This is a genomic window from Streptomyces sp. NPDC006687 (genome assembly GCF_040636215.1).
Lineage (GTDB): Bacteria > Actinomycetota > Actinomycetes > Streptomycetales > Streptomycetaceae > Streptomyces.
This window is the reverse complement of record NZ_JBEYJJ010000004.1, coordinates 227170-329340: the sequence shown is the minus strand read 5'-3', so window position 1 is coordinate 329340 and position 102171 is coordinate 227170. Positions and strand designations below refer to the sequence as shown.

The 102171-nt window shown below is 73.1% G+C and carries 83 protein-coding genes, 1 tRNA gene, 1 rRNA gene and 1 pseudogene (1 of these 86 only partly in view); 53 read left to right on the top strand and 33 right to left on the bottom strand.

The features are described from left to right. The first annotated feature begins 136 nt into the window (after nt 1-136). Nucleotides 137-253 (top strand): 5S ribosomal RNA (gene rrf / locus ABZ716_RS07875). 5 nt (nt 254-258) lie between these two features. Then, nucleotides 259-334: transfer RNA gene (locus tag ABZ716_RS07870), tRNA-Thr, on the top strand. A gap of 150 nt (nt 335-484) precedes the next feature. Here the strand turns inward: ABZ716_RS07870 and ABZ716_RS07865 are convergent. Then, entirely contained in the window at nt 485-3007 is a 2523-nt protein-coding gene (locus tag ABZ716_RS07865) for a SpoIIE family protein phosphatase (RefSeq protein WP_358957442.1), read from the bottom strand. A gap of 245 nt (nt 3008-3252) precedes the next feature. On the opposite strand from ABZ716_RS07865, the gene ABZ716_RS07860 reads away from it, so the two are divergent. The 9 genes from ABZ716_RS07860 to ABZ716_RS07820 all read left to right on the top strand — a co-directional run bounded on the left by ABZ716_RS07860 (nt 3253) and on the right by ABZ716_RS07820 (nt 17639). After that, the gene (locus ABZ716_RS07860) at nt 3253-8754 is read left to right on the top strand and encodes a HAMP domain-containing protein (RefSeq protein ID WP_358957440.1); all 5502 of its coding nucleotides are present in this window, start codon (nt 3253-3255) and stop codon (nt 8752-8754) included. A gap of 235 nt (nt 8755-8989) precedes the next feature. Beyond that, entirely contained in the window at nt 8990-9670 is a 681-nt protein-coding gene (locus ABZ716_RS07855; protein WP_358812689.1) for a response regulator, read from the top strand. 175 nt (nt 9671-9845) lie between these two features. Continuing rightward, entirely contained in the window at nt 9846-12641 is a 2796-nt protein-coding gene (locus tag ABZ716_RS07850) for a DNA translocase FtsK (protein WP_358957438.1), read from the top strand. A gap of 208 nt (nt 12642-12849) precedes the next feature. Beyond that, entirely contained in the window at nt 12850-13743 is an 894-nt protein-coding gene (locus ABZ716_RS07845; RefSeq protein ID WP_358957436.1) for a RodZ domain-containing protein, read from the top strand. Nucleotides 13744-13888: 145 nt separating this feature from the next. Continuing rightward, the gene (gene rimO, locus ABZ716_RS07840; RefSeq protein ID WP_358812692.1) at nt 13889-15403 is read left to right on the top strand and encodes a 30S ribosomal protein S12 methylthiotransferase RimO; all 1515 of its coding nucleotides are present in this window, start codon (nt 13889-13891) and stop codon (nt 15401-15403) included. Next, nucleotides 15400-16056, top strand: a complete 657-nt coding sequence (pgsA, locus tag ABZ716_RS07835; protein WP_358957434.1) for a CDP-diacylglycerol--glycerol-3-phosphate 3-phosphatidyltransferase — start codon at nt 15400-15402, stop codon at nt 16054-16056. The genes rimO and pgsA overlap by 4 nt, the downstream gene beginning before the upstream one ends. 56 nt (nt 16057-16112) lie before the next feature. Next, the gene (locus tag ABZ716_RS07830; protein ID WP_358957430.1) at nt 16113-16613 is read left to right on the top strand and encodes a CinA family protein; all 501 of its coding nucleotides are present in this window, start codon (nt 16113-16115) and stop codon (nt 16611-16613) included. A gap of 109 nt (nt 16614-16722) precedes the next feature. Then, nucleotides 16723-17103 carry a helix-turn-helix transcriptional regulator gene (locus tag ABZ716_RS07825; RefSeq protein WP_351880826.1) on the top strand — a complete coding sequence of 127 codons (381 nt, stop codon included), beginning with the start codon at nt 16723-16725 and terminating at the stop codon, nt 17101-17103. 167 nt (nt 17104-17270) lie between these two features. Next, nucleotides 17271-17639, top strand: coding sequence for a hypothetical protein (locus ABZ716_RS07820; RefSeq protein WP_358812695.1), 369 nt, complete (start codon nt 17271-17273; stop codon nt 17637-17639). Here the strand turns inward: ABZ716_RS07820 and ABZ716_RS07815 are convergent. The 4 genes from ABZ716_RS07815 to ABZ716_RS07800 form a co-directional block, all read right to left on the bottom strand. Continuing rightward, on the bottom strand, nt 17587-18357 hold the full coding sequence (locus ABZ716_RS07815) for an SDR family NAD(P)-dependent oxidoreductase (protein WP_358812696.1): 771 nt from the start codon (nt 18355-18357) through the stop codon (nt 17587-17589). The two genes, ABZ716_RS07820 and ABZ716_RS07815, sit on opposite strands and share 53 nt — an antisense overlap. 32 nt (nt 18358-18389) lie before the next feature. Next, nucleotides 18390-19202: a DNA-formamidopyrimidine glycosylase family protein gene (locus ABZ716_RS07810; protein WP_358812697.1), complete on the bottom strand. Its 813-nt coding sequence runs from the start codon at nt 19200-19202 to the stop codon at nt 18390-18392. A gap of 111 nt (nt 19203-19313) precedes the next feature. Continuing rightward, on the bottom strand, nt 19314-20030 hold the full coding sequence (locus tag ABZ716_RS07805) for a hypothetical protein (protein ID WP_358812698.1): 717 nt from the start codon (nt 20028-20030) through the stop codon (nt 19314-19316). Between the two features lie 203 nt (nt 20031-20233). Continuing rightward, nucleotides 20234-24832: an ATP-dependent helicase gene (locus ABZ716_RS07800; RefSeq protein WP_358957428.1), complete on the bottom strand. Its 4599-nt coding sequence runs from the start codon at nt 24830-24832 to the stop codon at nt 20234-20236. A gap of 80 nt (nt 24833-24912) precedes the next feature. On the opposite strand from ABZ716_RS07800, the gene ABZ716_RS07795 reads away from it, so the two are divergent. From ABZ716_RS07795 to ABZ716_RS07785, 3 genes are all read left to right on the top strand, one after another. After that, a complete protein-coding gene (locus tag ABZ716_RS07795) occupies nt 24913-25752 on the top strand; it encodes an AraC family transcriptional regulator (RefSeq protein WP_358957426.1) in 840 nt (279 codons plus the stop codon). A gap of 126 nt (nt 25753-25878) precedes the next feature. Then, nucleotides 25879-26574 carry an AzlC family ABC transporter permease gene (locus ABZ716_RS07790; protein ID WP_351880809.1) on the top strand — a complete coding sequence of 232 codons (696 nt, stop codon included), beginning with the start codon at nt 25879-25881 and terminating at the stop codon, nt 26572-26574. Next, entirely contained in the window at nt 26571-26879 is a 309-nt protein-coding gene (locus ABZ716_RS07785) for an AzlD domain-containing protein (RefSeq protein WP_351880806.1), read from the top strand. Before ABZ716_RS07790 ends, ABZ716_RS07785 begins: the two co-directional genes overlap by 4 nt. Before the next feature lie 8 nt (nt 26880-26887). Here the strand turns inward: ABZ716_RS07785 and ABZ716_RS07780 are convergent, their stop codons facing one another. After that, entirely contained in the window at nt 26888-27826 is a 939-nt protein-coding gene (locus ABZ716_RS07780) for a hypothetical protein (RefSeq protein ID WP_358957423.1), read from the bottom strand. A gap of 69 nt (nt 27827-27895) precedes the next feature. Between ABZ716_RS07780 and ABZ716_RS07775 the strand changes: the two genes are divergently transcribed. Then, nucleotides 27896-28090 carry a DUF3046 domain-containing protein gene (locus ABZ716_RS07775; protein ID WP_358812703.1) on the top strand — a complete coding sequence of 65 codons (195 nt, stop codon included), beginning with the start codon at nt 27896-27898 and terminating at the stop codon, nt 28088-28090. Nucleotides 28091-28511: 421 nt separating this feature from the next. Further along, a complete protein-coding gene (locus ABZ716_RS07770; RefSeq protein ID WP_358812781.1) occupies nt 28512-29633 on the top strand; it encodes an AI-2E family transporter in 1122 nt (373 codons plus the stop codon). Here ABZ716_RS07770 and ABZ716_RS07765 read toward each other — a convergent pair. Both ABZ716_RS07765 and ABZ716_RS07760 read right to left on the bottom strand, forming a co-directional pair. Beyond that, entirely contained in the window at nt 29584-30342 is a 759-nt protein-coding gene (locus ABZ716_RS07765; RefSeq protein WP_358957421.1) for a Clp protease N-terminal domain-containing protein, read from the bottom strand. The genes ABZ716_RS07770 and ABZ716_RS07765 overlap by 50 nt on opposite strands. A gap of 100 nt (nt 30343-30442) precedes the next feature. After that, nucleotides 30443-30868 (bottom strand): hypothetical protein, encoded by a 426-nt coding sequence (locus tag ABZ716_RS07760; protein ID WP_358957418.1) that lies wholly within the window; start codon nt 30866-30868, stop codon nt 30443-30445. Nucleotides 30869-31166: 298 nt separating this feature from the next. On the opposite strand from ABZ716_RS07760, the gene ABZ716_RS07755 reads away from it, so the two are divergent. Continuing rightward, on the top strand, nt 31167-31997 hold the full coding sequence (locus ABZ716_RS07755; RefSeq protein WP_358812706.1) for a serine protease: 831 nt from the start codon (nt 31167-31169) through the stop codon (nt 31995-31997). Between the two features lie 9 nt (nt 31998-32006). Here the strand turns inward: ABZ716_RS07755 and ABZ716_RS07750 are convergent, their stop codons facing one another. From ABZ716_RS07750 to ABZ716_RS07740, 3 genes are all read right to left on the bottom strand, one after another. Then, on the bottom strand, nt 32007-32462 hold the full coding sequence (locus tag ABZ716_RS07750) for an SRPBCC family protein (protein ID WP_358812782.1): 456 nt from the start codon (nt 32460-32462) through the stop codon (nt 32007-32009). Between the two features lie 134 nt (nt 32463-32596). After that, nucleotides 32597-32947, bottom strand: coding sequence for a nuclear transport factor 2 family protein (locus ABZ716_RS07745; protein WP_358812707.1), 351 nt, complete (start codon nt 32945-32947; stop codon nt 32597-32599). Beyond that, nucleotides 32940-33551: a TetR/AcrR family transcriptional regulator gene (locus tag ABZ716_RS07740; protein ID WP_358812708.1), complete on the bottom strand. Its 612-nt coding sequence runs from the start codon at nt 33549-33551 to the stop codon at nt 32940-32942. Before ABZ716_RS07740 ends, ABZ716_RS07745 begins: the two co-directional genes overlap by 8 nt. Before the next feature lie 227 nt (nt 33552-33778). Between ABZ716_RS07740 and recA the strand changes: the two genes are divergently transcribed. Continuing rightward, nucleotides 33779-34897, top strand: coding sequence for a recombinase RecA (gene recA / locus ABZ716_RS07735; protein ID WP_351880780.1), 1119 nt, complete (start codon nt 33779-33781; stop codon nt 34895-34897). Beyond that, a pseudogene (gene recX / locus ABZ716_RS07730) lies at nt 34789-35469 on the top strand (recombination regulator RecX); the annotation flags it as partial. The gene recA and the pseudogene recX, both read left to right, overlap by 109 nt. A 106-nt stretch (nt 35470-35575) precedes the next feature. Here recX and ABZ716_RS07725 read toward each other — a convergent pair. The 8 genes from ABZ716_RS07725 to ABZ716_RS07690 form a co-directional block, all read right to left on the bottom strand. Next, nucleotides 35576-35998 (bottom strand): rhodanese-like domain-containing protein, encoded by a 423-nt coding sequence (locus ABZ716_RS07725; protein ID WP_355967296.1) that lies wholly within the window; start codon nt 35996-35998, stop codon nt 35576-35578. Further along, nucleotides 35989-36525 carry a cysteine dioxygenase gene (locus ABZ716_RS07720; protein WP_358957416.1) on the bottom strand — a complete coding sequence of 179 codons (537 nt, stop codon included), beginning with the start codon at nt 36523-36525 and terminating at the stop codon, nt 35989-35991. Before ABZ716_RS07720 ends, ABZ716_RS07725 begins: the two co-directional genes overlap by 10 nt. A gap of 79 nt (nt 36526-36604) precedes the next feature. Continuing rightward, entirely contained in the window at nt 36605-36691 is an 87-nt protein-coding gene (locus ABZ716_RS07715) for a putative leader peptide (protein ID WP_311318651.1), read from the bottom strand. A gap of 33 nt (nt 36692-36724) precedes the next feature. After that, a complete protein-coding gene (locus ABZ716_RS07710; RefSeq protein WP_358812709.1) occupies nt 36725-38332 on the bottom strand; it encodes an FAD-dependent monooxygenase in 1608 nt (535 codons plus the stop codon). A gap of 169 nt (nt 38333-38501) precedes the next feature. After that, nucleotides 38502-39389, bottom strand: a complete 888-nt coding sequence (locus ABZ716_RS07705; protein ID WP_358957414.1) for an amino acid ABC transporter permease — start codon at nt 39387-39389, stop codon at nt 38502-38504. Beyond that, nucleotides 39386-40060, bottom strand: a complete 675-nt coding sequence (locus tag ABZ716_RS07700) for an ABC transporter permease subunit (protein ID WP_351880769.1) — start codon at nt 40058-40060, stop codon at nt 39386-39388. Before ABZ716_RS07700 ends, ABZ716_RS07705 begins: the two co-directional genes overlap by 4 nt. An 84-nt stretch (nt 40061-40144) precedes the next feature. Further along, nucleotides 40145-41002 (bottom strand): glutamate ABC transporter substrate-binding protein, encoded by an 858-nt coding sequence (locus ABZ716_RS07695; protein WP_358957412.1) that lies wholly within the window; start codon nt 41000-41002, stop codon nt 40145-40147. A gap of 97 nt (nt 41003-41099) precedes the next feature. Continuing rightward, a complete protein-coding gene (locus tag ABZ716_RS07690; RefSeq protein WP_358957410.1) occupies nt 41100-41885 on the bottom strand; it encodes an amino acid ABC transporter ATP-binding protein in 786 nt (261 codons plus the stop codon). 282 nt (nt 41886-42167) lie between these two features. On the opposite strand from ABZ716_RS07690, the gene ABZ716_RS07685 reads away from it, so the two are divergent. Both ABZ716_RS07685 and ABZ716_RS07680 read left to right on the top strand, forming a co-directional pair. After that, nucleotides 42168-42890, top strand: coding sequence for a response regulator transcription factor (locus ABZ716_RS07685; RefSeq protein WP_358812712.1), 723 nt, complete (start codon nt 42168-42170; stop codon nt 42888-42890). A 12-nt stretch (nt 42891-42902) separates the two neighbouring features. Further along, nucleotides 42903-44315, top strand: coding sequence for a HAMP domain-containing sensor histidine kinase (locus tag ABZ716_RS07680; protein WP_358812713.1), 1413 nt, complete (start codon nt 42903-42905; stop codon nt 44313-44315). 19 nt (nt 44316-44334) lie between these two features. Here ABZ716_RS07680 and ABZ716_RS07675 read toward each other — a convergent pair whose 3' ends face one another. Beyond that, nucleotides 44335-46491 carry an endo-beta-N-acetylglucosaminidase gene (locus ABZ716_RS07675; RefSeq protein ID WP_358957462.1) on the bottom strand — a complete coding sequence of 719 codons (2157 nt, stop codon included), beginning with the start codon at nt 46489-46491 and terminating at the stop codon, nt 44335-44337. A gap of 101 nt (nt 46492-46592) precedes the next feature. Beyond that, on the bottom strand, nt 46593-47843 hold the full coding sequence (locus tag ABZ716_RS07670; protein ID WP_358957407.1) for a glycosyl hydrolase: 1251 nt from the start codon (nt 47841-47843) through the stop codon (nt 46593-46595). A 505-nt stretch (nt 47844-48348) separates the two neighbouring features. On the opposite strand from ABZ716_RS07670, the gene ABZ716_RS07665 reads away from it, so the two are divergent. Then, nucleotides 48349-49263 (top strand): ROK family protein, encoded by a 915-nt coding sequence (locus ABZ716_RS07665; protein WP_358957459.1) that lies wholly within the window; start codon nt 48349-48351, stop codon nt 49261-49263. Between the two features lie 6 nt (nt 49264-49269). Here ABZ716_RS07665 and ABZ716_RS07660 read toward each other — a convergent pair whose 3' ends face one another. Together ABZ716_RS07660 and ABZ716_RS07655 are read right to left on the bottom strand one after the other, a co-directional pair. Then, nucleotides 49270-50265, bottom strand: a complete 996-nt coding sequence (locus ABZ716_RS07660) for a TAXI family TRAP transporter solute-binding subunit (protein ID WP_358812715.1) — start codon at nt 50263-50265, stop codon at nt 49270-49272. 424 nt (nt 50266-50689) lie between these two features. Continuing rightward, complete coding sequence (locus ABZ716_RS07655) at nt 50690-51616, bottom strand: LysR family transcriptional regulator (RefSeq protein WP_358957405.1); 927 nt, start codon at nt 51614-51616, stop codon at nt 50690-50692. A 71-nt stretch (nt 51617-51687) separates the two neighbouring features. Between ABZ716_RS07655 and ABZ716_RS07650 the strand changes: the two genes are divergently transcribed. The 3 genes from ABZ716_RS07650 (at nt 51688) to ABZ716_RS07640 (ending at nt 54658) form a co-directional block, all read left to right on the top strand. Then, nucleotides 51688-52341: a maleylpyruvate isomerase family mycothiol-dependent enzyme gene (locus ABZ716_RS07650; protein ID WP_358812717.1), complete on the top strand. Its 654-nt coding sequence runs from the start codon at nt 51688-51690 to the stop codon at nt 52339-52341. Then, entirely contained in the window at nt 52338-53858 is a 1521-nt protein-coding gene (miaB, locus tag ABZ716_RS07645; protein WP_355967191.1) for a tRNA (N6-isopentenyl adenosine(37)-C2)-methylthiotransferase MiaB, read from the top strand. The genes ABZ716_RS07650 and miaB overlap by 4 nt, the downstream gene beginning before the upstream one ends. 92 nt (nt 53859-53950) lie before the next feature. Then, on the top strand, nt 53951-54658 hold the full coding sequence (locus ABZ716_RS07640; protein ID WP_358957402.1) for a class III extradiol dioxygenase subunit B-like domain-containing protein: 708 nt from the start codon (nt 53951-53953) through the stop codon (nt 54656-54658). 102 nt (nt 54659-54760) lie between these two features. Here ABZ716_RS07640 and ABZ716_RS07635 read toward each other — a convergent pair whose 3' ends face one another. Continuing rightward, nucleotides 54761-55006: an antitoxin gene (locus ABZ716_RS07635; RefSeq protein WP_358812719.1), complete on the bottom strand. Its 246-nt coding sequence runs from the start codon at nt 55004-55006 to the stop codon at nt 54761-54763. 46 nt (nt 55007-55052) lie between these two features. Then, nucleotides 55053-55292 carry a hypothetical protein gene (locus tag ABZ716_RS07630; protein WP_358957400.1) on the bottom strand — a complete coding sequence of 80 codons (240 nt, stop codon included), beginning with the start codon at nt 55290-55292 and terminating at the stop codon, nt 55053-55055. A 186-nt stretch (nt 55293-55478) separates the two neighbouring features. Between ABZ716_RS07630 and miaA the strand changes: the two genes are divergently transcribed. The 6 genes from miaA to hflX all read left to right on the top strand — a co-directional run bounded on the left by miaA (nt 55479) and on the right by hflX (nt 63482). After that, entirely contained in the window at nt 55479-56417 is a 939-nt protein-coding gene (gene miaA / locus ABZ716_RS07625; protein ID WP_358957397.1) for a tRNA (adenosine(37)-N6)-dimethylallyltransferase MiaA, read from the top strand. Between the two features lie 169 nt (nt 56418-56586). Further along, nucleotides 56587-57075 (top strand): hypothetical protein, encoded by a 489-nt coding sequence (locus ABZ716_RS07620; protein WP_351880728.1) that lies wholly within the window; start codon nt 56587-56589, stop codon nt 57073-57075. Between the two features lie 85 nt (nt 57076-57160). Continuing rightward, complete coding sequence (dapF, locus tag ABZ716_RS07615; RefSeq protein WP_358957393.1) at nt 57161-58036, top strand: diaminopimelate epimerase; 876 nt, start codon at nt 57161-57163, stop codon at nt 58034-58036. Between the two features lie 140 nt (nt 58037-58176). After that, on the top strand, nt 58177-60249 hold the full coding sequence (locus ABZ716_RS07610) for an HD domain-containing protein (RefSeq protein WP_358957391.1): 2073 nt from the start codon (nt 58177-58179) through the stop codon (nt 60247-60249). 98 nt (nt 60250-60347) lie between these two features. Beyond that, entirely contained in the window at nt 60348-61811 is a 1464-nt protein-coding gene (locus ABZ716_RS07605; RefSeq protein WP_358812724.1) for a M1 family metallopeptidase, read from the top strand. Between the two features lie 165 nt (nt 61812-61976). Further along, on the top strand, nt 61977-63482 hold the full coding sequence (gene hflX / locus ABZ716_RS07600; protein WP_358812725.1) for a GTPase HflX: 1506 nt from the start codon (nt 61977-61979) through the stop codon (nt 63480-63482). A 90-nt stretch (nt 63483-63572) separates the two neighbouring features. Here hflX and ABZ716_RS07595 read toward each other — a convergent pair whose 3' ends face one another. Further along, a complete protein-coding gene (locus ABZ716_RS07595) occupies nt 63573-64760 on the bottom strand; it encodes a hypothetical protein (RefSeq protein WP_351880715.1) in 1188 nt (395 codons plus the stop codon). 365 nt (nt 64761-65125) lie between these two features. Here ABZ716_RS07595 and ABZ716_RS07590 point away from each other — a divergent pair, with 365 nt between their 5' ends. The 4 genes from ABZ716_RS07590 to ABZ716_RS07575 all read left to right on the top strand — a co-directional run bounded on the left by ABZ716_RS07590 (nt 65126) and on the right by ABZ716_RS07575 (nt 71974). Beyond that, nucleotides 65126-66433, top strand: coding sequence for a diaminobutyrate--2-oxoglutarate transaminase family protein (locus ABZ716_RS07590; protein ID WP_358957457.1), 1308 nt, complete (start codon nt 65126-65128; stop codon nt 66431-66433). A 759-nt stretch (nt 66434-67192) separates the two neighbouring features. Further along, on the top strand, nt 67193-69085 hold the full coding sequence (locus tag ABZ716_RS07585) for an IucA/IucC family protein (protein ID WP_358957389.1): 1893 nt from the start codon (nt 67193-67195) through the stop codon (nt 69083-69085). A 30-nt stretch (nt 69086-69115) separates the two neighbouring features. Next, nucleotides 69116-69805, top strand: a complete 690-nt coding sequence (locus ABZ716_RS07580) for a GNAT family N-acetyltransferase (RefSeq protein WP_358957387.1) — start codon at nt 69116-69118, stop codon at nt 69803-69805. Between the two features lie 198 nt (nt 69806-70003). Beyond that, on the top strand, nt 70004-71974 hold the full coding sequence (locus ABZ716_RS07575; protein WP_358957384.1) for an ATP-dependent DNA helicase: 1971 nt from the start codon (nt 70004-70006) through the stop codon (nt 71972-71974). Between the two features lie 83 nt (nt 71975-72057). Here ABZ716_RS07575 and lexA read toward each other — a convergent pair whose 3' ends face one another. Beyond that, complete coding sequence (gene lexA, locus ABZ716_RS07570; RefSeq protein WP_351880703.1) at nt 72058-72852, bottom strand: transcriptional repressor LexA; 795 nt, start codon at nt 72850-72852, stop codon at nt 72058-72060. A 518-nt stretch (nt 72853-73370) separates the two neighbouring features. On the opposite strand from lexA, the gene nrdR reads away from it, so the two are divergent. From nrdR to ABZ716_RS07530, 8 genes are all read left to right on the top strand, one after another. After that, a complete protein-coding gene (gene nrdR / locus ABZ716_RS07565; RefSeq protein ID WP_079431988.1) occupies nt 73371-73886 on the top strand; it encodes a transcriptional regulator NrdR in 516 nt (171 codons plus the stop codon). A gap of 134 nt (nt 73887-74020) precedes the next feature. Further along, a complete protein-coding gene (locus ABZ716_RS07560) occupies nt 74021-76903 on the top strand; it encodes a vitamin B12-dependent ribonucleotide reductase (protein WP_355967168.1) in 2883 nt (960 codons plus the stop codon). 176 nt (nt 76904-77079) lie between these two features. Then, complete coding sequence (locus tag ABZ716_RS07555; protein ID WP_358957382.1) at nt 77080-77910, top strand: arylamine N-acetyltransferase; 831 nt, start codon at nt 77080-77082, stop codon at nt 77908-77910. 33 nt (nt 77911-77943) lie between these two features. After that, nucleotides 77944-78549 carry a YdbC family protein gene (locus ABZ716_RS07550; protein WP_351880693.1) on the top strand — a complete coding sequence of 202 codons (606 nt, stop codon included), beginning with the start codon at nt 77944-77946 and terminating at the stop codon, nt 78547-78549. 72 nt (nt 78550-78621) lie between these two features. Beyond that, a complete protein-coding gene (locus ABZ716_RS07545) occupies nt 78622-79281 on the top strand; it encodes a histidine phosphatase family protein (RefSeq protein ID WP_351880690.1) in 660 nt (219 codons plus the stop codon). 11 nt (nt 79282-79292) lie between these two features. Then, entirely contained in the window at nt 79293-80207 is a 915-nt protein-coding gene (locus tag ABZ716_RS07540; RefSeq protein WP_358957380.1) for an ADP-ribosylglycohydrolase family protein, read from the top strand. Nucleotides 80208-80542: 335 nt separating this feature from the next. Beyond that, nucleotides 80543-81253, top strand: a complete 711-nt coding sequence (locus ABZ716_RS07535) for a ribonuclease HII (RefSeq protein ID WP_355967159.1) — start codon at nt 80543-80545, stop codon at nt 81251-81253. A gap of 59 nt (nt 81254-81312) precedes the next feature. Then, the gene (locus tag ABZ716_RS07530; RefSeq protein ID WP_358812733.1) at nt 81313-81948 is read left to right on the top strand and encodes a hypothetical protein; all 636 of its coding nucleotides are present in this window, start codon (nt 81313-81315) and stop codon (nt 81946-81948) included. Between the two features lie 130 nt (nt 81949-82078). Here the strand turns inward: ABZ716_RS07530 and ABZ716_RS07525 are convergent, their stop codons facing one another. Together ABZ716_RS07525 and ABZ716_RS07520 are read right to left on the bottom strand one after the other, a co-directional pair. After that, nucleotides 82079-82705 carry a hypothetical protein gene (locus tag ABZ716_RS07525; protein WP_358812734.1) on the bottom strand — a complete coding sequence of 209 codons (627 nt, stop codon included), beginning with the start codon at nt 82703-82705 and terminating at the stop codon, nt 82079-82081. Between the two features lie 215 nt (nt 82706-82920). Further along, the gene (locus tag ABZ716_RS07520; RefSeq protein ID WP_358957378.1) at nt 82921-85080 is read right to left on the bottom strand and encodes a RecQ family ATP-dependent DNA helicase; all 2160 of its coding nucleotides are present in this window, start codon (nt 85078-85080) and stop codon (nt 82921-82923) included. 123 nt (nt 85081-85203) lie between these two features. On the opposite strand from ABZ716_RS07520, the gene ABZ716_RS07515 reads away from it, so the two are divergent. Continuing rightward, on the top strand, nt 85204-86466 hold the full coding sequence (locus ABZ716_RS07515; RefSeq protein ID WP_358957376.1) for a DUF4192 domain-containing protein: 1263 nt from the start codon (nt 85204-85206) through the stop codon (nt 86464-86466). Between the two features lie 7 nt (nt 86467-86473). Here ABZ716_RS07515 and ABZ716_RS07510 read toward each other — a convergent pair whose 3' ends face one another. Next, complete coding sequence (locus ABZ716_RS07510) at nt 86474-86680, bottom strand: hypothetical protein (protein ID WP_358957373.1); 207 nt, start codon at nt 86678-86680, stop codon at nt 86474-86476. On the opposite strand from ABZ716_RS07510, the gene ABZ716_RS07505 reads away from it, so the two are divergent. The 6 genes from ABZ716_RS07505 (at nt 86679) to ABZ716_RS07480 (ending at nt 95923) form a co-directional block, all read left to right on the top strand. Then, nucleotides 86679-88886, top strand: a complete 2208-nt coding sequence (locus ABZ716_RS07505; RefSeq protein WP_358957371.1) for a glycogen debranching N-terminal domain-containing protein — start codon at nt 86679-86681, stop codon at nt 88884-88886. The two genes, ABZ716_RS07510 and ABZ716_RS07505, sit on opposite strands and share 2 nt — an antisense overlap. Before the next feature lie 117 nt (nt 88887-89003). Beyond that, nucleotides 89004-89750 carry an NUDIX domain-containing protein gene (locus ABZ716_RS07500; RefSeq protein WP_358812737.1) on the top strand — a complete coding sequence of 249 codons (747 nt, stop codon included), beginning with the start codon at nt 89004-89006 and terminating at the stop codon, nt 89748-89750. A 200-nt stretch (nt 89751-89950) separates the two neighbouring features. Then, nucleotides 89951-91951: an ATP-binding cassette domain-containing protein gene (locus ABZ716_RS07495; protein WP_358957368.1), complete on the top strand. Its 2001-nt coding sequence runs from the start codon at nt 89951-89953 to the stop codon at nt 91949-91951. A 201-nt stretch (nt 91952-92152) separates the two neighbouring features. After that, nucleotides 92153-93040 (top strand): FadR/GntR family transcriptional regulator, encoded by an 888-nt coding sequence (locus tag ABZ716_RS07490; protein ID WP_358812739.1) that lies wholly within the window; start codon nt 92153-92155, stop codon nt 93038-93040. A gap of 314 nt (nt 93041-93354) precedes the next feature. Next, nucleotides 93355-94944: an RNA polymerase sigma factor gene (locus tag ABZ716_RS07485; RefSeq protein ID WP_358957365.1), complete on the top strand. Its 1590-nt coding sequence runs from the start codon at nt 93355-93357 to the stop codon at nt 94942-94944. Nucleotides 94945-95068: 124 nt separating this feature from the next. Continuing rightward, nucleotides 95069-95923: a serine protease gene (locus tag ABZ716_RS07480; protein WP_358957363.1), complete on the top strand. Its 855-nt coding sequence runs from the start codon at nt 95069-95071 to the stop codon at nt 95921-95923. Nucleotides 95924-96095: 172 nt separating this feature from the next. Here ABZ716_RS07480 and ABZ716_RS07475 read toward each other — a convergent pair whose 3' ends face one another. Then, nucleotides 96096-96332: a hypothetical protein gene (locus ABZ716_RS07475; protein WP_351880652.1), complete on the bottom strand. Its 237-nt coding sequence runs from the start codon at nt 96330-96332 to the stop codon at nt 96096-96098. 445 nt (nt 96333-96777) lie between these two features. Between ABZ716_RS07475 and ABZ716_RS07470 the strand changes: the two genes are divergently transcribed. The 3 genes from ABZ716_RS07470 to ABZ716_RS07460 all read left to right on the top strand — a co-directional run bounded on the left by ABZ716_RS07470 (nt 96778) and on the right by ABZ716_RS07460 (nt 101133). Next, complete coding sequence (locus ABZ716_RS07470; protein WP_351880649.1) at nt 96778-98898, top strand: DNA topoisomerase IV subunit B; 2121 nt, start codon at nt 96778-96780, stop codon at nt 98896-98898. Between the two features lie 139 nt (nt 98899-99037). Further along, the gene (locus ABZ716_RS07465; RefSeq protein WP_358957361.1) at nt 99038-99544 is read left to right on the top strand and encodes a DUF485 domain-containing protein; all 507 of its coding nucleotides are present in this window, start codon (nt 99038-99040) and stop codon (nt 99542-99544) included. Next, nucleotides 99541-101133: a cation acetate symporter gene (locus ABZ716_RS07460; protein WP_358957358.1), complete on the top strand. Its 1593-nt coding sequence runs from the start codon at nt 99541-99543 to the stop codon at nt 101131-101133. Before ABZ716_RS07465 ends, ABZ716_RS07460 begins: the two co-directional genes overlap by 4 nt. 29 nt (nt 101134-101162) lie before the next feature. On the opposite strand, the gene ABZ716_RS07455 is transcribed toward ABZ716_RS07460, so the two are convergent. Further along, the gene (locus ABZ716_RS07455; RefSeq protein WP_358812744.1) at nt 101163-101861 is read right to left on the bottom strand and encodes a response regulator; all 699 of its coding nucleotides are present in this window, start codon (nt 101859-101861) and stop codon (nt 101163-101165) included. Continuing rightward, nucleotides 101858-102171, bottom strand: partial view of a sensor histidine kinase gene (locus ABZ716_RS07450; protein WP_358957355.1) — the 3' portion only. Its footprint extends 1303 nt past the window's final position; only the last 314 of its 1617 coding nucleotides appear in the window; its start codon lies off the right edge, out of view; it ends in the stop codon at nt 101858-101860. Before ABZ716_RS07450 ends, ABZ716_RS07455 begins: the two co-directional genes overlap by 4 nt.

The following is a 102171-nucleotide window of genomic DNA, read 5'->3' as shown; positions in this document are numbered from 1 at the left end:
CAGATGTGGAAGCCCGGTAACGGGTGGAGCTGACTGGTACTAATAGGCCGAGGGCTTGTCCTCAGTTGCTCGCGTCCACTGTGTTAGTTCTGAAGTAACGACCGTGTTGTCATCCGGTTGGTTAACTTCATAGTGTTTCGGTGGTCATAGCGTTAGGGAAACGCCCGGTTACATTCCGAACCCGGAAGCTAAGCCTTTCAGCGCCGATGGTACTGCAGGGGGGACCCTGTGGGAGAGTAGGACGCCGCCGAACAACCCGCCCTTTTAGCTCAGTCGGTAGAGCGTCTCCATGGTAAGGAGAAGGTCAACGGTTCGATTCCGTTAAAGGGCTCCAACAGAAAAGGCCCCCGCCTCGTGGCGGGGGCCTTTTTGCGTTTTCAGGGGCCAGGAGGCCAAGAGGCCATAGGGCTGGGGGAGCACGGGCTATCCCGAAAGGTCCGGGCCGGATGAGGCCGACCCGGACCACGCGGCGGGGGAGGCGGTGTTACGCGCCCTCGCGGGGGTGGGGGACGCGGAAGGCCAGGATGGCCATGTCGTCCGAGGCGGGTTCCGCCGCGAAGCGTTCCACGGCGCGCAGGACGCGGGCGGCGACCGCGCCGGCCGTGAGGCCCGTACACGTGGTGAGGACATCGGCCAGGCCGTCGTCGCCCAGCATGCGGGTGCCCTCGCGGCGTTCCGTCACGCCGTCCGTGACACAGAGGAGGACGTCGCCGGGGTCGAGGGACAGCGTCTGCTCGTAGAGCTCCAGGTCGTCCATCACGCCGAGCAGCGGCTGCGGGTCCGCCGCCGCGGTGACCTCGCCGTCCGGGCGCAGGCGCAGCGGCAGCGGGTGGCCCGCGCAGACCACCTTCATCAGGGCGCCCCCGTCCGGCTGCGGGTGGAGCTCCCCGTAGAGGAGGGTCAGGAAGCGGCTGCGGGCGCCCTCGTCGAGGATGGCCGCGTTGAGCCGCTCCAGGACGGCCGGGCCGCCCAGGCCCTCGCGGGCCAGCAGGCGCAGGGCGTGGCGGGCCAGGCCGGTGACGGCGGCCGCTTCGGGGCCCGTGCCGCAGACGTCGCCGATGGCGAAGCCGTACGCACCGTCGCGGATCGGGAAGACGTCGTAGAAGTCGCCGCCCACCTCGTTGCCCTCACCGGCCGCGCGGTAGATCACCTCGACCTCCATCCCCGGGATGGCGGGCGAGCCGGGCGGCAGCAGGCTGCGCTGGAGGGAGCGGCTGATGGCCGTGCGCTCCGAGTAGAGGCGGGCGTTGTCCAGGGCCAGGGCAGCCCGGCGCGACAGGTCGTCGGCCAGTTCGAGGATCTCCTGGCGGAAGTGCTCCTCCCGGGGCTTGCCCAGGGTGATCATGCCGATCACCCGGTTCCGGGCCAGGAGGGGCAGGACGACCGTCTCGCCGCCGACCGCGGCCGTCGTCTCCGGCCAGGGGCGGGCGCCCGCCTCGCGGACCGGCTCGGGCGGGGCCACCCGCGACAGCAGGTCCTTGAGGGTGTCGATGCGCTCCTCGTCCTCGTGCAGCACGTAGGCGAGGTAGGGGTCCGAGGCCGGGTCGGCGATCGTGTAGACGGCGCACCAGGTGGCCAGCGTCGGAACCGTCATCTGTGCCATCAGGGCCAGGGTCTGGTCCCGGTCGAGGGTGCCGGCCAGCAGGTCGGACGCCTCGACGAGGAAGGACAGGGAGCCGCGGCGCAGACGTTCCAGCTCGCCGAGGCGGGCGGACTCCACGGCCAGGGCGATCCGGTCCGCGGCGAACTGCAGGCGCAGGGCCTCCTCGTTGGTGTAGCGGCCCGGGACCTCGGCGGCGACGCCGAGGGAGCCCGTCAGCCGGCCCTCCACCTTGAGGGGGACGGTGACGACGGACCGCATGCCGGTGGATTCCAGCAGCGGTACGGCGCCGGGGACGGCGGTGAGGTCGTCGTGGACGGCGGGCAGGCGGGCGGAGCCGTAGCGGCCGGTGCCGGCCTCGACGGGGACGCGGGCGAAACGCTGCCGGGTGGAGGGCAGGCCCGTGGTGGCGCGGACCTCCAGCTCGGTCTCGTCGTCGGTGGCCAGCAGCAGGAACGCCGCGTCGGCGTCGAGCATGTCGCGGGCCCGCTCCACGGTGCGCTGGAGCAGGCCGTCGAGGTCGTCGGGGGCGGGGGAGCCGATGAACGTCTCGAAGGGGTCCGCGGGGCGGGCCTCGGACAGCTGGCCGTCGGAGGCGGGGACCCGTACCGGGGTCTGGAGCAGGGCGCGCTCGTCGTCGTGGACGAGGAGGCAGACGATGGACGGTTCGCCGTGGGCGTCGCGGACCCGCAGGTGGGAGGCGTAGACGGGGATGACACGGCCGTCGGCGCCCCGGATGCCGTAGCTGCCCTCCCAGCGCGACAGCCGCAGCGCCTCGGCGATGCCGGTTCCGGTGCCGGGGGTCTGGGGCCAGGCGGCGAGCTCCGAGAGGGGGCGGCCGATGACCTTCTCGGCGGCGTAGCCGAAGACGTGCTCGGCGTCCTCGTTCCAGGCGGAGATGGCGTCGGCGGCGTCGATCTGGATGACGGCGACACGGACGCGGCTGTCGGTCAGCGGCAGGAACTGGTCCGGGACGACCGGCCCCGCCGAGCGGGTACCGACCGGACGGTCCGGGAGGTCGAGGCGGAACCACACGTGTTTGTGCGTGGGGGTGTACTCGACGCCCCAGCGGGTGGCGATGGCCGCGCAGAGCATCAGCCCGCGGCCGCTCTCCCGGTCGGGATCGGCGTACGGGCGCTCGTCGGGGTGGCGCAGGGGGAGCTCGCGTTCGGGGTACCGGTCGGCGATCTCGACGCGTACGCCGCCCTCGGCGCGCAGGCACAGGACCTCGGCCTGGGTTCCGGCGTGGATGACGGCGTTGGTGACGAGCTCGCTGGTCAGCACCACCGCGTCGTCGACGATGTCCGCGAAGCCCCAGCCCTGGAGCGTGTCGCGGACGAACGCGCGGGCAGCGGCGACCGACCGCCCTTGCGGGGTGAAACTGGCAGCCGCCCGTGCCGTGATCACGAGTCTCCTTCGACGCGGTGGGACTGGGACATCGGATGCCAGGTTACTTACCTTCTCGCTCCCCGTGAGGCGGTCGTACGGGATTCCACCCCCAGGGTGCGGAGCCTGTGCGAAGGTGCCGGAGTGTTATGGCCGTGTTCGGCCGGGGTGAAACACTGGGCAGGCTTGGAGTGCCGGCTCTTGGACGGCCGGACCTCGGGTGGAACAGCGGTAGAGCAGCGGTCGACCCTTTCGGGAGGGACACGGTGGAGTCTGGAGCAGCGGTGCGGCGTACGGGAGCGCGCCCCAAGGGCAGGTCCCGGCGGAACGGGACGACGGAGGTCGACACCGCCGCACTGAACCGCCTGCTCACGGCCCTGGTGTCGATGCGGGACGGCAACTTCCGCAAGCGGCTGACGGTGTCCGGCGAAGGCGTGATGGCGGAGATCGCCGCCGTCTACAACGAGGTCGCCGACCGCAACCTGCACCTGACCGGCGAGCTGTCGCGGGTCCGTCGCATGGTGGGCCGCGAGGGCAAGCTGAGCGAGCGGCTGGAGACGGGGGCCTGCGAGGGCTCCTGGGCTGCGGCGATCGACGCCTCGAACCAGCTGGTGGACGATCTCGCCCGGCCGGTCTCCGAGGTGGGCCGGGTGCTGTCGGCGGTGGCCGAGGGCGACCTGGACCAGCGGATGGACCTGCGGACGCAGGCCCCGGAGGGGGCAGGGCATCCGCTGCGCGGGGAGTTCCTGAAGGTCGGGCGGACGGTCAACAACCTGGTCGACCAGCTGTCGGCGTTCACCGACGAGGTGACGCGGGTCGCGCTGGAGGTCGGTACCGAGGGCAAGCTGGGCGGCCAGGCCCAGGTGCGCGGGATGTCCGGGTCCTGGAAGGACCTGACCGACTCCGTCAACACCATGGCCTACCGGCTCACCGCGCAGGTGCGTGACATCGCGCTGGTGACGACGGCGGTGGCCAAGGGCGATCTGTCGCGCAAGGTCACGGTGCACGTGGCCGGCGAGATGCTCCAGCTGAAGAACACCGTCAACACGATGGTGGACCAGCTGTCCTCCTTCTCCTCGGAGGTGACCCGGGTCGCCCGTGAGGTGGGCACCGAGGGCGAGCTGGGCGGTCAGGCGAAGGTGCCGGGGGTCGCGGGGGTCTGGAAGGACCTGACCGACTCCGTCAACACGATGGCGGGCAACCTCACGGCCCAGGTGCGCGGGATCGCGCAGGTGACGACGGCCGTCGCCAGCGGTGACCTGTCCCAGAAGGTGCGGGTCAGCGCGCGCGGCGAGGTCGCGCAGCTGGCCGAGACGATCAACCAGATGACGGAGACCCTGCGGACCTTCGCGGACGAGGTCACGCGCGTGGCCAGCGAGGTCGGCGCGAAGGGCCTGCTGGGCGGCCAGGCCCAGGTGCCGGGGGCGGCGGGTACCTGGAAGGACCTCACCGATTCGGTGAACACGGTCTTCCGGAACCTGACCACGCAGGTGCGCGACATCGCGCAGGTGACCACCGCCGTGGCCAATGGCGACCTCTCGCAGAAGGTCACGGTCGACGTGGCCGGCGAGATGCTGGAGCTGAAGAACACCGTCAACACGATGGTCGACCAGCTCCAGTCCTTCGGTTCGGAAGTGACGCGTGTGGCGCGCGAGGTCGGCGTGGAGGGTGAGCTGGGCGGTCAGGCCCAGGTGCCCGGGGCGGCCGGCACGTGGAAGGACCTCACCGATTCGGTGAACACGGCCTTCCGCAACCTCACCGGCCAGGTGCGCAACATCGCGCAGGTGACGACGGCGGTGGCCAACGGCGACCTGTCGCAGAAGGTCACCGTGGACGTCTCCGGCGAGATGCTCCAGCTGAAGAACACCGTGAACACGATGGTGGACCAGCTGTCCTCCTTCGCCGACCAGGTCACGCGGATGGCGCGGGACGTGGGCACGGAGGGCCGCCTGGGCGGCCAGGCCCGGGTCGAGGGGGTGTCCGGGACCTGGAAGGAGCTGACCGACTCCGTCAACTTCATGGCGGGGAACCTGACCTCGCAGGTGCGCCAGATCGCCCAGGTGACGACGGCGGTGGCGCGCGGTGACCTGTCGCAGAAGATCGACGTGGACGCGCGGGGCGAGATCCTGGAGCTGAAGAACACCATCAACACGATGGTCGACCAGCTTTCGTCCTTCGCGGAGCAGGTGACCCGGGTCGCCCGGGACGTGGGTACCGAGGGCCGGCTCGGCGGTCAGGCACAGGTGCCCGGAGTGGCCGGCGTGTGGCGGGACCTGACGGACTCGGTGAACGGCATGGCCGGGAACCTGACCTCCCAGGTCCGCAACATCGCCCAGGTCGCGACGGCGGTGGCGCGCGGTGACCTGTCGCAGAAGATCGACGTGGACGCGCGCGGCGAGATCCTGGAGCTCAAGAACACCATCAACACGATGGTCGACCAGCTCTCGAACTTCGCGGAACAGGTCACCCGCGTGGCGCGCGAGGTCGGCACCGAGGGCATCCTGGGCGGCCAGGCGGAGGTCAAGGGGGTCTCGGGCACCTGGAAGGACCTGACCCAGTCCGTCAACTTCATGGCGAACAACCTGACCTCGCAGGTCCGCAACATCGCGGAGGTGACCACGGCGGTCGCCATGGGCGACCTCTCCAAGAAGATCACCGTCGACGCCAAGGGCGAGATCCTCGAACTGGTCACCACGGTGAACACGATGGTGGACCAGCTGTCCTCCTTCGCCGAGCAGGTGACCCGTGTGGCCCGCGAGGTGGGCACCGAGGGCATCCTCGGCGGCCAGGCCCGGGTGCGCGGGGTGACCGGCATCTGGAAGGACCTGTCGGACAACGTCAACACGATGGCCGGGAACCTGACGGCGCAGGTGCGCGGGATCGCCCAGGTGTCGGCGGCCGTCGCCAACGGCGACTTGACGAAGAAGGTCACCGTGGAGGCGCGCGGCGAGGTCGCGCAGCTCGCGGACACGGTGAACACGATGGTCAAGACCCTGTCCTCCTTCGCGGACGAGGTCACGCGCGTGGCCCGCGAGGTGGGCACGGAGGGCCGCCTGGGCGGCCAGGCGCACGTTCCCGGTGTCTCGGGCACCTGGAAGGACCTCACCGACTCGGTGAACTTCATGGCGTCCAACCTCACCGGGCAGGTGCGGCAGATCGCCATGGTCACGACCGCCATCGCCAAGGGCGACATGACCAAGAAGATCGACATCGATGCGCGCGGGGAGATCCTGGAGCTGAAGACGACCATCAACACGATGGTCGACCAGCTGTCCTCCTTCGCCGACCAGGTGACCCGCGTGGCCCGTGAGGTGGGCACCGAGGGCATCCTGGGCGGCCAGGCCCGGGTGCGTGACGTGGACGGCACCTGGCGGGACCTGACGGAGTCGGTGAACGAGATGGCCGGCAACCTCACCCGGCAGGTGCGGGCCATCGCGGCCGTGGCCACCGCGGTGACCCGCGGGGACCTGAGCCTGAAGGTCGACGTGGACGCGTCCGGCGAGATCCAGGCCCTCCAGGACAACATCAACACGATGATCGCGAACCTGCGCGACACCACCCTGGCCAACAAGGAGCAGGACTGGCTCAAGGGCAACCTCGCCCGGATCTCGGCCCTGATGCAGGGCCGCCGGGACCTGGACGACGTGGCCAAGCTGATCATGAGCGAGCTGACCCCGGTGGTCGCCGCGCAGCACGGCGCGTTCTTCCTCGCGGTGCCCACCGGCGCGAGCCCCGAGATCGGGACGGACGGCGGCGCGGAGAGCTCGTACGAGCTGCGGATGCGCGGGAGCTACGCGTACGCGGGCACCCAGATGCCGATCTCCTTCCGGCCCGGAGAGGGGCTGATCGGCACGGTCGCGGAGGAGAAGCGGACCATCCTGGTGGAGAACACACCGCCGGGCTACCTGAAGATCTCCTCGGGGCTGGGCGAGGCGCCGCCGGCGCACGTGATCGTGCTGCCGGTGCTGTTCGAGGGGAAGGTGCTCGGCGTCATCGAACTGGCCGGTTTCCAGCCCTTCACGCAGATCCAGAAGGACTTCCTCAGCCAGATCGCCGAGATGATCGGTACGAGCGTCAACACCATCTCCGTCAACTCCAAGACGGAGATGCTGCTCAAGCAGTCCCAGGAGATGACCGAACAGCTGCGCGAGCGCTCCGACGAGCTGGAGAACCGGCAGAAGGCGCTCCAGGCCGCCAACGCGGAGCTGGAGGAGAAGGCGGAGCTGCTGGCCCGGCAGAACCGGGACATCGAGGTGAAGAACACCGAGATCGAGGAGGCCCGCCAGGTCCTGGAGGAGCGCGCCGAGCAGCTCGCGGTCTCGATGCGCTACAAGAGCGAGTTCCTCGCGAACATGTCGCACGAGCTGCGCACCCCGCTGAACTCGCTGCTGATCCTGGCGAAGCTGCTGGCGGACAACGCGGACGAGAACCTCTCGCCCAAGCAGGTGGAGTTCGCCGAGACCATCCACGGCGCGGGCTCCGACCTGCTCCAGCTGATCAACGACATCCTCGACCTGTCGAAGGTCGAGGCCGGGAAGATGGACGTCTCACCGACCCGGATCGCCCTGGTCCAGCTGGTGGACTACGTGGAGGCCACCTTCCGTCCGCTCACCGCGGAGAAGGGCCTGGACTTCTCGGTACGGGTCTCCCCGGAGCTGCCGGCCACCCTGCACACCGACGAGCAGCGGCTGCTCCAGGTGCTGCGGAACCTGCTGTCGAACGCGGTGAAGTTCACCGACAACGGCGCGGTGGAGCTGGTGATCCGGCCCGCCGGGGCCGATGTGCCGACGGCGATCCGCGAGCAGCTGCTGGAGGCCGGGTCGCTGCGCGAGGCGGACGGGGACCTGATCGCCTTCTCGGTGACCGACACCGGTATCGGGATCGCGGCGAGCAAGATGCTGGTGATCTTCGAGGCGTTCAAGCAGGCCGACGGGACCACGAGCCGCAAGTACGGCGGTACGGGGCTCGGCCTGTCCATCAGCCGGGAGATCGCCCGGCTGCTCGGCGGGGAGATCCACGCGGCCAGCGAGCCCGGACGCGGCTCGACGTTCACGCTGTACCTGCCCCTGCACCCGAGCGAGCTGCCCCCCCAGGGGTACGCGCCGCCCACGCCGGGCGGGGCGCGCGGGGAGTACCGCAGGGCTGGGGAGGCGCCGCCGGCGCCGCAGCCCGACGCGGTGACCCCGCCGTCCCCGGCCCCCGTGAGCCCGGCCCCGGTGCGCCAGGCGCTGCCGGCGGCGGAACCGGCCGGGCAGGGCTCGTCGGCGCTGTTCCGGCGCCGCCGCAAGCCGGCGGGCGGTCCGCTGCCGCGCACCGAGGTGCCGGGGCAGCCGGACGGGGCGGCGTGGGAGGAGCAGGAGCCGCAGCCGGCGGCGCCGCGGACGTACGACTTCCACGGCGAGCGGGTGCTCATCGTGGACGACGACGTGCGCAACGTCTTCGCCCTGACGAGCGTGCTGGAGCAGCACGGGCTGGCGGTGCTCTACGCCGAGAACGGCCGGGAGGGCATCGAGGTGCTGGAGCAGCACGACGACGTGGCGCTGGTGCTGATGGACATCATGATGCCGGAGATGGACGGGTACGCGACGACCTCGGCGATCCGGCGGATGCCGCAGTTCGAGGGGCTGCCGATCATCGCGCTCACGGCGAAGGCGATGAAGGGCGACCGGGAGAAGGCCATCGACTCGGGTGCTTCCGATTATGTAACGAAGCCGGTGGAACCCGACTATCTCCTGTCGGTGATGGAACAGCACATGCGCGGGGACTGACCGGCGGCCGGGGCGTGACGGGAGGGCGCTAGGGGAACTTTCTGCCCTCCCGCCACGTTTCCGCTTCGTGCACAGTGACATCCTGGTGACAGGGTGTGGCGATCTCGGGACTGGGGCTACGATGACCGGCACAAGGACGGACGGCGTGAAGACGCCGTCCTCTGGGGCGGACCCCGGCAGACAGGCCGGCGTCCGGAGCCGGGGAGGCCCCATGCCGGGGCGAGGAGGACAGGGCATGGTGCAGAAGGCCAAGATCCTCCTGGTCGACGACAGGCCGGAGAATCTGCTGGCGCTGGAGGCCATCCTCTCCGCGCTCGATCAGACACTGGTCCGGGCGTCGTCGGGGGAGGAAGCGCTCAAAGCGCTGCTGACGGACGATTTCGCGGTCATCCTGCTGGATGTACAGATGCCGGGAATGGACGGGTTCGAAACCGCCGCGCACATCAAGCGCCGCGAACGGACCAGGGACATCCCGATCATCTTCCTCACCGCGATCAACCACGGTCCGCACCACACCTTCCGCGGGTACGCGGCGGGCGCGGTGGACTACATCTCGAAGCCCTTCGACCCGTGGGTGCTGCGCGCCAAGGTCTCGGTCTTCGTGGAGCTCTACACCAAGAACTGCCAGCTGCGGGAGCAGGCGTCCCTGCTGCGCCTCCAGCTGGAGGGCGGCGGGGCCAACGGCGACGGCAGCAAGGAGGCGGCCGGGCTGCTGGCCGAGCTCTCCGCGCGGCTCGCGGCGGTCGAGGAGCAGGCCGAGGCGCTGACCAAGCAGCTCGGCGAGGACTCCGCCGACGCGGCGGTGGTGGCCACGGCCGCGCACCTGGAGCGCAAGCTGACCGGGCTGCGCCGGGCGCTGGACGCGCTGGAGCCGGGAACGGGCGGAACCGCCGCCGTCCTGCCCGCCCAGGGCTGACGGCCCGCGGGCGGACCCCGGCGGCGCTCCGGTACGGAAACCGGCCGCCGTCGGGCCCGGCTGGCGCCCCGTCAGGTCTGCCGGGGTGTCAAGAGGTGTACCGGCGGGGCGACACGAACGGGTGAAGCGGTGGGCACGCGTGTCCACCGGCGTGCGCACCGGTAACCTCGGGCCCATGGCCTCAAGTACGTCCGGCAAGGGTTCCCAGAGCACCGCGGGCGCCGCGAAGGGCCGCCCCGGCCGTACGACGGCGCCGGCCAAGAAGACGGCCCCGGCCCGCAAGCCTCCCGCGAAGAAGGCCGCGGCGGCCAAGCGCGCTCCGGCGAAGAAGACCGCCGCAGCGGCGCCGTCCCCGACGGGCGGCGTGGTGTGGCTCGTACGCGCGTGCTGGCTCGGGCTCGCGCACCTGGTCGGCAAGGCGTTCCGGGGCATCGGCCGGGGTGCGAAGAACCTCGACCCCGCCCACCGCAAGGACGGCGTCGCCCTGCTGCTGCTCGCCCTGGCGCTGATCGTCGCCGCCGGGACCTGGTCCAACCTGAGCGGGCCCGTCGGCGACCTGGTCACGATGCTGGTCACCGGGGCCTTCGGGCGCCTGGACCTGCTCGTGCCGGTGCTGCTCGGCATCATGGCGGTGCGTTTCATCCGCCACCCCGAGCAGAGCGACGCCAACGGCCGCATCGGCATCGGCCTGTCCGCCCTGGTCATCGGCGTCCTCGGGCTGGTGCACATCGCCTGTGGGGCCCCCGGCCGCGACGAGGGCACGACCGCCATGCAGAACGCGGGCGGGCTCATCGGCTGGGGCGCCTCCAAGCCGCTGATCTTCACCATGGGCGCGCCGCTGGCCGTGCCCCTGCTGGTGCTGCTGACCGTCTTCGGCCTGCTGGTCGTCACCGCCACCCCCGTCAACGCCATCCCGCAGCGGCTGCGCCGGCTGGGGATCCGGCTGGGGATCATCGCGCCCACCGCGTACGACGAGGGGTACGGGCACCCCGGCGCCGCCGGCCGCCCCGACCTGCACGACGCCGAGCAGTGGCGCGCCCGTACCGCCGGAGCCCCGGGACCGCAGGACCCGGCCGACGCCGCCGAGGAGGCGGCCCTGGCCGCCAAGCGCCGCCGCCCCCGGCGGGCCGCCGCGCGGCCGGGGGAGCGGGAGATGGACGCCGTCGACGTGGCCGCGGCGGCCGCCGCCGCCCTGGACGGGGTGGTCTACGGGGGGCTGCCCCCGAACCCGCTGGTCGCCGACCTCACCCAGGGGATCACCTCCCGGCAGGACGGCGTCGAGACCACCGCCCCGGTGCCGCCCGCCCGCGAGGAGCGCCCGCCCGCGCCCGTGGTCCTGCCCGCCTCCTCGGCCCCGCCGGCCGGGCCGGACACCGGCGGCGCCCCGCACGAGCGCACCGCCGCCGCGTCGGGGACCCTGTCGGTGCCGGACCTGACCAAGGCCCCGCCCGAGCCCCAGCCGCTCCCGGCCCGCGCCGAGCAGCTCCAGCTGCGCGGGGACATCACGTACGCCCTGCCCTCGCTGGACCTGCTGGAGCGCGGCGGGCCCGGCAAGACCCGTAGCGCCGTCAACGACTCCGTGGTGGCGGCGCTGACCAACGTGTTCACCGAGTTCAAGGTGGACGCGCAGGTCACCGGCTTCACCCGGGGCCCGACGGTCACCCGCTACGAGGTGACGCTCGGCGCCGCGGTGAAGGTCGAGCGGATCACGGCGCTGGCGAAGAACATCGCCTACGCCGTGGCCTCCCCGGACGTGCGCATCATCAGCCCGATCCCGGGCAAGTCGGCCGTCGGCATCGAGATCCCGAACACCGACCGCGAGATGGTCAACCTGGGCGACGTCCTGCGGCTCGCGGACGCCGCCGAGGACGACCACCCGATGCTGGTGGCGCTGGGCAAGGACGTCGAGGGCGGCTACGTCATGGCCAACCTGGCGAAGATGCCGCACGTGCTGGTCGCGGGCGCCACCGGCTCCGGCAAGTCCTCCTGCATCAACTGCCTGATCACCTCGGTCATGGTCCGGGCCACCCCGGAGGACGTGCGGATGGTCCTGGTCGACCCCAAGCGGGTCGAGCTGACCGCCTACGAGGGCATCCCGCACCTCATCACGCCGATCATCACCAACCCCAAGCGGGCCGCCGAGGCCCTCCAGTGGGTGGTGCGCGAGATGGACCTGCGCTACGACGACCTCGCCGCCTTCGGGTACCGGCACATCGACGACTTCAACCAGGCGATCCGGGACGGCAAGATCAAGCTGCCGCCCGGCAGCGAGCGGGAGCTGAGCCCGTACCCGTACCTGCTGGTGATCGTCGACGAGCTCGCGGACCTGATGATGGTGGCCCCGCGCGACGTCGAGGACTCCATCGTGCGGATCACCCAGCTGGCCCGCGCGGCCGGCATCCACCTGGTGCTCGCCACCCAGCGGCCCTCGGTGGACGTGGTGACCGGCCTGATCAAGGCGAACGTGCCCTCACGGCTGGCCTTCGCGACCTCCTCGCTCGCCGACAGCCGGGTCATCCTGGACCAGCCCGGGGCCGAGAAGCTGATCGGCAAGGGTGACGGGCTGTTCCTGCCGATGGGCGCGAACAAGCCGGTCCGCCTCCAGGGCGCCTTCGTCACGGAGGAGGAGATCGCCGGGATCGTCCAGCACTGCAAGGACCAGATGGCCCCTGTCTTCCGCGACGACGTCACGGTGGGACAGAAGCAGAAGAAGGAGATCGACGAGGAGATCGGCGACGACCTCGACCTGCTGTGCCAGGCGGCGGAGCTGGTGGTCTCCACCCAGTTCGGCTCCACCTCGATGCTCCAGCGCAAGCTGCGCGTGGGCTTCGCCAAGGCGGGACGGCTGATGGACCTGATGGAGTCCCGGGGGGTCGTGGGGCCCAGCGAGGGATCCAAGGCGAGGGACGTCCTCGTCAAACCGGACGAACTGGACGGAGTGCTCGCCGTCATCCGCGGCGAGGCGCCCTAGAACGGGGATCCGCCCGCCTCACCCGGTCGAAGGGGGATGGGCGGGCAACCGTTTCCCCTGGCCGTGCGTCAAGTTGAGCGGGACAGCGGCGGCCGGCGACCTCGCCATACGGATGGCGTAGGAAGCGGACCCTCCGGTTGCCCCACCCTTTCGTCACCCCCCTAGACTGGACATCCAGCAGGTGGCTACACGCTCGAAAGGCGCACTCGTGTCCATCGGCAACTCCAACTCCCCCGAAGAAGAGCGGCCTTCGACCGACGAACGGTCCGAGGACCGGCTCGTCGAACGTTCCGTCGAAGGCCCGTCCATCGGGACGGCCCTCAAGAAGGCCCGGATCGCCGCCGGGCTCACAGTCGACGAGGTCTCCTCCACCACCCGCGTGCGCATCCCCATCGTGCACGCGATCGAGGAGGACGACTTCACGCGGTGCGGCGGCGACGTGTACGCCCGCGGTCACATCCGTACGCTCGCCCGCGCCGTTCACCTCGACCCGGTCCCCCTGGTCGAGATGTACGACGAGGCCCACGGCGGACGGCCGGCGCCCACCCCCGCCGCGCCGATGTTCGATGCCGAGCGCATCCGCCCCGAACGGCAGCGGCCCAACTGGACCGCCGCCATGGTCGCCGCCATCGTCGCCGTGATCGGCTTCGTCGGCTTCACCGCCTTCGGCGGCGGCGAGGGGAAGGCCAAGCATCCGGTGGCGGAAGGTTCCGTCTCCCCGCAGCCGGCGCCCAAGCAGTCGGCGGGCAAGCAGCCGACCCCGGCCCAGCCCCCGCAGGCGCCGAAGCCGGAGCCCTCCGACAGTGCCATCGCGGCCGCGCCCAAGGACCTCGTCACCGTGGTCCTGACGGCCGACGTCGGTGAGAGCTGGATCTCGGCCAAGGACCACAGCGGCCGGCTCCTCTTCGACGGCACCCTCGCCCAGGGCGAGTCGAAGACCTTCACCGACAAGGAGTCCGTCGACCTCGTCCTGGGCGACGCCGGAGCCGTCAAGCTGTTCGTGAACGGCAAGGAGATCAAGGACAAGTTCGAGTCGGGGCAGGTCGAGCGGCTCACCTACACCAGGGACGACCCGCGCCAGGGCCAGGCCCAGGCGGGCTGACAGGGCCTGACCAGCGCCGACCGGCGTGGAACAAAAAATTCCGGATCCCCGGGACCCGTGCGGCACCTGCCGCCGGCTCCCGGGGATCTTGTCGTGGGGGGATGTGGGGCGGGGGCCGGCGCCGGGACGAAGTAGTCTTGAGTCCATGCCCGAACGCCGTACCGTCGCCCTTGTCACTCTTGGCTGCGCCCGTAACGAGGTGGACTCGGAGGAGCTCGCAGGCCGCTTGGCGGCGGATGGCTGGGAGCTCGTCGAGGACGCCGCCGACGCGGACGTAGCCGTCGTCAACACCTGTGGCTTCGTCGAAGCCGCCAAGAAGGACTCCGTAGACGCCCTGCTGGAAGCCAACGACCTCAAGGACCACGGCCGCACCCAGGCCGTCGTCGCCGTCGGCTGTATGGCCGAGCGCTACGGCAAGGAACTCGCCGAAGCGCTCCCCGAGGCCGACGGAGTCCTCGGCTTCGACGACTACGCCGACATCTCCGGCCGCCTCCAGACCATCCTCAGCGGCGGCAACGTCGAGGCCCACGCCCCGCGCGACCGGCGCCAGCTGCTGCCGATCAGCCCGGCCGAGCGGCAGAGCGCCTCCGTGGCCCTGCCCGGCCACGCCCAGGATGGCGCCGAAGCGCCCGCCGAGGCCCCCGCCGACCTCCCCGAGGGCGTCGCCCCCGCCTCCGGGCCGCGCGCCCCGCTGCGCCGCCGCCTGGACAAGAGCCCGGTGGCCTCGGTCAAGCTGGCCTCCGGCTGCGACCGCCGCTGCTCCTTCTGCGCCATCCCGTCCTTCCGCGGCTCCTTCATCTCCCGCCGCCCCTCCGACGTGCTGGGCGAGACGCGCTGGCTCGCCGAGCAGGGCGTCAAGGAGGTCATGCTCGTCTCCGAGAACAACACCTCGTACGGCAAGGACCTCGGCGACATCCGCCTGCTGGAGACCCTGCTGCCCGAGCTGGCCGCCGTCGACGGCATCGAGCGCGTCCGCGTCAGCTACCTCCAGCCCGCCGAGATGCGGCCCGGGCTGATCGACGTCCTCACCTCCACCCCCAAGGTCGCCCCCTACTTCGACCTGTCCTTCCAGCACTCGGCCCCCGACGTGCTGCGCGCCATGCGCCGCTTCGGCGACACCGACCGCTTCCTGGAGCTGCTGGACACCATCCGCTCCAAGGCCCCGCAGGCCGGTGTCCGCTCCAACTTCATCGTCGGCTTCCCCGGCGAGACGGAAGCCGACTTCGCCGAGCTGGAGCGTTTCCTCACCCACGCCCGCCTGGACGCCATCGGCGTCTTCGGCTACTCCGACGAGGACGGCACCGAGGCCGCCACGTACGAGAACAAGCTGGACGAGGAGACCGTCGCCGCGCGCCTCGCGCACATGCAGCGGCTCGCCGAGGAGCTCACCTCCCAGCGTGCGGAGGAGCGGATCGGCGAGACCCTGGAGGTACTCGTCGAGACGGTCGTCCCGTTCGACGAGGCGGAGGAGGGCGAGGGTGCCTACGGGCGCGCCGCCCACCAGGCCCCGGAGACCGACGGCCAGGTCGTCTTCACCGACGGCACCGGCCTGGTCCCCGGGCGCATCGTCACCGCCAAGGTGGTCGGCACGCTGGGCGTGGACCTGGTGGCCGAGCCGCTGGGCACGGAGTTCTCGGACATCCAGGAGGCGGCCGGATGAGCGGAGTCCCGGCACCAGCGGCAGGCGGGACCGGCCGCCGGCCCACGCCCGGCGCGAAGCTCGGGACTGCCGCCGTCAACCAGGCCAGCCTCTGGAACATCGCCAACATCCTGACGATGATCCGGCTCGTCCTGGTGCCGGGATTCGTCCTGCTGCTGCTCGCCGACGGGGGCTACGACCCCGTCTGGCGGGTCCTGGCGTGGGCGGCCTTCGCCGTCGCCATGATCACGGACATCTTCGACGGGCACCTGGCCAGGACGTACAACCTGGTCACGGACTTCGGGAAGATCGCCGACCCCATCGCCGACAAGGCGATCATGGGGTCGGCGCTCGTGTGTCTGTCCTGGCTCGGCGACCTGCCCTGGTGGGTGACCGGGGTGATCCTGGGGCGGGAACTCGGGATCACGCTGATGCGTTTCTGGGTCATCCGCTACGGAGTGATCCCCGCCAGCCGGGGCGGCAAGCTCAAGACCCTGGCCCAGGGCACGGCGGTGGGCATGTACGTGCTCGCGCTGACCGGGCCGCTGGCCACCCTGCGCTTCTGGGTGATGGCGGTGGCCGTCGTGCTGACGGTCGTCACCGGTTTGGATTACATCCGGCAGGCCGTCGTGCTGCGCCGGGCGGGGCGGGACGCGGAGCGGATCGCGGCGTGACGAACGGGGCGGGGGAGGCGACGGAACCTGTGGGAGCGGGGGACGGTGCCGGACGCGTGGCCGAAGGCGTGCTGCGCCTGCTTGCGGAGAGTGACCAGAGCCTCGCCGTGGCGGAGTCGCTGACCGGGGGCATGGTGGCCGCCGCGCTCACGGCGGTGCCGGGGGCCTCGCGCTCCTTCCGCGGATCGGTGACGGCGTACGCCACTGAACTCAAGCACCGCGTCCTCGGGGTGGACGCCGCGCTGCTGGCCGCCGAAGGCGCGGTGAACGCCCAGGTGGCGGCCGAGATGGCCAGCGGTGTGCGGCGCGTGATGGGCGCTTCGTGGGGGATCGCGACGACCGGGGTGGCCGGTCCTGACCCCCAGGACGGGCAGCCGGTCGGGACCGTCTTCGTCGCCGTGGCGGGGCCCGGGGGCAGGAAAACGGCCCGGCTGCGGTTGAACGGCTCCCGGGAGGAAATTCGTAGGGAGAGTGCACGCACAGTGCTCGAACTGCTCTCGAGCGAACTCCGCGAGAATCCGCGGAGGCAGGATACGGAACAGAACGGGGGGATTTGATGTTTGCAGCCCTGAGTGAACACGACATCGCTCCCCGCACGGCCGCGGCGCGAGGCGGTACGGTGGGGCGTGAAGGTTACGGCTACACGGTCAGAGGAGGGAGCCACCGATGATTCTGCTCCGTCGCCTGCTGGGTGACGTGCTGCGTCGGCAGCGCCAGCGCCAGGGCCGTACTCTGCGCGAAGTCTCCTCGTCCGCCCGAGTTTCGCTCGGCTATCTCTCCGAGGTGGAGCGGGGGCAGAAGGAGGCATCCTCCGAGCTGCTCTCCGCGATCTGCGACGCGCTGGACGTACGGATGTCCGAGCTGATGCGCGAAGTCAGTGACGAGCTGTCGCTGGCCGAGCTCGCGCAGTCGGCAGCCGCAAGCGAACCGGTGCCGGCACCGGTGCGCCCGATGCTCAATTCGGTCTCCGTGGCCTCGGTCACGGGCGGGACCGAGCGGGTGACCATCAAGGCACCCGTGGAAGCGGTGAACGTCGTAGCCGCTTGAGTACCGCGAGCTGGATACGTGGGTGTGGCAGAGCCCCGGGTGGTGCGTGAGGCGCCGGCCGGGGCTCTTTGCCGTGTCCGTTCTGGGTGCGGGGGCCCAGGGTGTGGGAGAGGATGGGCGCGACCGAGAACCGGCCCTCCCCGGACCCTGTCCGGGGGGCACCCCCCATGGAGGTGGCCGTGCGGGTGTTACTTCGCATACCCGTGGCCCTGCCCCTCGTCCTGGCCCTGCCGCTCGCGCTGGCGGTGGCCGTGCTGTGGGGGTGGGCGGTGGTGAGGCTGGCGGTGGCGCCGGCCGAGGCGGGGCCCGTGGAGGGCGCGATAGCGGTGGGCGGCTGGGGGCTGGGGCTGCTGCCCGTGCACTGCGTACCCGGCCCCGTACGCGGGCTCCGGCGCGGGGATCCGGGCGGTGCCGGGCGGGACGCGGGAGGGGCTTCAGGCAGGTCTCCCGGGGTTCCGGGAGGGGTTTCGGGAGGGGCGGGGGTCACCACGGCATCGAGACCCCGCCGTTCGGCCGAAGGATCTGGCCCGTCATGAAGGACGAGGCGTCCGATGCCAGGTAGAGCACGGCGTGGGCGATGTCCTCGGGCTCGCCGACCCGGCGCAGCGGGGACATCCGCACCATGGCGGCCTCGGTCTGCTCCTGGGCCTCGGGGCTGTGGCGGGCGGTCATGGGGGTGCGGATCCACCCCGGGGCGACGGCGTTGACGCGGATGCCGTGCGGGCCGCTCTCGGTGGCCAGGGTCCGGGTCAGCTGCACGACGGCGGCCTTGGCGGCGCTGTAGCAGAGCAGGCCGGGCTGGGCGGCGTCCACGGCGCCGGAGGCCATCGTGACGACCGAGCCGCGGCGCCCGGCGCCGATCATGGAGCGGACGGCCTCCTGGCAGGTGCGCAGGACCCCCTTGAAGTTGACGTCCAGCACCCGGTCGAGGTCCTCGTCGGTGGTGTCCAGGACGCTGCTGGTGTGCATGACCCCGGCGATGGCGGCGGCGATGTCGAGCGGCCCGGCCGCGGCGACGGCGGCCCTCAGGGCGGCGCGGTCGGTGACGTCGAGGGGGTGGGCGGTGGCGGCTCCGCCGGCCTTGGTGATCAGAGCGGCGGTCTCGGCCAGGCCCGGCTCGTCGCGGTCCGCGCAGTGCACGGCCGCGCCCGCCCGGGCGAGCAGGAGGGCGGTGGCCCGGCCTATGCCGGCGGCGGCTCCGGTGACGAGCGCGGTCCGGCCGGTGAGGTCGTACGCGGTGAGGGGTGTGGGCATACCGGGACGGTACGAGGGGAGCTGACGGGGCGTCAATTGGTCGGAGCGTCCGGGGTGGGGCCGGACTGGCAGCGGGGGCACCAGTACGTGGGGCGGCCGTCCTGCGGGGCCTGGCGCACCGGGGTGCCGCAGCGCAGGCAGGGGCGGCGGGCGCGGCCGTAGACGAACAGCTCCCGGCCCGGGCGGCGGCTGCCGGTGGTGTTGCGGTGGCCGCCGTGGCCGGCGTTCGCGGCGAGGAGGCGCTGGGCCGCGGCCGCGATGCGGACGACGGTGACCTCGGGGTCGGGGAGCGCGCCGACCGGGGTCCAGGGGGTGGCCGAGGCCAGGAAGCAGAGCTCGCACTTGTAGATGTTGCCGATGCCCGCCAGGTTGCGCTGGTCGAGCAGGGCCTCGCCGAGGGGGCGGCCGGGGGCGGCGAGGAGGTGGGCGGCGGCCCGGTCGGGGTCCCAGTCGGGGCCGAGGAGGTCGGGTCCCAGATGCCCCACGGCCTGGTGCTCGTCGGCGGTGCGCAGCAGTTCGAGGACGGGGAGGCGGTAGCCGACGGCTGTGGCGTCCGCGGCGGCCAGCACGGCCCGGATCTCGTAGGAGGGGCCGCCGCGCCATTTCTCGTCGGGGGCGAAGAGGTACCAGGCGCCGTCCATGCCGAGGTGGCTGTGGAGGGTGAGGCCGCCTTCGAGGCGGGCGAGGAGGTGCTTGCCGCGGGGGACGACCTCCAGGGTGGTGCGGCCGGTGAGGTCGGCGGTGGCGAAGCGGGGGACGCGGAGGTCGGCGTGGGTGAGGGGCTTGCCGGCGAGGGCGGCGTGCAGGCGGGCCGCGACGCGGTGGACGCTGTCTCCTTCGGGCATGGGGCCATTGTCACGCCGCCGGGCGGGCAGAACGCGGAACCCCCTGGGGCGGGGTGGCCGCCGCAGGGGGTTCGCGCGATCAGGAGCGGTGAGGGCCCGGGGGGCCGCTCATCACTTCCAGGTGAGGCCCTTCTGGGGCGGGGAGGCGAGGTTGTTGTACGGGTCGCCCCAGTACTCGGCGCCGGAGACCTTCGACGCGGCCGGCGCGAGCGCCAGCACGCAGTTGGTCTGGGACTGGCCGTTGACGAAGCCCTTCGGCAGCGAGTCGTCCTTGCACTTCTCGAACTTGCCGATGATCGAGACCTTGTCGGCCTCGGTGCCGTCGGCGAGCAGGCCCTTGATGTGGCCGACCGAGGTGAAGGACAGGTCCGTCGTGCCGGTGTTCTTGACCGTGTAGCGGATGTAGTAGGGGACCAGGCCCTTCGCCTTGTCGCCGAGGTTCAGCGGCGCGAGGTCGGCCGGGTTGCCCTGCTCGATGCCGGTGACGGCGATGGCGATCTGGCCGCCCTTGTTGCTGCCGTAGCTGAACGGGACGGTCGCCGCCTCGCCGATCTTGAACGCCTGGCCGGACTTGGCCACCGCGCCGCCGCCCGCGGCCCCGCCGGAGGCGCCGTCGTAGCCGCCCGCGGTCGGGGAGCCCGTGGCTCCGGCCGGCGGGGTGGCGTAGCCGCCGGGCTGCGAAGCCTGGGCGGACGGGGCGGACGAGGCGGACGGGGCCGCCGGGGTGAGCTCCTCGTTGCCGTCCTTGCAGCCCGTCAGGACCAGGGTTCCGGCCACGGCCAGGCCGGCCGCGGCCAGGGTGGTCTTGCGCATGCTGTTGCTGCTCACTTTTCTTCTCCCCCATGACTGTGCACCGCCAATGCGGTGCCTGTGATCACCTTTGATAAGCCATGGATAAGCGTCGATGCCAGCTGAGGAGGGGCTGGCAGCCGTTTCGTGACATGCCCAAGACATCCGTGTCGGAGTCGAGACCGGAGCGAGTTCTCGCCGTTTTCCGTGCGCGGCCCGGTCCGGATCCCGCTGGACGCCCTCTAGCTGCGCAGTCGCAGCCCCCTCGGGGTGGCGTGGAAGCCGGCCGTCTCCAGGGCCTGGCCCAGGGGGGAGGTGAGGGCCGCCGCGGCGTTGATGCGCTCCACCGTCAGGTCCGGGAGGGTGCCCGCGCGGGAGGCCGCCACCAGGGCCGCCGTGGCCGCCGCCAGGCGCGGATCGCCCGGGTCGGGCCAGGCCAGCAGGGTCTTGCCGCCGCGCTCCAGGTAGAGGGTGAGCTCACCGTCGACCAGCACCACCAGCGAGCCCGCCTTGCGGCCCGGCTTGTGGCTCGCGCCCGCCGGGGGTTCCGGCCAGGGCAGGGCCGCCCCGTACGCGTTCGCCGGATCGGCGGCGGCCAGGACCACCGCCGCCAGCGGGGGCGGGGTCCGCTCGGCCGCGCGCAGCCGGTCCACCGCGCCGTCCATCGCGAACTGGGCCGCGCCCAGCCCCTCCACCACGTAACCCCGGCGGGCCTGCCCGCTGTCCTCGAACGCCGACAGGATCCGGTACACCGCGGAGAACCCGCCCTCGACGCCCTCCGCCGCCACCGCCCCGCGCGTGACCACCCCGTGCCGGTCGAGGAGGGTCCGGGCCAGGGCGTGGGCGCGGTGGGTCGGATCGGGGGCCGGGGCCGGCAGGAGCGACCAGCGGCCCGAGACCGTGGGCGGGCCCGTACGGGAGACGGCCGCGCTGAGGCTGCCGTACCGGCCGCGCGGGACGGTGCGCCGGGCCCGGTGGGCGGTGGCGCCCGCGGTACGGCCCGAGCCCAGCAGGGAGCGCAGCGGGGCGAGGGTGTCGTTGGTCAGGCGGCCCGACCAGGCGAGGTCCCACAGGGCCGAGGACAGTTCCGGCTCCGAGACCTCGGGATGGCGGTCCCGGACGGCCTGGCTGAGCTGGCGGAAGAACAGGCCGTACCCGCCCGACAGGGCCTCCAGCACCGCCTGGTGCAGGGGGCCCAGCTCCAGGGGGTGCGGCTCCGGCAGCAGCAGCGGGGCCGCGTCCGCCAGGTACAGGGAGATCCAGCCGTCCTTGCCCGGCAGTGCCCCCGCACCGGCCCACACCACCTCCCCGGTGGTGGTCAGCTCGTCCAGCAGGGCGGGGGAGTAGCCCGCGACCCGCGAGGGCAGGATCAGCCGCTCCAGCGCCGACGCCGGCACCGGGGCGCCCTGGAGCTGCTCCACCGCCCGCGCCAGACCGTCGATCCCGCGCAGCCCGCCGCCCAGGTGCTGCCACTGGGGCAGGAACGTGGCCAGCGAGGCGGGCGGGACCGGCTCCAGCTCCTGGCGCAGGGCCGCCAGCGAGCGGCGCCGCAGCCGGCGCAGCACCGCCGCGTCGCACCACTCCTGGCCGATGCCCGCCGGATGGAACTCGCCCTGCACCACCCGGCCCGCCGCCGCGAGCCGGTGCAGGGCGCCCTCGGTCACCGCGGTGCCCAGACCGAAGCGGGCGGCGACGGCGGTCGTGGTGAACGGGCCGTGCGTACGGGCGTAGCGGGCCAGCAGGTCCCCGAGGGGATCCTTGACCGGCTCGGTGAACGCCTCCGGCACGCCCACCGGCAGGGCCGTGCCCAGGGCGTCCCGCAGCCGGCCCGCGTCCTCGATCGCCGCCCAGTGCTCGACGCCGCCGATCCGTACCCGGATCGCCCGGCGGGCGGCCTCCAGGGAGGCGGCCCAGCCCGGCTCCGCGCCCCGCTCCGCCAGCTCGGCCTCGGTCAAGGGGCCCAGCAGGCGCAGCAGATCGGCCACCGACTCGGCGTCCTTCGCCCGCCGGTCCTCCGTCAGCCACTGCAGCTCCCGCTCCAGCTCCTCCAGCACCTCGGCGTCGAGGAGTTCGCGCAGCTCGGCCTGGCCCAGCAGCTCCGCCAGCAGCCGCGAGTCCAGGGACAGCGCCGCCGCCCGCCGCTCGGCCAGCGGCGAGTCCCCCTCGTACAGGAACTGGGCGACGTACCCGAACAGCAGCGAGCGGGCGAAGGGGGAGGGCTCGGGGGTGGTGACCTCGACCAGGCGGACCCGCCGCGCCTCCAGGTCCCCCATCAGCTCGGTCAGGCCCGGTACGTCGAAGACGTCCTGGAGGCATTCGCGTACGGCTTCCAGCACGATCGGGAAGGAGCCGAACTCGGAGGCCACCTGGAGCAGTTGCGAGGCCCGCTGGCGCTGCTGCCACAGCGGGGTGCGCTTGCCGGGGCTGCGGCGCGGCAGCAGCAGGGCGCGCGCCGCGCACTCGCGGAACCGGGAGGCGAACAGGGCCGAGCCGCCCACCTGGTCGGTGACGATCTGCCCGACCTCCCCCGGGTCGAAGGAGACGTCGGCCGCGCCCAGCGGGGCCTGTTCGTCGTCGAACTCGAAGGACGGGGGCCGGGCGGGATCGTGGTCGAGGAGGTCCAGGTCCATGGAGAGCAGATCGGCGTCGGGCAGGCGCAGCACGATCCCGTCGTCGGCATGCATCACCTGGGCGTCCATGCCGTACTTCTCCGCCAGCCGGGCGCCCAGCGCCAGCGCCCACGGGGCATGGACCTGGGCGCCGAACGGCGAGTGCACGACGACCCGCCAGTCGCCCAGCTCGTCACGGAACCGCTCCACCACGATGGTCCGGTCGTCCGGCACATGGCCGCAGGACTCGCGCTGCTCCGCGAGGTACGCCAGCACGTTGTCCGCGGCCCAGGCGTCGAGCCCCGCCGCCAGCAGCCGCAGCCGGGCGTCCTCTTCGGTGAGCGCGCCGAGCTCGCGCAGGAACGCGCCGACCGCCCGGCCCAGTTCGAGCGGGCGGCCCAGCTGGTCCCCCTTCCAGAACGGCAGCCGGCCCGGCACCCCGGGGGCCGGGGTGACCAGGACCCGGTCGCGGGTGATGTCCTCGATCCGCCAGGAGGTCGTGCCCAGGGTGAACACATCGCCCACGCGGGACTCGTAGACCATCTCCTCGTCGAGCTCGCCGACCCGGCCACCGCCCTTCTTCGGGTCGGCGCCCGCCAGGAAGACCCCGAAGAGCCCGCGGTCGGGGATGGTCCCGCCGGAGGTCACCGCCAGGCGCTGCGCGCCCGGCCGGCCGGTGATCGTCCCGGCGACCCGGTCCCACACCACCCGGGGGCGGAGCTCCGCGAACGCGTCCGACGGGTAGCGGCCCGCCAGCATGTCCAGCACCGAGGTGAACGCCGACTCGGGCAGCGCCGCGAACGGCGCCGCCCGCCGCACCAGCGCGAGCAGGTCGTCCAGCTGCCAGGTGTCCATCGCGGTCATCGCGACCAGCTGCTGGGCGAGCACGTCGAGCGGGTTGGAGGGGATCCGCAGGGACTCGATCGCCCCCGTGCGCATCCGCTCCGTGACCACGGCCGCCTGCACCAGGTCCCCCCGGTACTTGGGGAAGACCACCCCCGTGGAGACCGCCCCCACCTGGTGCCCCGCCCGGCCCACCCGCTGGAGCCCCGACGCCACCGACGGCGGCGACTCCACCTGCACCACCAGGTCCACCGCGCCCATGTCGATGCCCAGTTCGAGGCTGGAGGTGGCCACCACGGCCGGCAGCCGGCCCGCCTTGAGGTCCTCCTCGACCAGCGCCCGCTGCTCCTTCGACACCGAGCCGTGGTGCGCCCGGGCCAGCAGCGGCGGGGCGCCCTGCGCGGCGCCCGACTGGGCCATGATCTCCGCCGGGGGCGGGGCGCCCTCGCCGAGCGGTTCCCCGGTGGCGCGCTCGTAGGCGATCTCGTTGAGCCGGTTGCACAGGCGCTCGGCGAGCCGGCGGGAGTTGGCGAACACGATCGTCGAGCGGTGGGCCTGCACCAGGTCGGCGATCCGCTCCTCCACATGCGGCCAGATCGACGGTCGGTCCCCGCCCTCGCGCCCCTCCGTGGCGGGGGAGCCGCCCAGCTCGCCCATGTCCTGCACCGGGACGACCACCGACAGGTCGAACTCCTTGGCCGACGGCGGCTGCACGATCTCCACCCGGCCGCGCGGCGCCAGATAGCGGGCCACCTCCTCCACCGGCCGGACCGTCGCCGACAGGCCGATCCGGCGGGCCGGGCGCGGCAGCAGCTCATCCAGCCGCTCCAGGGAAAGCGCGAGATGGGCGCCCCGCTTGGTGCCGGCGACGGCATGCACCTCGTCCAGGATCACCGTCTCCACCCCGGACAGCGCCTCGCGCGCCGCCGAGGTCAGCATCAGGAACAGCGACTCCGGCGTGGTGATCAGGATGTCGGGCGGACGCAGCGCGAGGGCCCGGCGCTCGGCGGCCGGGGTGTCCCCGGAGCGGATGCCCACCCGGACGTCGGGCTCGGGCAGCCCCAGGCGGGCCGACTCCTGCCGGATGCCCGTCAGCGGGCTGCGCAGATTGCGCTCCACATCCACCGCGAGGGCCTTCAGCGGCGACACGTACAGCACCCGGCAGCGCTTCTTCGGCTCGGCCGGCGGCGGCTGCGAGACCAGCCGGTCCAGGGCGGCGAGGAAGGCGGCCAGCGTCTTGCCGGAACCCGTCGGCGCGACGACGAGGACGTCCGCCCCCTCCCCGATGGCCCGCCAGGCGCCCTCCTGCGCGGAGGTGGGCGTACGGAAGGCCCCCGTGAACCACGAGCGGGTCGCGGGGGAGAACGAGTCGAGCGCAGCGCCTGCCATGCCCCCATCGTGCACCCCGCCACTGACAACCGGCCGGACCTGCGTAAACGCGCGCCGGGCCGGGGGCGCAGAATGGGGTCATGGGGACGGCTGACGACGAGGCGGGCCGCGAATGGGCCCGGCACTGGCGCTCCCCGCAGCTGCCCGGACTGGACCTGCTGCGGGCCCACTACGTCCGCCACACCTTCCCCCGACACGCCCACGACGGGTACGTCATCGCGGCCGTCACCGGCGGCGTCGAGGAGATCGGCCTGCCCGGCACCACCCTGCGGGCCGGCCCCGGCAGCGTGGTGCTGATCAACCCCGAGGTCGCGCACACCGCCCGCGCCGGCGTCCCCGAGGGCTGGGCGTACTCCACCCTCTATCCCTCCCGGGAGCTGATCACCGAGGTTGCCGCCGAGATCGGCACCCTGCGCGGCACCCCCGGCTTCACCACCGGGATGGTCCTCGACGGGCCGGGCGCCAAGATGATCACCGAGGTGCACCGGGCCGCCGAGGCGGGCAACGCGCTCGCCGCCGACACCCTGCTGCGCACCGTGGCGGCCCGGATGCTCGGCCGGCACGCCGCCCCGCTGCCCGCCCGGCGGCCCTCCCGCGCGGGCGGATCCGACGCCGAGCGGGCCCGGGCCGTACTGGAGGAGCGGATGGCGCGGCCCCCGTCGCTGGAGGGTCTCGCGGCGGAGCTGGGCACCAGCCCCTTCGCCCTGCTGCGCGCCTTCCGCGACCGGTACGGGATGCCCCCGCACACCTGGCTGACCGACGCCCGGGTCCGCCGCGCCCGGCGCCTGCTCGACGCGGGGGCCGCCCCGGCGGAGGTGGCCGTCGCCGTGGGCTTCACCGACCAGCCGCACCTCAACCGCCACTTCACCCGCATCGTCGGCGTCCCCCCGGGCGCCTACCGGCGGGGCCGGGCGGGGTAGGGGAGGTCCGGTGACCGGGCCGGTGTTCCCGCCTGACGGCGCCGGTGACCTGGGCGGTACGCAAGAACGTACAAGACCGGGCGCCCGGCCGGCGCCTACCTTCGCCGGGTGAGAACAGAGCAGAAAGTGATACCAGAGGCCCCCGACGGGGCCGCCCGGCGGCCGCGGGCCGCTGTCGTACGGGACGCGCTCGGCGTCGGGGTGGCCGTCGGGCTGTCCGGGTTCGCGTTCGGGGTGACCGCCGCCGGCGCCGGGATCAGCGTGCTCCAGGCGTGTGCGCTGAGCCTGCTGGTGTTCACCGGAGCCTCGCAGTTCGCGCTGGTCGGGGCGCTGGCCGCGGGCGGGAACCCGTTCACCGCCGCCGCCGGGGCCTTCTTCCTCGGGACCCGCAACGCCTTCTACGGGCTGCGGCTGTCGCAGCTGCTCGCCCTGCCGAAGGCCGTACGCCCGCTCGCCGCGCACTGGGTCATCGACGAGACCACCGCCGTGGCCCTCGCCCAGCCCGACCGCAGGTCGGCCCGGCTGGGGTTCACCGTCACCGGGCTCAGCCTGTACCTGCTGTGGAACCTCACCACCCTGCTCGGCGCGCTCGGCGCCGAAGCCCTCGGGGACACCGCCGCGTGGGGGCTGGACGCCGCCGGGCCCGCCGTGTTCCTCGCCCTCCTCGCCCCCATGCTCAAGAGCACCACCGAACGGGCCGTCGCCGCGCTCGCGCTCGTCCTCGGGCTGGGCTTCCTGCCCGTCCTGCCCGCCGGGGTGCCCGTACTGATCGCCGCGCTGGCCGCGCCCGCCGTGTTGTGGCTGAAGGGAAGGCGCTCGTGAACGTCTGGATCGCCATCGGGCTCACCGTCGCCGGCTGCTACGCCGTCAAGCTCGCCGGACTCCTCGTCCCCGCCGGGGTCCTGGAGCGGCCCGCCGTGCGCAGGCTCTCGGCCCTCCTGCCGGTGGCCCTGCTCGCCGCCCTCACCGCCCAGCAGACCTTCAGCACCGGCCACGCGCTGGTCCTCGACGCCCGCGCCGCCGGGCTCGCGGCCGCCGCCGTCGCGCTGCTGCTGCGCGCCCCGTTCCTGGTGGTGGTCGGGGCGGCGGTGGTGGTGACCGCCGCCGTACGGGCCTTCGGCGGCTGAGCGACGGCCTAGGTCAGGGGCCGCCCGTACGCCCTCAGGGTCAGCAGGGCCTCGATGGTGGCGATCGGGCGCCGCTCCAGGGCGCTGCCCGGGGCCCAGGCCCGGCGGTGCACCGGCCAGCCGCCGTCGGGCTGCTGCTGCGCCGCGAGGAAGTCCAGGCAGCGGCGCATCTCCTCGTCGGTGAACCAGCTCCGCGCCGGTGACTCGGGCCGCCGGGCGTAGTCGTACGGGAACAGCCGCTCGCCCGGTGCGCAGCCCGGGGCGACGGGGTACTCCTCGGACCGGGCAGGGTCGAGCACCGCCAGGCGCCGCTCGCGCACCAGCCGGCCCAGCCGGTCGGCGGCCGCCGCCGCGCGGGCCCGGTCGGGGACCCCGTCGAGGAAGGCGACCGCGCCCTGGACCTCGTACGGATGCGGGTGGCGCAGCGTCTCGATCCGCTCCCAGCAGAACTCCGTGGCCCGGAAGAGCCAGGCGTCCCAGATCCGGTTGCGGTGCAAGAGCCCCACGACCGGGCCCGTCGTCGCCAGCTCGCCCGGCGGGTCCTCGCGCACCGGGTGCCACGGCGCGGCGGGATGGCCGCGCGGGACGGGGATGGCCAGCGGAAGTGCTCCCTCCGGGGTGGAGATGCGGCTCAGGTGGCGGCAGAGGCGTTCGATGCGCTGCCCGGCGCAGCGGCCGAGGCCGTCGAGGATCCGCAGAGCGTGCGCCGTGTGCGGGGGCTGGCTCAGCGGGCCGCGCAGATCGGGGTCGAGGGCGTGGCCGTAGCCGCCGTCGGCCCCCAGGTAGGCGTTGAGGGCGGTGTCGACCGCGTCGGCGTCCCCGCCGAGGAAGTGGTGGGCGAACCGGCGCTGCTCCAGCACCCGGGCCGTGAGCCAGATGAACTGCTCGGCACGGGCCAGCGCGGCCGGTGCGGCCGGTGCGGGCGCGGAAGCTTCGTCTCCAGGCATGCGAGCCACCGTAGGGCGCCGGAGGGCGGTGACGGGGAGGTGCACTCCCCGGGGCGGGATACTGGGGGCATGCGGTTGACGATTTTCTGGGAGCGGATGGCGGAGCACTTCGGCGCCGCCTACGCGGACTCCTTCGCCCGGGACCATGTCATGTCCGAGCTCGGCGGGCGCACGGTCCAGCAGGCGCTGGAGGCGGGCTGGGAAGCGAAGGACGTGTGGCGCGCGGTGTGCACGGCGATGGACGTGCCGGCTTCGCTGCGCTGACACCTCGGGGGCGCCGCACGCCGGCAGGGCGCCGCGCGCCGGCAGGGCCCGGCCGCGGCACGGGCGGCTTCGTGGTCCGGCGGGCTGCGCGGTCAGGCCGGCCCGTGGTCAGGCCGGCTTCGCGGTCAGGTCGGCTCCGCGGTCCGGCGGGCTGCGCGGGCAGGTTGGCCCCGTGGTCCAGCGGGCTGCGTGGTCCAGCGGGCTGAGCGGTCCGGCGGGCTTCGTGGTCCGGGCGGCTCGGTGGCCGCGGCCGCTTCGTGGTCCGGCGGGCCGGTGGGACAGACTGGGCGGCGTGGAAGCGACAGACGAGACGACCGAACGCCCCGAGGACCCGCCGCGCGCGGAGCTCCCCGGCCCCCCGCCCCCGGCAGGGCCGACCACGCACGCGGGGCCCGGGACCCCCGCCCCGGCACAGGCGCGGATGCCGCGCTGGCTGCCGCGCGCGGTGGTCCTCGTACTGGCGCTCGTCGCCTGCTTCCAGCTCGGCAGCTGGGCCTTCCACCAGCTGACCGGGCTGCTCGTCAACATCCTGATCGCCTTCTTCCTGGCGCTGGCGATCGAACCCGCCGTGGCCCGGATGGCGGCCCGCGGCATGCGCCGCGGGCTGGCCACCTTCCTGGTGTTCCTGGGTGTGTTCGCCGCGACCGCCGGGTTCCTCGCCCTGCTCGGCTCGATGCTCGCCGGGCAGATCGTCGACATGGTGGAGGGCTTCCCCCACTACCTCGACATGGTGATCGACTCGATCAACCGCACCTTCCACACCGAACTGTCCCGCCTGGAGATCCAGGACAGCCTGCTGCACTCCGACTGGCTCCAGAAGTACGTGCAGAACAGCGCCAGCGGGGTGCTCGACGTGTCCACCACCGTCCTCGGCGGGCTCTTCCGGCTGCTGACGGTCGGGCTGTTCTCCTTCTACTTCGCCGCCGACGGGCCCCGGCTGCGGCGGGCGCTGTGCTCGGTGCTGCCGCCGGCGAAGCAGTCGGAGGTCCTGCGGGCCTGGGAGATCGCCGTCGCCAAGACCGGCGGGTACCTGTACTCGCGCGGGCTGATGGCGCTGGTCTCCGGTGTGGCGCACTACGTGGTGTTCGTGGTCCTCGGGGTGCCGTACGCGCCCGCGCTCGCGGTGTGGGTGGGGCTGGTCTCCCAGTTCATCCCCACCATCGGCACCTATCTGGCGGGCGCGCTGCCGACGCTGATCGCCTTCACCATCGACCCCTGGTACGCGGTGTACGTCCTCGGGTTCGTCGTGGTCTACCAGCAGTTCGAGAACTACGTCCTCCAGCCGAAGCTCACCGCCCGGACGGTGGACATCCACCCGGCGGTGGCCTTCGGCTCCGTCATCGCCGGGACCGCCCTGCTGGGCGCCGTCGGGGCGCTCATCGCGATCCCGGCCGTCGCCACCCTGCAGGCGTTCCTCGGCGCGTACGTGAAGCGGTACGAGGTGACGGGCGAGTCCGGCGGCGACGACGCGGGCGGCTCTGCCGGCGGCGGGCCTACCGCTGCTGCCCGTCCGCGCCGAGTACGGCTTCCAGGGCTTCGGTGACGGCCGTCTCGACGGCGGCCTTGTCCAGGCCGAGCCCGCTGAGCGTGCCCTCGCCGTTCTCCAGCTCCAGCAGGGCGAGCAGGATGTGCTCGGTGCCCACGTAGCCGTGGCCCAGGCGCAGGGCCTCGCGGAAGGTGAGCTCCAGGGCCTTCTTGGCGTCGGCGTCGAAGGGGACCAGGGCGGGCATCTCCTCGGCCGCCGGGGGCAGGGTGGCGGTGGCGGCGGAGCGCACGGCGTCCGCCGTGATGCCCTGGGCGTCCATGACGCGTCCGGCGAGTCCCTCGGGCTCGGCCAGCAGGCCCAGCACCAGGTGCTCGGTGCGGATCTCGGCGTTGCCGGCGGCGCGGGCCTCGTTCTGCGAGCCGATGACGACGTTGCGGGCGCGCGGGGTGAACCGGGCGAAGCCCGCCTGGGGGTCCAGGCCCGGCTCGCCCTCCTTGTCGGCCTTGGGGACGAAGCGCTTCTGGGCGGCCTGGCGGGTGACGCCCATGCTGCGGCCGATGTCGGTCCAGGAGGCGCCGGAGCGGCGGGCCTGGTCGACGAAGTGGCCGATGAGGTGGTCCGCGACGTCACCGAGGTGCTCGGCCGTGACGACGGCGCCGCTCAGCTGCTCCAGGGTGTCGGCGTGGGAGTTCTTGATGGCCTCGATCAGGTCGTCGAGGCGGACGGGGTTGGCTACGCGGACGGGTTCCACGGAAGGGTTCGTCATAAGTGCAACCGTAGGTTGACACCCAGGAGGTGTCAACCACGGGTTGTCACTTAGCGACTGAAGGGTGGGGGACGGGTGGGAATGACCCTCCCCCGGGGTCTCAGGCGGCCGGCTGGTTCTGGGCCGTCAGCAGACCGATGACCTGGTCCATCTCGTTCCGCCAGATGCGGTGCACGTTCATGCGGGTCGGGGTGGCCTGGCCGGGGAGCTGCATCCGGAAGGAGCTCCAGAGGGCGTTGCGCTTGACCTCGGTGATGGCGCCGACGGCCTCGTGGGGCGGTATGGCGAAGACGATCTCCTGCGGGCGGTTGCTCATCCGGCTCGCCCGGTGGAGCACCACGGCCTGCTCGGTCACGGTGACGAAGTAGTAGCTGAGGAACGCCTGGCCGATGAGGCCGAGCATGCTCATCAGCCACACGCTCGGGCCGGCGATGGCCTGGATGGTGACGAGGGGGCGGTCGGCGGGGTTGGCCTGGGCGAGTGCTTCGGCCACCTGCTGCTGGATCGTGGCCTTCTTGACGGCCATGGGTCCTCCTGAGCGGAATTTCACGCCCCCGTCGTCGGGGGCACCGCAGAGTACCGGCCATGCGGGGGCTGTTCCGCGCCAGCCCGGGGGTGTGGGACATGCGCCCCGAATTGGGGGCCGCCGCCCGTCTCGCGGGGTGTTGGAAGGTTTGATTCCGTTTCCCGGCAACGCCCTTCGGCCGTCTGGCCCGCCAACTCCCCATGCCCTCTTGTGTGTTGACTCCGCTGGACCAAGAATGCAGTGCACATGTCAACCGAAGGATCTTCGGTCGCATTCGTCACCAGAGGGGAACCCCCACATGAACAAGCCTCTCGCCGGCGCCGTGTTGTCCCTGCTCCTGACCGGAGCGGCAGCGACACCGGCCGTGGCCCAGACCCCCACGCCCCAGCGGGCCGCCGCCGTCACCTACGCGGGCACGGTCGCGCTCAGCAACTGTTCCGGTTCCGTCGTCCGCACGCCCAGCTCGCAGCCGGGCGACCCCGCGCTCGTCCTCTCCAACGGACACTGCCTGGAGACCGGATTCCCGGCCGCCGGCGAGGTGCTCGTCAACCGTGCCTCCAGCCGCAGCTTCTCCCTCCTCAACGCCTCCGGCTCCTCGGTCGGGACGCTCCGGGCGAGCAAGATCGCGTACGGGACGATGACGGACACCGACGTCTCGCTCTACCAGCTGACCAAGACGTACGCGCAGATCCAGAGCCAGTACGGCATCACCGCCCTCACCCTCAACGACGCGCACCCGGTGCAGGGTTCCTCGATCAAGGTGGTCTCCGGGTACTGGAAGCGCACCTACAGCTGCAGCGTGGACGGGTTCGTGTACCGGCTCAAGGAGGGCGACTGGACCTGGAAGGACTCGGTCCGCTACACCTCGGCCTGCAACACCATCGGCGGCACGTCCGGCTCGCCGGTGATCGACACGACGACCGGCAAGGTCGTCGCCGTCAACAACACCGGCAACGAGGACGGCCAGCGCTGCACGGAGAACAACCCGTGCGAGGTGGACGAGGCCGGCAACGTGACGGTCCGCCAGGGCATCAACTACGCCCAGGAGACGTACATCCTCGTCCCCTGCATCGGCCCCGGCAACCAGATCGACCTGAACCGCCCGGGCTGCACCCTGCCGAAGCCGTGACCCCGCCCGTCACCGGGTGAGGGCCGCGGCGGCGGCGTCCAGGATGCTGCCGAAGGCCCGGATGATCAGCGGCCGGGCGATCAGGCGGGTCAGCCGGCGCGTGGGCCCGGCGCCGAGGAAGGGGACGCGGATCTCGGCGCGCGTGCTCCAGCGGACGTGGGTGCCGCCGTCGGCCTCGGTGAAGGTCATCCGCCCGAGCTCGTGCCGGGCCGGCGGCAGGCTCCGCACGACGACGTACTCGGTGAGGTACGGGGGCTCGTACCGGGTGATGTGCTCCTCGAACCACCCGGTGAGCCACAGGTGGCGCCGGACGGCCCCGACCCCGTAGGCCGCTCCGGCGCCGCGCCGGGCCAGCCGGCAGCGCAGTACGAGGGGCGACGCCTCGTAGTGGGTGGTCGTGGTCAGCCAGCCGAACACGTCCTGGACGGGCGCGGCGATGAAGCGCTCGACGGTCACGGTCTCCATGGTGTCCTCCTCGACAGGGGTCGCCATGGGGACAGGCCGGGCCGGCGGAACGTGACAGCCGGCCGATGTGGCGCCCGCCACAGGGTGGGGCATGACGGCGCCCCGGAGGGCGCCCTCGCCTTCCGCGGCCGGCCTCAGGCGGGGAGGAAGAAGCCGGTGATGTCGGTGAGGCGGCCGTCCTCGTGGTGGCGGGCGGTGCTGATGCCGGCCGACGCGGGTCCGCCCTGCTCGTCGAGCTGGGTCCAGCGGGCGAGGGAGCGGCCGTGGTGTTCCAGTACGTCGTCGATGCGGAAACGGTGGCCGGGGAAGGCTCCGGCGAAGCCGGCCATGTAGCCGGCCAGTTCGGTCCGGCCGGCGACCTCGGTCCCGGGGTCGCGGTAGGCGACCCCGTCCACCGCGACCGCGGCGAGGGCGGCGAGCCGGTCGGCGGGGGCGGCCGACCAGCAGGCGGCGTAGTCGTTCCAGAGCTGCTGGGTGTCACTCATGGTCGTCCTGCTTTCGTGGGGATCTCAGCGAGCCGATCGACGCCATCGCGCCGTCGGTGACGGTGTGCAGCGTGGTGCGGGGCAGGCCGGCCCGGACGAGCACCAGCAGGCCCTGGTAGAGCGCGAGCAGCTGGGCCGCCGTCGCCCTGACGTCGAGGTCCGGCGGTGTGTCACCACGGTCCCGGGCGCGGGTCAGCGCGTCGGCGAAGCCGCCCTCGATCACGGCCAGGCCGTGGTGCACGCCGGTGGTGGCCTGGGGGAGGGTGAAGGACTCGACGGCCGTGTTGGTGAGCAGACAGCCCGGGTCGGGCTCGGTGCCGGTCTCGATCGCCGAGGCGAAGAACGAGCGGATGCCGGGCAGGGGATCCGCCGGTTCCAGCAGGTGGATCCGGACCCTGCCCCGCACCACCCGCTCGTTGTAGGCGTCGAAGGCGGCGTGGAACAGGCCGTCCTTGCTCCGGAAGGTCCGGTACAGGCTCCCCGGATGCACCCCGGTGGCCTCCTCGATGTCCCGCACCGAGGCGCCGGTGTACCCCCGCTCACGGAAGAGCCGCATGGCCGAAGCCAGCACCTCGTCCTGGTCCCAGAGCTGCCTTCGCCCCATCCCGGCCTCCATAGTTGAACGATCGCTCGCAAAAAGTAGCACGGGTTCGGTGGGTCACCCGTACGGGCGGCACGGCCGGGGGGCGGCGTGGTCGGCTTGACAGGGAAATCGAACATCCATTCTGATGAGTTATCCACAGCCGAAACGGGCGTGGGAGCGCATTGTCAGTGGCAGGCGTTAGCGTCAATGGCGTGAAGCGATCGACTCAAGCAAACCGGGTGGAACCCATGGCAGGCACCGACCGCGAGAAGGCTCTCGACGCCGCGCTCGCACAGATTGAACGGCAATTCGGCAAGGGTGCGGTCATGCGCCTCGGCGACAAGCCGAACGACCCCATCGAGGTCATCCCCACCGGGTCGACCGCGCTGGACATCGCCCTCGGCGTCGGCGGGCTGCCGCGCGGCCGTGTGGTCGAGATCTACGGCCCGGAGTCCTCCGGTAAGACGACCCTCACGCTGCATGCCGTGGCCAACGCGCAGAAGGCCGGCGGCACCGTCGCCTTCGTGGACGCCGAGCACGCGCTCGACCCCGAGTACGCCAAGGCCCTCGGCGTGGACACCGACAACCTGATCCTGTCCCAGCCGGACACCGGTGAGCAGGCCCTTGAGATCGTCGACATGCTGGTGCGCTCCGGCGCCCTCGACCTGATCGTCATCGACTCCGTCGCGGCCCTCGTGCCGAAGGCGGAGATCGAGGGTGAGATGGGCGACTCGCACGTCGGTCTCCAGGCCCGCCTGATGAGCCAGGCGCTCCGCAAGATCACGGGTGCGCTGAACCAGTCCAAGACCACCGCGATCTTCATCAACCAGCTCCGCGAGAAGATCGGCGTGATGTTCGGCTCCCCGGAGACCACGACCGGTGGCCGCGCGCTGAAGTTCTACGCCTCCGTGCGCATCGACATCCGCCGCATCGAGACGCTGAAGGACGGCACGGACGCGGTCGGCAACCGCACCCGCTGCAAGGTCGTGAAGAACAAGGTCGCGCCCCCCTTCAAGCAGGCCGAGTTCGACATCCTCTACGGCCAGGGCATCAGCCGCGAGGGCGGCCTGATCGACATGGGCGTGGAGCACGGCTTCATCCGCAAGGCCGGCGCCTGGTACACGTACGAGGGCGACCAGCTCGGCCAGGGCAAGGAGAACGCCCGTAACTTCCTGAAGGACAACCCCGACCTCGCCAACGAGATCGAGCGGAAGATCAAGGAGAAGCTGGGCGTCGGCGTGCGCAAGGACGCCAAGGACGCCGAGGGCGCCGACGCGGCCGCTTCCGCGGCGCCGGGCGACGCCTCCGTGCCCGCCCCGGCGTCGAAGGCCAAGCCGGCGGCCAAGGCCGCCGTGGCCAAGAGCTGACCGTGCGGGAAGAGCGGGAAAGGGGCGGCAGGACGAGGGGTGGCCGGGAGGGCCGCCAGGAACTGCCGCCCCAGAGTCCCGAGGAGCAGGCACGGGCGATCTGCCTGCGCCTGCTCACCGGGATGCCGCGCACCCGGCGGCAGCTCGCGGACGCCCTGGCGAAGCGGGGCATCCCCGAGGAGGTCTCCGAGGAGGTCCTCTCCCGGTACGAGGAGGTCGGCCTGATCGACGACGCCGCCTTCGCCGGAGCCTGGGTCGAGTCCCGGCACCGCGGCCGGGGCCTGGCCCGCCGCGCCCTCGCGCAGGAGCTGCGGACCAAGGGGGTGCACACCACCCTCGTCCAGGAGGCGCTGGAACAGCTGGACTCCGAGCAGGAGGAGCAGACCGCCCGGGAACTCGTGGACCGCAAGCTCCGCTCGACCCGGGGGCTGGACCGCGACAAGCGGATCCGGCGCCTGGCCGGGATGCTCGCGCGCAAGGGGTACCCCGAGGGCATGGCCCTGCGGGTGGTGCGCCGCGCACTGGAGGCGGAGGGCGAGGACGCCGACGACCTCGGCTACCCGGGCGGCTGACCCGTCGGCCCCCGGGCGGGGCGCGGGTGGCGCGGGTGGCCCCCGGCGGGGTGCCGGGGGCCGTGGAAGGACGGGCGGGCAGCGGCCCCGCTGCCCGGCGGCCGGCCTACGCCGGGGCCTCGGTCGGGGTCGGGGCGGGGGTCGTGGGGAGGCCCGCGGACTTCCATGCCTGGAAGCCGCCGGTGAGGTCCGTCGCCCGGCGCAGCCCCAGCGCGTGGAGCGACGCCGCCGCCAGCGAGGAGGCGTAGCCCTCGTTGCAGATCACCACCACCCGCACCTCGTGCGAGACGGCCTCCGGGAGGCGGTGCGAGCCCTGCGGGTCCAGCCGCCACTCCAGTTCGTTGCGCTCCACCACCACCGCTCCCGGGATCACCCCGTCCCGCTCGCGCAGCGCCTGGTAGCGGATGTCCACCAGCAGGGCGTCCCCGTCCCGCCACGCCTCGTACGCGGCCTGCGGATCCACCCGGGTGTACCGTGCGCGAACCCGTTCCAGGAGCTCGTCGATACCCACCGGGGCGCTCACTGCCAGTCCGCCGGACGCTCGATGTGCTCCAGCCGCAGGACCGGCCCGCTGCGGCTGTAGCGGCGGATCAGGGGGAGCGGCGGGTAGTACGCGTGCACCGAGACGGCGTGCTCGGAGTCCGACTCGTTGAGCACCTCGTGGACGTGGTGCTCCCCGAACGCCCGCCCGGTCAGGGCGCCGAGGCTGCGGGTGCGGTCCACGTCCGGGGCCAGTTCCAGGTTCCGCCACCCCTCCGAGGGCAGCCGCACCGTCAGGGAGTGCTCGGTGAGCCGGCCCCGCGCGGTCGCGAACGCGCCCCGGGACTCGGCGTGGTCGTGCCAGCCGGTGCCGGTGCCCGGCGGCCAGCCGATCAGCCACGCCTCGCTGCCGCCCGGCCCGTCGAGCCGGATCCAGGTGCGGCCCTCCGGGTCCAGGGGGAGCGAGCCGACGAGTTCGGGGTCGGCGGCGGTGCGCAGGGCGAAGTCGAGGAGTTCCGCGGCGGTGGGCGCGGCGGCGGAGCGGGCAGGGGCGTGCGGGGACAGGGAAGCAGACATCGGGCAGTGACCGTCCTGGGGTTCGCGAAAGGGGCGCGCGGGCCCGGAAGGGCAGCGGGGCGCGCGGGGGAGAGGCGAATCAGCAGGAGGGGCGACACACGCAGCCCGCGTAGCGGAGCAGGTCCATGTGAACCCTCCGCCACAGGCGTACGTCGTTGCCGGTCATGCCGGCGAGTGAACCACGAGTTCCCGAGGCCGGTCAATCGATCACGGGAGCGGGTGTGGCGGGAGCACCCGCCGGAGCACTCTCGGGAGCGCCCGCCGGATCGCCCGCCGGAGCCCCCGCCCGGACCGCGTCCGCCGCCGCGTACAGCTCGGCCGGGCGTACCCCGGCGAAGGTCGCCGCGAGGTGCCCGTCGGGCCGTACCAGGAGGACGGTGTGCGCCGGAGCCCCCGGGTAGGCGTCCGCCACCAGCAGCTCGGCCGGCACCGGGAGCGCGGTCACGGCCGCCGCGAGCCGGGGCATCAGCCCGGCCCCCGCCCAGTGACGCCGGTCCCACACCCCGGTACCCGGCGCGACCAGCAGCACCAGCAGCTTCCCCCGGCCCAGCAGGTCCCGCAGCGGGACGGTCGCCCCGTCGGGTGCGCAGACGGGGACGTCCGCGACGGGACCGCCCGGCTCCGTGTCGGTCGGAACCTCCCGCACGGCCACCGGCGGGGCGTACACCGGGCGGCCGCCCAGCGGCCCCCGGCCCAGATGCCCGTCGGTGAGGAGGGACTCGGCGGACCGCCCCGACCCCGGAAGGAGGCTGCGCAGACCGGCCCCGCCGCGCAGGACGGGCATGGTCTGGTCGGCGGCGCGCAGCCGTGCGGCGACGGCCGTGCGCCGTTCGCCCTCGTAGCTGTCGAGCAGGGCCTCGGAGGCGCCCTGATGCCAGTCCAGGGCCAGCTTCCAGGCCAGGTTCTCCGCGTCGCGCAGCCCCTCCTCGACGCTCTGGGTGCCGAGCGCGCCCAGCAGGTGCGCGGCGTCCCCCGCGAGGAAGGCCCGGCCGTCCCGCCAGCGCCGGGCGAGGCGGTGGTGCTGGATGTGCACGCCGGTGTCGATGAGGTCGTACGGGGGAGTGCTGCCCCCGCACCACAGGGCCAGGGTGTCGCGGATCAGGGTGACGAGGGCGTCCGGGGTGACGAGGTCCCCGCGGGCGGGCAGCAGCCAGTCCAGCCGCCAGACCCCGTCGGGCAGCGGCCGGGCGGTGATCTCCTCGGGCCCGGAGGGCGGGTTGCGGTGCAGCAGGGCCTCGCCCGGCCAGGGGAGTTCGGCGCGCAGCGCGGCCACGGCGTGCCGCTCGACGGAGGTCCGGCCGGGGAAGCGGATGCCGAGCAGCTTGCGCACGGTGGAGCGGGCGCCGTCGCAGCCGGCCAGGTGGCTGCCGCGCCACCAGGTGGCCTGCCCGCCCCGGGTCCGCGCGGTGACCCCGCGGTCGTCCTGCTCCAGGGACTCCAGCCGGGTGTCGGCGACCAGCTGGACCAGGGGGTGCGCGGAGGCGGCGGCGCGCAGCCCGCGCGTGAGGGCGTGCTGCGGCAGGTGCAGGGGGGCGGGCTGGTCCTCGAAGGTGATCCGCCGGGACTCCTGACGCCGACGCAGGGTGCGCCAGGCCGCGTACGGGGCGCCCTCGTCGCGCAGGGTCGTACAGCCCAGCCGGTGGACCATGGCCGCGGTGTCGGAGTGCAGGACGACACTGCGGGCGGGCCGGGGCTCGTCCTTGCCGGGCCCTTCGTCGAGCAGGACGGAGGGCACGCCGTGGCCGGCCAGGGCGAGGGACAGGGAGAGTCCGACGGGGCCCGAGCCGACGACGATCACCGGGTCCATGATGCGGCTCCCGATGTCCGGTATGTGATCACAGAACGTATGCAACCCACTGGAGGTTCCTGCGTCAAGTGACCCCGGTACGGACAAAGCGGTGTGGTGCGGCGGAAACGTCCGCCGCACCACACAGGCTACGCATCGCGCGGGGCTGACCGGACGTCAGCCGCCGAGGTCAGCCGGCCGAGTTCGCCCCGGTGGCCAGGTCGTCGACCTCGGCCACGGCGACCACCGCGCCGGTGCTCTTCCTCGACTTCCTCAGCCGGCCCTCCAGCCAGGAGGCGAAGGTGGTGAGGGCGAAGTTCACCGCGATGTAGAGCAGGGCGACGACCGCGAGCGTGGCGATGGTGTTGCTGTAGTTCGCCGAGATCTGCCGGTTCGCGGCCAGCAGGTCGGTCAGGCCGAGCAGCGAACCGCCGAGCGCGGTGTCCTTGAGGATCACCACGAGCTGGCTGACCAGGGCGGGCAGCATCGCCGTGACGGCCTGCGGGATCAGCACGTGGACCATGGTCTGGCCCTTGCGCATGCCGATCGCCTTCGCGGCGTCCGTCTGGCCGCGCGGCAGGGAGAGCACGCCCGCCCGGACGATCTCGGCGATGACGGCCGCGTTGTACAGGACCAGGCCGGTGACCACCGCGTAGATCGGCCGGTAGTCGGAGGCCACGGCGGGCACGAACTGCACGAAGAACGCGTAGCCGAACATCATCAGCATCAGCACGGGGATGGCGCGGAAGAACTCCACGACCGCGCCGACCGGAACGCGCACCCAGGTGTGGTCGGAGAGCCGGCCGACGCCCAGCAGGGCGCCCAGCGGCAGGGCGATCAGCATGGCGACCGCGGCGGCCTTCAGGGTCTCGCCGAGGCCGGGGAGCAGATACGTGGTCCAGACCCGGCCGTCGGTGACGAAGGGGCTCCACTTGTCGGCGTCGAGCTGGTGCTTGTCCGCCATGACGGACAGGACCCACCAGGCGGCGAGCGCGAACAGGACCAGGAAGACGGCCGTGTAGATCCAGTTGCGGGTCTTGGCCTTGGGGCCGGGGACGTCGTACAGCACCGAGGTCATCGCTTCACCGCCACTCGCTTGGCCACCCAGCCCAGCAGCAGACCGGTGGGCAGGGTCAGCAGGCAGAAGCCGAGGGCGAAGATCCCGAAGACGGCGAAGAGCGCGTCCGCCTCGTTCTCGATCATTTCCTTCATCAGCAGGGCCGCTTCGGCCACGCCGATGGCCGCCGCCACCGTGGTGTTCTTGGTGAGGGCGATCAGTACGTTGGCGAGCGGCGCGATGACCGCCCGGAAAGCCTGGGGGAGCACGATCAGGGTGAGCACCTGGAAGAAGCTCAGCCCCAGCGCGCGGGCCGCTTCGGCCTGGCCCACGGGCACGGTGTTGATGCCCGAGCGCAGCGCCTCGCAGACGAAGGTGCCGGTGTAGGCGGTCAGCGCGAGGACGGCGAGGCGGAAGCCGATCTCCTTGAAGGTCCCGCCGCCCAGATTGATGGTGAGGGTCTGGCTGAGGCCGAGCGAGCTGGCGATGACCAGCAGGGTCAGCGGGGTGTTGCGGACCAGATTCACGTACGCGGTGCCGAAGGCCCGCATCAGCGGGACCGGGCTGACCCGCATCCCGGCCAGGACGGTGCCCCATATAAGGGACCCCACCGCCGAGTAGAGGGTGAGCTGAACCGTCACCCAGAAGGCTCCGAGCAGGTCGTACTGCCCGGAATCAAGAAAGTCGAACACGATGCCCTGCGCTCTCCCCAGGATGGCCGGCGAGGTGTGCCGCCGCCCGCGGACGGGCGGGCGGCGGCACACCCCACCGGGAAATCAGCTGCCTTCGGTGATCTGCGGGGCAGGCTCGTTCTTGTAGTTGGCCGGGCCGAGGTTCTTCTTCACGGCCGCTTCCCAGCTGCCGTCCGCGACCATCTTCTTCAGAGCAGCGTTGATCTTGGTCTGGAGGTCCTTGTCGCCCTTCTTCAGACCGATGCCGTAGTTCTCGTTGCTCATCTTCAGACCGACGAGCTTGAACTTGCCCTTGTTCTTCTCCTGCGCGGCGTAACCGGCGAGGATCGAGTCGTCCGTGGTCAGCGCGTCGACGGACTTGTTCTCCAGGCCGGTCAGGCACTCGGAGTAGCCCGGGAGCTGCTGGAGGTCGGCCTCAGGAGCCAGGTCCTTCTTGACGTTCTGCGCCGAGGTGGAGCCCGTGACGGAGCAGAGCTTCTTCTTGTTGAGGTCCTCGACCTTGGTGATCGAGGAGTCGTCGGCGCGGACCAGCAGGTCCTGGTGGGCCAGGAAGTACGGGCCCGCGAAGTCGACCTTCGCCTTGCGCTTGTCGTTGATCGAGTAGGTCGCGGCGATGAACTTGACGTCGCCGTTGGAGATCAGGTTCTCGCGCTCGGCGCTGACCGCCTGCTTCCACTCGATCTGGTCCGGCTGGTAGCCGAGCTCCTTGGCCACGTACGTGGCCACGTCGACGTCGAAGCCCTCGAACTTGCCGTCGGGGGTCTTCAGGCCCAGGCCGGGCTGGTCGAACTTGATGCCGATGGCGATCTTGCCCGACTTGGTGTCGCCGGAGGCGCCCGCGTCGCTCGCCCCGTCCTTCTTGTCGCCGCTGCCGCAGGCGGTCGCCGTCAGCGCGAGGACGACGGCCGTGGCCACTGCCGCGCCGGCCTTGAGAACCTTCATGTGAACTTCCCTCAGGTGAGACGTTGTTGAACGACGAGCGGGACACGCCGTCTGCGACGGCGGTCGCCGTCGACCGGATCACTACCAGACGCGGGCGTCAGTGGTGAAGGATCTTGGACAGGAAGTCCTTGGCGCGGTCGCTCTTGGGGTTGCTGAAGAACTGGTCGGGAGTGGCCTGCTCGATGATCTTCCCGTCGGCCATGAAGACGACGCGGTTGGCCGCCGAGCGGGCGAAGCCCATCTCGTGCGTGACGACCACCATGGTCATCCCCTCGCGGGCGAGCTGCTGCATGACCTCCAGCACCTCGTTGATCATCTCCGGGTCGAGGGCCGAGGTCGGCTCGTCGAAGAGCATCACCTTCGGGTCCATCGCCAGCGCCCGGGCGATCGCGACGCGCTGCTGCTGACCGCCGGACAGCTGCGCCGGGTACTTGTCGGCCTGCGAGCCGACGCCCACCCGGTCCAGCAGCGACTTGGCCTTCTCCATCGCCGTGGCCTGGTCCGCCTTGCGGACCTTGAGCTGACCTAGCATCACGTTCTGCAGCACCGTCTTGTGCGCGAACAGGTTGAACGACTGGAAGACCATGCCCACGTCGGCGCGGAGCCGGGCCAGTTCCCGCCCCTCCGAGGGCAGTTCCTTCCCGTCGACCGTGATGGTGCCCGAATCGATAATCTCCAGCCGGTTGATGGTCCGGCACAGCGTCGACTTGCCCGATCCCGAGGGACCGATCACCACGACGACCTCGCCGCGGGCGATGCTCAGATCGATGTCCTGAAGCACGTGCAGCGCGCCGAAGTGCTTGTTGACGTTGCTCAGTACGACCAGGCCGTCCGCGGCGCCCGCCGCGTCCTGTGCGTCCTTGGCCACTGATACTCCGCTCATCGGCTTCTTGCTCCGTCCTCCGTCGGTTGCGAGGACAGTAGTGACGTGGCGCGCACACCGTCATCACATCTGAGCGAGAATTGAGGATAACGATAACGATACGACCTCGGGCCGATACGCTCCGTGCCCTGCGAGCGCCGGCGCCCGGCCGGTGCGTACCGGGTACATAACGGAAGACCTGCCGGGCCGCGACCCCCTTGACGTGGGAGTCTTCATCGGCGTGGATGCTTGGTGGCCCTTGGAACGGAACACGAAGAGCGAGAGAAGGAGAGGGGGACGACCATGAAACTGCTGCTCGTCGAGGACGACGACCACGTCGCCGCCGCCCTGTCCGCGATCCTCGCCCGGCACGGCTTCCAGGTGACCCACGCGCGCAACGGCGAGGAGGCCCTCCAGGCGCTGCTGCCCGCCGGGGCCAAGCCCTCGTCCTCCCCGTACGGGGTGATCCTGCTGGACCTCGGCCTGCCCGACCAGGACGGTTACGAGGTGTGCGGCAAGATCCGCAAGCGCACCAGCACCCCCGTCATCATGGTCACCGCCCGCGGCGACGTCCGCTCCCGCATCCACGGCCTCAACATGGGTGCCGACGACTACGTGGTCAAGCCGTACGACACCGGCGAACTCCTCGCCCGCATCCACGCCGTGGCCCGCCGCACCGGCATCTCCGACGACCCCGGCGGCGGCCCCGGTCCGACCGGCGAACCCGGTGTGGTCCGGCTCGGCCCCGTGGCCGTCGCGCTGCCCACCCGCCGCGTCACCGTCAACGGCACCGACGTCCCGCTCACCCGCAAGGAGTTCGACCTGCTGGCCCTGCTCGCGCAGCGGCCCGGCGTGGTCTTCCGCCGCGAGCAGATCATCAGCGAGGTCTGGCGCACCAGCTGGGAGGGGACCGGCCGCACCCTCGAGGTCCATGTCGCATCCCTGCGCTCCAAGCTCGGCCTGCCCGCGCTCATCGAGACCGTCCGCGGGGTGGGCTACCGGCTCGTCACCCCGGCCGCGCCCTAGCGGGGTCCCGCCGTGCGCGCCCGCCTGCTCCCGCTCCTCATCGTCCTCATGGCGGGCGTCCTGCTCGCCCTCGGGTTCCCGCTCGCCGTCAGCCTCGCCGCCGCCCAGCAGCAGCGGGTGGTGGTCGACCGGATCGACGACAGCGCCCGCTTCGCCGCCCTGGCCCAGTTCGTCATCGACGCCGAGGGCTCCGGCGCCACCGGAGCCGACGAACGCCGCGACACCCTCCAGCTGGAACTCGCCCGCTACCAGGAGCTGTACGGCATCCGCGTCGGCATCTTTTACCGCAACGACAACGCCATGGTCCGCGCGCCCGGCTGGTGGCAGCTGCCCGACTCCGGCGAGGCCCGGCGCTCCTTCGAGGAGGCCCTCGCCGGACGCCGCAGCCACGACCCCGGACAGGTGTGGCCCTGGCAGGTCGACGGCAAACTCCTCGTCGTCTCCCCGGTCGTCCTCGACGGGGACGTGGTCGCCGTCGTCGCCACCGAATCACCCACCGACCAGATGCGCGCCCGGATCCTGCACGGCTGGCTGCTCATCGCCGCCGGCCTCGCCGCCGCCATGCTGGCCGCCTTCGGCGCCGCCCTGCGCCTGACCGGCTGGGTGCTCCGGCCCGTACGGACCCTGGACGCCGCCGCCCACGGCATCGCCACCGGACGGATGAACTCCCGCGTCGCGGCCGCGAGCGGGCCGCCGGAACTCAGACGGCTGGCCCGTTCGTTCAACGAGATGGCCGACAACGTCGAAGAGGTACTGGAGCAGCAGCGGGCGTTCGTCGCGGACGCCTCCCACCAGCTGCGCAACCCGCTCGCCGCGCTGCTCCTGCGGATCGAGCTCCTCGCCCTCGAACTCCCCGAGGGCAACGAGGAGATCGCTTCCGTGCGCACCGAGGGCAAACGCCTCGCCCAGGTCCTCGACGACCTCCTCGACCTCGCGCTGGCCGAGCACGCCACCGCCGAGATCAGCCTCACCGACATCGGCGCCCTCGCCGCCGAGCGGGTGGCTTCCTGGCGGCCGTACGCCGAGGAGAAGGGCGTACGGCTCACCGAGACGGGCCGCTCCGCCGTCACCGGCTGGGCCGACCCCATCGCCCTGTCCAGCGCGCTCGACGCCGTCATCGACAACGCGCTGAAGTTCACCCCGGCGGGTGAGGAGGTCGAGGTCTCCGTCTCGGCGGAGCGCACCAGCGCCCTCGTCGTGGTCGCCGACCGGGGGCCGGGCCTGACCGAGGAGGAGCTGCTGCGCGTCGGCGACCGCTTCTGGCGCAGCGGCCGCCACCAGAACGTCAAGGGCTCCGGGCTGGGCCTGTCCATCTCCCGCGCCCTGCTGGCCACCGGCGGCGGCACGATCTCCTACGCCCGCAACGAGCCCCACGGGCTGCGCGTGACGGTGGCGGTGCCGCGCACCGAACCGGGCGCGGACTGAGTCCTGACCGGCTGAGCCCTCACCAGCGGAACCCGGCCCGGGCCGGGGCGGAGACCGCGTACGTCTCGTCCACCGCCCGCAGCTCGAAGGCGGCCGCCCGCTCCCGGCCGGCGCGGGCCAGGCGGGGCAGGTACAGGGCGGTCCCGCAGGTGCCGGCCAGGAAGCGGCGGGTGCCGTCCGGCAGGCGGCGGTACAGCTCGTAGTGCCGGACCGGCCCCGGCGCGCGGTGCCAGGACAGGCGGAGCTCGGCCTCCGGGCCCCGGCGGGCCGAGGCGGTGACCGTCAGGTGCGAGGGCGGGGCCGGGTGCCGGGCGGGGGTGGTGTCGCGTACCGACAGGGCGCCGAGCCGCCAGGACACCGGGGTGGTCCCGCGCGCGGTGATCCGTACGGCAAGGGCGTACGCGGTCTCACCGGCCAGGGCCGCGAGGGGGACCCGGGAGGTCCGCCAGGACCCGGCGCCGCTCGCCGTACCGGCCGCCAGCCAGGTGTACGGGACCGGGGCGCCCGGCGCGGCCGGCTCGCGGACGGCGACGCCGAACGCGATCTCCGCCTCCCCCGCGCCGCCCCGGTGGACCAGCTCCGCCACGGTGGAGCGGGTCAGCGGCAGCCGCACGGCATGCAGCCCGACGGCGGCCGGCGCGGTGAGGGAGCCCGTCACGAGCAGGCTCGACCCGCCGCGCCAGGCGTCCGCGAAGTCCAGGGACACCTCCGGACGCCGCCCCTCGGTGTCCACCACCCAGCGGCGGCCCGGCAGCCGGTCCTGGAGCCCGAGGTGGTTCCAGGGCTCCTCCGACACGGCGCGACCGCCCTCGTACCAGCGCAGCCCGTGCCCGGTGTTGAAGGAGCAGGCGAACGGCAGGCCGGCGACGGTGGACCGGTCGGCGACGGACGTGGCCGGCGCACGCCAGACGGCATCGGGCGCGGGCCGGGCGGGGTCCAGGGACTCGCCCGTCCAGAACCGGTCGTCGGCGCGGTGGAAGGCGCCGGGGGAGCGGTCGGCGAGGTGCTCGCGGGTCCACTCGGGCCGGTAGAGGCCGAGGCTGACGACGTGCTCGCGGCCGCGCGGCACGATCGCGTCCCAGGTCACCTCGCAGTCCCAGCCCTTGGACCCCACGTCCACGGCGGCCCACAGCTCGTGGCGGGAGCGGCCGAGGCGTTCGGCGAGGGCGCCCGAGGAGGCCAGTGAGGCGGGCGTCCAGCGGAAGTCCACGAACAGCGAGTCCGAGACCCGGCCCGACCGGTCCTCGAAGAACTCCTGGTTGAGCGCGTCCAGCGCCCCGCGCCAGCCGACCGCGCCGGTGCTGTTCATGGCGTCGTACCAGGTGACGCGCAGCCCGTGCGGCTGACCCGCGGCCCGCAGGGCGTGCAGGAACCCCCGCATCCGGGTGGCGAGCGCGCTGTCCCCGCCGTCCGTCTCGGCGTTGACGAACCAGCCGTCGAACCCGTACGCCCGTGCCACGTCGGCCAGTTTCTCCGCGAGCGGGTAGCGGCCGCCGGCGTCGCGCTGGACCAGCTCGCGTGTCCAGCGCAGGTCGCCGCCGTAGGCGACCGGCGGCAAGAAGACCGTTCCGAGGACCGGGACCCCGTTGCGGTGGGCGGCGTCGACCACGGGCGCGTTCGGCGCGAGGACCAGGCCCTCGCCGGCCGAACCGCCCCAGAAGACCAGCTCGTCGAGGTACGCCCAGTGGGTCAGGGCGTAGAAGTCGGCGGTCGCCGAACCCTGGGAGGGGTTCGCGGCGGTGGGCCCGAAGGAGACGAGCGAGGCGATACGGGCCTGGCCCGCGCGGGCGTCCGCGTTCGCCGGGACGGGAGTGAACCGTGGGGCCAGAGGGACGCTGGCGGTGTTGTGGGCCAGGTCCGGATCCCCCTGCGCGGTCCACTGCTTGAGGGAGCGCCAGACGACCCCCGGGCCGGGGGCGCCCTCCGGGAGGGAGTCGGGGTACCAGTAGGAGGCGTACGGGGCCAGCCGGCCCGCCTCGGGCACCGGGGCGGGGGTTGCGGCCGGCGCGGAGGCGGCCCGCGCGGAGGCGGCCCGCGCGGAGGCGGCGCCGGGGAGCAGGACGGCGGCCCCGGCTCCCGCCCCCAGCGCCAGGACCGCACGCCGGTCCGGCCGTAGGGGGGTGGCCGGGGTGGCGTGGCCGGCGGGGGTACGGGGTGCGGGGCCGTCGCCGGGCATGCGCATCGGGGCTCCTCGGGAATCGGGCGGCTCGGGGGTGCGGGCGGCTCGGGGTGCGGCGCGGGCGGTGGGGACGCGGGGCGGCTTGGGCGGGGTGCGGGTCAGCGGACGTCGGCGACGCGGAGCACCTCCGTGATGCCCCGCGCCGACAGCCGTGCCGGGTCCCGCGCGTGCTCCGCCCGCACCACCGCCGGCCGCACCCCCTGCGCCGCGAGGGCCGCCCAGGCTTCGAAGAACGCACCGCCCGGCGCACAGGCGGGCGCCGTCGGGCCGGGGTCCAGGGCCAGCGCGGTGGACCGTACGGCCGGGCGGTGCTCCCGGCCCCGCCAGACCGAGGCGATCCGGGCGACGGCGGCCCCGGCGGGCTTGGTCCGGCGGTCGTTGGTGAGCAGGCCCAGCCCGTACTCCAGCTCCGGGAAGTCGGCCAGCTCCCGGGACACGTCGTGCGAGCACCACCAGGTCACCCCCCACAGCCCCGGGCAGTCCAGGGCGGCCTCCAGGGTGGCCTCGGTGAACTCCGCCGCGTGCTCGGGCGGGACCAGGGGCGCCGGCGCGCCGACCTCCTGGAGCCACACCGGGCGGTGCGGGTCCTCGGCCCACGCCCTGGACAGCTCGATCAGGTACGCGGCGTGCTGCTCGGTGGCCGTCCCGGCGCGCCCGTGACGCTGGGCGGTGCCGTTCAAGACCCACGAGTGCACGGCGGTCGCCGCGCCCAGCCGGGCCGCCTGGGCGGGGGTGAAGGGGTGCCCGTCGCGGTACCAGACGGCGTCGTACTCCCCGTGCACGTGGAACCGGCCGGGGGCGCCCTCCTCGCAGGCGGCCAGCATCCGCTCCAGCCAGCGCTGCGCCTGGGCGGCGGTGATACGGTCCGGGGCGGGGTGGGGCGCGTCGGAGAACTGGTTGACCTCGTTGCCCACGGTCATGCCGAGGAAGTTCGGCCGGTCCGCGAGGGCCGCGGCGAGGGTGCGCAGGTACTCCTCCTGCCCCGCCAGCACGTCCGGGTCGGTGAAGAGGCTCCGCCGGTGCCAGGTCGTGGTCCAGGCGGGCAGGAAGTCGAAGCTGGACAGGTGCCCCTGGAGGCCGTCCACGCTCACGTCGAGCCCGCGTTCGGCGGCCGCGTCGGCGAGGGCTACCAACTGCTCGACCGCACGCGGCCGGATCAGGGTCCGGTTCGGCTGGAACAGCGGCCACAGCGGGAACACCCGTACGTGGTCCAGTCCGAGCGAGGCGACCGAGTCGAAGTCGGCCCGGACCTCGTCGAGATCGAAGTCCAGCCAGTGGTGGAACCAGCCCCGGGCCGGGGTGTGGTTCACGCCGAAGCGCAGGGTGCGGGGGAGGGGCGCGCGGTCCATGAGGGGTCCCGGAGTCAGGGGGATTCGCCGGACGCCCACAAAGTGCCGGGGCGGTCGACGGGACGTCAACAGGGCCTCGGGCGGCGTCGGCCGAATTCCGGCGAGGGGCGGCTCGTGCGCTCCAGCCGTTGCGCCGGCAGGGCGGCGGACAGCGTCCTCGCTGGACCTCACGCGGGTCGGTACGGGCGCGCGTACCCGACGCGGAGGCAGGAGGGGGAGGGCGATTCCGGCCCCGCACGCCCGCCGAGCGGTGCGGACCGGCGGGACCGGATCGGGCACCCACCCGGCCGACGAGGTAGCGGTCGGCGCGGTCGGCGAAGCGTTCACCGGGCGGCGCCCACCCCTGCCGCGACCCCACCGGACCGCGCCCCCGCCGCCCGCCGCATACTGAAATCCGTCCCCCGTGCAGGAGTGCCCCGTGACCACCCCCACCTCAGCCGTCCCCACCCCGCGCCCCTTCGCGGCGGCCTCCCCCTCCGACGGGACCACCGGGCCGACCGTCGCGATCGACGTCGGGGGAACGAAGATCGCCGGGGCGCTGGTCCACCCCGACGGCTCCATGACCGCGGCCACCCGGCGCCCGACCCCGCGCGGGACGGACCCCGAGGCCGTCATGGCCGCGGTCGTCGAGGTCGTCGCCGAGCTGTCCGCCGACCCGCTGTGGGAGCGGGCCGTCCGCTGCGGCATCGGCAGCGCCGGCCCGGTCGACACCTCGCGCGGCACGGTCAGCCCGGTCAACATCGCCGCCTGGCGCGACTTCCCCGTCCAGGAGCGGGTCGCCGCCGAGCTGCACGGCCGCGGGCTCCGGGTCCCGGTCGTCCTGGCGGGCGACGGGGTGGCCATGACGGCGGCGGAGCACTGGCTCGGCGCCGCCCGGGGGCACGCGAACGCCCTGTGCATGGTGGTCTCCACCGGGGTCGGCGGCGGGCTGGTCCTGGACAACCGGCTCCACGCGGGACCCACCGGCAACGCCGGGCACATCGGCCACATCAGCGTCGCGTTCGACGGCGAGCCCTGCGTCTGCGGCGGACGCGGCTGCGTGGAATCCCTCGCCTCCGGCACGGCCATCGCCCGCTGGGCCCTCGCCCAGGGCTGGACCGGCCCCGACCCGACGGCGGCGGGCGTCGCCGCCTCCGCCGCGGCGGGCGACCCGGTCGCGCTGGCCGCCTTCGACCGGGCCGGGCGCGCCCTGGCTGCCGCCATCGCGGCCACCGCCACCCTGGTCGAGACCGATATCGCGGTGATCGGCGGCGGGGTCGCCACCAGCGGGGACACCCTCTTCGGACCGGTCCGGCGGCACCTGGCCTCGTACGCCGCCCTGTCCTTCGTCCAGGACCTCCAGGTCGTCCCGGCCGCCCTCGGCACCCACGCCGGCCTCATCGGCGCCGCGGCCGCCGCGATGATGCTGGCCGCCGGCTGACGTCGCCTACGGCTTGACCGAGCGGTAGTACCGCCGGGCCCCCTCGTGCAGGTCCAGCGGGTCGGTGTAGATCGCCGTCCGCAGGTCCACCAGCTGCGCCGCGTGCACCTCGTGCCCGATCCGGTCCCGGCTGAGGATCACCGTCCGGGTGAACTGCTCGGTGAGGCGGGCGTCCGTGCCCTCCTTGGTGACCAGCAGGTTGGGCACGGCGAGCGTGGCCACCGACGAGGTGTTGCGGGCCCGCGCGTACGCGTCCTGCGGCATCACCGCCGCCCGGTAGTACCGCGCCGGGCTGCCGCTGGCCTGGAGCTGCTCGACGAGGTCGCCCAGCTGGACGAGCCGGATGTCGAAGCGCTCCGACAGCTCGCGCACGGCGTTCGTGGGCAGGCCGCCCGACCAGAAGAAGGCGTCGATCCGGCCCGCCTCCAGCTCCGCCGGCATGGTGTCGATGCCGATGGCGACGGGGGTGATGTCGTGGACCGGGTCCAGCTTGGCCGCGCGCAGCAGCCGGTCGGAGACCAGCCGGACCCCGGAGCCTTCCTGGCCGACCGCGACCCGCTTGCCCCGCAGGTCGCGGGCCGACAGCACCGGCGAGCCGGCGGGTACCACCAGCTGTACGTAGTCGTCGTAGAGCCGCGCGCACCCGCGCAGCTGCTCCGCGCCCGGTTTGCCGTCGGCGCGGTACTTGGCGACCGCGTCCGCCGTCGCGATGGTGAAGTCCGCCTCGCCTGAGGCCACCCGCTGGAGGTTCTGCTGCGAGCCCTCGCTGGTCTCCAGCCGCACCTTCACCCCGGGCATGTCCTGCGCGAGGGCCCCCTCCAGCAGCTGCCCGTAGCGGTGGTAGACGCCGGTACGGACACCCGTGCTGAAGGTGAGCCGCCCGGTCAGGGCGGGCTCCCCGAACGGCCGCAGCCACCACAGCAGCACCCCGGCCACGGCCAGCACGGCGGCCAGCCCCACGAGCAGACGGCGCGGGGTGACACGGGGCGGCACGAAAGGCATGCCTGCGATCCTCCCACCCCCCACCCCTCCTGTCACGACAGCCCCCGCCCGGGCCCAGGCCCCCCCCCGCCCCCGGGCTCCGCGCTGTCCCAGCCTCACGCCCTCCCGGCCACCGGGGCCGCCCCGTCTCCGGCCGGTCTGGCCCGCTCCGGGCCTCGCGTCTGCCGGTTTCCCGCTCCGGGGCACATCTGGCCCCCCGCCCTCCCGACCACCGGGGCGCCCCGTCTCCGGCTCCGGCCGGTCTGGCCCGCTCCGGGCCTTACGCCTGCCGGTTTCGCGCGCCGGGTCACATCTGGTCCCCAACCCCCGAACCACACGGGCCACACGCCGGCCCCGGCTCACGGGCCGCCGCGGCTCACGCCGGCCCGGCCGTGCGGGATCCCGGCCTTCGCCCTCGGCGGCCACGGCCGCCCCGGGCGGTGCCTCACGTCCGTTCCGCCGCCGACACCGGCAGGGCCGAGCGCAGGCGGGTCAGGAGGGTGCGGGCCGCCGGCCCCGGGGGGCCCGTCGTGCGCCAGGCCAGGGCGACGCGGGCGCTCAGCCGGGGGCCGGTGATGCCCAGGATCCGCAGGCCCGGCGCGGGCCGCGTGTACGGGCCGTTCGGGATCACCGCCACCCCAAGGCCCCGCGCCGCCATCCGGGCCAGGACCGCCGGCGCGGCCGCCTCGAAGTCCACCCGGGGCGTGAACCCCGCCTCCGCGCACGCCCGTTCCAGCACCCCGCGCGCCCCCGTCCCGCGCGGCAGGCCGATCAGGGCGCGCCCGCGCAGCTCGGCCAGCGCAACGCTCCCGTCCACGGCGGACCGTACGAGGGGGTCGTCCTCCCGTACCGCCGCCACCAGGGGCTCGTCGAGCACCACCCGCGCGGTGATGCCCGGCGGCGGCTCCCCGGCCAGCCCGACCACCGCCAGGTCCAGTTCCCCGGCCCGCAGCGCGGCCAGCATCCGCTCGGAGGTGTCCTCGGTCAGCGAGATCTCCACCTGCGGGTGCGCGTCGTGGAAGTCCCCGAGCAGCGCCACCAGGTCGAGGCCGCCCACCGCCGCTCCTGCCGCTCCGGGAATCAGCCCGAGCGCCACCCGGCCCCGCAGCAGCCCGGCGAACGCGTCCGCCGTGCGCCGGATCCCCTCCACCGCCGCCAGCGCGGCCCGCGCGTAGACCAGTACCGCCTCGCCCGCCTCCGTCGCCGTCACCCGCCGCCCCGACCGGTCCAGCAGCCGCTGCCCGAGCTCCCGCTCCAGCTGGGCGACCTGGGCGCTCACCCCCGGCTGCGACACGTGCAGCCGCTCCCCGGCCCGGGTGAACCCGCCCTCCTCCACCACCGCCACGAAGTACCGCAGCTGCGCCAGTTCCATAACCGGGGATTCTAGATCGCAGAAGGACCCGCTCTTGGACTTATGCCCGGCCGGCGCCCGACCCTGGATCCATGAGCCGACCCGCCGCCCGCACCTCCGCCCTCGCCCGGGCCACCGCCGCCGAACGCCGCGAGCTGGCCGACGTACTCGACGCCCTGGAGCCCGCCCAGTGGGAGGCGCCGTCCCTGTGCGCCGGCTGGCGCGTGCGCGAGGTCGCCGCCCACATGTCGCTCGGCTTCCGCACCTCCCTGCCCCGCTTCGCCCTCGAACTGCTCAGGGCCGGCGGCAGCCCGCACCGCATGACCGACCGCACCGCCCGGCGCGACGCCGCCGCCTTCGGCCCGCGCGAACTCGCCGGCCTGCTGCGCGAGCACGCCCACCACCCCTGGAAGCCCCCGGCCGCCGGGCCCACCGCCGGCCTCGCCCACGACGTCGTCCACGGCCTGGACATCACCGTCGCCCTCGGCCACCCCCGCCGCGTCCCCGAGGACCGGCTGCGGCTCCTGCTGGACGCCGTCACCCCGCGCGGCCTGCGCTTCTTCGGCGTCGACCTGACCGGCGTACGGCTCTGCGCCGACGACCTCGACTGGTCCTACGGCGACGGCGCCCCCGTCCACGGGCAGGCCCAGGACCTGCTGCTCACCCTCTTCGGCCGCCGCCTGCCGGCGGGCAGGCTGCACGGGGGACCGGAGGGCTCCCCGCTACCGCCTACCCTTGTTCCATGACCAGCAGCGGCGACCGGAGCACGGCAGTGGTGGACCCCAAGGGAACTTACGAGGTGCGCACCTACGGGTGCCAGATGAACGTGCACGACTCCGAGCGGCTCTCCGGTCTGCTGGAGGACGCCGGCTACGTCCGCGCCCCCGAGGGCTCCGACGGTGACGCCGACGTGGTCGTCTTCAACACCTGCGCGGTGCGCGAGAACGCCGACAACAAGCTCTACGGCAACCTCGGCCGGCTCGCCCCGATGAAGACCAAGCGCCCCGGCATGCAGATCGCCGTCGGCGGCTGCCTCGCCCAGAAGGACCGCGACACCATCGTCAAGAAGGCCCCCTGGGTCGACGTGGTCTTCGGCACGCACAACATCGGCAAGCTGCCCGTCCTCCTGGAGCGCGCCCGCGTCCAGGAGGAGGCCCAGATCGAGATCGCCGAGTCGCTGGAGGCGTTCCCCTCCACCCTGCCGACCCGCCGCGAGTCCGCGTACGCCGCCTGGGTGTCGATCTCCGTCGGCTGCAACAACACCTGCACCTTCTGCATCGTCCCGGCGCTGCGCGGCAAGGAGGAGGACCGCCGTCCCGGCGACATCCTCGCCGAGGTCGAGGCCCTGGTCGCCGAGGGCGTCTCGGAGATCACCCTGCTCGGCCAGAACGTCAACGCCTACGGCAGCGACCTCGGCGACCGCGAGGCGTTCAGCAAGCTGCTGCGCGCCTGCGGGCAGATCGAGGGGCTGGAGCGGGTCCGCTTCACCTCCCCGCACCCGAAGGACTTCACCGACGACGTCATCGCCGCCATGGCCGAGACCCCGAACGTGATGCCGCAGCTGCACATGCCGCTCCAGTCCGGCTCGGACCCGATCCTGCGGGCCATGCGCCGGTCCTACCGGCAGGAGCGTTTCCTCGGGATCATCGAGAAGGTCCGCGCCGCCATCCCGCACGCCGCGATCTCCACCGACATCATCGTGGGCTTCCCCGGTGAGACGGAGGAGGACTTCCAGCAGACGATGCACGTGGTGCGCGAGGCCCGCTTCGCCAGCGCCTTCACCTTCCAGTACTCCAAGCGCCCCGGCACCCCGGCCGCCGAGATGGAGGGGCAGATCCCCAAGGAGGTCGTCCAGGACCGCTACATGCGCCTGGTCGCCCTCCAGGAGGAGATCTCCTGGGAGGAGAACAAGAAGCAGGTCGGCCGCACCCTGGAGGTCATGGTCGCCGAGGGCGAGGGCCGCAAGGACGGCGCCACCGCCCGCCTGTCCGGCCGCGCCCCCGACAACCGGCTGGTCCACTTCACCAAGCCGGACGAGGAGGTCCGCCCCGGTGACGTGGTGACCGTGGAGATCACCTACGCGGCCCCGCACCACCTGCTGGCCGAGGGCCGGACCCTCGCGGTCCGCCGTACCCGCGCCGGCGACGCCTGGGAGAAGCGCAACGCCGCCCCGGCCCAGCCGCAGGGCGTCATGCTCGGCATCCCGACGCTCGGGGTTCCGGCCCCGTTGCCGGTGGCGGCCTCGGGCTGCGCGATCGACTGACCGGCGACTGAGCGGGGGCGTGCGGCCGGGGTGTCCGACCCCGGCGGCGCCCGCCTGGCCCGATCGGTGCGGCACCCCCTAGGCTGCGGATCATGCTCGTAGCCGCCGCTGTCTGCCCCGCCCCGCCGCTCCTCGTGCCGGAGGTCGCCGCCGGCGCCGCCGCCGAACTGGACGAGGCCCGTACCGCCTGCTCCGACGCGCTGGCCGTGCTGGCCGCCTCCCGGCCCGATGTGCTGGTGGTGGTCGGCTCCGCCGCCCCCGGCCAGGAGGGCTCGTACCCGCAGGGCTCCCGGGGAGGCTTCCACGGCTTCGGGGTCGACGCCGAGGTGCGGCTCGGGGAGGGCGAGGAGGGCCCGCGCCCGCTGCCCGTCTCCCTCGCCGTGGGCGCCTGGCTGCTGGAACGCGCGCGGTGGGGCGGCGCCCCCGTCGAGGGGCTCGCCGTCGCCGCCCCGCTGGAGCCGGAGCACTGCCGGGGGACCGGCCGGGAGCTCGCCGCCGCCGACGAGCGCGTGGCCCTGCTGGTCATGGGCGACGGCAGCGCCTGCCGCACCCTGAAGGCCCCCGGCTACCTCGACGAGCGCGCCGCCGGCTTCGACGCCGCCGTCGCCCGCGCCCTCGGCGCCGCCGACCCCGGGGCGCTGGCCGCGCTGGACCCCGTACTCGCCACCGAACTCCACGCGCAGGGCCGGGCGCCCTGGCAGGTGCTCGCGGGCGCGGCCGAGGGCGCGAACCTGGGCGGCCGCCTGCTGTACGAGGCCGCCCCATACGGGGTCGGCTACTTCGTGGCCGTCTGGTCCTGAGCTCGCGCTACGCCGAGACGTGCGGGCGTACGGCGAAGGGGCGCGGAACCCCTGGTCCCGCGCCCCTTCGGTGCCGGCCGGTGCGCCCGGCGGCGCCGCGCCTCAGGCGGCCGGCGGCGGCGTCGGGCCGCCGGGGTCCTCCTTGTGCGCGACCTTGCCCAGGGCGTCCTTGGCCTTGACCGTGCCGGTCGTGATCCGGTCGCTGTACTTGCCATGGGTCTTGGAGTCCACGACCTTGGCGACCTTGTCCAGGCCCTCGCCGATCCTGCCCTCGTGCTTCTGTGCGAGGTCGCCGACCTTCTCCTTGGCCGGAGCCAGCTTGGCCTTCAGATTGTCGAGCAGGCCCATGGGTCACCTTCCTGGTGTCCCCCCGGGAGCCCCGGGGGAGCGGTGGCTACGAGGTACGGGCGCCTTCGCCGGTCTCGCTGTCCGCGGCGGCCTCCGCCGACTGCTGCTTCGGGATCTCCACGGCTGCCTCCGCCGCGGATGCCCCGGTCGCAGCCGTCTCGGCCTCCCCGGCGCCTTCGGCCGTCTCGGTCTCCGCGGCCGGCGTCTCCGCCGGGGCGGCCTCGGCGGAGACCTCCTCGGTCACTGCCTTGTCCTTACGGCGGAAAATCCGGTCAAAAACGCCCATGTCTACTCCCATAACGTTACTCGTGCGGGTGATAGTTCCGCTGGGGCCGGACCGGCCTCCACCAGATCCGCGCCAGGCGTACGCCGGGCCGGAACCTCTTCAGGGCAACGACCCCGGACACACCGCGTCACCTCACCCGATCGGGTACATGCCGGTGCCTTGACCGGGGGCTGCGAGACTGTGCCGGTGAGGAATGCAGCCCCCGCCCCGCGGGTCATCGCCGTCGTCGGTCCCACCGCGGCCGGAAAGTCCGACTTGGGCGTCGCCCTCGCCCGCCACTTCGGCGGCGAGGTCGTCAACGCCGACTCCATGCAGCTCTACCGGGGGATGGACATCGGCACCGCCAAGCTGACGATGGAGGAGCGCGGCGGCGTCCCGCACCACCTCCTCGACATCTGGGACGTCACCGAGACCGCCAGCGTCGCCGAGTACCAGCGCCTCGCCCGCGCCGAGATCGACCGGCTCCTCGCCCAGGGCCGCACCCCCGTCCTCGTCGGCGGATCCGGCCTCTACGTCCGGGGCGCCCTCGACGCCATGGAGTTCCCCGGCACCGACCCCGAGGTGCGTGCCCGGCTGGAGGCGGAGGCCACCCTGCGCGGCCCCGGCGCCCTGCACGCCCGCCTCGCCGCCGCCGACCCGGCCGCGGCCGCGGCGATCCTGCCCAGCAACTCCCGCCGCATCGTCCGGGCGCTCGAGGTGATCGAGATCACCGGCAAGCCCTTCACCGCCAACCTCCCCGGCCACGAGTCCGTCTACGACACCGTCCAGATCGGCGTCGACGTGGCCCGCCCGGAACTGGACGAGCGCATCGCGACGCGCGTCGACCGCATGTGGGAGGCCGGACTGGTCGACGAGGTCCGCGCCCTGGAGGCGCGGGGCCTGCGCGAAGGCGTCACCGCCTCCCGCGCCCTGGGCTACCAGCAGGTACTCGCCGCCCTCGCGGGCGAGTGCACCGAGGACGAGGCACGGGCCGAGACCGTACGGGCCACCAAGCGCTTCGCCCGCCGCCAGGACTCCTGGTTCCGCCGCGACCCCCGCGTCCACTGGCTCAGCGGAGCCGCCGCCGACCGCGGGGAACTCCCCGGGCTCGCGCAGTCGTTGGTCGAACGAGCGGTCACAGCCTGATCACGTGATGGCATCGGGAAGCACCGAGCGCCCGTCGGGGGCCCGGGACCGTGCCATCATCAAACTTCTGAACAGTGGCGTGCGAAGTCCGAGGTAGGGAGGGCGCGTGGCTATGGAGGCCGGCCCTCGACGAGTCACCGGGCGGGACGACAGCGGGCGGGAAGCGGATGTGACCCTGTCCGCCGTCCCCGCGGCGGCCGGCGAGCCCGAGGGCCCTGGCGTGCCGGCCGACCCCGACGGCCTCGGACTGCCCGCGGACCCCGCGCGGCTGACCCCCGACGGCCCCGAGGCGCCCGAGCCCGGCACGGAGACCGCCGGCCCCGCCGTCGAGGTCGAGCTGCGCCCGCAGCGCAGGCTGCGCCTGTGGCAGATCGCCCCCATCGTGATGCTGGCCGCCGCCGGCTCCCTGATGTTCGCCTTCCCCCTCGCCTTCGAGTTCGGCGACGGCGGCGCCGTCGTCGCCATGCTCGGCTTCCTCATCAGCTCCTGCGCGGCCGGCTGGGGCATGATGGCCGCCCGCCGCGTCGGCTACTCCTGGCCCGGGCTGCCGTCCCGGGGCAGCGGCCGCCGCCCCGACTGGCGGATCGCCGCGCTGTACGCGCTGGTCGTGCTGGTCCTCGTCGCACTGGCCGTCTACCGGGTGGCACGGCTGCGCTGACCAGCGCCGACACCACGGTGACCGCGGCCCGACCGCATGCTGGGCCCTCCGGCCGGGGCCGCGCCCCGCTCGGTACCATGGGCTCGTGACGCACACCACCCTCCCCTTCCTCAAGGGTCACGGGACCGAGAACGACTTCGTGATCGTCCCCGACCCGGACAACGCCGTCGAACTGCCGCCCACCGCCGTCGCCGCCCTGTGCGACCGCCGGGCCGGCATCGGGGCGGACGGTGTGCTGCACGTCGTGCGCTCCGCCGCCCACCCCGAGGCCGCGCACCTGGCCGACGAGGCCGAGTGGTTCATGGACTACCGCAACAGCGACGGCTCCGTCGCCGAGATGTGCGGCAACGGCGTGCGCGTCTTCGCCCGCTACCTCCACCACGCCGGGCACGTCGAGCCCGGCGACTTCGCGGTGGCCACCCGGGGCGGCGTCAAGCAGGTCCACCTCGCCAAGACGGGCGAGGTCACCGTCTCGATGGGCCGCGCCCTGCTCCCCGAGGGCGAGGTCACCGTCTCCGTCGGCGAGCGCTCCTGGCCCGCGCGGAACGTGAACATGGGGAACCCGCACGCGGTGGCGTTCGTTGAAAGCCTCGACGACGCCGGAGACCTGTACAGCCCGCCGCCCTTCAGCCCGGCGTCCGCCTACCCCACCGGGGTCAATGTCGAGTTCGTCGTCGACCGCGGCCCGCGACACGTCGCCATGCGCGTCCACGAGCGCGGCTCCGGCGAGACCCGCTCCTGCGGGACGGGCGCCTGCGCCGTCGCCGTGGCCGCCATCCGGCGCGACGGAGCCGACCCCGCCGTCACGGGTGAGCCCGTCTCGTACACCGTCGACCTGCCCGGCGGTACCCTCGTCATCACCGAACACCCCGACGGTCGCATCGACATGACCGGACCGGCCGTCATCGTGGCCTCCGGCGAGTTCGACGCGGACTGGCTCACCGAAACGGCTTTCGCCTGAAGATTCCCTCTCCTGGGTGATCCGTTTCACGCTGAGCGAGAGGTGGACTGCGCCACGTGGTGGGGTCGGTAACATCAGGCACCGGCCCTGAGGGCTCACCCCATGCCCGCCACCGCCGGTCGAAGCCGCCGGAGGTGCCCATGAGTGCAGAGGCCACGAACCCCGAAGCACATGCCGAAGTGCGCCCTGAGCTGCGCAGACGTGGCCGTAGCCGGCTCGATCTGCGCCGCCTGGGCCGAGCCGCCCTGCTCGGGCCCGCGTCCCGGGACCAGCTTCCGGCCGCCATCGGACACGTAGCAGAAGCGCACCGCGCCCACCACCCGGACGCGGACCTGTCCCTCCTGCGCCGCGCCTACCTCCTCGCGGAGTCCTCGCACCGGGGCCAGATGCGCAAGAGCGGTGAGCCGTACATCACACACCCGCTCGCCGTCACCCTCATCCTGGCCGAACTCGGCGCCGAGACCACGACCCTGACGGCGTCTCTGCTGCACGACACCGTCGAGGACACCGAGGTGACCCTCGATCAGGTCCGCGCGGAATTCGGCGACGAGGTGGCCTTCATCGTCGACGGCGTCACCAAGGTCGAGAAGATCGACTACGGCGCCGCCGCCGAACCCGAGACCTTCCGCAAGATGCTCGTCGCCACCGGCAACGACGTCCGCGTCATGTCCATCAAACTCGCCGACCGGCTGCACAACATGCGCACCCTCGGCGTGATGCGCCCAGAGAAACAGGCCCGCATCGCCAAGGTCACCCGCGACGTCCTCATCCCGCTCGCCGAACGCCTCGGCGTCCAGGCCCTCAAGACCGAGCTGGAAGACCTCGTCTTCGCGATCCTGCACCCGGAGGAGTACGAGCGCACCCGCGCGCTCATCGCCGCCCACACCGGCGAGGACGACCCCCTCCAGGCCATCGCCGAATCCGTACGCACCGTCCTGCGCGACGCCGGCATCGCCGCCGAGGTGGTCGTCCGCCCCCGGCACTTCGTCTCCGTCCACCGCATCTCCCGCACCCGCGGCGAACTGCGCGGCCCCGACTTCGGGCGCATCCTCGTCCTCGTCGGCGAGAACGCCGACTGCTACGCCGTCCTCGGCGAGCTCCACACCTGCTTCACCCCGGTCATCTCGGAGTTCAAGGACTTCATCGCCGTCCCGAAGTTCAACCTCTACCAGTCCCTGCACACCGCCGTCGCCGTCCCCGAGGGATACGTCGCCGAAGTCATCGTCCGCACCCGGCAGATGCACCGCGTCGCCGAAGCCGGCGTGGTCGCCCTCGGCAACCCGTACGCCACCGGCGAGGGCTCCGACTGCGAGGAGGAACGGGTCGACCCCACCCGCCCCGGCTGGCTCTCCCGCCTCCTCGACTGGCAGCAGTCCGCGCCCGACCCGGACACCTTCTGGACCGGACTGCGCGCCGAACTCGCCCAGGACCGCGAGATCACCGTCTACCGCGCCGACGGCGGCACCCTCGCCCTGCCCGCCGGCGCCAGCTGTATCGACGCCGCCTACGCCCAGCACGGCGAGGCGGCCCACGGCTGTATCGGCGCCCGCGTCAACGGGCGCCTGACCTCCCTGTCCGCCCCGCTCTCCGACGGGGACACCGTCCAGCTGCTGCTCGCCCAGGACGCCTCCTCCGGACCCGCCGCCGACTGGCTGGAGCACGCCAGGACCCCGGCCGCCCGGATCGCCATCAGCAGCTGGCTCCAGGCCCACCCCGACGGGCCCGTCCCCGCCACCACCGCCGCCCGCGCCCCGCTCTCGGTGCCCGGGCTGCGCGGCGGCGGGGGCAACGCCGTCGCCGACCTCCCCGACGCCCACGTACGCCTCGCCGGCTGCTGCACCCCCGTACCGCCCGACGCGGTCGCCGGGTTCGTCGTCCGGGGCGGAGCCGTCACCGTCCACCGGATCCACTGCCCCGCCGTCGCCCAGATGCGATCCCTGGGCCGCACCTCCGTCGCCGTGCACTGGCGGGCCACCGCCGACTGCCGGGTCACCCTGCTCGCCGAATCGTTCGGCCGCCCGCACCTGCTGGCCGACCTGACCGAGGCCATCGCCCGCCAGGGGGTCGAGGTGGTCTCCGCCACCGTCGAGCCGCCCGTCGAACAGCGCGTCCGGCACAGCTACACCCTGCACCTGCCCGACGCCTCCGTCCTGCCCGCGCTGATGCGGGCCATGCGGGACGTGCCGGGCGTGTACGACGTCAGCCGCGCCTGACGCGGGACCGGGCGGGGAGCCGCCCGGACCCTCTCGTTCGGGTGGATCCGTCGCGCGCCGCGCGCGGGCCCGCGGCGGGCGCTGGTAAGCGGTGGTGGATGCAGCTCTCCTCCCCGCGCCTGCGCGCCGCCCTGCTCGCCGCGGCCTCCCTCAGCCTCGTCGCCGCCGTGCTGCCCCCGCCGAAGCCGCTCGGCATCGGCGACCGGCTCTTCCCCGAGCTCGGCAACCCCGGCTACGACGTCCTCTCGTACGACCTCTCCCTCACGTACAAGGACAACCGCAGCCCGCTGGCCGCGGTGACCGCCATCGAAGCCCGGACCCTGGCCCCGCTGGAGCGGATCAACCTGGACTTCACCCACGGGACCGTGGCCTCCGCCGAGGTCAACGGCGAGCCCGCGCGGTTCGAGAGCGCGGGCGAGGACCTCGTCCTCACCCCCGCCCGCCCCGTCGCCGCGAACACCGCGCTGCGGATCACCGTCCGGCACACCAGCGACCCGCGCGGCTCGGCCGACGGCGGCTGGGTCACCACCGAGGACGGCCTGGCCATGGCCAACCAGGCCGACGCCGCCCACCGGGTCTTCCCCTGCAACGACCACCCCGCCGACAAGGCGTACTTCACCTTCCGGGTCACCGTCCCCGAGGGCTACACCGCCGTCGCCAACGGCCTGCCGGGCGCGGTCCCCGCCCCCCGCGCGGCCGGCGGCACCGAGTGGACGTACCGGACCCTGCACCCCATGGCCACCGAGCTCGCCCAGGTCTCCATCGGCCGCTCAGCCGTCCTGCACCGCACGGGCCCCCACGGCCTGCCGCTGCGCGACGTGGTCCCGGCCGCCGACCGGGAGCGGCTGGAACCCTGGCTGCGCAAGACCGCCGGACACATCGCGTGGATGGAGGAGCGGGTCGGCCGCTACCCCTTCGAGAACTACGGGGTGCTGATCGCGCGGGCCCGCACCGGCTTCGAGCTGGAGACGCAGACCCTCTCGCTCTTCGAGCACGGCCTGTTCGCGGGCGAGGCCGAGGGCTACCCCGAGTGGTACGTCGAGGCCGTCATGGTCCACGAGCTCGCCCACCAGTGGTTCGGCGACAGCGTCACCCCGCGCACCTGGTCCGACCTGTGGCTCAACGAGGGACACGCCACCTGGTACGAGGCCCTGTACGCGGACGGGCTCGGCAAGTACTCCCTGGAGCGGCGGATGCGCGAGGCGTACCAGCGCTCCGACCAGTGGCGGGCGGCCGGCGGTCCCCCCGCGGCGCCCAAGGCGGCGGCCCCCGGACAGAAGATCGGGCTGTTCCGGCCGGTGGTCTACGACGGCTCGGCGCTGATCCTCTACGCCCTGCGCGAGGAGATCGGCGCGGCCGCCTTCGACCGGGTGGAGCGGCGCTGGGTGGCCGAACACAAGGACGCCACCGCGGGCACGGAGGACTTCGTACGCCTCGCCTCCCAGGAGGCCGGACGGGACCTCTCGGCCTTCCTCCAGCCCTGGCTCTACGGCGAGAAGACCCCGCCGATGCCCGGCCACCCGGACTGGAGCGCCCCGGCGGCGCCCGGAAAAACGGTATGACGCGCCAGGAACGGGCATGTCACCATCGACGGGGCCGGCGACAAGGCGGCCGTCCGGGGAATCACCGGACGGCGTCCCACGTTGAACGGGACAGAGCCAGTCACGCAGGGCGGTACCTTTGGCCCTGGCCGGCGCGGCACACCATCGAATCGACGTAAGGATCCAATGACCTCCTCTTCATCCCCTTCCCAGGACCCGCGGGACGCGCAGAACGTGCGGGACCCGCAGCGCTTCACCGAGAGCCTTCGGGCCGATGCCCTGATGGAAGAGGACGTCGCCTGGAGCCACGAGATCGACGGAGACCGGGACGGCGACCAGTTCGACCGCTCCGAGCGCGCGGCCCTGCGCCGCGTCGCCGGTCTCTCCACCGAACTCGAAGACGTCACCGAGGTCGAGTACCGCCAGCTCCGTCTGGAGCGCGTGGTCCTCGTCGGTGTCTGGACCTCCGGCACGGTGAGCGACGCCGAGAACTCCCTCGCGGAGCTCGCGGCCCTCGCCGAGACGGCGGGCGCCCTCGTGCTCGACGGTGTGATGCAGCGCCGCGACAAGCCCGACCCGGCCACCTTCATCGGTTCCGGCAAGGCCCGCGAGCTGCGCGACATCGTGCTGGAGAGCGGCGCCGACACCGTCGTCTGCGACGGAGAGCTCAGCCCCGGCCAGCTCATCGCCCTCGAGGACGTGGTCAAGGTCAAGGTCGTCGACCGGACCGCCCTCATCCTGGACATCTTCGCCCAGCACGCCAAGTCCAGAGAGGGCAAGGCGCAGGTCGCCCTGGCACAGATGCAGTACATGCTGCCGCGTCTGCGCGGCTGGGGTCAGTCGCTGTCCCGGCAGATGGGTGGCGGCGGCGGTGGCGGCATGGCCACCCGAGGCCCCGGTGAGACCAAGATCGAGACCGACCGGCGCCGCATCCGCGAGAAGATGGCGAAGATGCGCCGGGAGATCGCCGAGATGAAGACCGGCCGCGACATCAAGCGGCAGGAACGGCGCCGCAACAAGGTGCCCTCGGTCGCCATCGCCGGCTACACCAACGCCGGGAAGTCCTCCCTGCTCAACCGGCTCACGGGCGCCGGCGTCCTGGTGGAGAACGCCCTGTTCGCCACCCTCGACCCGACCGTCCGCCGCGCCGAGACCCCCTCCGGGCGGGTCTACACCCTGGCCGACACCGTCGGATTCGTCCGGCACCTGCCCCACCACCTCGTCGAGGCGTTCCGCTCCACGATGGAGGAGGTCGGCGACTCCGACCTCATCCTGCACATCGTGGACGGCGCGCACCCGGCGCCGGAGGAGCAGCTGGCGGCCGTCCGCGAGGTCATCCGCGAGGTCGGCGCGGTCGACGTGCCCGAGATCGTGGTGATCAACAAGGCCGACGCCGCGGACCCGCTCGTCCTGCAGCGCCTGCTGCGCATCGAGCGGCACTCCATCGCCGTCTCGGCGCGCACCGGCCAGGGCATCGAGGAGCTCCTCGCGCTCATCGACGAGGAGCTCCCCCGGCCCGCGGTCGAGGTGGAGGCCCTGGTGCCGTACACCCGCGGCGGGCTGATCGCCCGGGCGCACGCCGAGGGGGAGGTGATCTCCGAGGAGCACACCCCGGAGGGCACCCTGCTCAAGGCGCGGGTCCACCAGGAACTGGCGGCGGAACTCACGCCGTACGTCCCCGCCAAGCGGTAACGCCGTTCAGGCACGGCCGAGGGCCCTCCGCTGACGCGGAGGGCCCTCGGGCTTTTCACGTACCGGCGCGGAACGAGGCCGCCCGCGCGCTCAGTGCTTGAACTTGGCGCTCACGGCGTCGTAGATCCCCTTGGCCTCGGGCCCCAACTTCGGGCCGGCCAGCCAGCCCGCCTTCGCCGGGCCGATCGAGGTGTTCGACACCAGCGCCGGCTTGCCGTCGGCACCCGGGGCGACCCAGCCGCCACCGGAGGAGCCGCCCGTCATGGTGCAGCCGATGCGGTACATCACCGGGTCCCCCTGGTGCAGTGCCAGGCGGCCCGGCTTGTCCGTGCACTGGAACGCCTTCTGGCCGTCGAAGGGAGCCGCCGCCGGGTAGCCCGTCGCCGTCATCCCCGTGATCTTCGGGACCGCCGGGGCGTTGAACTCCACCGGGAGCGCCGTACCGACCGTCTCCTCCAGCGACTTGCCGCTGCCGCCCTTCTCCGGGGTCACGTGCAGCACGGCGAAGTCGTACGGCGCGCCCGCGCCGCCCGTCGGACCGCCGGTCGCGATCCACTGGTCGGAGGTCTGCGCCCAGTCGCTCCACCACACGCCGTACGGGGCCACCTGCTCGCGGGGCGCGCCCTTGAGCTCGGCGGCCGGCCGGCCCGCGTTGTTGTACGAGGGGACGAAGGCGATGTTGCGGTACCAGCCGCCCGCCTTGCCCGCGTGCACGCAGTGGCCCGCCGTCCAGACCAGGTTGGACTTGCCGGGGTGGGCCGGGTCCTTGACCACGGTGGCCGAGCAGACCATCGAGCCCTCGGGGCCGTCGAAGAAGACCTTGCCGGACGCCGGCACGGTCGAGTGGTACGGCGCGACCACGCCCTTGGCCGTCACCGGGGCCGGGGTCGGGTCCGTGACGCCCTGGTCCTTGCCGGCGTCGGGATCGACGGACGGACGCTGCGGCTGCTCCGCGTCACGCATCCGCTCCGGGTCCCAGAGGCCGTCGATGATGGGGTTGACGTAGTCGCCCGCCTCGCGGAGCCAGTCCTGCTTGTTCCAGTTCTTCCACGCGCCCCCCTTCCACTTCTCCATGTCGAACCCGTGCTGCTTGAGCTTGTCCTTGAGCTCTTGCGGGATCTTGACGGGGCCGTCCGCGGCGCCGCCGGACGGGAGGGTCGCTGCCACGGTCGGCTTGGCATCGCCGCCGGCCTCCCCGTCGCCGGGTCCGCAGGCCGCGGCGGTCAGCGCGAGGGCGGCCGCGCAGAGGGCCGCGGTGACCGGTCGGTTCGGTCGCATGTCGTAAGTCCCCCAGGTGCTTCGAGGTGTTGGGACGGTGTCGTCCAGGGTGCTTGTGTTCGTTTGCGCAGCACCCCACTATGCCGCCGCCGTTGAAGACGGCGGCCCCCGGGTCGGCGGTTCCGGTCCCCGCCCCGGGTCTTCGGGCGCCGCCCATACGCGTACGGGCCGCGCTGAAGGGATTTCAGGGGGCGCCGGGACGCAAGGATCTTCGGCCGACCCGTGATCCGCCGCCGTCACCGTCGTTGGTACGTACGGGGGACGGCGCAGGAGCCTTCGTGTTCGAGGCGCAATCCGGAAGAGGAATCCGTGCGGGAGGTCCGACAGTCGTGTCCCTGACCGAGCAGGCCGCAGCCGCGGCACAGATCCCGCCCCAGGGCGGCCGGTGGCCCGTCGCGGCCGAAGGCATCCTGCGCAGGCAGGCACTGAGGGAGTCCGCGGCCCGGACGTACGCGCGCTCGCTGCCGATCGTCCCGGTACGGGCCCGGGGGCTGACCATCGAGGGCGCCGACGGGCGGCGCTACCTCGACTGCCTCTCCGGCGCGGGCACCCTCGCCCTCGGGCACAACCACCCCGTCGTCCTGGAGGCCATTCGCGGGGTCCTCGACTCGGGCGCCCCGCTGCATGTGCTCGACCTCGCCACCCCGGTCAAGGACGCGTTCACCACCGAACTCTTCGCGAACCTCCCGGCCCAGCTGGCCGCCGACGCCCGCGTCCAGTTCTGCGGGCCGGCCGGGACGGACGCCGTCGAGGCCGCGCTGAAGCTGGTCCGGGTCGCCACCGGACGCTCAGGGCTCCTGGCCTTCGCCGGGGCCTACCACGGCATGACGGCCGGGGCCCTGTCCGCTTCCGGAGGAGCCACCGACGTCCGGGTGACCCGGCTGCCCTACCCGCAGGACTACCGCTGCCCGTTCGGGGTCGGCGGCGCGGAGGGGGCCCGGCTCTCCGCTGCCTGGACGGAGAGCCTGCTCGACGACCCCAAGGGCGGGGTGCCGGCGCCCGCGGGCATGCTCGTGGAACCCGTCCAGGGCGAGGGCGGGGTGCACCCGGCCCCGGACGACTGGCTGCGCCGGATGCGGGAGATCACCGAGACCCGGGGCATCCCCCTGATCGCGGACGAGGTCCAGACCGGGGTGGGCCGCACCGGCGCCTTCTGGGGCGTCGACCATGCCGGGGTGGTCCCGGACGTGATGGTCCTGTCGAAGGCGATCGGTGGCAGCCTCCCGCTCGCGGTGATCGTCTACCGCTCGGAGCTGGACGTCTGGGAGCCCGGCGCCCATGCCGGAACGTTCCGGGGCAACCAGCTCGCCATGGCCGCCGGCACGGCCACCCTCGCCTACGTCCGCCGCAACGGCCTCGCCCGGCGGGCGGCCGAGCTGGGCGGCCGGATGCTCACGGCCCTGCGTGGTCTGGCGGCCGACCAGCCCTGTGTCGGGGACGTGCGGGGCCGGGGCCTGATGCTCGGCGTCGAGATCGTCGACCCCGACACCGGAGCCCCCGCCCCCGCCCGCGCCGCTGCCATCCGCCAGGCATGCCTGGACCGCGGCCTGATCGTGGAACTCGGCGGCCGCCACGGCGCCGTGGTCCGGCTGCTGCCCCCGCTCACCCTCACCGACGAGCAGGCCACAGCCGTCCTGGACCGCCTGGCCGACGCCGTCGCCGCCCGCCCCTGACCAAGGACCCCCATGCCCACCCCCTGCCCCCACCCCCCGCAGCCCCCGACCCCTCCACCCCCGGCCCACCCGACCCCGCCGACGCAGACCACCCCTGCGACGCACCCCCCGGCCCCCGCCCCAGCGCCCCCGACGGGCGGGCCCCCCGACCCCGGTCACCCGGGCCCACCCCCGGCCCGGTTGGACGGCCCCGACACCCTCCGCCCCCGCCCGGAGGACACCCCACAGCTTCCCGGCCCGCTCCCGCCCGCAGCCGGAGCGGGATCCGGTCAGGGCCGACACCTCCCTGGCCCGGTGCCACCCGCAGCCGGAGCGGAATCCGGGCACGGCCAACACCTCCCCGGCCCGGTGCCACCTGCAGCCGGAGCGGAATCCGGGCACGGCCAACACCTTCCTGGCCCGGTGCTGCCCTGGACGGGACCGGAATCCGTGCAGGGCTCGCAGCTCCCCGGCCCGGTGCCGCCCCAGGTCGGGGTGGGCTCCGGGCAGGGCTCACACGCCCGCGGACCGGTGCCGCCCGCAGCTGGGGCGGCATCCGGCCGGGGCCCACACCTCCCCGGGTCGGTGCCGCCCCGGGCCGCGGCGGAATCCGGGCAGGGCCCACAGACCCCCGGGCCGCTGCCGCCCTGGGGCGAACCGGACTCCGGCAAGGGCCAACACCTCCCCGGGCCCACGCTGCCCCCGCCCGGGGCGGCATCCCGGAAGGGCCCGCACGTCACCGGGCCGGTGCCGCCCGCAGCCGGAGCGGAATCCGGCCAGGTGCCCGTGGTCCCGGGGGCGGGCAGCGGGCGGGTTCCCGCGCCGGCTCCGGCCCCGCTCGGTACGGAACCCGGCCCCGCCCTCACCGTGCCCCGGCAGAAGGCCACCACCGCCCGGCCCCGGGTGGGCGGGGCCGGGCCCGTCGGCCCCGAGCCGGCGGTGCTGCCCGACCTGCTGGACCACCCCGACCCGGCCACCGCCGCCGAGGCCGCCACCGTGGAGAACCTCCTCCGCTGCTGGGTCCGCGAGAACGGCATCGGCCGCCCCGACGGGCCCTCCGGAACCCTCCTGCGCATCCCCCTCCCCGCATCAGCCACCGCTCTGCTCGTCCCCGTCCGGCACTGGTCCGAGGCCGGCTGGCACCGCTTCGCCCCGGCCCGTCTCGAAGGCGCACCCGCCGACGCTCCCGCCGTGGACGCCGTCACCCTCGCCTCCCTCATCGCCCGCGAGGGCAACAGCCGAGGCACCGACCTCGTCGGCCGGGTCGCCGACTCGGTGCGCCGCACCACCGAGTTCATCGCCGACCGGCGTCGCCGCCCCACCGCCCCCGCACCCATCGCGGGGGACCTCTTCCTCACCGCCGAACAGTCGCTCCTCCTCGGCCACCCCCTCCAGCCCGATCCCAAGAGCCGCGAAGGGCTCTCCGAAGCGGAAGCACTTCGCTACTCACCCGAACTCCACGGCTCCTTCCCCCTGCACTGGATCGCCGTCGCACCGGCCGTCCTGGCCACCGACTCCGCCTGGACCGAACGCGGCCGCCCCGTCTCCGCCGCCCGGCTCCTCGCCCGTCTCGCCCCAGGGCTGCCGCTGCCCCCCGGCACCACACCCCTTCCCCTGCACCCCTGGCAGGCCCGCGACCTCCTCCAGCGTCCCGCCGTCGCCGCCCTCCGCGACGCGGGACTCCTCACCGACCTGGGTCCGCACGGAACCCCCTGGTACCCCACCTCCTCCGTCCGCACGGTCCACCGCCCCGGTGCGCCCGCCATGCTCAAGCTCTCCCTGGGCCTGCGCATCACCAACTCCCGCCGCGAGAACCTCCGCAAGGAGCTCCGCCGCGGAGTCGAGGTGCACCGGCTGCTCCGCACCGGCCTCGCCGAGCGGTGGCAGACCGCCCACCCCGGCTTCGACATCGTCCGCGACCCCGCCTGGGTCGCCGTCGACGCCCCGGACGGCACCCCCGTACCGGGCCTCGACGCCCTGCTCCGCCACAACCCCTTCCGCTCCGACGACGACGCCGTCTGCGTCGCCGCACTCACCGCACCCCGCCCGTGGCCCGGCCGCACCACCATGCGCTCCCGGCTCGCCGACACCGTCTCCCGGCTCGCCGCGACCACCGGCCGCCCCACCTCCGCGGTCGCCACCGAGTGGTTCCTGCGCTACCTCGACCAGGTCGTCCTGCCCGTCCTCGCCTTCGACGCGCTCGCCGGCATCGCCCTCGAAGCCCACCAGCAGAACACCCTGGTGATCCTCGACCGGGCCGGCTGGCCCGCCGGCGGCCGCTTCCGCGACAACCAGGGCTACTACTTCCGCGCGTCCCGGCGCACCGAACTGGAACGCCGGCTCCCCGGAATCGGCCGGGCCAGCGACACCTTCGTCCCCGACGCCGTCACCGACGAACGCTTCGCCTACTACCTCGGCATCAACAACGTGCTCGGCCTCATCGGGGCATTCGGCTCCCAGCGGCTCGCGGACGAGCGCGTACTCCTCGCCGCGTTCCGCCGGTTCCTCGGAAAGGCCGCAGACCTCGGCCCGCTCCCGGCGCAGCTGCTGGACTCACCCACCCTGCGCTGCAAGGCGAACCTGCTCACCCGCCTGGGCGGCCTCGACGAACTCGTGGGCCCCGTCGAAACGCAGTCCGTCTACGTCACCATCACCAACCCCCTCCACGACTGACGCGCTCCCACCGACACGGAGAAGAGCCCGATGCCCCCCACCGAAACGACCACCAGCACCGCACCAGGCCGCGCCCACCGCGCGACCGCCACCCAGCAGCCCACCGAGCACCGCTTCACCGTCGGGCTGCTGCCCCTGCTCGCCGAGGCGGACCTCCTCGATTCACCCGCGGGCTGGGGCACCCAGCCCACACCGGCCGGGGCCTTCCGCCTGGAACCCGTACGGCCGGGCCGGGACCTCCCGCTCCTCACCCGCTGGATGAACGACCCCGACGTCGACGCCTACTGGGAACTCGCCGGCGCCTCCGCCGCCACCGCAGCCCACCTGCGGGCCCAGCTCGACGGCGACGGCCGCAGCATCCCCTGCCTCGGCCTGCTCGACGGCACCCCGATGAGCTACTGGGAGATCTACCGGGCCGACCTCGACCCGGTCTCCCGCCACTACCCGGCGCGCCCCCACGACACGGGTATCCACTTGCTGATCGGAGACGGCACGAACCGCGGCCGGGGCCTGGGGACCACGCTGCTGCGCGCCGTCACCGAGCTCGTCTTCGACCACCGCCCCCGCTGCACACGGGTCATCGCCGAACCGGACATCCGCAACACCCCCTCCGTATCTGCCTTCCTCGCCGCCGGATTCCGCTACGCCACCGAGATCGAACTCCCCGAGAAGCGTGCCGCCCTGATGATCCGGGACCGGTCGCTGCGCAATCTCCTCTGATCGCCGCCGGCGGCCCGTATCCCGTTCCCGGTCCGTTCCCTCACGCTTCTCCCTTGGAAAACTCTCCGCCGCCGCGTGGAGTTCCCGCGTTCGCGAACGAGGAGATCGTCATCGAACGACTGCTCGCTCCTCGTGCACCGCCCGTGAGGCCGGATCGGTACACCACTGTCAGCGGCGCCCCGTAGGGTTGGTACTGCTATGACGAAGCCCTCCCTCCCCGACCTGCTGCACGCCGCCGTCTCCGCCGTCGGCGGCACGGAGCGGCCCGGCCAGGTGGCCATGGCCGAAGCCGTCGCCGAAGCGATCGACGGCAACTCCCACCGGCTGATCCAGGCCGGTACCGGCACCGGCAAGTCCCTCGGCTACCTCGTGCCGGCCCTCGCGCACGGCGAGCGCGTCGTCGTGGCCACGGCGACGCTCGCGCTCCAGCGCCAGCTCGTCGAGCGCGACCTGCCGCGGACGGTGGAGGCGCTGCACCCGCAGCTGCGCCGGCGGCCGCAGTTCGCCATGCTCAAGGGCCGGTCGAACTATCTGTGCCTGCACCGGCTGCACGAGGGCGCCCCGCAGGACGAGGAGGAGAGCCTCTTCGACCAGTTCGAGGCGGCCGCCCCCACCAGCAAGCTCGGCAAGGACCTGCTCCGCCTGCGCGACTGGGCCGACGAGACCGAGACCGGCGACCGAGACGACCTCACCCCCGGCGTCTCCGACAAGGCATGGGGCCAGGTCTCGGTCTCCTCCCGGGAGTGCCTCGGCGCCTCGAAGTGCGCGTACGGAGCCGAGTGCTTCGCGGAGGCGGCCCGCGAGCGGGCCAAGCTCGCGGACGTGGTCGTCACTAACCACGCCCTGCTCGCCATCGACGCCATCGAGGGCGCCCCCGTCCTGCCGCAGCACGAGGTGCTGATCGTCGACGAGGCCCATGAGCTGGTCTCCCGTGTCACCGGCGTCGCCACGGGCGAGCTCACCCCGGGCCAGGTCAACCGTGCCGTGAAGCGGGCCGCGAAACTGGTCGACGAGAAGACCGCGGACTCCCTGCAGACGGCCTCGGAGACCTTCGAGCGGGTGATGGAGCTGGCGCTCCCCGGCCGCCTGGAGCAGATCCCCGAGGACCTCGGCTACGCACTGGCCGCCCTGCGGGACTCCGCGCGCGATGTGATCTCCGCGATCGGCGCCACCCGTGACAAGTCCGTCCACGACGAGGACGCCGTCCGCAAGCAGGCCCTGGCCGCCGTGGAGAACGTCCACACGGTGGCCGAGCGGATCATGCTCGGCTCGGAGTACGACGTCGTCTGGTACGAGCGCCACGACCGTTTCGGTGCCACCCTCCGGGTCGCACCGCTGTCGGTGTCCGGGCTGCTGCGCGAGAAGCTGTTCGAGGACCGGTCGGTGGTCCTCACCTCGGCCACCCTCAAGCTCGGCGGGGACTTCAACGGTGTCGCGGCCTCGCTCGGCCTCTCTCCGGAAGGGGTCGAGGGGGAGGACGTGCCGCTGTGGCGTGGGCTGGATGTGGGCTCCCCGTTCGACTACCCCAAGCAGGGCATCCTCTACGTCGCCAAGCACCTGGCCACCCCCGGCCGTGAGGGCACCCGCGGCGACATGATGGACGAGCTCGCGGAGCTGATCGAGGCGGCGGGCGGCCGGACCCTCGGCCTCTTCTCCTCCATGCGCGGCGCCAAGGCGGCCGCCGAGGAACTGCGCGGGCGGCTCGACAACCCGATCCTGCTCCAGGGCGAGGAGACGCTGGGCGAACTGATCAAGTCCTTCTCCGCCGACCCGCGCACCTGCCTGTTCGGGACCCTCTCCCTCTGGCAGGGCGTGGACGTACCCGGCCCCAGCTGCCAGCTCGTGATCATGGACCGGATCCCGTTCCCCCGGCCCGACGATCCGCTGATGAGCGCGCGGCAGAAGGCCGTCGAGGAGAACGGCGGCAACGGGTTCATGGCGGTCGCCGCCACCCACGCCGCCCTGCTGATGGCCCAGGGAGCCGGGCGGCTCGTACGGGCCTCCGGGGACCGGGGCGTCGTCGCCGTCCTCGACCCCCGTCTGGCGACGGCCCGCTACGGGAGCTTCCTGCGCGCCTCGCTCCCCGACTTCTGGTACACCACGGACCGCAACCAGGTCCGCCGCTCGCTGGCCGCGATCGACGCGAGCGCGCAGGCCGACGGCAGGTAGGCCCGGCGCGAACGGCTGTACGGCAGGCATACAACAGCTCCGGGACCGGCGCAGAGGTCCCGGAGCTGGCTGGGGGGCGAGGGTCAGACCCGGCGCAGCACGGCGACGACCTTGCCCAGGATGGTCGCCTCGTCGCCGGGGATCGGCTGGTACGCGGCGTTGTGCGGGAGCAGCCACACATGGCCGTCCTCCCGCTTGAACCGCTTGACCGTGGCCTCGCCGTCCAGCATCGCGGCGACGATGTCGCCGTTCTCCGCGACGGGCTGACGGCGGACGGTGACCCAGTCGCCGTCGCAGATGGCGGCCTCGATCATCGAGTCGCCGACGACCTTGAGCACGAAGAGCTCACCGTCACCCACGAGCTGGCGGGGGAGCGGGAAGACGTCCTCCACCGACTCCTCGGCGAGGATCGGGCCGCCGGCCGCGATCCGGCCGACCAGGGGGACGTAGGAGGCGGCGGGCTTGCCGGTGGTGTCGGTGGGCTGCGAGCTGGGCTGGTCCGAGCCGCGCACCTCGTAGGCGCGGGGGCGGTGCGGGTCGCGGCGCAGGAAGCCCTTGCGCTCCAGGGCCATCAGCTGGTGCGCGACGGAGGAAGTGCTGGAGAGGCCGACGGCCTGGCCGATCTCGCGCATCGACGGCGGGTAGCCGCGGCGCTGCACCGAGTCCCGGATGACCTCGATGACCCTCCGCTGCCGGTCCGTGAGTCCGGAGCTGTCGGCGCGGATGCCTGGAGGTCGCCCTGGCAGCGAGCGAGCGGGGCGTACGGTCGCCTCCGCCTCCGGGTTCTGACTCACGTCATTCATGGCATGCACCGGCTCGAGTCGGCTCTGGGAGCGGTTCTGGGCAGTGATGGTGGCACTGTCTGCGGTGGTGGTCACGTCGGCCCCTCTCGAAATGTTCTCCCTAGCTGGACAACGGTAGTTGCTTTCGAAAGGTTGCGCCAAACACACGTTCGAGTGAAAAATCGCGGATCGTCCACCTGGGTGAGAGCAGTGGGTGTATGGCCCGACCGGTGCGGATGGCCGGCCGGAACAACGGTCCGCGGGTGTGTCGCCGGCCCGTCGTCCGAACGCGGATTCGGAGCCGCGTCTGGTGCTTACGGTACCCTTCCGGGTCGAGCCGCCGTCGGTGGGGTCCGCGCCCAGTCTGGCATCCGAGGCCCTGGAAACCGGCCATCGCGGGCCGCGACACGCGTAGAGGCGTAAATCCTCCGCAACGCAAGATCTAGTGGTTGGATGTGCGTCGCAGCCCACAAGTTGTGGTCCACGGTCTGCTCGGACCTCCCGGATCGCATATGCTTGTGGCTGCTTCACGAGCCCGCGGCAGAGCCTCGCTCTGCGTCGCCGAGGGGCTCCGTGCGGTGATTCAGTCGTGCCAAGAGGAGGGTGAGGGAACCATGCACTGCCCCTTCTGCAGGCACCCCGACAGCCGCGTCGTCGACAGCCGTACCACCGACGACGGAACGTCGATCCGCCGGCGCCGTCAGTGCCCCGACTGCTCCCGTCGCTTCACGACGGTGGAGACGGCCTCGCTGATGGTGATCAAGCGAAGCGGGGTCACCGAACCCTTCAGCCGCACCAAGGTCATCTCTGGCGTCCGCAAGGCGTGCCAGGGGCGGCCGGTCACCGAGGACGCTCTCGCCAAGCTCGGCCAGCGGGTCGAGGAGGCGGTGCGCGCCACCGGGAGCGCCGAGCTGACCACCCACGACGTGGGTCTGGCCATACTCGGCCCGTTGCAGGAGCTCGACCTGGTCGCGTACCTGCGGTTCGCGTCCGTGTACAAAGCTTTCGACACCCTTGAAGACTTCGAGACCGCCATCGCGGAACTCCGCGAACCGCGGCCTCACCCCCATGAGTGCGAGCCCGGAGGGACCCCCCCGGTCGTCCCCGTGCCCGCCTCCGCCGCCGACTGACCGGACGGGCCCGCAGCGCAGAGCGGACCCGCCGGCCGGCAGGGCGAGATTCGTAGATACAAGACACAGCATTGTGCCGCGGAATATCGCTGGCACTTTAGGGCGTTTTTGCCCGCATATGGGAGGCAGGCGGCATGACAGAGACGGCGAGCAGCTCGGCACGTGGTTCCCGCACCAAGGGGACCAAGGCCGCCAAGGGCGGCCTGCGGATCGAGCGCATCCACACCACCCCCGGCGTGCACCCGTACGACGAGGTGAACTGGGAGCTCCGTGACGTCGTCATGACGAACTGGCGCGACGGCTCGGTCAACTTCGAGCAGCGCGGCGTCGAGTTCCCCGACTTCTGGTCGGTGAACGCGGTCAACATCGTCACCAGCAAGTACTTCCGCGGTGCCGTCGGCACGCCGCAGCGCGAGACCGGTCTGAAGCAGCTCATCGACCGCATCGTCAAGACGTACACGAAGGCCGGCGAGGACTACGACTACTTCGCGTCCCCCGCCGACGCGGAGATCTTCGAGCACGAGCTGACCTACGCCCTCCTGCACCAGATCTTCAGCTTCAACTCCCCGGTGTGGTTCAACGTCGGCACGCCCCAGCCGCAGCAGGTCTCCGCCTGCTTCATCCTGTCCGTCGACGACTCCATGGAGTCGATCCTCGACTGGTACAAGGAAGAGGGCATGATCTTCAAGGGCGGCTCCGGCGCCGGCCTGAACCTCTCCCGCATCCGCTCCTCCAAGGAGCTCCTCTCCTCCGGCGGCAACGCCTCCGGCCCCGTCTCCTTCATGCGCGGTGCCGACGCGTCCGCAGGAACGATCAAGTCCGGCGGTGCCACCCGCCGGGCGGCCAAGATGGTCGTCCTGGACGTGGACCACCCGGACGTCGAGGACTTCATCGCCACCAAGGTGAAGGAGGAGGAGAAGATCCGCGCCCTGCGCGACGCGGGCTTCGACATGGACCTGGGCGGCGACGACATCACGTCCGTCCAGTACCAGAACGCCAACAACTCCGTCCGCGTGAACGACGAGTTCATGACGGCCGTCGAGAACGGCACCGAGTTCGGCCTGCGCGCCCGTATGACCGGCGAGGTCATCGAGAAGGTCGACGCCAAGGCGCTCTTCCGCAAGCTTGCCGAGGCCGCCTGGGCCTGCGCCGACCCGGGCATCCAGTACGACGGTGTGATCAACCACTGGCACACCTGCCCCGAGTCCGGCCGCATCACCGCGTCCAACCCCTGCAGCGAGTACATGCACCTGGACAACACGTCCTGCAACCTCGCCTCGCTGAACCTGATGAAGTTCCTGAACGACGACGGCAAGGGCAACCAGTCCTTCGACGCCGAGCGCTTCGCCAAGGTCGTCGAGCTCGTCATCACCGCGATGGACATCTCCATCTGCTTCGCGGACTTCCCGACGCAGAAGATCGGCGAGAACACCCGTGCCTTCCGCCAGCTGGGCATCGGCTACGCCAACCTCGGCGCCCTGCTGATGGCCACCGGCCACGCGTACGACTCCGACGGCGGCCGCACCCTCGCCGCGTCGATCACCTCGCTGATGACCGGCACCGCCTACAAGCGCTCCGCCGAGCTGGCCGCCATCGTCGGCCCGTACGACGGCTACGCCCGCAACGCCGAGGCGCACCAGCGCGTCATGAAGCAGCACGCCGACGCCAACGCCGTCGCGCCGCGCACCGAGGACCTGGACAACGCGATCTGGGCAGCCGCCACCGAGGCATGGCAGGACGTCCTGCGCCTCGGCGAGAAGAACGGCTTCCGCAACTCCCAGGCATCCGTCCTCGCGCCGACCGGCACCATCGGTCTCGCGATGTCCTGCGACACGACCGGTGTCGAGCCGGACCTGGCCCTGGTCAAGTTCAAGAAGCTCGTCGGCGGCGGCTCCATGCAGATCGTCAACGGCACCGTCCCGCAGGCCCTGCGCCGCATGGGCTACCAGGAAGAGCAGATCGAGGCGATCGTCACCCACATCGCCGAGCACGGCAACGTGGTCGACGCCCCGGGCCTGAAGACGGAGCACTACGAGGTCTTCGACTGCGCGATGGGTGAGCGCTCCATCTCCCCGATGGGCCACGTCCGCATGATGGCCGCGATCCAGCCCTGGATCTCCGGCGCGATCTCGAAGACGGTCAACATGCCGGAGACGGCGACCGTCGAGGAGATCGAGGAGATCTACTTCGAGGCGTGGAAGATGGGCGTCAAGGCGCTCGCGATCTACCGCGACAACTGCAAGGTCGGCCAGCCCCTCTCCGCCAAGAAGAAGGAGGCGGAGAAGGCCGAGGTCACCGAGAAGGCCGAGGAGACCATCCGCACGGCGGTCGAGAAGGTCATCGAGTACCGCCCGGTCCGCAAGCGCCTGCCCAAGGGCCGCCCGGGCATCACCACCTCCTTCACCGTCGGTGGCGCCGAGGGCTACATGACGGCCAACTCCTACCCGGACGACGGCCTGGGCGAGGTCTTCCTGAAGATGTCCAAGCAGGGCTCGACCCTCGCGGGCATGATGGACGCCTTCTCGATCGCCGTCTCGGTCGGTCTGCAGTACGGCGTCCCGCTGGAGACGTACGTCGCGAAGTTCACCAACATGCGCTTCGAGCCGGCCGGTATGACGGACGACCCGGACGTGCGGATGGCGCAGTCGATCGTCGACTACATCTTCCGTCGTGTGGCGCTGGACTTCCTGCCCTTCGAGACCCGCTCGGCCCTCGGCATCCACTCCGCAGAGGAGCGCCAGCGCCACCTCGACACCGGCTCCTACGAGCCGCTGGACGAGGAGGAGCTCGACACCGAGTCCCTGGCCCAGTCGGCGCCCGTGACCCAGGCCGCCAAGCCGGTGGCGGTCGTCCCGGTCCCGGCCCCGAAGACGGCGCACAGCAACGCCGAACTGGTCGAGATGCAGATGGGCGTCTCCGCCGACGCCCCGCTCTGCTTCTCCTGCGGTACGAAGATGCAGCGCGCCGGCTCCTGCTACATCTGCGAGGGCTGCGGATCCACCAGCGGCTGCAGCTGACGCCTAGGCTGAGATGAAGAGGGTGCCGGCCCGCGGGCCGGCACCCTCTTCGGCGTCTGCGGCGGCGCGGCGGATGGACAGCGGTGGTGTGCGGCGGGGGCGGCGGTGATCATTGGGCGGGGGCCCGCGGGCGGACGCGGGTCCTGGAACCTCACGGCGCGGGGGAGCGTACGGGTATGTGGAACGGTGACGAGCTGGATCTGGACGCGTACCTGGCCCGGATCGGGCTCGGGGGCAGGGGCGGGGAACTCAGGCCGGACCTCCGGACGTTGTACGCGGTGCACCGGGCCCACACCGCCGCCATCCCCTTCGAGAGCCTGGACGTCCTGCTCGGCCGCCCCGTCGCGCTGGAGGTCAAGGCTCTGGAGGACAAGCTCGTGCACGGCCGCCGCGGCGGCTACTGCTACGAGCAGAACTCGCTGCTGGCCGCTGCCCTGGAGCGGATCGGCTTCGAGGTCTCCGGGCGCGGCGCCCGCAACCGCACCCGGGGCGACGCACTGCTGGCGGTGACGCACGCGATGCTCGTCGTCACCGTCGAGGGTGAGCCGTGGCTCTGCGACGCCGGATTCGGCTACCAGGGTCCGCGGGAGCCCGTTCCGCTCGGGCGGCCCGGGGCCGAGGTGCGCCAGGGGCCGTGGAGGTTCTGCGTCCATGAGGAGGAGGACGGCGTCCTCGCCCTCCGGATCCGCCGCGGGGACGTCTGGAGGGACCTGTACGCCTTCTCCCCGCAGCGATACCACCCCGTCGACTACGTCGTGCTGAACCACTACAGCTCCAGCCACCCCCGCTCCTCCTTCATCGGCAGGACCCTCGTGCAGCTCCCCGGCGACGCGGTGCGCAAGACGCTGGTCGGGAGCGAGCTGATGTGCCTGTACCCCGACGGGCGGACCGAGCGCGAGCCCGTCGTGCCGGACGGGCTGATGGGCCTGCTCGACCGGGAGTTCGGCCTTCGCCTGCCCGAGCGGGAAGCGGCCGAACTGGTACGGATCCACCGCTCCGGGGACTGACCCGGGCCGGGCCCGGCCCCGTACGATGGCGCGGTGCTGGTCAAGTGGATTCGCTGCACGGTGACGGACCGACGCGGGTTCGAGCGCGGGCAGCGCAAGTGGGCGGGGCTGCCCGGCGAACCCGGATTCCGGGGGCAGGGCGGCGGCTGGAGCAGAGGCCGGCAGGGGGTCGCGCATGTCTTCGCGTTCTGGGAGAGCCGTTCCTTCTACGACTCCTTCATGGCCCGCTCGCACGACAGGCTGGCGGCCGCGCAGACCGGCACCTACACCGACGCACGGGTCACGCTCTTCGAGTACCGCTTCGACGTGAAGACCGGCTTCGAACCGCGCTTCAGCGACGCCGACGTGGTCCGGGTCGCCCACACCCGCGTCCGGGAAGGCCGCGTGGAGCACTTCGCGCTGATGCAGGAGAAGGTCTGGAACCCTGCCATGGCCGGCTCCCCCGGGATGATCCGGGGCCTCTTCGGGGAGGCACCGGGCCGGGAGTTCCTGGTGCTGTCCATGTGGCGCGCGGCCGCCGAACACGGCAAGTACCGCCAGGAACGGGTCGAGCGGCTCTCGCTGCGTGCCCAGACCGAGGCGGACGTCGAGGCGCTCACCGGGGACGTCGTGGACCTCGAACCCAGCTGGACGGTATGACCGTACGACGAACCTGCCCGTGACCGGCGTGCCCGGGGCGTCCGCGTCCCGGCGGCCGCTTAGGGTCGGAACATGGTCCGACCACGGCGCATCGTCCTCGTCCGGCACGGGGAATCGGAGGGAAACATCGATGACACGGTGTACGAGCGCGAGCCCGACCACGCCCTGCGCCTGACCCGCGCCGGCCGCGAACAGGCCGCCGAGGCCGGGGTGCGGCTGCGCGCCCTCTTCGGTGACGAGCACATCAGCGCGTACGTCTCCCCGTACCGCCGGACCCTCCAGACCTTCCGCGAGCTGCGCCTGGACCCCTCACGGGTACGGATGCGGGAGGAGCCCCGACTGCGCGAGCAGGACTGGGGCAACTGGCAGGACCGTGACGACGTCAAGCTCCAGAAGGCTTACCGGGACGCCTACGGGCACTTCTTCTACCGCTTCGCGCAGGGCGAGTCGGGCGCCGACGTATACGACCGGGTCGGCTCCTTCCTGGAGAGCCTCTACCGCAGCTTCGAGGCACCCGACCACCCCGAGAACGTCCTGCTGGTCACGCACGGGCTGACGATGCGGCTGTTCTGCATGCGCTGGTTCCACTGGTCGGTGGCCGAGTTCGAGGCCCTCTCCAACCCCGGGAACGGCGAATTCCGGGTGCTGATGCTGGGTCCCGACGGCCGGTACCGGATGGACCGCCCGTTTGAGCGGTGGACCACACCCGAGCCTTACGACCTGGACGGCTAAAGTGGCGCGCGATGACCGCTGATTCCGCTTCCGCACGGCGCTACGCGCGCGCCCTGTCCAGCCTCCGCGGGCTGGCCCTCGGGGACGCCCTGGGCTCCCAGTACTTCGTCCCCGTGAACTACCCGCTGCTCAAGCGGCGCGAGCTGCCGGCCGGCCACGAGCCGTGGCAGTGGACCGACGACACCGAGATGGCCGGCTCGGTCGTGGCCGTGCTCGCCGCGCACGGGCGCATCGACCAGGACGCGCTCGCGGCCTCCTTCGCCGAGCACCACGACTTCGACCGGGGCTACGGCCCCGCCGTCAACCGGATGCTCCGTCTCATCCGGGAGGGCGAGGACTGGCGCACCCTGGCCGCCGAACTCTTCAACGGGCAGGGTTCCTGGGGCAACGGCGCCGCGATGCGGATCGCACCGCTCGGCGCCTGGTACGCGGATGACCCCGCGCAGGCCACCCACCAGGCGGAGATCTCCGCCTACACCACGCACCAGCACCGCGAGGCGGTGTGCGGGGCGATGGCCGTCGCCGCCGCGGCCGCCCTGGCGGCGTCCCCGGCCGGGCAGCCGACCGCAGAGGACCTGCTGGAAGGGGTGATCGCCCTGGTGCCACGCAGCGCCGTGGGCGCGGGCGTGCGCCGGGCGCGGGACATGCTGGACTACGGCGACGCCACCACCGTCGCGGCCGTGCTGGGCTGCGGCCGGCGCACCAGCGCCCATGACACGGTGCCGTTCGCCCTGTGGTCGGCGGCGCGGTCGCTGGGCGACTTCGAGCGGGCGTTCTGGACCACGGCGCAGGTCGGCGGGGACGTGGACACCACCTGCGCGATCGTCGGAGGGATCCTGGGCGGGCGCGGGGACGCGGCGCTGCCGCAGGCATGGCTGGCCCGGACCGAGGCCCTCCCCGCCTGGCTGCCGGAGGCTCCCGCCTAGCAGCGGCCCATCACGTACCGGCTTCACGAATGCGACCGCGCCAGTGGCGTCCCCCTCCGGAGCGCCGCCCCGGAGGGGTCGCGGGGGTGGGTTCGCGCGCTCGTGTACGGGCCGTGCCGTGGCGGAATTCCGCAGTGGCGCTCTCATCCGGACTCCGCCTTTCCGCTGGTCGTGGCCATGCTGACGGTCTCGCCGGGGCGCTGTGCCGGGGTGTGCGTGAGCGAAGGGGCAGTCCGGTGATCACCGGAGCCCCGACGGCGTCCGCCTTCCGTACGCACGCTTGCCATGGGCCGGGGTGTGCAGGCGGCCCGGGGCGGCGTAACCTTGCTGGCGCCATGCCGTACGAAGCACCCACCCACACCGTCGAGCGCTCCCTCCGTGCAACCACCGGCGCCAAGGTCATCGCCGGGGTCGACGAGGTCGGACGAGGGGCCTGGGCCGGTCCCGTCACCGTGTGTGCGGCGGTCACCGGTCTGCGCCGGCCGCCCGAGGGGCTCACCGACTCCAAGCTCCTCACCCCCAGGCGACGCGACGCACTCTTCGACATCCTGCGGACCTGGGTCACCGCCCACGCCCTCGGGCACGCCTCCCCGGAGGAGATCGACGAGCTCGGGATGACGGCCGCGCTGCGGCTGGCGGCGGAGCGCGCGCTGGAGGCCCTGCCGGTGCGACCCGACGCGGTGATCCTCGACGGCAAGCACGACTACCTCGGCAGGCCCTGGCAGGTCCGCACGGTGATCAAGGGCGACCAGTCCTGCATCGCCGTCGCCGCGGCCTCGGTGATCGCCAAGGTCCAGCGTGACCGGATGATGGCCGCCCTGGGCGAACCGGGCGACGGAACGGCGGACTTCGCCTTCGCCGCCAACGCCGGTTACCCCTCACCCGTACACCGAGCGGCGCTGGAGGAGCGCGGGCCGACCGTGCACCACAGGCTCTCGTGGTCGTACCTCGACGCGCTGCCCCAGTGGCGGCACTTGAAGAAGGTGCGCCGCAGCGAGGAAGCGATGGAACTGGAAAACGGAGGCCAACTCGGCTTCGATTTCTGATCGCACCCACGTGCCACCGACCGGTACGTTTCGTACCGGTGTTTGATAGACATCAACTCATGCCTCTCACCCCCGCCATCGAGGAGCCTCAGATTCACGAGAGTGCCCAGGGTCCCCGCGTGACCCCGGCCGCGAGCCGCACCGCGCAGACCCCCCGCCCCGTACCTGGTCCGCGTCCCGCCGCCGTACCCCGGCCCGGACGCCCCGGTCCCGCCCGCCCCGCCCCGCCCGCACAGCGTGCGGCGGCGCAGGCCACCCCCGGACCCGTTCCCGCATCCCCCGCCGCACCGTCCGTCTCGGCCGCGGTGCCGCAGGTGCAGCTGATCCCGGCCTCCGTCGAGGGCGCGCTGGACGCGGCCGAGGAGGCCGTGGACCTGCTGCTCGACAGCGGACGCGCGCCCGGCGACATCCTGGTGATCACCACCGGCGACCCGCACCCGTGGGCCGCGCACGAGCTGTCCTTCGGCGAGGCGTCCTACTGGGCCCAGCACGATGCCCGGGACGACGTCTTCTACGCGGACGCGGCCCATGTGCAGCGCGCCGCCGGACGTCCCGTCGTGGTCTTCGCGGCCAACGGCGGACCGGCCGGGACGACCGCGGAGGCACTTCCCGTCGCGCTCGCGCGGGCGGGTGCGCTGCTCGTCGTCTGCGGTGACGTCCAGCAGATCAACTCCGTGCTGGGCGCGGGCGTCTGACGACCCGTCCCGTACGGGCGAGGAGTGGGGCGGGCGGGACGCCGGCCCCCGCGGAGGTCCGAGGCCCGGCCAGCCGTACCCCCTCGGGAGTGCGGCCGTACGGGCCTGGGCCCCGTTCCGCCGGACGCCCCTAGCGGGCGGCCGCCCGGCGCAGGGGCTCGACGGTGCCGCCGGCGGTGCTCAGCGGCAGCGGCGCCATCTCGGTCATGGCGCCGAGGCGCTCGGGCCTGGAATCCGAGCTGGGGTGCCGTCCGCCCCGGCCTTCGCCGAGCACCTGCCAGCCCCCGCTGGTCAGCGTGATGTAGGCGCCGCAGCGCAGGCCGTGCAGGGTGCAGGCGTCGCGCAGGCCCCACATCCAGGCCCCGTCCTCCTCGGTCCACCGCTCGTCGCCGTCGCGGCAGTACATCAGCACCGCCGTCCGGACGGGGGTGCGCCGCCGCAGGTCGTGCGGGATGACCCGGCGCAGCCGGGACAGCAGGGCGTTGCGGTACTCCCAGCCGTCCGCCGAGGTCGAGCGCGGTGTGAACGAGGCGCTGGCGACGAGCCGTTCCTCGGGGCCGAGCACGGCTATGACGGCGGTCGACGGCACCGGGCTGTGCCGGGAGTGCAGACCGCTGACCACCTCACGCGGATTGCGCAGCAGGGGAACCCCCGCGGCGGTCCATTCGGAGGGTTCCAGCAGTCGGCCGTGCCGACTGGCGCCACCGGTGGCCGTTGTCAAGGACGCGGTCGCGGGCGGGGCGAATCCGAAGGTCACGGTCCTCCCTTCGGGTACACGCCCGCGAACGGGCACAGCTGAGGTGTGGGCGCGCCTCGGCGCGGCCCAGGGGAGTGCCGACGAGCCGAGCGGGAGCACTCCGATTCTCGCGTGGCCCGCGACGGTGGGGCAATGAGCATTTGAGGACGCGGACCGGAATTCGCCGGTATGCCGTTCATATCCTTGCCCCGCCCCACCGAAGATGACTCATTCCGTCAGGGCTGGAGCGCGAGCACCAGCGGAAACACCCCCTTGGCCCCCGCCCGCCGCAGCAGCCTCGCGGCCACCGCGAGAGTCCAGCCGCTCTCCGCGCGGTCGTCGACGAGGAACACCGGACCAGGGGCCTCGGACAGGCTCGCGGCCAGGGCTGGCGGCACGGTCAAGGCGTGATGGAGCCCCCGGACCCGCTGGGCACTGTTGGAGGACGGCAGCCCGAACTCCGTTGCCGACTCGGTGTACTCGAGAGCTCCCAGCAGCGGGATGCGCCCGGCCTCCGCGATCCGTGCGGCCAGCGAGCCGACGAGCTGCGGGCGGCTGCGCGAGGGCAGCGAGACCACTGCGACGGGGCGCGCGGGGGCGTCCTCGGCACCGGAAGCCCAGCCGCCCGGGCCCCGTGCCCAGTCCGCCAGAACGGCCACCACGGCCTGTGCCACGTCGTCCGGAACCGGCTGGTCCGCTGCCTGGGGGGCGAGCATCGGCCGCAGCCGGTTACCCCACCCGATGTCCGACAGCCGGCCCAACGCCCGGCCCGGCGCGGCCTGTTCGCCGGCCGGGATCCGCCCCTTGAGGTCGACACCCACCGCCGCCAGGCCGGTCGGCCACATCTTGCGCGGTTCCAGTTCCACCCCGGGACGCCCGAGTTCGCCCCGGGCGGTGTCCAGCGAGGCGGAGGAGACCGCCGCTGTGAAGCGGGCCCCCGCGCAGTTGTCGCAGCGGCCGCAGGGCGCGGCCTCCTCGTCGTCGAGCTGGCGGCGCAGGAACTCCATCCGGCACCCCGTGGACGCCGCGTAGTCGCGCATCGCCTGCTGCTCGGCGGCCCGCTGCCGGGCGACCCAGGCGTACCGCTCGGCGTCGTACACCCAGGGCTCGCCGGTGGCGGTCCAGCCGCCCTTGACGCGGTGGACGGCGCCGTCCACGTCGAGCACCTTGAGCATCGTCTCCAGCCGGGTGCGCCGCAGGTCGACCAGGGGCTCCAGCGCGGGCAGCGAGAGCGGGCGGCCGGCCTGCGCCAGGACCTCCAGGGTGCGGCGCACCTGCTCCTCCGGGGGGAAGGCCACCGAGGCGAAGTACTGCCAGATCGCCTCGTCCTCCCGGCCGGGCAGCAGCAGGACCTCGGCGTGCTCGACACCGCGGCCGGCGCGGCCGACCTGCTGGTAGTAGGCGATGGGGGAGGAGGGCGAGCCCAGGTGCACCACGAATCCCAGGTCGGGCTTGTCGAAGCCCATGCCCAGGGCGGAGGTGGCCACCAGGGCCTTGACCCGGTTCGCCTGGAGGTCGCTCTCCGCCTGTTCGCGGTCGGCGTTCTCGGTCTTGCCGGTGTACGAGGAGACCGTGTGCCCTCGGTGGCGCAGGTAGGCCGTGACCTCCTCGGCGGCGGCCACCGTCAGCGTGTAGATGATCCCGGAGCCGGGCAGGTCGGCGAGATGGTCGGCGAGCCAGGCCAGGCGGTGCGCGGCGTCCGGCAGGGTCAGGACGGACAGGCTCAGGCTCTCGCGGTCGAGGGGACCGCGCAGCACCAGCGCGTCCGTGCCGGCCCCCGTACCCAGCTGTTCGGCGACATCGGCCGTCACCCGGGCGTTGGCGGTGGCCGTCGTCGCCAGGACGGGGACGCCCGGGGGGAGGTCGGCCAGCATCGTGCGCAGCCGGCGGTAGTCGGGGCGGAAGTCGTGCCCCCAGTCGGAGATGCAGTGGGCCTCGTCCACCACGAGCAGCCCGGTCGCGGCGGACAGCTTGGGCAGTACCTGGTCACGGAAGTCGGGGTTGTTGAGGCGTTCAGGGCTGACGAGCAGCACATCGACCGTGCCCGCCGCGACCTCGGCCTGGATCTGCTCCCACTCCTCGGGGTTGGCGGAGTTGATGGTGCGCGCGTGGATGCCCGCGCGGGCGGCGGCCTCGACCTGGTTGCGCATCAGCGCGAGCAGCGGCGAGACGATCACCGTCGGCCCGGCTCCGCCGGCCCGCAGCAGGGAGGTGGCGACGAAGTAGACCGCGGACTTCCCCCATCCCGTGCGCTGGACGACCAGGGCCCGTCGCTTCTGTGCGACGAGGGCCTCGATCGCCCGCCACTGGTCCTCGCGCAGTCGTGCGGTACCCGTGGGGTCGCCCACGAGGCGGGCGAGTACGGAATCGGCGGAGGACCTCAGGTCTGCGTTCATGCCCCCATGCAACCCGATCCCTCTGACATCGCGCCAACGCGGACCCCGGCCTGTGGATATTGAAGACTGGACGAGTTATCCACAGGGGTTTCCGGATCGGACCGCACACGCGACCTTCGAGCCATGACGACGAACAAGGAACCCCGCAACCCGTCCGGCCGGCCGTCCATCAGCCCCGCCGGAGCCGCCACCACATCCCAGATCACCCTGCGCAGCCCGGCCGAACTGGCCGACGCGCTGCCCTACATGCTCGGCTTCCACCCCACCGACTCCCTCGTCCTGGTCGCCGTCCACGGCGCGTGCGGCCGCTTCGGCGGCCGGCTCCGCGTCGGCATCCCCACCGCCCCGGCGGAATGGGAGGACACCGCCCGCCAGGTCGCCGACTGCCTGATCAAGAGCAGCGAACGGCGCGGTGACAAGCCCGACGGAATCGTGGTCTACCTCTGCCAGGACCCCGCCGCCGGGGAGAGCGGACAGCGGGTCATGACCCGGCTGCGGCCGCTCGCCCAACGGCTCCGGACCGCCTGCGGCGCCCTGGACGTCCCGGTCCTGGAAGCCCTGTGCCTCTCCGCCGGCCGCTACTGGTCCTACGTCTGCCCCGAGGCCGCCTGCTGCCCGGCCGAGGGCACCCCGCTGGACCCGCCGGGCACCTCGGTGATGGCGGCCGCTGCCACCTTCGCCGGACTCCAGGTCCGGGGCTCCCTGAAGGAGATCGAGAAGAGGATGACACCACTCGTCGGCGCCTGGGCCGCCGAACAGGAGGAGGCCCTGGAGCGGGCCGCCGTAGCCCTCGTCCCGAGGATCCTCGACGGGGAGACCCGCGAGGAGGTCGGCGCGCAGACCCTCGGACTGGCCCGCACCCTCATGCGGCGCATGACCCTCGCCCCGCCCGCCGAGGGCGGTCCTCGCGCCGACGACTGGGACGACGCGCTGGTCGGCCACGACGAGGCCGCCGCCGTCATCCTCGGCCTCCAGGACCGGGAGATCCGCGATATCGCCGCCGAATGGATGGAGGGCGACGAGGCCGCGCCGGCCCTACGGCTGTGGCGGGCCCTGGCCCGGCGCTGCGTCGGCGCCTACGGGGAGCACGCGGCGGCCCCGCTCACCCTCGCCGGATGGGTCTCCTGGTCCAGCGGGGACGAGCCGACCGCTCGGATCGCCCTCGGCCTGGCCCTCCAGGCGGACGCCGAATACCGCTTCGCCCAGCTGCTCCACCACGCCTGCAACGAGGGCATCGACCCCGAGGGCCTGCGGCAGTGCCTGCGCGAGGAGCGCCTGCGCCGCGAGCCCCGCCGCAAGCGGACACCGGCCACCACCCGGCCGCCCGGCCGCCGCAGCGTCCAGCGCCGCCGCCCGTCCCGCCGCACTGAGGGGAGCGGACAGTGAGCACCCCTCAGACGCCGGTCGCGAGCTGTCTCTCGCGGCGGCCGTGGAGCAGGGCCGGGACGGCCGTCCGCCGCCCGCGCGCCACCCGCTGCGGGCCACCGTCGGCCTGGCCCGTGACCAGAGCGGGGGTGGGGGCGTTCAGCCGGTGGGCGGTGGGGGTCCGGCCGCGCCGCCGCCCCGCCGCACCGGCCGGAGTGCAGACAAGGCGACACATGGCTCCCCCCGCGCCCGAATCCGGCCCGCCCGGAACCACCTCCGCGCCCGCCCCGCGCCCACCGGTCCTCCCGCCCCGGACGGACGGCCCGGCCCGGGAGCGGCACGGCCCCGGGCCGGGCCCGGCGCCCGGCAACCCCGCACCCGGCCGCCCGGGGACGGCCACACCGCCCGGCAGGGCGGCCGCTGTGGCAGGGGGTCCGCCGCAGCGCCCCGGCGGGGGCGGGTCCGGGGGGCCGCCCCCGCCCGGGGCGGCGGGTGCCCGGCGGGCGGAGCTGCCGCCGGTGCACGAGGCCGTCATCTGCGTCGCCGCGCCCGGCCTCGTCATCTCCCCCGAGCACGGCCAGCTGACCGGGCGGGGCGTCGAAGGGATCTACCGCTCCGGCCGCCGGCTGCTGGCCCGCTGCGTGCTGCGCGTCGCGGGGCGGGACCTGGTCGCCCTCCAGGGGCGAAGCCTCGGGGCGGACCGGGCCGCCTTCACCGCCACCGTCCGCACCGGCGTGGAGCCGGGCCCCGACCCCGACATCGGCGTGGAGCGGGTCCGGCACGCGGACGGCACCGAGCGCATCACCGTACGCAGCTTCGCCACAAGGCCCCTGCGCCTGCCCGTGGAGGTGTCGCTCGGCACGGACCTGGCCGAACTGGGCGCGGTGGCGGCCGGCCGCGCCGGGCCCGAGCTCGCCGCCGGGGTGCACGCGGCGGGGCTGCGCTGGAGCAGCGGAGAGGCTCTGGCCGTCACCACCGCCGAACCGGCCCCCGACGACGCCCTCGCCACCGCGGGACTCCTGCGCTGGGAGCTGGAACTGGGCCCGGGGGAGTCCCGCACCATCGAACTGCGGACCACCGGCGACCGCGCCGCGCGGGCTCCCGCCGGGCAGGTGGCGAACCCGCTCGCCGGGGCCCGCGCCGAGGGCGACGACCCGAGGGCCGAGGCATGGCTGCGGACCAGCCTCGACGATCTGCGCGCCCTGCTCCTGCGGGACCCCGCCGAACCGGCCGACGCCTTCGCGGCGGCCGGGGTGCCCTGGCGGCTCGGGCTGGCGCCGGCGGAGTCGCTGTGGGCCGCCCGGATGGCACTGCCCCTCGGGACCGGGCTCGCCGCCGCCACCCTGCGGACCCTGGCCCGCAGCCAGGCCGGAGGGCGAGGCCCGGGCGCCGGCAAGATCCCGGGCCCGCTGCGCGCCGCCGGACCGCAGCTCCCGCCCGGCTGCACCGGCACCGAGGCCACCCTCGGCTTTCCAGCAGTGCTTGCCGAAGCCCGCAGGTGGGGGCTGCCCGAGGAGGAGGTGGCCCGGCTCCTGCCGGCCGCTGAACGCTGTCTCGTCTGGCTGCGCGGGGCGCTCGGGCCGGACGGATTCCTTCCCGACCCCGACCCGGGACCGCGGCGCTGCGAGACCCAGGCCCACGCCCACCGCGCCGCACTGCTCGGCGCCGACCTGCTCGACGGCTGCGGGCGGGCCGGAGCCTCGGAGTGGCGGGAGTGGGCGGCCGCCCTGCGCGAGAGGTTCCTCGACCGGTTCTGGATCGACGGCCCGGACGGGGGCCGCCCCGCAGCCGCCCTGCACCCCGACGGCCGGCCGCTGCCCCGGCTCACGGGGGCGGCGGCGCACCTCCTGGACACCGGCCTGCTGGGCGGCGGCCGTCTCGCGCCGGGCTTGCTGGACCGGGTCCGCACCGAACAGCTCGCCCGGCTGCTCGGCACCCCGGCGATGGATTGCGGGTGGGGGCTGCGCAGCATGGCGGCCCGGGAACCGGGACACAACCCCTTCGGCCACCACTCGGGGGCGGTCCGGGCCCACGAGAGCGCCGTCGCGGTGGCCGGACTGGCCCAGGCCGGCTACGACAAGGAAGCCGCCGGACTGCTGCGGGGCCTGCTGGACGCGGCGGAGACCTTCGGATACCGGCTGCCGGAGATGTACGCGGCCGAGCAGCGCACCTCCGGCAGCGCCCCGCTCCCGCACCCGGCGGCCTGCCGCCCGGCGGCGGTGGCCGCGGCCGCCGGGATCCACGTCCTGACCGCCCTCGCCGGCATCCGACCCGACGCCCCGGCGTCGACGGTCGCGGTCACCCCCCGCGCGGGCGCACCGCTCGGGGCCCTGCGCCTGGCGGGGCTCCGGGTGGCGGGAGAGCCGTTCACCGTCCGGATCAGCCGCCTCGGCGTCGGCATGGTGGAGGAGGCGGCCGATGGGCTCCAACTGGGAGGGTGAGGCAGGTCCCGGGCGGTGGGCGCGCCTCGTGGCGCAGGTACGGACTGGGTTCCAGATCACCGTCCTCGGGATCAGGAAAACGCTGTTTATCGTCAGGCAGACGACTATGATCGCGGCATGTCGCCCTACGACCCGTCGGCCTTCCCGCCCTTCGCCGTCACCGTCGACCTGGTCGTGCTCACCGTGCGGCGTCACGCGCTCTGCGCGCTGGTCGTACGTCGTGGAGAGCAGCCGTTCCAGGGGCGCTGGGCGCTACCCGGTGGCTTTGTACGCGGGGACGAGGACCTGGCGGCGGCCGCCGCCAGGGAACTCGCCGAGGAGACCGGGCTGTGCGCGCACGACCCGGCCACTCCCGGCGTGGACAACGGCGCCCACCTCGAACAGCTCGCCACGTACGGGGACCCGCAGCGCGACCCCCGGATGCGGGTGGTCAGCGTGGCGCACCTGGTGCTCGCCCCGGACCTGCCCGCACCCCGTGCGGGCGGCGACGCGAACAGCGCCCGCTGGGCCCCCGTGGACGAACTCCTGGAAGGCCCCGGCCAGAGCGCCACGGGGCTGGCCTTCGACCACGCGCGGATCCTCGCCGACGGAGTGGAGCGGGCCCGCTCGAAGATCGAGTACTCCTCCCTGGCCACGGCCTTCTGCCCGCCCGAGTTCACCGTCGGCGAGCTGCGGCGGGTGTACGAGGCCGTGTGGGGCGTGGCGCTCGACCCGCGCAACTTCCACCGGAAGGTCACCGGGACCCCCGGGTTCCTGGTGCCCGCCGGCGGTACGACGACCCGTCAGGGCGGCAGGCCGGCGCAGCTGTTCAGGGCCGGCGGGGCGACCCTGCTCAACCCGCCGATGCTGCGACCGGAAGTCTGACCCGCCCCGGACTCAGGCCCCGGCCCCCGTCGCGCCCGGGCTCTCGCCGCCGCGGGGCCGGTCCCGGCCCGGGCCGCCCCGGATGGCGGCAATACCGGCCGCGACCCGGACCGGTTGCACAGAAAATCTGACATATCGCGTTATCTTGCATGCGGTACTCACCCTGCCGCAGAGCGGTCTCACACCCTGCGAGAGAAGCGATGCTCCAGGCCATCGGACTCACCAGCACACCCCGCCGAGATCTGCCGCCCCTCGTGGACGACCTCACCTTCGAGGCCCGCCCCGGGTGCGTGACCGCCCTGCTCGGAGAGCCGGGGTCGGGCAAGACCACCGCCCTGCGGCTCATGCTCGAACTCGAACCGGGCCGCGGCATCACCTACTTCCGCGGCCGCCCGCTGCACCGGATCCCGCACCCCGGCCGCGAGGTCGGCGTGCTCCTCGGGGATGTTCCCGGGCATCCGTCGCGGACGGTCAGGGGCCAGCTGCGCATGCTCTGCGCGGCCGCCGGCGTCCCGGCCTCCCGGGCGGACACCCTGATGGAGGTCGTCGGCATCGCCGGCCTGCGCGACCAGCGGCTCGGCTCCCTCTCGGCGGGGATGGACCGCCGCCTCGGGCTGGCCGCGGCCCTGCTCGCCGACCCCTGCACCCTGCTCCTCGATGAGCCGGCCGCCGGGCTCCAGCCCCGGGAACGGGCCTGGCTGCACGCCCTGCTGCGCGGCCACGCCTCCCTCGGCGGGGCCGTGCTGTTCACCACTGCCGATGCCAAGGAGGCCGCGCGCAGCGCGGACCGGGTCGTCTCCATCGCCTCGGGCCGTCTGGTCGCCGACCAGGAGGCCGCCGACTTCGCCCGGACGAGGCTGCGCCCGCGCGTCGCCGTGCGCACCCCGCACGCCGCCCGGCTCGCTGACGTCCTGGGCCGAGAGGCCCGGGCCGCGCACCGCCCCGTGGAGATCGTGGAGGAGAGCGGCAGCCGGCTCTCGGTGTACGGCAGCAACTGCGCCGAGGTCGGCGAGGCGGCGTTCCGGCACGGGGTCCTGGTCCACCAGCTCGCGGACGAGACCGGAGACGCCGGAGCCCCCGTCCCGCCCGTTCCCCAGGCCCGCACCGGGGTCGGCGGGGCGGTCAGGAACGAGGCGCGGGTCGAGGTCACGGCCCCCGTCCGAGCGGGAGCGGGAACCGCGGCCGGCCCTGACGGATCCGCCGCCCCGCCGGACCCCCGCACCGACCCCCGTCCCACCCCCACCCCCACCTCCGGCCCGGCTCCCACCCCCGCCCCCGGCCCCGCCTCCGGCCCGGGACTCCGCGCGGAGTCCGCCTCCCCGGCCGGGTCCTGGCCCGCCCTCGCACCGGAGGCACAGCTCCGGTCCGCCGACGCCGTGCGCACCGCGCACGCCCGCTCCGAGCCCCCGCTCTCCGTGGTGCGCCGCGTGGGAGGGCCGCTGCGCCCCCTGCGCTACGAACTGCGCCGCGTCTTCGGCACCGCCACACCCTTCCTCACTGCCGCTTTCGTCGTCGCCGTCTCCGCCCTCACCGCCCTGGTGCTCGCCCGGGCCGGGCACACCCCCCGCGACCGGGTGCTCGCCGCCTGGCCGGACCTGGTCCCGCTGCCCCCCGCCGCGCTCGGGGCGGGGCTGCTGGGTGCCCTGGCCTACGGCGAGGAGTACCGCTACCCCGCCCTCGCCGCCGACCGGGGCACCGTCCCCCGCCGCCTCGGACTGCTCACCGCCAAGCTCGGCGTCTGCGCCGCCCTGGCCCTGGTGCTCGGCGCCCTCGCGGTCACCGCCGACGCGGCCGCCCTCGGGCTCGTCTTCGGCCGCGCCCCGCTCGGCAGCCCGGCCGAGTGGATCGCGCCCGCCGCGAGCTGGGCCGGGCTGCTGGTCGGCTGCGCCTGGGCCGGGGTGCTCGGCTCCGCGGTGTTCCGCTCCGCCTCGGCCGGCCTGGCCGCCGTGCTCGCCGTACCGGTGTTGGTGGTGCCGCTGCTGCGCAAGGTGCTGGAGGGCCCCTCCGCGTACCCCGCGGCAGGATTCGCCTCCCGGCTGCGCGGCCTGGCCTCGTCGCCGCTGCCGGCGCAGGCGGACCCGTACGTCCTGGGCGCCTTGCGGGTGGTGGCCCAACCTGTCGGAGCGGCACTGGCGTTGTGGTTGATGGTCCTGTTGTGCGCCTATGGGTTCACAGGACTGCGCGGCCGAGTCCGTTGGTGATCGATCCGGTGCGGTAGCCGTCCCCGCCGGGACCGGACAAGACCGCTTCGCGCCACATCAGACGAAGCGGACCGCAACTCCCCGCAAAAGGCCCGGTTCTTTACGATAAGTCGTCAATTGCGTAGGTGGCACCGATCACCCTTTCGTGTGCTTTTCACCAAAGACCTCAAGGGCGGTGGAGGCACGGCCGACAAAGGATTCGTGAGTACCCTTGCGCACACCATGATGACCGCCGCCCGCCATGCCGACACCGGCCTCGCCGGCCCGGGCGAACTCGACCGCTACTCCTACGCGGAGGCCGCCGGCACCGACCGGGTCGGACCGCCCCACTGGGACGGCGCCGACGTCGAGCTCAGCCGCGTGGGCCGCCGGGCGGCCGGCAGCCGTGGCCGCGGACTGCACGGCCAACTCGTCCAGCAGCTCGGCCAGATGATCGTCTCCGGCGACCTCGGCGCCGACCGGCCGCTGGTCCCCGAGGAGATCGGACAGCGCTTCGAGGTCTCCCGCACCGTCGTCCGCGAATCGCTGCGAGTCCTGGAGGCCAAGGGCCTCGTCAGCGCCCGCCCCAACGTGGGCACCCGGGTCCGTCCGGTCGCCGACTGGAACCTCCTCGACCCGGACATCATCGAGTGGCGCGCCTTCGGCCCCCAGCGCGACGACCAGCGCCGCGAGCTCAACGAGCTCCGCTGGACCATCGAACCCCTGGCGGCCCGCCTCGCCGCCGGCCACGGCCGCCCGGACGTCCAGCAGCGCCTCTCCGACATGGTCGAGATCATGGGCCACGCCCTCGGGCAGGGCGACGCGATCACCTTCGCCCGCGCCGACAACGAGTTCCACGCCCTGCTGATCCAGGTCGCCGGCAACCGCATGCTGGAGCACCTGTCGGGGATCGTCTCCGCCGCCCTCCAGGTCTCCGGCAGCCCCATCACCTCCTGCGACCGCCCGAGCGAGACCTGCGTGTCCCACCACGCCCGGATGGTCGAGGCCCTCGCCGCCGGTGACAGCGTGGGCGCCGAGAACGCCATGCGTCAGCTCCTGACGGTGCATCCGGAGGTCGAGCGCGTGGTGCCCGCCCCGCGCGAGCACTGACCCCCCGGCGCGCGGGGGCGTGGGGGTGCAGCACCGGTCGCCGGTCCCGTTTTCGGGCCCGGCGACACCGGTGTGCGGGGGGTGGCGAGAGCCCGGTGTGACCTGGGCCACGAAGATTGGGCGTAACGCTCTGCGACGTCACACGATGACCTAAGCGGTGATGGCCGACGGAGGGAAGACAGCAGCCCTTGGGGTGCTGTGCAGCTCCCCGGCCCCTGCCCGCGCCCCGGCCCATCCCCAGTCGGTGGTCGTCGGCTCCGGTCCACCACCAGGCCGGGGTCGGAACCCGTTCCCATCGTTCCGAGAGGTTGTTCGTGTCGGCCAGCACATCCCGTACGCTCCCGCCGGAGATCGCCGAATCCGAGTCTGTGATGGCGCTCATCGAGCGGGGCAAGGCCGAGGGGCAGATCGCCGGCGATGACGTGCGTCGGGCCTTCGAGGCTGACCAGATTCCTGCGACCCAGTGGAAGAATGTCCTGCGCAGCCTCAACCAGATCCTCGAGGAAGAGGGTGTGACGCTGATGGTCAGTGCCGCAGAGTCGCCCAAGCGCACCCCACGCAAGAGCGTCGCAGCGAAGACCCCCGCCAAGCGTACGACGACCAGGCCGGTCGCCGCCAAACCGGAGGCCGCACCGGCCGCCGCGGAGACCCCGGCGCAGGCCGGTACGGCCGAACCCGACACCACCGACACCACCGAGACGGCCGACGCCCTCGCCGAGCAGCCGGCTGCCGAGCCCGTCGCCAAGAAGACCGCGGCCCGCAAGACGGCGGCCAAGAAGGCCGCCCCCGCGAAGAAGACGGCCGCGAAGAAGACCGCGGCCAAGAAGACCGCCGCAAAGAAGGACCTGGACGCGGGCGACGAAGAAGCCGTCGACGAGGGTCCCGAAGCGGTGAAGGCCGAGGCCGAGGAAGAGGAGGAGGGCGGGGAGAACAAGGGCTTCGTCATCTCCGACGACGAGGACGACGCCCCCGCCCAGCAGGTCGTCGTGGCCGGCGCCACCGCCGACCCCGTCAAGGACTACCTCAAGCAGATCGGCAAGGTCCCCCTGCTCAACGCCGAGCAGGAGGTCGAGCTCGCCAAGCGCATCGAGGCCGGCCTGTTCGCCGAGGACAAGCTGGCCAACTCCGACAAGCTCGCGCCCAAGCTCAAGCGCGAGCTGGAGATCATCGCCGAGGACGGCCGCCGCGCCAAGAACCACCTGCTGGAGGCCAACCTCCGCCTCGTGGTCTCCCTGGCCAAGCGCTACACCGGCCGCGGCATGCTCTTCCTGGACCTGATCCAGGAGGGGAACCTGGGTCTGATCCGAGCCGTCGAGAAGTTCGACTACACAAAGGGCTACAAGTTCTCCACGTACGCGACGTGGTGGATCCGGCAGGCGATCACCCGCGCCATGGCGGACCAGGCCCGCACCATCCGCATCCCGGTGCACATGGTCGAAGTGATTAACAAGCTGGCCCGCGTCCAGCGCCAGATGCTCCAGGACCTGGGCCGCGAGCCCACCCCGGAGGAGCTGGCCAAGGAACTCGACATGACCCCCGAGAAGGTCATCGAGGTCCAGAAGTACGGGCGCGAGCCGATCTCCCTGCACACGCCGCTCGGCGAGGACGGCGACAGCGAGTTCGGTGACCTGATCGAGGACTCCGAGGCGGTCGTCCCGGCCGACGCCGTGAGCTTCACGCTGCTGCAGGAGCAGCTGCACTCGGTGCTCGACACCCTGAGCGAGCGCGAGGCGGGCGTGGTCTCGATGCGCTTCGGACTGACCGACGGGCAGCCCAAGACCCTCGACGAGATCGGCAAGGTCTACGGGGTGACCCGTGAGCGCATCCGCCAGATCGAGTCCAAGACCATGTCGAAGCTGCGTCACCCGTCGCGCTCCCAGGTCCTGCGCGACTACCTGGACTGACCGGGCCGGCCGGAACGGGCCGACCGGCCGGGCAAGGGCGTACGGAGGCGGCCGCGCGGGTGCGCGCGGCCCCCGGGCATCCCACTCTGGGTGGAGTCATGCACACTCGGAGTCAGGAGGCCCCATGCGTCGTCCCTTCGCCCGTGCCCTGGCGGGCGCACTGACCCTGGTGGCGGGAGCGGCCGTGGCGCCGCTGGCCCAGGCGCCCTCCGCGGCGGCGGACAGCGTCGTCATAGGCGGGCAGCCGGTGAAAGTGGCCGACAGCCCCTGGGTCGTGGCCCTGGCCAGCCGTGACCGGTTCGGGGGTATCCGCGACGGGCAGTTCTGCGGGGGTGTCCTCGTCGGCCCGACCACCGTGGTGACGGCGGCCCACTGCCTGGGCCGGCAGGTGCTCGGCGGGCCGGTCGACTCCGTCGCCGACTTCCGGGTGATCACCGGCCGCACGGAGCTGCGCGCCGACGACGGGCGGGAGATCGCGGTCCGGGCGGCCCGGGTGAACCCGGCGTACGACCCCGAAACCAACGCCGGCGACATCGCCGTGCTGGAGCTGGCCGAAGCGGTTCCGGCGGAGCATGTGCTGCCCATGGCCGGCGCGGGCCACCCCGGCTACGAGGCGGGCACGACGGCATCGGTGTACGGCTGGGGCGACACGAGCGGGTTCGGCGACTACGCGTACGGGCTGCGGGCGGCGCAGGTCACCGTCCTGGACGACGAGGTCTGCCGGCGGGCCTACCCGGGCAACTCCGACGGTCAGTACCGGGCCGACTCCATGGTGTGCGCGGGTGACAGGTCCGGCGGCAAGGACGCCTGCCAGGGCGACAGCGGCGGCCCGCTGGTGGCGCAGGGGCGGCTGATCGGCCTGGTGTCCTGGGGGCGCGGATGCGGGCGCGCCGACAGCCCGGGCGTCTACACCCGGATCGCCCCGTTGATCGACTTCGTCAGCGGGCCCCAGAGGGGCCTGCGGCCGGGCCAGGGCTGAGCCCCGGCCCGCGCCCGCGCGGAGAGCCCCTACGGAGCTCTCGGGTGCCGGGACGGCCCCACGCACGGGGGGCCCGGACATGAGGACGGGCGGTGCCTCTGGGTCTCAGAGGCACCGCCCGCCGACCGGCCTAGCCGGTCCTGGCTCGTCGGATGCGAGGTCAGGCCGTGTGTCAGCGGTCCTCGGGGTCGGCTGCGTGGGCGGCCGGAGCGGACGTAAGCCGCTCGGTCTCATCCTGTATTTCCGCGGCGATCTTCTTGAGTTCCGGCTCGAACTTACGCCCGTGGTGGGCGCAGAAGAGCAGTTCACCACCGCTCAGGAGGACGACGCGCAGATATGCCTGGGCGCCGCAACGGTCGCATCGGTCAGCGGCCGTCAGCGGGGTCGCGGGGGTCAGAACAGTAGTCACGTCGCCTCTTCTCTAGCTCGACGAGCTGTCGTACCAGGGTCAACATCCAACCAGGCCGAAAACGTTCCCGCTCGCGGCTTTTCCTCGAAACTTCCTTCCGAAGCTGGCCGGCTGCTGCCGGTTGGCGGCGAAGGAGCCGTATTGCGTTGCTTTACGGTTTCGCGTTGTCAGTCGTTCGCTGTAGCAGTTGTCGTCCTCCCGGCCTGAGTGCCGGATGTTGATGAGGACGTGCCCGAACCCTAAATGGTTCATGCGTGGAAGGGAACGTGATGTTTCCTTCACCCTCCCGGGGGATCGAACATCCGTACGGATCTGCACTACGCTGTGGAAGGCGCGAGGGTGGCGTTGTACCGGCTCTACCTGGCCTCGGTACCCTTCGACGGGCAACCGAGCCACCCCTGCGCCCCAGCGGGTCAGAAAAGAAATTCAGCGAGGAGCGAACTGCGTGACCGCCGACACGTCCGTGCCTTCCAGCGCGCTGCTGTCCGGAGCAGACCGGGACGGCTCCAACTACACCGCGCGGCACCTGCTCGTCCTCGAGGGTCTTGAGGCCGTCCGCAAGCGCCCCGGTATGTATATCGGCTCGACCGACAGCCGTGGCCTCATGCACTGCCTGTGGGAGATCATCGACAATTCCGTCGACGAGGCCCTGGGCGGCTACTGCGACCACATCGAGGTGATCCTCCACGAGGACGCCTCGGTCGAGGTCCGTGACAACGGCCGCGGCATCCCGGTCGACGTCGAACCCAAGACCGGCCTGTCCGGCGTCGAGGTCGTCATGACCAAGCTGCACGCCGGCGGCAAGTTCGGCGGCGGCTCCTACGCGGCCTCGGGCGGCCTCCACGGGGTCGGTGCCTCCGTGGTCAACGCCCTGTCGGCCCGCCTCGACGTCGAGGTCGACCGCGGCAGCTCCACCCACGCGATCAGCTTCCGGCGCGGCGTCCCCGGGCTCTTCGCCGAGCAGGGCCCGGACAGCGCCTTCGACCCCGCCAGCGGCCTGCGCAAGGTCAAGCGGATCACCAAGGGCAAGACCGGCACCCGGATCCGCTACTGGGCCGACCGCCAGATCTTCCTCAAGGACGCCCGCCTCTCCCTGGAGACGCTCTACCAGCGGGCCCGCCAGACCGCCTTCCTCGTGCCCGGCCTGACCATCGTCGTCCGCGACGAGCGGGCCATCGACGGCGCCGGCAAGACCGAGGAGACGTTCCGCTTCGACGGCGGCATCAGCGAGTTCTGCGACTACCTGGCCCAGGACAAGGCCGTATGCGACGTGCTGCGCCTGACCGGATCGGGCACCTTCAAGGAGACCGTCCCGGTCCTCGACGACCGCGGCCACATGACCCCCACCGAGGTCACCCGCGAGCTGGGCGTGGACATCGCCCTGCGCTGGGGCACGGGGTACGAGACCAACGTCAAGTCCTTCGTGAACATCATCGCCACCCCCAAGGGCGGCACCCACGTGGCCGGATTCGAGCGGTCGGTCACCAAGACGGTGAACGAGGTGCTGCGCTCCGCCAAGCTGCTGCGCGTCGCCGAGGACGACGTCGTCAAGGACGACGCCATGGAGGGCATGACGGCGGTCGTCACGGTCCGCCTCGCCGAGCCGCAGTTCGAGGGCCAGACCAAGGAGGTGCTCGGCACCTCGGCGGCCACCCGGATCGTCGCCGCCGTCGTGGCCAAGGAGCTCAAGGCGTTCCTGACCTCCACCAAGCGCGACGACAAGCAGCAGGCCCGCGCCGTGATGGAGAAGATCGTCGCGGCCGCCCGGACCCGGATCGCGGCCCGCCAGCACAAGGAGGCGCAGCGCCGCAAGACCGCGCTGGAGACCTCCTCGCTGCCGGCCAAGCTGGCCGACTGCCGCAGCGACGACGTGGACCGCAGCGAGCTCTTCATCGTCGAGGGCGACTCGGCCCTCGGTACGGCCAAGCTCGCCCGGAACTCCGAGTTCCAGGCGCTGCTGCCGATCCGGGGCAAGATCCTCAACGTCCAGAAGTCCTCGGTCTCGGACATGCTCAAGAACGCCGAGTGCGGCGCGATCATCCAGGTCATAGGAGCCGGCTCCGGCCGCACCTTCGACATCGACGCCGCCCGGTACGGGAAGGTCATCATGATGACCGACGCCGATGTCGACGGCTCCCACATCCGCACCCTGCTGCTGACCCTCTTCCAGCGGTACATGCGGCCGATGGTCGAGGCGGGCCGGGTCTTCGCTGCCGTTCCGCCGCTGCACCGGATCGAGCTGGTCCAGCCCAAGAAGGGCCAGGACAAGTACGTCTACACCTACTCGGACAACGAGCTGCGCCAGACGCTGCTGGAGTTCCAGCGCAAGAACATCCGCTTCAAGGACGCCATCCAGCGCTACAAGGGCCTCGGCGAGATGGACGCCGACCAGCTCGCGGAGACCACGATGGACCCCCGTCACCGCACCCTGCGGCGGATCAACATCGGTGACCTGGAGGCGGCGGAGCAGGTCTTCGACCTCCTCATGGGCAACGAGGTCGCGCCGCGCAAGGAGTTCATCACCAGCTCGGCCGCGACCCTGGACCGCTCGCGCATCGACGCCTGAGCCGTGCTCCCGGCGTCCCGGCGCTCTTCTCCCCCTCACCTGATGGGGTGAAGAGCGCCAGGACACCAGTCCGGATAGCGGCCTTTCGGCACATCCTTGGAAGCACGCCGCCAAGGCGGCAGCGGACAAGGAGAGTTCGGTGGACAAGCACGAAGGTCGCGAAGCCGGAACGATCCGGCTGGACGACCCCTGGTACGACGCCCTGGCCGCCGGCTGGGGCGAGGGCCCGGAACCCCTCCCGCCGCGCCGGCCCGCCGGGGAGGGCGAGGCGCCCGGCGCGTCCGACATCTACCTGGAAGTGCAGCGCAGCGCAGCCTTCCAGGAGGTTCGCGGCCGGTACCGCAGGTTCGTCGTCCCCGCGACCGCCGGGTTCCTCCTCTGGTACGTCGCCTACGTGGTCGCGGCCACCGCCGCGCCCGGGCTGATGGCCCGGCCCGTGGCGGGCGCGTTCAACGTGGCCCTGCTGGCCGGCCTCGGCCAGTTCCTCAGCACCTTCCTGCTGACCTGGGCCTACTCCCGGCACGCCCGGCTACGCCGGGACCGGGCCGCGCTCGACCTGCGCTGGACCGTCTTCGAACGTGAACGTGAGCGCGGGCGCGAAGACGACCGGGAGCGCGGCCGCACGGGCCGGGGGGAGGGCCAGTGACCTCGGAACACCAGATGCTCGCGCTGATCCTCTTCAGCCTGTTCATCGCGGTCACCCTCGCCATCACCACCTGGGTCAGCCGCAGGAGGCAGGGCTCAGCGGAGGAGTTCTACGCGGGCGGTCGTCTCTTCTCTCCGATGGAGAACGGTTTCGCCATCGCAGGCGACTACATGTCCGCCGCCTCCTTCCTCGGGGTCTCCGGGTTGATCTCCCTCTTCGGCTACGACGGCCTGATGTACCTGATCGGCTTCCTCGTCGCCTGGCTGCTGGTCCTGTTCCTCGTCGCCGAACTCGTCCGCAACTGCGGGCGCTTCACCCTCGCCGACGTCGTCGTCGCGCGGATGAGGGAGCGGCCGGTGCGGATCGCCGCCGGGACCTCCTCGGTGGTGGTCTCGGTGCTCTACCTGGTCGCGCAGATGGTGGGCGCGGGCAGTCTCGTGGGCCTGCTGCTGTCCGATACGGGGCCGGCCGCGCGGACCCTGACCGTCGTCGGTGTCGGCGCGCTCATGGTGGTCTACGTGACCTTCGGCGGGATGCGGGCCACCACCTGGATCCAGATCGTCAAGGCCGTCCTGCTGATCGGCGGGGCGATCACCCTCACCGTGCTGGTCCTGATCCGCTTCCACGGCAACCTCGACCAGCTCCTCGCCTCCGCCGCCGAGCGCAGCGGACATGGAGCCCGGTACCTGAGCCCCGGCCTCAAGTACGGCGGGGGCTGGACGGCGCACCTGGACTTCATGAGCCTGGGCCTGGCCCTGGTCCTGGGCACCGCGGGACTGCCGCACATCCTGTCGCGGTTCTACACGGTGCCGACCGCCCGGGCCGCCCGCCGGTCGGCGGTATGGGCGATCGGGCTCATCGGGGGGTTCTACCTGATGACGATCGTGCTCGGTCTCGGGGCGGCCGCACTGGTCGGCCCCGATGCGGTGCGGGCGTCCGGTGCCTCCGGGAACACGGCGGTGCCGCTGCTGGCGGCCTTCCTCGGCGGAGGCGCCGACTCCACCGGAGGCGCGGTGCTGTTCGCCCTCGTGGCGGCCATCGCCTTCGCGACGATCCTCGCCGTGGTCGCCGGGATCACCCTGGCCTCGTCTGCCTCGGTCGCCCATGACCTGTACGCCTCCCTCCGGCGGCGGCGGGCCCGGCAGCGCAGCGAGGTGGCCGTGGCCCGGGTGGCGGCCGTGGGGATCGGGGCGGTGGCCATCGCCCTCGGGCTGCTCGCCCAGGACATGAACGTGGCCTTCCTGGTGGGGCTGGCCTTCGCGGTGGCGGCCTCGGCCAACCTTCCGGTGCTGCTGTTTTCGCTGTTCTGGCGGGGATTCACCACCCGGGGGGCCGTGTGGTCGGTGTACGGGGGGCTGGTTCCCGCGCTGGTGCTGGTCGTCCTGTCGCCGGTGCTCTCCGGGAGCCCCGGGTCGCTCTTCCCGGGCATGGACTTCCAGTACTTCCCGCTGCAGAACCCGGGGATCGTCTCGATTCCGCTCGGCTTCCTGGCGGGCTGGCTGGGGACGGTCACCTCCGCCGAGGAGCCGGATCCGCGCAAGTACGCCCAGACGGAGGTCCGCTCGCTGACGGGAGCCGGCGCGGTGTGAGGTGGGCGGTGTGAGGCGGGGGCGGTGGTTCAGGCGCCGGCCGACGGGAGCCAGCTGTAGCGGTGCTCCGGGCGGCCGGTCTCGCCGTACCGCAGGGCGAGGGAGACGCGGCCGGCGCGGTCCAGGAGCTTCAGGTAGCGCTGGGCGGTCTGGCGGCTGATGCCGGCCCGGTCGGCGATCTCCTGGGTGGACAGGGGGCCTTCGGCCGTGCGCAGCACCCGGCGGACCAGCTCCGCCGTGGTGGGGGAGTGGCCCTTGGGGAGCTCGTTGGGGGCTCCGGCCGCGGCGAGGGCTCCGAAGATGCGGTCCACCTCGTCCTGTTCGGCTTCGCCGCCGCCGGACAGGGAGCGGCGCAGGGCCGCGTACGCCTCCAGCTTGGCGCGCAGGCCGGCGAAGGTGAACGGCTTGACCAGGTACTGGAGGGCGCCGAGCCGCATGGCCGCCTGGACGGTGGCCAGGTCCCGGGCGGCCGTGACCATGATCACGTCGGTGTGCCGGCCCAGTTCGCGCAGCCGGCGCACCAGGTCGAGGCCGGTCCCGTCGGGGAGGTAGTGGTCGAGCAGGACCAGGTCCACCGGGTATCCGGTGAGGAACTCCAGGGCCTCGGCAGCCGAATGGGCCCGGCCCGACACCTCGAACCCGGGAACCTTCGCCACGTACGCCGCGTTGATACGGGCAACACGCATGTCGTCGTCGACGACCAATACGTGGATCGGGGCCTCCTTCACCGCAGGGCCTCCGGAAGTACGACGGAGAACTCCGCCCCTCCGTCCTCTGCTTCACCGGCCCGGGCGCTGCCGCCCTGCCGCTCCGCGAGGCGGCGTACGAGGGCCAGGCCCAGCCCGCGCTCGCGGTGGGCCGAGGGCTGCTTGGTCGACCAGCCCTCCGTGAAGATCTCCTCGCGGCGCCCGGCGGGGATCCCGGGGCCGCTGTCGCGCACCCGCAGGACGGCGGTGCGTCCTTCCGTACGGATGTCGACCTCGACCAGGGGCGCGGCCGAGCCGGCCGCCGCGTCCAGGGCGTTGTCGACGAGGTTGC

What these genes read in the sequence shown, in the direction of transcription:
- ABZ716_RS07855 (WP_358812689.1), top strand. Translation starts at nt 8,990, where the DNA reads ATGGTGCAGAAGGCCAAGATCCTCCTGGTCGACGACAGGCCGGAGAAT.
- ABZ716_RS07850 (WP_358957438.1), top strand. Translation starts at nt 9,846, where the DNA reads ATGGCCTCAAGTACGTCCGGCAAGGGTTCCCAGAGCACCGCGGGCGCC.
- rimO (WP_358812692.1), top strand. Translation starts at nt 13,889, where the DNA reads ATGCCCGAACGCCGTACCGTCGCCCTTGTCACTCTTGGCTGCGCCCGT.
- pgsA (WP_358957434.1), top strand. Translation starts at nt 15,400, where the DNA reads ATGAGCGGAGTCCCGGCACCAGCGGCAGGCGGGACCGGCCGCCGGCCC.
- ABZ716_RS07825 (WP_351880826.1), top strand. Translation starts at nt 16,723, where the DNA reads ATGATTCTGCTCCGTCGCCTGCTGGGTGACGTGCTGCGTCGGCAGCGC.
- ABZ716_RS07820 (WP_358812695.1), top strand. Translation starts at nt 17,271, where the DNA reads ATGGAGGTGGCCGTGCGGGTGTTACTTCGCATACCCGTGGCCCTGCCC.
- ABZ716_RS07815 (WP_358812696.1), bottom strand. Translation starts at nt 18,357, where the DNA reads ATGCCCACACCCCTCACCGCGTACGACCTCACCGGCCGGACCGCGCTC.
- ABZ716_RS07810 (WP_358812697.1), bottom strand. Translation starts at nt 19,202, where the DNA reads ATGCCCGAAGGAGACAGCGTCCACCGCGTCGCGGCCCGCCTGCACGCC.
- ABZ716_RS07800 (WP_358957428.1), bottom strand. Translation starts at nt 24,832, where the DNA reads ATGGCAGGCGCTGCGCTCGACTCGTTCTCCCCCGCGACCCGCTCGTGG.
- ABZ716_RS07795 (WP_358957426.1), top strand. Translation starts at nt 24,913, where the DNA reads ATGGGGACGGCTGACGACGAGGCGGGCCGCGAATGGGCCCGGCACTGG.
- ABZ716_RS07780 (WP_358957423.1), bottom strand. Translation starts at nt 27,826, where the DNA reads ATGCCTGGAGACGAAGCTTCCGCGCCCGCACCGGCCGCACCGGCCGCG.
- ABZ716_RS07775 (WP_358812703.1), top strand. Translation starts at nt 27,896, where the DNA reads ATGCGGTTGACGATTTTCTGGGAGCGGATGGCGGAGCACTTCGGCGCC.
- ABZ716_RS07770 (WP_358812781.1), top strand. Translation starts at nt 28,512, where the DNA reads ATGCCGCGCTGGCTGCCGCGCGCGGTGGTCCTCGTACTGGCGCTCGTC.
- ABZ716_RS07765 (WP_358957421.1), bottom strand. Translation starts at nt 30,342, where the DNA reads ATGACGAACCCTTCCGTGGAACCCGTCCGCGTAGCCAACCCCGTCCGC.
- ABZ716_RS07760 (WP_358957418.1), bottom strand. Translation starts at nt 30,868, where the DNA reads ATGGCCGTCAAGAAGGCCACGATCCAGCAGCAGGTGGCCGAAGCACTC.
- ABZ716_RS07755 (WP_358812706.1), top strand. Translation starts at nt 31,167, where the DNA reads ATGAACAAGCCTCTCGCCGGCGCCGTGTTGTCCCTGCTCCTGACCGGA.
- ABZ716_RS07750 (WP_358812782.1), bottom strand. Translation starts at nt 32,462, where the DNA reads ATGGAGACCGTGACCGTCGAGCGCTTCATCGCCGCGCCCGTCCAGGAC.
- ABZ716_RS07745 (WP_358812707.1), bottom strand. Translation starts at nt 32,947, where the DNA reads ATGAGTGACACCCAGCAGCTCTGGAACGACTACGCCGCCTGCTGGTCG.
- ABZ716_RS07740 (WP_358812708.1), bottom strand. Translation starts at nt 33,551, where the DNA reads ATGGGGCGAAGGCAGCTCTGGGACCAGGACGAGGTGCTGGCTTCGGCC.
- recA (WP_351880780.1), top strand. Translation starts at nt 33,779, where the DNA reads ATGGCAGGCACCGACCGCGAGAAGGCTCTCGACGCCGCGCTCGCACAG.
- ABZ716_RS07720 (WP_358957416.1), bottom strand. Translation starts at nt 36,525, where the DNA reads ATGTCTGCTTCCCTGTCCCCGCACGCCCCTGCCCGCTCCGCCGCCGCG.
- ABZ716_RS07715 (WP_311318651.1), bottom strand. Translation starts at nt 36,691, where the DNA reads ATGACCGGCAACGACGTACGCCTGTGGCGGAGGGTTCACATGGACCTG.
- ABZ716_RS07710 (WP_358812709.1), bottom strand. Translation starts at nt 38,332, where the DNA reads ATGGACCCGGTGATCGTCGTCGGCTCGGGCCCCGTCGGACTCTCCCTG.
- ABZ716_RS07705 (WP_358957414.1), bottom strand. Translation starts at nt 39,389, where the DNA reads ATGACCTCGGTGCTGTACGACGTCCCCGGCCCCAAGGCCAAGACCCGC.
- ABZ716_RS07695 (WP_358957412.1), bottom strand. Translation starts at nt 41,002, where the DNA reads ATGAAGGTTCTCAAGGCCGGCGCGGCAGTGGCCACGGCCGTCGTCCTC.
- ABZ716_RS07690 (WP_358957410.1), bottom strand. Translation starts at nt 41,885, where the DNA reads ATGAGCGGAGTATCAGTGGCCAAGGACGCACAGGACGCGGCGGGCGCC.
- ABZ716_RS07685 (WP_358812712.1), top strand. Translation starts at nt 42,168, where the DNA reads ATGAAACTGCTGCTCGTCGAGGACGACGACCACGTCGCCGCCGCCCTG.
- ABZ716_RS07675 (WP_358957462.1), bottom strand. Translation starts at nt 46,491, where the DNA reads ATGCCCGGCGACGGCCCCGCACCCCGTACCCCCGCCGGCCACGCCACC.
- ABZ716_RS07670 (WP_358957407.1), bottom strand. Translation starts at nt 47,843, where the DNA reads ATGGACCGCGCGCCCCTCCCCCGCACCCTGCGCTTCGGCGTGAACCAC.
- ABZ716_RS07660 (WP_358812715.1), bottom strand. Translation starts at nt 50,265, where the DNA reads ATGCCTTTCGTGCCGCCCCGTGTCACCCCGCGCCGTCTGCTCGTGGGG.
- ABZ716_RS07655 (WP_358957405.1), bottom strand. Translation starts at nt 51,616, where the DNA reads ATGGAACTGGCGCAGCTGCGGTACTTCGTGGCGGTGGTGGAGGAGGGC.
- ABZ716_RS07650 (WP_358812717.1), top strand. Translation starts at nt 51,688, where the DNA reads ATGAGCCGACCCGCCGCCCGCACCTCCGCCCTCGCCCGGGCCACCGCC.
- miaB (WP_355967191.1), top strand. Translation starts at nt 52,338, where the DNA reads ATGACCAGCAGCGGCGACCGGAGCACGGCAGTGGTGGACCCCAAGGGA.
- ABZ716_RS07640 (WP_358957402.1), top strand. Translation starts at nt 53,951, where the DNA reads ATGCTCGTAGCCGCCGCTGTCTGCCCCGCCCCGCCGCTCCTCGTGCCG.
- ABZ716_RS07635 (WP_358812719.1), bottom strand. Translation starts at nt 55,006, where the DNA reads ATGGGCCTGCTCGACAATCTGAAGGCCAAGCTGGCTCCGGCCAAGGAG.
- ABZ716_RS07630 (WP_358957400.1), bottom strand. Translation starts at nt 55,292, where the DNA reads ATGGGCGTTTTTGACCGGATTTTCCGCCGTAAGGACAAGGCAGTGACC.
- ABZ716_RS07610 (WP_358957391.1), top strand. Translation starts at nt 58,177, where the DNA reads ATGAGTGCAGAGGCCACGAACCCCGAAGCACATGCCGAAGTGCGCCCT.
- ABZ716_RS07605 (WP_358812724.1), top strand. Translation starts at nt 60,348, where the DNA reads ATGCAGCTCTCCTCCCCGCGCCTGCGCGCCGCCCTGCTCGCCGCGGCC.
- hflX (WP_358812725.1), top strand. Translation starts at nt 61,977, where the DNA reads ATGACCTCCTCTTCATCCCCTTCCCAGGACCCGCGGGACGCGCAGAAC.
- ABZ716_RS07595 (WP_351880715.1), bottom strand. Translation starts at nt 64,760, where the DNA reads ATGCGACCGAACCGACCGGTCACCGCGGCCCTCTGCGCGGCCGCCCTC.
- ABZ716_RS07580 (WP_358957387.1), top strand. Translation starts at nt 69,116, where the DNA reads ATGCCCCCCACCGAAACGACCACCAGCACCGCACCAGGCCGCGCCCAC.
- ABZ716_RS07575 (WP_358957384.1), top strand. Translation starts at nt 70,004, where the DNA reads ATGACGAAGCCCTCCCTCCCCGACCTGCTGCACGCCGCCGTCTCCGCC.
- nrdR (WP_079431988.1), top strand. Translation starts at nt 73,371, where the DNA reads ATGCACTGCCCCTTCTGCAGGCACCCCGACAGCCGCGTCGTCGACAGC.
- ABZ716_RS07560 (WP_355967168.1), top strand. Translation starts at nt 74,021, where the DNA reads ATGACAGAGACGGCGAGCAGCTCGGCACGTGGTTCCCGCACCAAGGGG.
- ABZ716_RS07555 (WP_358957382.1), top strand. Translation starts at nt 77,080, where the DNA reads ATGTGGAACGGTGACGAGCTGGATCTGGACGCGTACCTGGCCCGGATC.
- ABZ716_RS07545 (WP_351880690.1), top strand. Translation starts at nt 78,622, where the DNA reads ATGGTCCGACCACGGCGCATCGTCCTCGTCCGGCACGGGGAATCGGAG.
- ABZ716_RS07540 (WP_358957380.1), top strand. Translation starts at nt 79,293, where the DNA reads ATGACCGCTGATTCCGCTTCCGCACGGCGCTACGCGCGCGCCCTGTCC.
- ABZ716_RS07535 (WP_355967159.1), top strand. Translation starts at nt 80,543, where the DNA reads ATGCCGTACGAAGCACCCACCCACACCGTCGAGCGCTCCCTCCGTGCA.
- ABZ716_RS07530 (WP_358812733.1), top strand. Translation starts at nt 81,313, where the DNA reads ATGCCTCTCACCCCCGCCATCGAGGAGCCTCAGATTCACGAGAGTGCC.
- ABZ716_RS07520 (WP_358957378.1), bottom strand. Translation starts at nt 85,080, where the DNA reads ATGAACGCAGACCTGAGGTCCTCCGCCGATTCCGTACTCGCCCGCCTC.
- ABZ716_RS07515 (WP_358957376.1), top strand. Translation starts at nt 85,204, where the DNA reads ATGACGACGAACAAGGAACCCCGCAACCCGTCCGGCCGGCCGTCCATC.
- ABZ716_RS07505 (WP_358957371.1), top strand. Translation starts at nt 86,679, where the DNA reads ATGGCTCCCCCCGCGCCCGAATCCGGCCCGCCCGGAACCACCTCCGCG.
- ABZ716_RS07510 (WP_358957373.1), bottom strand. Translation starts at nt 86,680, where the DNA reads ATGTGTCGCCTTGTCTGCACTCCGGCCGGTGCGGCGGGGCGGCGGCGC.
- ABZ716_RS07500 (WP_358812737.1), top strand. Translation starts at nt 89,004, where the DNA reads ATGTCGCCCTACGACCCGTCGGCCTTCCCGCCCTTCGCCGTCACCGTC.
- ABZ716_RS07495 (WP_358957368.1), top strand. Translation starts at nt 89,951, where the DNA reads ATGCTCCAGGCCATCGGACTCACCAGCACACCCCGCCGAGATCTGCCG.
- ABZ716_RS07480 (WP_358957363.1), top strand. Translation starts at nt 95,069, where the DNA reads ATGCGTCGTCCCTTCGCCCGTGCCCTGGCGGGCGCACTGACCCTGGTG.